This is a genomic window from Bacillus sp. FJAT-27986, assembly GCF_001685035.1.
In the GTDB taxonomy this organism is placed as follows: Bacteria; Bacillota; Bacilli; order Bacillales; family Pradoshiaceae; genus Pradoshia.
Window position 1 is genome coordinate 1 of sequence record NZ_MAYV01000020.1, and the last position, 95,497, is coordinate 95,497.

At 37.8% G+C, this 95,497-nt stretch carries 88 protein-coding genes and 4 riboswitches; of the genes, 13 read left to right on the plus strand and 75 right to left on the minus strand.

Translation table 11 applies throughout. The annotated features are described in order from the left end of the window. Positions 1-902: 902 nt before the first annotated feature. Together ptsG and A8L44_RS17960 are read right to left on the minus strand one after the other, a co-directional pair. On the minus strand, positions 903-2,969 hold the full coding sequence (gene ptsG, locus A8L44_RS17955; RefSeq protein WP_066109793.1) for a glucose-specific PTS transporter subunit IIBC: 2,067 nt from the start codon (positions 2,967-2,969) through the stop codon (positions 903-905). Between the two features lie 223 nt (positions 2,970-3,192). Beyond that, positions 3,193-4,530 (minus strand): NCS2 family permease, encoded by a 1,338-nt coding sequence (locus A8L44_RS17960; protein WP_066109795.1) that lies wholly within the window; start codon positions 4,528-4,530, stop codon positions 3,193-3,195. Positions 4,531-4,641: 111 nt separating this feature from the next. Next, positions 4,642-4,743, minus strand: a riboswitch (purine riboswitch). A gap of 476 nt (positions 4,744-5,219) precedes the next feature. On the opposite strand from A8L44_RS17960, the gene A8L44_RS17965 reads away from it, so the two are divergent. Then, entirely contained in the window at positions 5,220-5,513 is a 294-nt protein-coding gene (locus tag A8L44_RS17965) for a hypothetical protein (protein ID WP_066109798.1), read from the plus strand. A 177-nt stretch (positions 5,514-5,690) separates the two neighbouring features. Here A8L44_RS17965 and A8L44_RS17970 read toward each other — a convergent pair whose 3' ends face one another. The 33 genes from A8L44_RS17970 to A8L44_RS18130 all read right to left on the minus strand — a co-directional run bounded on the left by A8L44_RS17970 (position 5,691) and on the right by A8L44_RS18130 (position 38,858). Next, a complete protein-coding gene (locus A8L44_RS17970; RefSeq protein ID WP_066109802.1) occupies positions 5,691-6,260 on the minus strand; it encodes a DUF2812 domain-containing protein in 570 nt (189 codons plus the stop codon). Then, a complete protein-coding gene (locus A8L44_RS17975) occupies positions 6,250-6,576 on the minus strand; it encodes a PadR family transcriptional regulator (RefSeq protein ID WP_066109805.1) in 327 nt (108 codons plus the stop codon). Before A8L44_RS17975 ends, A8L44_RS17970 begins: the two co-directional genes overlap by 11 nt. A 325-nt stretch (positions 6,577-6,901) precedes the next feature. After that, on the minus strand, positions 6,902-7,786 hold the full coding sequence (gene pepI / locus A8L44_RS17980) for a proline iminopeptidase (RefSeq protein ID WP_066109808.1): 885 nt from the start codon (positions 7,784-7,786) through the stop codon (positions 6,902-6,904). A gap of 64 nt (positions 7,787-7,850) precedes the next feature. Then, positions 7,851-8,522: a methyltransferase family protein gene (locus A8L44_RS17985; protein WP_066109811.1), complete on the minus strand. Its 672-nt coding sequence runs from the start codon at positions 8,520-8,522 to the stop codon at positions 7,851-7,853. Between the two features lie 505 nt (positions 8,523-9,027). Next, positions 9,028-10,581 carry a glutamine-hydrolyzing GMP synthase gene (gene guaA / locus A8L44_RS17990; RefSeq protein ID WP_066109814.1) on the minus strand — a complete coding sequence of 518 codons (1,554 nt, stop codon included), beginning with the start codon at positions 10,579-10,581 and terminating at the stop codon, positions 9,028-9,030. 209 nt (positions 10,582-10,790) lie between these two features. After that, positions 10,791-10,893: riboswitch (purine riboswitch) on the minus strand. Between the two features lie 35 nt (positions 10,894-10,928). Beyond that, positions 10,929-13,160, minus strand: coding sequence for a transglutaminase domain-containing protein (locus tag A8L44_RS17995; protein ID WP_077248198.1), 2,232 nt, complete (start codon positions 13,158-13,160; stop codon positions 10,929-10,931). Further along, entirely contained in the window at positions 13,157-14,395 is a 1,239-nt protein-coding gene (locus A8L44_RS18000) for a DUF58 domain-containing protein (protein ID WP_066109816.1), read from the minus strand. Before A8L44_RS18000 ends, A8L44_RS17995 begins: the two co-directional genes overlap by 4 nt. Positions 14,396-14,397: 2 nt before the next feature. Further along, on the minus strand, positions 14,398-15,330 hold the full coding sequence (locus tag A8L44_RS18005; RefSeq protein WP_066110019.1) for an AAA family ATPase: 933 nt from the start codon (positions 15,328-15,330) through the stop codon (positions 14,398-14,400). Positions 15,331-15,632: 302 nt separating this feature from the next. Beyond that, positions 15,633-15,803: a hypothetical protein gene (locus A8L44_RS19055; protein ID WP_175354328.1), complete on the minus strand. Its 171-nt coding sequence runs from the start codon at positions 15,801-15,803 to the stop codon at positions 15,633-15,635. 184 nt (positions 15,804-15,987) lie between these two features. Continuing rightward, positions 15,988-17,064, minus strand: a complete 1,077-nt coding sequence (locus A8L44_RS18015; RefSeq protein WP_066109820.1) for a hypothetical protein — start codon at positions 17,062-17,064, stop codon at positions 15,988-15,990. A 135-nt stretch (positions 17,065-17,199) separates the two neighbouring features. Continuing rightward, positions 17,200-17,394 carry a hypothetical protein gene (locus A8L44_RS18020; RefSeq protein WP_066109823.1) on the minus strand — a complete coding sequence of 65 codons (195 nt, stop codon included), beginning with the start codon at positions 17,392-17,394 and terminating at the stop codon, positions 17,200-17,202. 77 nt (positions 17,395-17,471) lie between these two features. Next, positions 17,472-18,299: a hypothetical protein gene (locus A8L44_RS18025; RefSeq protein ID WP_066109826.1), complete on the minus strand. Its 828-nt coding sequence runs from the start codon at positions 18,297-18,299 to the stop codon at positions 17,472-17,474. Between the two features lie 55 nt (positions 18,300-18,354). After that, complete coding sequence (locus A8L44_RS18030; RefSeq protein ID WP_066109827.1) at positions 18,355-19,740, minus strand: hypothetical protein; 1,386 nt, start codon at positions 19,738-19,740, stop codon at positions 18,355-18,357. A gap of 181 nt (positions 19,741-19,921) precedes the next feature. Next, positions 19,922-20,659 (minus strand): Tad domain-containing protein, encoded by a 738-nt coding sequence (locus A8L44_RS18035; protein WP_066109828.1) that lies wholly within the window; start codon positions 20,657-20,659, stop codon positions 19,922-19,924. Continuing rightward, positions 20,656-21,054 carry a TadE family protein gene (locus tag A8L44_RS18040; RefSeq protein ID WP_066109831.1) on the minus strand — a complete coding sequence of 133 codons (399 nt, stop codon included), beginning with the start codon at positions 21,052-21,054 and terminating at the stop codon, positions 20,656-20,658. The genes A8L44_RS18035 and A8L44_RS18040 overlap by 4 nt, the downstream gene beginning before the upstream one ends. Further along, entirely contained in the window at positions 21,054-21,776 is a 723-nt protein-coding gene (locus A8L44_RS18045; RefSeq protein ID WP_066109834.1) for a hypothetical protein, read from the minus strand. Before A8L44_RS18045 ends, A8L44_RS18040 begins: the two co-directional genes overlap by 1 nt. 76 nt (positions 21,777-21,852) lie before the next feature. After that, positions 21,853-22,677: a hypothetical protein gene (locus tag A8L44_RS18050; RefSeq protein ID WP_066109837.1), complete on the minus strand. Its 825-nt coding sequence runs from the start codon at positions 22,675-22,677 to the stop codon at positions 21,853-21,855. Between the two features lie 90 nt (positions 22,678-22,767). Then, positions 22,768-24,213 (minus strand): hypothetical protein, encoded by a 1,446-nt coding sequence (locus tag A8L44_RS18055; RefSeq protein ID WP_066109840.1) that lies wholly within the window; start codon positions 24,211-24,213, stop codon positions 22,768-22,770. A gap of 59 nt (positions 24,214-24,272) precedes the next feature. After that, complete coding sequence (locus A8L44_RS18060; protein WP_066109843.1) at positions 24,273-25,676, minus strand: VWA domain-containing protein; 1,404 nt, start codon at positions 25,674-25,676, stop codon at positions 24,273-24,275. Positions 25,677-25,710: 34 nt separating this feature from the next. Beyond that, complete coding sequence (locus tag A8L44_RS18065; protein WP_066109846.1) at positions 25,711-25,926, minus strand: hypothetical protein; 216 nt, start codon at positions 25,924-25,926, stop codon at positions 25,711-25,713. 59 nt (positions 25,927-25,985) lie between these two features. Next, positions 25,986-26,921, minus strand: a complete 936-nt coding sequence (locus tag A8L44_RS18070; protein WP_066109849.1) for a type II secretion system F family protein — start codon at positions 26,919-26,921, stop codon at positions 25,986-25,988. Positions 26,922-26,924: 3 nt separating this feature from the next. After that, positions 26,925-27,860 (minus strand): type II secretion system F family protein, encoded by a 936-nt coding sequence (locus tag A8L44_RS18075; RefSeq protein ID WP_077248199.1) that lies wholly within the window; start codon positions 27,858-27,860, stop codon positions 26,925-26,927. Next, positions 27,853-29,205: a CpaF family protein gene (locus A8L44_RS18080; protein WP_066109852.1), complete on the minus strand. Its 1,353-nt coding sequence runs from the start codon at positions 29,203-29,205 to the stop codon at positions 27,853-27,855. Before A8L44_RS18080 ends, A8L44_RS18075 begins: the two co-directional genes overlap by 8 nt. A gap of 30 nt (positions 29,206-29,235) precedes the next feature. After that, on the minus strand, positions 29,236-30,393 hold the full coding sequence (locus tag A8L44_RS18085) for an AAA family ATPase (RefSeq protein WP_066109856.1): 1,158 nt from the start codon (positions 30,391-30,393) through the stop codon (positions 29,236-29,238). Between the two features lie 50 nt (positions 30,394-30,443). Beyond that, positions 30,444-31,232, minus strand: coding sequence for a Flp pilus assembly protein CpaB (gene cpaB, locus A8L44_RS18090; RefSeq protein ID WP_066109859.1), 789 nt, complete (start codon positions 31,230-31,232; stop codon positions 30,444-30,446). Between the two features lie 523 nt (positions 31,233-31,755). Beyond that, on the minus strand, positions 31,756-32,634 hold the full coding sequence (locus A8L44_RS18095; RefSeq protein ID WP_066109863.1) for an ROK family protein: 879 nt from the start codon (positions 32,632-32,634) through the stop codon (positions 31,756-31,758). A 17-nt stretch (positions 32,635-32,651) separates the two neighbouring features. Next, positions 32,652-33,362 carry a GntR family transcriptional regulator gene (locus A8L44_RS18100; protein WP_066109866.1) on the minus strand — a complete coding sequence of 237 codons (711 nt, stop codon included), beginning with the start codon at positions 33,360-33,362 and terminating at the stop codon, positions 32,652-32,654. 100 nt (positions 33,363-33,462) lie between these two features. Further along, positions 33,463-34,848, minus strand: a complete 1,386-nt coding sequence (locus tag A8L44_RS18105; protein ID WP_139063889.1) for a glycoside hydrolase family 1 protein — start codon at positions 34,846-34,848, stop codon at positions 33,463-33,465. Between the two features lie 134 nt (positions 34,849-34,982). Continuing rightward, positions 34,983-36,293 (minus strand): PTS cellobiose transporter subunit IIC, encoded by a 1,311-nt coding sequence (celB, locus tag A8L44_RS18110; protein ID WP_066109871.1) that lies wholly within the window; start codon positions 36,291-36,293, stop codon positions 34,983-34,985. A 47-nt stretch (positions 36,294-36,340) separates the two neighbouring features. Beyond that, the gene (locus A8L44_RS18115; protein WP_066109874.1) at positions 36,341-36,670 is read right to left on the minus strand and encodes a PTS lactose/cellobiose transporter subunit IIA; all 330 of its coding nucleotides are present in this window, start codon (positions 36,668-36,670) and stop codon (positions 36,341-36,343) included. After that, positions 36,670-36,981 (minus strand): PTS sugar transporter subunit IIB, encoded by a 312-nt coding sequence (locus A8L44_RS18120; RefSeq protein WP_066109877.1) that lies wholly within the window; start codon positions 36,979-36,981, stop codon positions 36,670-36,672. The genes A8L44_RS18115 and A8L44_RS18120 overlap by 1 nt, the downstream gene beginning before the upstream one ends. Positions 36,982-37,314: 333 nt before the next feature. After that, entirely contained in the window at positions 37,315-37,806 is a 492-nt protein-coding gene (locus A8L44_RS18125; RefSeq protein WP_066109880.1) for a pyridoxamine 5'-phosphate oxidase family protein, read from the minus strand. A gap of 218 nt (positions 37,807-38,024) precedes the next feature. After that, a complete protein-coding gene (locus tag A8L44_RS18130) occupies positions 38,025-38,858 on the minus strand; it encodes an MBL fold metallo-hydrolase (RefSeq protein ID WP_066109883.1) in 834 nt (277 codons plus the stop codon). Between the two features lie 283 nt (positions 38,859-39,141). Here A8L44_RS18130 and A8L44_RS18135 point away from each other — a divergent pair, with 283 nt between their 5' ends. Continuing rightward, complete coding sequence (locus tag A8L44_RS18135) at positions 39,142-40,179, plus strand: NAD(P)/FAD-dependent oxidoreductase (RefSeq protein ID WP_066109886.1); 1,038 nt, start codon at positions 39,142-39,144, stop codon at positions 40,177-40,179. 515 nt (positions 40,180-40,694) lie between these two features. Here A8L44_RS18135 and A8L44_RS18140 read toward each other — a convergent pair. From A8L44_RS18140 to A8L44_RS18190, 12 genes are all read right to left on the minus strand, one after another. Next, complete coding sequence (locus A8L44_RS18140) at positions 40,695-41,702, minus strand: FecCD family ABC transporter permease (protein ID WP_066109889.1); 1,008 nt, start codon at positions 41,700-41,702, stop codon at positions 40,695-40,697. Continuing rightward, positions 41,699-42,709 (minus strand): FecCD family ABC transporter permease, encoded by a 1,011-nt coding sequence (locus tag A8L44_RS18145; RefSeq protein WP_066109892.1) that lies wholly within the window; start codon positions 42,707-42,709, stop codon positions 41,699-41,701. Before A8L44_RS18145 ends, A8L44_RS18140 begins: the two co-directional genes overlap by 4 nt. A gap of 70 nt (positions 42,710-42,779) precedes the next feature. After that, on the minus strand, positions 42,780-43,703 hold the full coding sequence (locus A8L44_RS18150) for an iron-hydroxamate ABC transporter substrate-binding protein (RefSeq protein WP_066109895.1): 924 nt from the start codon (positions 43,701-43,703) through the stop codon (positions 42,780-42,782). Further along, on the minus strand, positions 43,654-44,499 hold the full coding sequence (locus A8L44_RS18155; RefSeq protein WP_066109900.1) for an ABC transporter ATP-binding protein: 846 nt from the start codon (positions 44,497-44,499) through the stop codon (positions 43,654-43,656). The genes A8L44_RS18150 and A8L44_RS18155 overlap by 50 nt, the downstream gene beginning before the upstream one ends. A gap of 418 nt (positions 44,500-44,917) precedes the next feature. Continuing rightward, positions 44,918-45,331 (minus strand): CBS domain-containing protein, encoded by a 414-nt coding sequence (locus A8L44_RS18160; RefSeq protein WP_066109903.1) that lies wholly within the window; start codon positions 45,329-45,331, stop codon positions 44,918-44,920. 93 nt (positions 45,332-45,424) lie between these two features. Continuing rightward, on the minus strand, positions 45,425-47,755 hold the full coding sequence (locus A8L44_RS18165) for a universal stress protein (protein ID WP_066109906.1): 2,331 nt from the start codon (positions 47,753-47,755) through the stop codon (positions 45,425-45,427). A 69-nt stretch (positions 47,756-47,824) separates the two neighbouring features. Continuing rightward, a complete protein-coding gene (gene kdpC, locus A8L44_RS18170; RefSeq protein WP_066109907.1) occupies positions 47,825-48,382 on the minus strand; it encodes a potassium-transporting ATPase subunit KdpC in 558 nt (185 codons plus the stop codon). A gap of 31 nt (positions 48,383-48,413) precedes the next feature. Then, on the minus strand, positions 48,414-50,453 hold the full coding sequence (gene kdpB, locus A8L44_RS18175; RefSeq protein ID WP_066109912.1) for a potassium-transporting ATPase subunit KdpB: 2,040 nt from the start codon (positions 50,451-50,453) through the stop codon (positions 48,414-48,416). 30 nt (positions 50,454-50,483) lie between these two features. Then, entirely contained in the window at positions 50,484-52,157 is a 1,674-nt protein-coding gene (gene kdpA / locus A8L44_RS18180) for a potassium-transporting ATPase subunit KdpA (RefSeq protein ID WP_066109915.1), read from the minus strand. Between the two features lie 29 nt (positions 52,158-52,186). Further along, on the minus strand, positions 52,187-52,264 hold the full coding sequence (locus tag A8L44_RS19525; RefSeq protein WP_077248205.1) for a potassium-transporting ATPase subunit F: 78 nt from the start codon (positions 52,262-52,264) through the stop codon (positions 52,187-52,189). 148 nt (positions 52,265-52,412) lie between these two features. Further along, entirely contained in the window at positions 52,413-52,799 is a 387-nt protein-coding gene (locus A8L44_RS18185) for a hypothetical protein (RefSeq protein WP_066109918.1), read from the minus strand. A 62-nt stretch (positions 52,800-52,861) separates the two neighbouring features. Beyond that, complete coding sequence (locus A8L44_RS18190; RefSeq protein ID WP_066109921.1) at positions 52,862-53,047, minus strand: hypothetical protein; 186 nt, start codon at positions 53,045-53,047, stop codon at positions 52,862-52,864. A gap of 96 nt (positions 53,048-53,143) precedes the next feature. Continuing rightward, positions 53,144-53,283, minus strand: a riboswitch (cyclic di-AMP (ydaO/yuaA leader). An 85-nt stretch (positions 53,284-53,368) separates the two neighbouring features. Continuing rightward, positions 53,369-53,509: riboswitch (cyclic di-AMP (ydaO/yuaA leader) on the minus strand. Between the two features lie 356 nt (positions 53,510-53,865). Between A8L44_RS18190 and A8L44_RS18195 the strand changes: the two genes are divergently transcribed. After that, a complete protein-coding gene (locus tag A8L44_RS18195) occupies positions 53,866-54,306 on the plus strand; it encodes a general stress protein (RefSeq protein ID WP_066109924.1) in 441 nt (146 codons plus the stop codon). Between the two features lie 157 nt (positions 54,307-54,463). On the opposite strand, the gene A8L44_RS18200 is transcribed toward A8L44_RS18195, so the two are convergent. The 5 genes from A8L44_RS18200 to A8L44_RS18215 form a co-directional block, all read right to left on the minus strand. Further along, on the minus strand, positions 54,464-54,841 hold the full coding sequence (locus tag A8L44_RS18200) for an SLAP domain-containing protein (RefSeq protein ID WP_066109927.1): 378 nt from the start codon (positions 54,839-54,841) through the stop codon (positions 54,464-54,466). Positions 54,842-55,104: 263 nt separating this feature from the next. Continuing rightward, positions 55,105-55,623: an FtsW/RodA/SpoVE family cell cycle protein gene (locus tag A8L44_RS18650; RefSeq protein ID WP_175354329.1), complete on the minus strand. Its 519-nt coding sequence runs from the start codon at positions 55,621-55,623 to the stop codon at positions 55,105-55,107. Beyond that, the gene (locus A8L44_RS18655; RefSeq protein WP_077248201.1) at positions 55,595-56,407 is read right to left on the minus strand and encodes a permease prefix domain 1-containing protein; all 813 of its coding nucleotides are present in this window, start codon (positions 56,405-56,407) and stop codon (positions 55,595-55,597) included. Before A8L44_RS18655 ends, A8L44_RS18650 begins: the two co-directional genes overlap by 29 nt. A 5-nt stretch (positions 56,408-56,412) precedes the next feature. Beyond that, complete coding sequence (locus A8L44_RS18210) at positions 56,413-56,820, minus strand: PadR family transcriptional regulator (RefSeq protein WP_066109930.1); 408 nt, start codon at positions 56,818-56,820, stop codon at positions 56,413-56,415. Next, positions 56,805-57,359 (minus strand): sigma-70 family RNA polymerase sigma factor, encoded by a 555-nt coding sequence (locus tag A8L44_RS18215; protein ID WP_066109933.1) that lies wholly within the window; start codon positions 57,357-57,359, stop codon positions 56,805-56,807. Before A8L44_RS18215 ends, A8L44_RS18210 begins: the two co-directional genes overlap by 16 nt. Positions 57,360-57,710: 351 nt before the next feature. Here A8L44_RS18215 and A8L44_RS18220 point away from each other — a divergent pair, with 351 nt between their 5' ends. Next, positions 57,711-58,727, plus strand: a complete 1,017-nt coding sequence (locus A8L44_RS18220) for a zinc-dependent alcohol dehydrogenase (RefSeq protein WP_066109935.1) — start codon at positions 57,711-57,713, stop codon at positions 58,725-58,727. Positions 58,728-58,877: 150 nt separating this feature from the next. On the opposite strand, the gene A8L44_RS18225 is transcribed toward A8L44_RS18220, so the two are convergent. From A8L44_RS18225 to A8L44_RS18270, 10 genes are all read right to left on the minus strand, one after another. Next, on the minus strand, positions 58,878-59,594 hold the full coding sequence (locus A8L44_RS18225; RefSeq protein ID WP_066109938.1) for a GntR family transcriptional regulator: 717 nt from the start codon (positions 59,592-59,594) through the stop codon (positions 58,878-58,880). A 168-nt stretch (positions 59,595-59,762) separates the two neighbouring features. Next, complete coding sequence (locus A8L44_RS18230) at positions 59,763-61,559, minus strand: glycoside hydrolase family 3 protein (protein WP_217491089.1); 1,797 nt, start codon at positions 61,557-61,559, stop codon at positions 59,763-59,765. Positions 61,560-61,652: 93 nt separating this feature from the next. Beyond that, on the minus strand, positions 61,653-63,062 hold the full coding sequence (locus tag A8L44_RS18235) for an MFS transporter (RefSeq protein WP_066109943.1): 1,410 nt from the start codon (positions 63,060-63,062) through the stop codon (positions 61,653-61,655). A gap of 326 nt (positions 63,063-63,388) precedes the next feature. Further along, entirely contained in the window at positions 63,389-64,312 is a 924-nt protein-coding gene (locus A8L44_RS18240; RefSeq protein WP_066109945.1) for an AraC family transcriptional regulator, read from the minus strand. A 450-nt stretch (positions 64,313-64,762) separates the two neighbouring features. Further along, entirely contained in the window at positions 64,763-65,446 is a 684-nt protein-coding gene (locus tag A8L44_RS18245; RefSeq protein ID WP_066109948.1) for a GntR family transcriptional regulator, read from the minus strand. Positions 65,447-65,605: 159 nt separating this feature from the next. Further along, positions 65,606-67,402: a glycoside hydrolase family 3 protein gene (locus A8L44_RS18250; RefSeq protein WP_066109952.1), complete on the minus strand. Its 1,797-nt coding sequence runs from the start codon at positions 67,400-67,402 to the stop codon at positions 65,606-65,608. An 86-nt stretch (positions 67,403-67,488) separates the two neighbouring features. Further along, positions 67,489-68,805: an MFS transporter gene (locus A8L44_RS18255; RefSeq protein ID WP_077248202.1), complete on the minus strand. Its 1,317-nt coding sequence runs from the start codon at positions 68,803-68,805 to the stop codon at positions 67,489-67,491. A 277-nt stretch (positions 68,806-69,082) separates the two neighbouring features. Further along, on the minus strand, positions 69,083-70,033 hold the full coding sequence (locus tag A8L44_RS18260; protein ID WP_077248203.1) for an AraC family transcriptional regulator: 951 nt from the start codon (positions 70,031-70,033) through the stop codon (positions 69,083-69,085). A gap of 250 nt (positions 70,034-70,283) precedes the next feature. Next, entirely contained in the window at positions 70,284-71,051 is a 768-nt protein-coding gene (locus A8L44_RS18265; RefSeq protein ID WP_066109954.1) for an aspartate/glutamate racemase family protein, read from the minus strand. Positions 71,052-71,281: 230 nt separating this feature from the next. After that, a complete protein-coding gene (locus A8L44_RS18270) occupies positions 71,282-72,466 on the minus strand; it encodes a Bcr/CflA family efflux MFS transporter (protein ID WP_175354330.1) in 1,185 nt (394 codons plus the stop codon). A gap of 444 nt (positions 72,467-72,910) precedes the next feature. Between A8L44_RS18270 and A8L44_RS18275 the strand changes: the two genes are divergently transcribed. Further along, a complete protein-coding gene (locus A8L44_RS18275) occupies positions 72,911-73,096 on the plus strand; it encodes a hypothetical protein (RefSeq protein WP_066109956.1) in 186 nt (61 codons plus the stop codon). A 306-nt stretch (positions 73,097-73,402) separates the two neighbouring features. On the opposite strand, the gene pth2 is transcribed toward A8L44_RS18275, so the two are convergent. The 6 genes from pth2 to A8L44_RS18790 form a co-directional block, all read right to left on the minus strand. Further along, the gene (gene pth2 / locus A8L44_RS18280; RefSeq protein ID WP_217491090.1) at positions 73,403-73,783 is read right to left on the minus strand and encodes an aminoacyl-tRNA hydrolase; all 381 of its coding nucleotides are present in this window, start codon (positions 73,781-73,783) and stop codon (positions 73,403-73,405) included. A 761-nt stretch (positions 73,784-74,544) separates the two neighbouring features. Continuing rightward, a complete protein-coding gene (locus A8L44_RS18285; protein ID WP_066109959.1) occupies positions 74,545-75,348 on the minus strand; it encodes a hypothetical protein in 804 nt (267 codons plus the stop codon). A 168-nt stretch (positions 75,349-75,516) separates the two neighbouring features. Continuing rightward, the gene (locus A8L44_RS18290; protein ID WP_066109962.1) at positions 75,517-76,626 is read right to left on the minus strand and encodes a TasA family protein; all 1,110 of its coding nucleotides are present in this window, start codon (positions 76,624-76,626) and stop codon (positions 75,517-75,519) included. Continuing rightward, the gene (locus A8L44_RS18295; protein ID WP_066109965.1) at positions 76,623-77,393 is read right to left on the minus strand and encodes a signal peptidase I; all 771 of its coding nucleotides are present in this window, start codon (positions 77,391-77,393) and stop codon (positions 76,623-76,625) included. Before A8L44_RS18295 ends, A8L44_RS18290 begins: the two co-directional genes overlap by 4 nt. 18 nt (positions 77,394-77,411) lie before the next feature. Then, positions 77,412-77,957 (minus strand): TasA family protein, encoded by a 546-nt coding sequence (locus tag A8L44_RS18300; RefSeq protein WP_066109967.1) that lies wholly within the window; start codon positions 77,955-77,957, stop codon positions 77,412-77,414. Beyond that, positions 77,947-79,002, minus strand: a complete 1,056-nt coding sequence (locus A8L44_RS18790) for a hypothetical protein (RefSeq protein ID WP_066109970.1) — start codon at positions 79,000-79,002, stop codon at positions 77,947-77,949. The genes A8L44_RS18300 and A8L44_RS18790 overlap by 11 nt, the downstream gene beginning before the upstream one ends. A 1,233-nt stretch (positions 79,003-80,235) precedes the next feature. On the opposite strand from A8L44_RS18790, the gene A8L44_RS19060 reads away from it, so the two are divergent. From A8L44_RS19060 to A8L44_RS18325, 5 genes are all read left to right on the plus strand, one after another. After that, complete coding sequence (locus tag A8L44_RS19060; RefSeq protein WP_175354332.1) at positions 80,236-80,412, plus strand: hypothetical protein; 177 nt, start codon at positions 80,236-80,238, stop codon at positions 80,410-80,412. Further along, positions 80,409-81,809, plus strand: a complete 1,401-nt coding sequence (locus A8L44_RS18310) for a recombinase family protein (protein WP_066109973.1) — start codon at positions 80,409-80,411, stop codon at positions 81,807-81,809. The genes A8L44_RS19060 and A8L44_RS18310 overlap by 4 nt, the downstream gene beginning before the upstream one ends. Then, the gene (locus tag A8L44_RS18315; protein ID WP_066109976.1) at positions 81,806-83,266 is read left to right on the plus strand and encodes a recombinase family protein; all 1,461 of its coding nucleotides are present in this window, start codon (positions 81,806-81,808) and stop codon (positions 83,264-83,266) included. The genes A8L44_RS18310 and A8L44_RS18315 overlap by 4 nt, the downstream gene beginning before the upstream one ends. A 236-nt stretch (positions 83,267-83,502) precedes the next feature. Beyond that, positions 83,503-83,736, plus strand: coding sequence for a helix-turn-helix domain-containing protein (locus A8L44_RS18320; protein ID WP_066109981.1), 234 nt, complete (start codon positions 83,503-83,505; stop codon positions 83,734-83,736). A gap of 133 nt (positions 83,737-83,869) precedes the next feature. Beyond that, positions 83,870-85,084 carry a tyrosine-type recombinase/integrase gene (locus A8L44_RS18325; protein ID WP_441294141.1) on the plus strand — a complete coding sequence of 405 codons (1,215 nt, stop codon included), beginning with the start codon at positions 83,870-83,872 and terminating at the stop codon, positions 85,082-85,084. 84 nt (positions 85,085-85,168) lie between these two features. Here the strand turns inward: A8L44_RS18325 and groL are convergent, their stop codons facing one another. After that, on the minus strand, positions 85,169-86,803 hold the full coding sequence (gene groL / locus A8L44_RS18330; RefSeq protein ID WP_066109987.1) for a chaperonin GroEL: 1,635 nt from the start codon (positions 86,801-86,803) through the stop codon (positions 85,169-85,171). A 57-nt stretch (positions 86,804-86,860) separates the two neighbouring features. Further along, the gene (groES, locus tag A8L44_RS18335; RefSeq protein ID WP_066109990.1) at positions 86,861-87,145 is read right to left on the minus strand and encodes a co-chaperone GroES; all 285 of its coding nucleotides are present in this window, start codon (positions 87,143-87,145) and stop codon (positions 86,861-86,863) included. Positions 87,146-87,445: 300 nt separating this feature from the next. Between groES and A8L44_RS18340 the strand changes: the two genes are divergently transcribed. Then, positions 87,446-88,177 (plus strand): CPBP family intramembrane glutamic endopeptidase, encoded by a 732-nt coding sequence (locus tag A8L44_RS18340; RefSeq protein ID WP_066109993.1) that lies wholly within the window; start codon positions 87,446-87,448, stop codon positions 88,175-88,177. Then, on the plus strand, positions 88,174-88,386 hold the full coding sequence (locus tag A8L44_RS18345) for a YdiK family protein (RefSeq protein ID WP_066109994.1): 213 nt from the start codon (positions 88,174-88,176) through the stop codon (positions 88,384-88,386). Before A8L44_RS18340 ends, A8L44_RS18345 begins: the two co-directional genes overlap by 4 nt. Before the next feature lie 36 nt (positions 88,387-88,422). Here A8L44_RS18345 and A8L44_RS18350 read toward each other — a convergent pair whose 3' ends face one another. Then, the gene (locus A8L44_RS18350) at positions 88,423-89,082 is read right to left on the minus strand and encodes a redox-sensing transcriptional repressor Rex (protein ID WP_066109997.1); all 660 of its coding nucleotides are present in this window, start codon (positions 89,080-89,082) and stop codon (positions 88,423-88,425) included. Between the two features lie 640 nt (positions 89,083-89,722). Here A8L44_RS18350 and A8L44_RS18355 point away from each other — a divergent pair. Beyond that, complete coding sequence (locus tag A8L44_RS18355) at positions 89,723-91,645, plus strand: ABC-F family ATP-binding cassette domain-containing protein (RefSeq protein WP_066110000.1); 1,923 nt, start codon at positions 89,723-89,725, stop codon at positions 91,643-91,645. A gap of 375 nt (positions 91,646-92,020) precedes the next feature. On the opposite strand, the gene tsaD is transcribed toward A8L44_RS18355, so the two are convergent. From tsaD to tsaE, 4 genes are read right to left on the minus strand one after another with little or no spacing between them, the layout of a single operon-like run. Beyond that, entirely contained in the window at positions 92,021-93,037 is a 1,017-nt protein-coding gene (tsaD, locus tag A8L44_RS18360) for a tRNA (adenosine(37)-N6)-threonylcarbamoyltransferase complex transferase subunit TsaD (RefSeq protein WP_254654741.1), read from the minus strand. After that, entirely contained in the window at positions 93,034-93,486 is a 453-nt protein-coding gene (gene rimI / locus A8L44_RS18365) for a ribosomal protein S18-alanine N-acetyltransferase (protein ID WP_066110006.1), read from the minus strand. The genes tsaD and rimI overlap by 4 nt, the downstream gene beginning before the upstream one ends. Next, on the minus strand, positions 93,486-94,190 hold the full coding sequence (tsaB, locus tag A8L44_RS18370) for a tRNA (adenosine(37)-N6)-threonylcarbamoyltransferase complex dimerization subunit type 1 TsaB (RefSeq protein WP_066110009.1): 705 nt from the start codon (positions 94,188-94,190) through the stop codon (positions 93,486-93,488). Before tsaB ends, rimI begins: the two co-directional genes overlap by 1 nt. After that, positions 94,190-94,648, minus strand: coding sequence for a tRNA (adenosine(37)-N6)-threonylcarbamoyltransferase complex ATPase subunit type 1 TsaE (gene tsaE, locus A8L44_RS18375; protein WP_066110012.1), 459 nt, complete (start codon positions 94,646-94,648; stop codon positions 94,190-94,192). The genes tsaB and tsaE overlap by 1 nt, the downstream gene beginning before the upstream one ends. Positions 94,649-95,497: the final 849 nt, after the last annotated feature.

Consider the following 95,497-nt stretch of genomic DNA (forward strand, 5'->3'; position numbering starts at 1 on the left):
TGTCGTGTTAGCGACTCTTACATTATATCAAGATAACTTGTTGTTGTCAAGCGTTTCTTTTAATGTATTTAACTAACAATCTTTCATTTGGTTCGCGTTGCAAAAGCAACTTTATTATCATAGCACCTACATTTTCGAAAGTCAACATTTTTTTGATATTGTTTCGTTCCTGTCTGGTGCTTACTTATAGTAGCACGCTATTAAAGCATACGTCAACCATTAAATTAAAATAAAAATACTCAGACATTCAATTTCATTGTGCTAGATTAACAACAAGACGATTTTGTTATTAATTTTTATAGTATATTAATACTATTGTCGAATACCATCAGTTCTCATCTATATTCAAAGATGACTCCTTCATATACGCTTTTCCTTCTATATAATAACTTCTAACCTTGATCGCTAAGTTTCAACTTAACGCTCCCTACGTGAATCAAGATTTATCCCATTGTCTAACAGCATACAATCGGGAATACCTTAATTACTTGCCATTCAACAGCGAAGCAAATACTTAATCTATAGAAGCTATTGCAAAAATAGGCTCCCGTTGTTCTTCCAGAGAAAGCTTGATCTGGTACGCAATAATTGAAACAAGTCACCCATATCGTCGTTTAACAATACCGTTTTCTTAATTCCTAAGGACTAATTCTCCAATTTGCTGCTGATTCTTTGCACCAATAACTACCGTCTTCGCCAAACCTAGAATATATTCATTTCAGGTTGAACGTTCTCATAATAAGCGTCGGAGATTGTTGAATTTCGTTACCAACTCCAAGATACTATGAGAAAATATTAAGAGTCCTCAAAAGAACATCTCTTATTAAACATTCTTTTCTTTCATATATATTAATGAAAAGCTCGCAACCCTTTCCAGTATAGATAGAGTTGCGAGTTATTATTTACATGATATCAACTATGTGTACTTCTCCTAATTTTACTTTGCCTTGTTTAACCAACTTAATTCCTTCTCCTGCCAGCAGGTTTGTAAAAACAATCGGTGTAATAATGGATGTCGCATTTGACTTAATGAAATTTAAATCAAATTCCATTAATATCTGGCCCTGCGTAATCTTATCGCCATCTTTAACCTTTGTTTCAAATCCTTTACCATTCAACTTTACCGTATCAATGCCAACATGAATTAATAGTTCATGACCACTGTCAGATTTTATAGCAAGAGCATGTTTAGTCGGGAAAATACTTATAATCTCTCCATCAACCGGAGAAGCAACGATTCCTTCACTTGGGATCATCGCAAATCCATCACCCATCATTTTCTCAGCGAACACTTGGTCAGGAACCTCCGAAATCGGAATCAGCTGACCCTCAAGTGGTGCAGCGAATTCTCCCTTTGAGAAATCTGTTTTTAACGCATCCGGATTTACCTCTTCTATTTGTTGTTGTATCTCAGCTTCAACATTATCTGAGGCTGCTTTGGTAGGACGCGGCTTATTCCCTGCCATTATATCCTTCATCTGAGATTTAATCGTTTCGGAACGCGGGCCAAAGATTGCCTGAATATTGTTCCCCACCTCTAGCACACCAGCAGCTCCGAGTGCTTTCAGTTTATCTTTATCAACTTTCGCAATATCGTTAACCTCAACACGCAAACGGGTAATACAAGCATCTAAATGTGCTATATTTTCTTTTTTCCCCATTGCCTCAAGAATATCATACGGAAGCTCATCGACTGAACCACCCTTACCCTGAGCACTTTCATCATCTTCATCTTCCCTTCCCGGCGTTCGAAGATTCCAAGTACGGATTGCAAATCTGAAACCGAAATAATAAATGACTGCGATTACCAAGCCGACCGGAATAACAAGCCACCAGGCTGTTCGATTTGGTACTATCCCAAATAAAATAAAATCTATAACTCCACCGGAAAAGGTCATCCCTATTTTGACGTTCAACAGTTGCATAGTCATAAAGGAGAGACCTGCAAAAATAGCATGGATTCCAAAAAGAACAGGCGCAACGAACAAAAACGAAAATTCCATTGGTTCTGTAATACCTGTTAAGAAGGAAGTTAGGGCTGCTGATCCCATGATCCCGGCTACCAATGTTTTTTTCTCAGGCTTCGCTTCGTGATAAATGGCCAAAGCAGCTGCAGGTAATCCAAACATCATAAACGGATATTTCCCTGTCATAAAAGTACCTGCTGTCAATTTAACCCCATCTTTAATCTGCGCAAAAAAGATTGCCTGATCACCACGAACAATTTCTCCAGCTTTATTTGTGTACTGTCCAAATTCATACCAAAATGGTGAATAGAATATGTGATGAAGACCAAATGGAATAAGCGATCGTTCAATCACCCCAAATATAAATGCCGCTAATGTTAAGTTTGTATCTATCATATTTTGAGATAATGTATTTAATCCGTGTTGAATTGGCGGCCATATCAGTGTCATTAATAGACCTAGAATCAATGCGGAAGCAGCTGTAATAATAGGGACAAATCGCTTACCCGCGAAAAAGCCTAAATAGGAGGGTAACTCAATTCGGAAAAACCGATTATACATATAAGCTGCCAGCAGTCCAACAATAATCCCCCCAAATACTCCGGTTTGCAAAGTGTTAATGCCTAAAACATTAGCATAGGATGGATCATTGGCAGCCATGTCAGCCGTCACATTCAAAACAACCCCCATGGTCACATTCATAATTAGATAACCAATGATAGCAGCCAGGCCGGCGACCCCTTCCCCTCCAGCAAGTCCAACTGCTACACCTACCGCAAATAATAATGAAAGATTGCTAAAGACAATTTGACCAGAATCCTCCATCACAGTTGCAACCTTTTGAATCCACCCAGCATCTAAAAATGGCATTAGGTCCAACAGATTCGGATTATGAATGGCATTTCCAAGAGCTAAAAGAATCCCAGCCGCAGGTAATATAGCGACGGGAAGCATTAAAGCTTTCCCAATTTTCTGCAGGACACCGAATACTTTCTTGAACATAGTACGTCCTCCTTAGACTTATTAACAAAATAAAAGCGACTGATTATTTTCTGCTATCCATAACCAATCTGAATAATTACTTGTTAATATGCCCAAAAGGCACTCAAATACCAAGAAAACATGAATATTATGGAGGCCCTATCCAAAGATGGGATTGCAAACATGTTTCCTATCCATAAAAAAATAGCTGCCGAACTCAGCCGGCAGCCTTTAGAGAACATATTTATGAAAGGAAAATAAAGTAACAAACAAATATAACAAACATTCCATACATGATTGGGTGGATCTCTTTAATACGTCCAGCCACAATCATCGTAATTGGATAGAAGATAAATCCACAGGCAATCCCAGCCGCAATGCTTCCGGATAATGGCATCATGATGATTGTAAGAAATGCAGGCACTGCAATTTCTAATTTTGACCAATTGATATCACCGAGTGAGGAGCACATTAACACCCCGACAATAATCAAGGCCGGTGCTGTAACCGGTGATGTAATAACAGATAAAAGCGGATATAAGAATAGTGATAATAGGAACAACAGTCCAGTTACAACTGCTGCGAATCCAGTTCTAGCCCCTGCTGCGACACCTGCTGTTGATTCAATGTATGATGTCGTTGTAGATGTCCCAAACAATGCCCCTGTCATCGTTGCCAGGGAGTCTGCAAATAAAGCCTTGCCTGCTCTTGGCAATTTATTATCTTTGGTTAATCCTGCCTGGTTGGCAACCGCCATTAGTGTACCGGCTGTATCGAAAAAATCGATAAATAAGAATGTCAGTACAACAACCAGAAATTGGATAGTGAATAAATCTGATTGAATTGGATTGAAATACGGTTCAATCGCAACACCAAAAGTAGGAGCCACACTTGGAATTGCACCGAATATACTGTCAGGAATCTCAATAAGGTTTGCTAACATCCCAATGATGGCAGTAATAATCATTCCATAGAAAATGCCACCTTTAACGCCTTTAACTAAAAAGATAACTGTAATTAATAAGCCTACGATTGCCAATAATGTATTTCCATCCGTGAAATCACCGATTCCAATAAGAGTAGCATCATTATTGACGATAATTCCTGCATTTTTCATACCAACAAAGGTAATAAACAACCCAATACCTGCACCAACAGCATATTTTAATTCTGCAGGAATCGCATTAATAATGGTCTCTCTTAATCCAGTCAACGTTAATATAGCAAAAATAAAACCGGAAGCTAAAACGCCTGCTAAAGCTGTTTGCCAAGGAATACCAAACGTTAGAATTACTGTATAAGCGAAGAAAGCATTCAGCCCCATACCCGGAGCAAGCGCAATCGGATACTTTGCAATTAGCCCCATAAAAATTGAACCAACTGCAGCAGCAAGTGCAGTAGCAACGAATACAGCACCATGATCCATTCTCATTGAATCCGGAAGGTCTGGTACATCTGCCAAAGATAATTGCAATGGATTAACAACTAAAATATACGCCATTGCCAGAAAAGTTGTAATCCCGCCAATAATCTCTCGTTTGTAATTGGTGCCAAGTTCGTCAAACTGAAAGTACTTTTTCAACCTACTTCCTCTCCTTCTTTTCATACGCTTTCGTATAAGTTCCGGATAACCAAAAAACCTCGAACGAATCCGTTCGAGGCTGACTCAAATACAAAGAATAACCTATAAATAGGCAGTATCATTCATATCCGTAGTCAAGCTATTAACGGTAGCTCGGTAGAAACTTATGGGCCATATTCCCATGATTATACGAATTTATATATTTATTAAATTATTAGGTCTTTTGTATTGTATCAAGAGAATGATACTTGGTCAATAATAAAGCGAACATTATCTAGAGGTTGAGAAGGATTTGTTCGCATTTACTCCTGATGCTAGATTGGTGTAGTCAGTCCTAGAAACATTACCATACCTTTCAGGATTTATACTCATTTCCATTCATGATCTACACAAATAACATCCTTTCCATTTTATAGATTATGTTGTAAGTAACCATTAAAGCCTACACATTTGGTATATATTACAACCAGAAGCCTAAATATTGTTGTTGAATTCAGCAGATATTAAAGTATAATCATAATGGTATTTGAATATTCAGATTAGCATATTCACCAAGCTAGCCTTTCAACTCTATGATATTAATGCAGAAATACTGGTTTTATACTTTACTAAATGTGAATTAAGAAATGGACGCACTTTGAATACACTGACATATTCACCAAAGATTTTGATAAACTGAGGAAATAACTATGGATACCCAAAATTTTATAAATGTGAAAATAGATAAAGAACAATTAGAGTATGCAAAGAATCTACAAAATTTATTATGTAAAAGATTAGATACCAAACAGCCTGTAGAATATGAAATCCCTGATATTATTGCTGAACAGGCGTTGTTTCTGTATATAGATACAATGGAACGATATTATCGTTTAGAGGGTAAAGATTGGGAGGATTTTTACAACAACTTTAGCGGTGTCACAAACGTACCAAGAAAAATAGAAGATTTCAGAGAACAAAATATCAAACCATACAAAAAATAAGGGGATAACCAGTTGGCTATCCTCTTATTTTGGATTTATAACCTACTTCATAATGGAATAAGGACTTTTCGACCTTGGAAGAATTAACAAAAAGCCCTATATGCTCGGTCAATCAAAACAAGGACTTATACAAAATAGGAAAAATAAAGATAGGTCGCCTTCCACCTATACTACAGGCTACTCTACCCTATGTGAGTAATTCTTTCTCAGTTTATAAAATCCTCTTCCGCAATACACAAAAATCACCAAATATATTAAAAACAAAATAGACCAAAATATAATAAATCCCCTATTCCATGAACTCTCAATCCCGCCTAAAGCGATACTCATGGCCGAACAAACTATAAATAATAGAAAAATCCCCAGAAGAGGTACTAATTTTTTCATAAAAATCCGCTTTAGCATGTCCAGTTTTGATTGATCATCACTGAAAATATTTGTATCTCCTTCATCTGTGTTACCTGCTGATTTTCTAAAATAGCTGTATTCATTTATATCCTGCATATATTCCCAGCCATAATCTGCATACATCTGCAAATAACTTTGCTTGTCTTCTGATGTCTGCGGATTGAAATCCAATTTGTAGACTACATCTTCTGGCTCACATAATTCAAAATAATAAAACCCTGGCAGTTTAACTTTCACCAATTTATACCCTTTATTATGCATCTCACGCAAAAATGTCTCTTCTTTCTCGTAATCTGTTAACATAAACCAGCGAAATTCTCTTTTCATATCATTTTCCATCATATAACCCTCCTCTACTATTTTGATATAGTCTCTCAATACGCCTTATTTCAATATTAAGAATTTGCTTGCCTAGTTCAGTGATCATATAGAACTTCCTTTTATTTTCTTCACGAACAAACATAATTAACCCGTCTTTCTCCATTTTTGACAGGCTCCCATACATAGTTCCCGGACTGATTATTATCTCGCCGCCTGTCATTTCCTTCACCTTTTTAGCAATGTTGTAACCATGCATTTCTTCCTGCATGCAAAATAGTATATAAAACCCTGTTTCTGTCATAGGTATGTAAATTCTTTTAATCCGCTCTTCCATACTTCCTCCAATTTATAGCTCTATTTCACATCTACTATATCGTGGTTCGATACATAAAGTATATCGCACTACAATATATTCATCAACCATCTCTTACCAAAAGTAGTTGGTTTTAATTATCCCTTTAGACTTATTTTTGACATAAAAAAAGATCCCCTTTCCCACCCAAATCTCAGGTAAAAAAGAGAGTCACATTTTATTTTTATTCTTATATGCGGGCAAGCTGATGAAAATACAAATCAACTCTGCTCCATCCAACGTTGTGGCTATAACTACAGAACTAAAAATGAAAAATAGAATCTATCTCACTTATAACCTGAAAGTTTTATTCGTTTGCATTGAGCCATTCCTTTAAAAGAGCGATGTATTTTTCTGTGTCTTCTACGAAACATGAATGTCTGCAGTCGCGGAAGAGTTCCCAACGAGAGTTTGGAATATGGTCATACATATATTTTGCGATGTAAGGAGTGCAAAGATCACTACCTCCATTAATTACAAGTGCTGGCTCTTGAATGTCTTTTAGTTGCGCTGTAACATCATAATCTTTTAATGTGCCGAGTGGAGTAAATTCATTTGGTCCCCAACCGACTACATATGCTTCATTTCCTATTTTTCTAGGACGCTTCATACATTCTGGTGAATCTTCTGTGACAGGTCCTCCAGCGTGGCGAATCATGTATTCTTCTTCTGCCGCCAAATAGGCTGGGGCATCGTAGTTACCAGTGCTTGTTGCAATGGCAATGGCTTCTTGCATATCTTTTGGCATGAATTTAATCATACGTTGCTGTTCTTCTCCCCACATCCAAGAAGCTGGAAGAGTGCTAGAAAGGATGATGCTTTTGATTCCGTTTGGTTTGTAATTGCAAACATAATTCAAAAGAAGCATGCCTCCCCATGATTGACCCAGAAGATGGCATTCTTCTAAGCCAAGGTGCTTGCGAAGTGCAATGAGTTCTTCTGTCCAAACTTCTGCGTTCCAGAGGTTAGGGCGATTTTCTACATAAGATTCGCCACAACCGATTTGATCGTACATAATTAATTGGCGTCCATCTTCCTCAACAAATTGATCGAGTACTTCAAAATAGTTGTGAGTGGAGCCTGGTCCGCCATGAAGTAAAATGAGTGGTTTTTTATTACCGGTATTTTCTCCAACGATGCGGTAATACGTTTTAAAATCTAAATATGGCATAAATCCTTCAGTAATTTTCATAGATATCCTCCTAGTGTTATATATCCAATAATTGATCCTTCACAAAATGGAATTTGCTTTACTATTACCAAATAAACGGTATCAAGCGATATTTGACTTTTTGCTTATACTCACGATAACCATCGAGTTCTTTTTCAAGAAGTTTTTCTTCATTTTTAATCCTTTTGGCAATTATAAAGGGATATACAAGAAAAATAAAAAACGAATATATTGAACCTAACACAATCGGCATCGACAAAAACAAAAGTAATGTCACACTATACATTGGATGTCTGACAATACCGTATAGCCCCGTATCGATAACTTTCTGATTTTCCTGTACCTCAATAGTACGACTAAGATATGTATTCTCCCTGAGTACCTCTGCATAAAGAATATATGCTACAAGAAATGCCACCGCAGCACAAATTACAACACTCTTTGGTAAGGTGTACCAATCAAAACGAAAACCTAATCCCGCAACAATAAAACCTGCTAAAAACATAAGTCCGCTAAGCTTTACCACAAGACATTGTTCATCTTGCTTCTCTTTTACATTGAGTCGCTTTTTTAACAGTTCTGGGTTTTTGAACATCATCACAATTCCTGCAAGGAACATTGGCACAAATAAAATCCCCATAAATAACCAACCATACGCAAATAATAAAGTACCCGCAGGTAAGAATATCAATAGACCAACTAAAACAACCCCCAATAAAAATTTAGTTAGTGCTTGAATGAATAATTTTGTTGTCATAATAACTCTCCCACAATTCTAATTTACCTCTTCAGTGGAAACTATTGCATACATTGTAACGACTATTCAAAGTTATTTTAATATAATCCCCACAATCTACCAACTCATTTCACTTTCCTGCTTTCTCTCAAAATCGCTCATAGCTTCATTATCTTTTTCTCGAACACTTATAATTGCTTTTTCTACCTGGAAACAGATGTGCAAATCGATAGGTAATTTTTTCTGCTTCGTGGTTCTACACGGGCTCCGGTTGCAAGAGCTAAAAGCTCATGTTTACGAGGAGCTCTGATAAGATCTCGTAATGGAAAGTGTATTCGGGCAACCTATTTTCATTGTTTTTGAATATCTTTTTAGAAACCACGAAAAAAAGGTCTACCTGAAATGATTTATTCAGATAGACCTTTTCGTCTCGTTTATATATCTGCTATCAATTTTCTATCAATCAGCCCAGCCTAAAACCACTTCAAAAACTCAGTGTTTTCAATGGTTCTATCGATTTCCAATTCTATTCCCACTCAATCGTCGCAGGTGGCTTGGACGTGATGTCATACACAACACGGTTAATATGATTTACTTCATTGACAATTCGCACAGATATTTTTTCAAGTACATCCCATGGGATTCTTGCCCAGTCAGATGTCATTCCATCAATAGATGTTACCGCACGGATTCCTATTGTGTAATCATATGTGCGGGCATCCCCCATCACACCTACACTGCGGATATCAGGAAGGACAGTGAAGTATTGCCAAATATCACGATCAAGACCGGCATTTTTAATTTCTTCACGAAGAATCGCGTCTGATTCCCTTACGATTTCCAGTTTGTCTTCCGTTATTTCTCCCAATACACGGATTCCTAAACCAGGTCCTGGGAAAGGCTGTCTCCAAACGATTTCATCCGGAATACCCAGCTCTGAACCAAGTGCACGCACTTCATCCTTGAAGAGTGTATTTAAAGGCTCGATAAGTTGGAATTGCATATCTTCCGGTAATCCACCTACATTATGGTGAGATTTAATGGTTTGCGCAGTAGCCGTTCCACTTTCAATGATATCAGTATAAAGCGTACCTTGAGCGAGATAATCAATTCCTTCAAGCTTGGTCGCTTCATCATCAAATACGTAAATAAATTCATTTCCAATGATCTTACGTTTTTGCTCTGGGTCACTAACTCCAGCTAACTTCTTCATGAATCGCTCTTTAGCATCGACTTTAATTACATTCATATTGAAGCCTTCACGGAATGTTTTCATGACACCTTCCGCTTCGCCTTTTCTAAGTAAACCGTGATCCACGAAGATACATGTCAATTGATCACCGATGGCTTTATGAATCAATACCGCTACAACAGAGGAGTCTACTCCGCCGCTCAATGCACATAGTACTTGTTTGTCTCCAACGGTTTTGCGGATTTTATCCATTTCCATTTCAATGAAATTAGCCATGGACCAATCGCCTTTACATTTACATGCTCCAAATACGAAGTTTTTCAACAGGTCGTTACCATATACAGAATGCCTTACTTCTGGATGGAATTGTACAGCATATAATTGACGGCTGTGATCACTCATTGCCGCGATTGGGCATGATGGATTCGTCGCATCAACTTGGAAGCCCTCAGGAGCTGTAACAACATGGTCACCATGACTCATCCATACCGTTTGTTCAGTAGGGAGCCCATTAAATAATAAACTTTCATGATTCAGCTTAATTTCGGCTTTTCCATATTCGCGTTTGCTTGCACGTTCCACTTTTCCGCCAAAATGCTGAGTCATTAGCTGCATACCATAGCAAATTCCCATAACTGGAATGCCCATATCAAAAATCCGCTCATCACATGTAAAAGCTGTAGCATCATACACGCTGTTTGGTCCGCCGGAGAAAATAATTCCCTTTGGATTTAGCTTCTGAATTTCTTCCACCGTAATTGTATGGGGATGAAGTTCACTATAAACTCCAAATTCACGAATTCTCCTTGTGATTAATTGATTATATTGACTTCCAAAATCAAGAACGACAATCATTTCTTGAATCGGGAGATCAGTTGTTTCTATCATCACTTTCACCTCGTCTGATATTTTCGGTTAATTGAGCAACTTCATCCAAAGAGATATTTATCTCTCTTCCCCATATGCTTATAAAGAAATACCAGGTATCAACCTATTAGAATCCTTATCCTTTATGTACTAGCTATTCCACAATTTAGGATTATTCATTCGAATAAAGAAAAACTAGAATCCCTATTTACCATTCAGAGTTCTAGTTAACATTTATATAATTCCTCCATAGTCAAATCATTTTTCGGTGATTTGGTAGGAACTTTCGAACCTTATTTTCGAAATTATATGAAGGGTAGATTGCTTTTTATTAACCGCCATAATTGTAACTTGAGAGAAAAGTGTGGTCAAGCAATAGTTCTTAAAATCATCTTCTCCCATTGTTCTTGAAAATTTCGCCAATCCATTTCAGTTTTTTCTCCAGAATAAATGTGTTTTTCATATGCATGCGTTAGCCTATTCATATCTGATGATCCGAAGAAACGATCCACGTAAATCGCATACTCTCTCAGGGTCTGTCCAGGCTTTCTTTTTATTCCATACCGATTTAATTCTCGAAGCAATTGCATATAGGCATTTGAATAATTCGGCTTTTTCATAAGCCTCTTATAATAAAACACCCAAATGTGCGGCATCCATTTTCCTCTGATTCTATATAATAAAGCAGCAGCTCCACCTAATACCAAAATCACCACTAGAGCTTTCTTCCAATGTTCCGCTATTTTACCTTTGATTGTTCCGAACGTAAACTGGGAAGCTGTATCCTTTGTTTCGACCGGCTTTTCTGGCTCCTTATTTTCTGGTTGATTCGTTTCTGGCGTAACCTGCGTTTCCTCCTGGTCATTGCTGACCTCCTGAGAAGCTGTAAACCGTACTTCAGAACTAAAGCCCTTCGTTGGTTCAAAAGGAACCCATCCTACGCTGGGAAAATAAACTTCAGGCCATGAGTGCGCATTGTTATTTGTAATCACATACCGAGACTCACCCAGCTCCTGGTCATACACTAAATCACCTGCTGTATATCCCTTTACCCAACGCGCCGGGATTCCAAGAGAGCGGACCATTACAACCATGGCACTTGAAAAGTTATCACAATAGCCTATTTGTGTTTCAAATAAAAACTGGTCTACATAATCCTGGCTTTCCTCAGGGTATGGAACATCTTCTTTACTATAAGTAAATTTTTCACCTTTCAAATAATCCTCAATTGCTTTGACTTGGTCATACATACTGTTGGATCCCGTCTTTTCTGCAAGCTCTATTGCTAAGCTTGAGACACGCTCCGGAACATAATCAGGTATACCCATCGATTGTCTTAGTAGTAAATCCATTTCCATTTCATACAAATCATTTATTTCATCCTGTTGGAGTACATCCAGATAATAGGTGGGGCTTCTAAATTGCACGCCCACCTTTTTTAATTCGTTTTTATTCGTATCGTCCTCATATATCGGGGTAATCTCAGAGGAGTCACCTGAATACAATAAACTAGAAAAAACTGATTCATCCTCAGGATTCAGATTATAAATTTGCTCAATAGCCATAGGGCTTGGATAAGGAATATGGCCATGGTCTATCTCAAATTCCAGTTCAGCCGTTGACAATGTATTCGTAGTTTCCCCCCTGTAATCGTATAGCATAGCTGGTTCTGATTCTAATATCGTTTGACCCATGCCATAATCTGCACCAGTTTCCCATCCTTTACCCGTATAAACGTTTTTATTTTCAATTTTCCAATACGTACGGACAGATGAGGAAGCCCGAAACACTACCCCATCATCGCCAATAAAATCTCCGCCTAATTTGCTGTCATCCTTGTCATACCCTATCCTTTTTTGAGTAGATCCAAATTTCTCTGAGGTTGATTTAATGAAGGAAATAGGATCAGGCCATATCGCCTGTGGCTTTGGAGCAAAAAAACCAATGACTACCGCAAATGCAATCATGCTAGATAAAGGAATAAGCCAACGGATAGCAGTTCGATTCGTATAGTGGATGTTCTCCCCGATTAGCAAACGTACTAATGCGAGCATGCCAAGGATAGCAAATCCAATAACGACTACTCGTACAATTGCTTGATCACTATCATAGGTTGTAAAGGTATCTAGAACTGTTACATAGATAAATGTCATAAACAAAAACAGGAACAATCGCTGTTTCACTTGTACCCAATAATGAATTAAATAGGTAAACATCCATATTAAAATGAAGAAAAGAAACGTTCTGAATTCAGGACTTAACCCTTGCCAATCTGTTGAAAATACAGAGAACAATCCCTCTTTTATATCGATGAAGAAAGCGCGTATCCAACTGTCTTCTGTCAAATAGAATTCAGGACGATAAAAAATCAGATAAAGACTCATACCTATATAAACGGATAAAGCAGGAGTCATGATTTTCCAGGACACTCTGAATGCATACATCACCAATGAAACGGCTGCAAAAATAATAAAATACTTAATTTGGCTTGTGTTTGTCACTTCTCCAACTGGTCTCATCCACTCTATTAGCATAATAAAAGCAAACAGGAATAACAGAAGACGTATACCGGGATGCAGGTTATTCGTTTTCATTTTCATCTGCCGCCCCTCTCTTCAAAAACTCCCCAATCCTCTCGATTTCGAATAATAGACATTTTCGCTCCATGATTTATTCCAAAGGTATAGGCCTCTTGTTCAGCCTTATTGAGTACATGGGAAGATTCACAGAAAAATAGAATATACAAGGAATGGATTCCTCCAGCAAGGTTGGTATATGCTTTTACGAATGGTAAATGTAAAACAGAAGTAACAACAATAAGAGATGCATTTGGCGGTATAAATCTTGTCTGAGGTGTATAAAATCTTGGGGAACTTACATCAATTTTTGGCGAAGCTTTTATTTTAGCCATAAAATTCAAGGCTTTATGAACATATCCTTTTCCTTCCTTTACTTCTAATAGGTTATCCAGTCCACCTCCACCAGCCCAGAGACCCAATTTCATCCCCTTAGTCAAACCAATTTCAGCGATTGATGCACTAAAGGTCACCATTTCTTCAAAAACAGAGTGGTCACTCTCACAATTTATTAAAAGAAAGAAGTCACTGCTGTGTTTTTCTTCAAAGTTTTTAGTTTTGAGCCCGACGCCCCTTGCACTTGATTTCCAGTCAATGACGGTCATACGATCACCCGGAGCATAATCTCGAATACCAGAAACCATCGCTGTTTCATTTCTGATTTTATAGGAATTTGTGCGCTTGCCTTGTTCATAATCACCGAGAACCTGTCTTAATGGCAAAGGAACCGTTGCAGGAAGTACAAGGATTTTTTTATCGGAATCTATCATTCTACTCTTCTCAATTAACCCGAGAATATCTCCTGTTCTTATTTCAAGCTTATTAAAGGTATGCTCTCCTCTTGGCATACTCTTAATGTTATAGGACAATTCTATTCTTTTTCTGAATCCCGGAAAAACGATAGAACTGATTTTTTCCCTTCCGAGTAGGATTTCCAGCCTTTCCGGTAATAGTTCATGAATGAGCAGGTAGGCAATCGGAACCGGCATATTCCTTTTAATAATAATTTTCATAACTACTGGGTCACCGGCCGTTAATTCCTGATCACCTAAGACCCGCTCTACTGTAAAATCACTTAATGGATAGACAAAAATCATTAGAGCATACAAGGCGAACGGAAGAAAACTATAAAAAAGGAACCAGCTGACAAACCCTCCCTGGAACATGGCATATGTGAACGTCATAATTAGTAAAAGCAGGAGAATGACAAATTTCCACCACTTTTCCCATTTATTTAACGTCATTCTTATAAATTTCATTTTTAATTCACTTGCCTTTGTACCGGTACAGGCGTCCTTGCTAAAATTTCATCGAGAATAACTTGAGCATTGAATCCATCATAAACCGATTCAGCCTTCACGATCATACGATGATTAAATACATATGGAAGTAGAAATTGTACATCATCTGGTATACAGTAATCACGATTATGCATAAAAGCCCAAGCCTGCGAAGCCTTCATAAGAGCAACCGTTCCACGTGGGCTTACGCCTAAATAAACTCGATTATCGTTCCTCGTTTTCACAGCCAGTTCTACAATATACCGCGCAATCATATCATCCACATATACAGATTGGATTTCCTCCTGCAGCTTCACCATTTCATCAACAGTAATTACAGGATTTAAATCTTCAACAGAAGCAAGCATTTTTGCATTTGTCAAAATCGCCAATTCATCAGCCATCTCCGGATAACCCATTTTCATTTTAAGTAAAAATCGGTCCAGCTGCGCTTCTGGTAAAGAATAGGTACCTTCATATTCAATTGGGTTTTGGGTGGCCATAACAAAGAATGGATTGGCCAATTTGTGTGTCACGCCATCAACGGTAACTCTATGTTCCTCCATTGCTTCCAGCAAGGATGACTGTGTTTTGGGAGATGTTCGATTGATTTCATCAGCCAATATGATATTCCCCATAATAGGCCCGGGACGAAAGATAAATTCATGCTCTTTCGGATTATAGATGGAAATACCGGTTACATCAGATGGCAATAAATCCGGTGTAAACTGAATACGCTTATAATCAGCCTGAATTGATTTGGCAATAGACTTAACTAACATAGTCTTCCCAACACCGGGTACATCCTCAAGCAATACATGTCCTTTTGCCAAAAGGGCTGTAATGCTTAACTTAGCAACCTCTCTTTTACCGATAATCACTTTCTCTATATTTTGGATAATCTTATCTATCATAGGATTTAGTTTTTCATTCACGCCATATTCCCCCTCTACTTATAACCTTATTGTTATAATATTCTGTATTAACAGTCAATAACTTTATTGTAAATATTTTGTAGAAAAGGGGTTTAATCATTCAAGAAAGAGCGAAATAAGACCCAAAATAAAAAAAGGAGAGATTTCCCCCCCCTTTTAATAAAGATAAGCTTTAGTTTTACTACTGATGAGTTTCTACTCAAGTTATGTTTTATGAAGTCTCTTGAATGTAAACCTACCAAATAACATCTTGATTTTTAAACATAAAAACGATTAACAGACTAATTCCGCAACATTTCTTTAGCTTGCAGAACCAGTTCCCTATCCCGCTCATAGTAGAGCTCCAACAAATCTTGATATAGTTCTCTATTATGAACGCTGTTCAAATCTGCTTTAATTGAATCCCACTGGTCTCCGAATGTCGATTTTGAAGCGATCAAGTTTTGGTACATATTCTCCTTCGTATATATGGAGAGGATCTTTTTTATTTTCCTATATTTAAAGAACGATAGCTTATTACGAGATTTCTTCAATTTGTCTAATAGAACCTTATTATTATTAAATTCATCCAATTGGTTTTTGATTTGAAGAAATAGGAGTAAATCCATCATAGCTCCAATAGAGTACATACTTTCTTTATCGTCGATTCTGTCCCCCCGGTATGGCGGAGGCAAACAGTCCAGCATTAAAAACCGTTTCACCAATTTTGGAAAAGGTATCAGCTCCTGCTGAAACTTTCACACTTGTCTCTGCATTACTATTAAATGTATCAGCTGTCTCAATTAGAGAATCTACTGCATTAACCGCTGAAAAAGCTGTACTTATCCCGGCTGTCGCGATATTCAACTTTGATAATATCCCCAATGTTGATGCACCAGTACTGCCCGTATTAAGAACGGTTGGAATAATATCGGTAGCTGCATCAGCAGCTGAGGTTGCTCTGGTAGCTAATGTGTATGCCTCAGCAGTATCATAAATCCCAAATCCCATATCAACAGCAGTATTCATATCTTCAACATAATCAAACCAAGTGCCATCTCCAACTCCTAATTTAATTCCATTTACCAGGATGTTTGTTAGATAGTTTGGTCTCCCAAATACACTGCTTGGTTTAAATTGATCACCTTGCTGCAGTACATCTACTGTAAAACTGACTTGCCCATTTATTATAGTATTCCCTACAAAGTCAATGGTTTTCCACGTATCTGGTTCATTACCCTCTATTCCTTCACTCCCACCACTAGGAGCATTGCTGTTTATTGGACCAGGAGAAAGCGAAGAGCCTGGTAATAGTCCGCCCGGATGAGTTGAATTGGAGTCACCACCTATCTTACTGCCAGGTAATATTACGCCTGGATAGGTAGGATTGCCATTTCCATCTGTTCTATTATGATTATGGCCAGGTAAATAATCCGGTACTTTATAAGGCGGTTGGACAGGGCCTATTCCTGGCAGGCCGTTTTCCATATCTGGGATATTTCCCGATTGGCCATTAGGAGAGCCGGACTGCGGCTCTCCACCCGTTCCTATATCTCCCTGCCAACTATCTCCATGCCAAGATTTATTCTCCCAAGATTCCCCCTCCCATGGTTCCCCTTTCCATGGTGTTCCGGACCATGCTGCTGAACTGAATGGGATAATGAAAGATTGAAAGAGTATAAAAGCAATCGCCATCAATATGAATACCTTTTGAATAAATAATGACTTATTCAATGATAAACCTCCTAGTTATGAGGAAGCTGATAAGTCCTTGATGTATACACATTCCCATTATTTCAGTTATAAATAAAACCTCCACTTGATGCAAAAGCGGAGGTTACAAGTCTAGTTGAATATTTGATGTAAGGATTATCCACCCTTTGCTCTAATAATATTTAGGTGATTTGTCCTCATCGCTGGAAGAGCAAGTCCAACAATTAGGATCTCATAAGGGAAACCTCCACCAGCAAAGAAGTCAAAAATCGCAATAGGTACAAGAAGGACATAAAAGAAAATCATAAAATATTTATAAAATTTACTCCATCGTTTTTCCTTCTTACTCACCTATAATCATCTCCCATACTTTTATTTGATAAATCAGTAGTTCCCTAAGATATAGATAAAGATGGAATAGAAATTCATTAGCTCCTGATTAAAACTTTACGTTCCTCTAACTCTTTCATTTCATGGTTTTTGTACCTTTGAATGGAGGAATCAAGAAGATTGTAAAATGTTTCTTTAGTTGCTGGATATTGACTCCAATTTAATTCACCTTCATCAAAGATTGATTGAAAGTCTTTTTCAGCATCAGGCCCACAATATTTATAAAGTTTTTCTTTTATATATAAATAATCCTTTGATTTAAATCTTGATTTTGTTTGTTTAACCGTTTTTAATAAATGTCTGTTGGCTTCTAATTGTTCATACTGACGTTTTACTTGCAGATACATAATCAAATCCATTTTAGGCAACAGGTCTAATAGCTGAACTCGATCCTCTACTGTAAATGAACGTTCCTTATCAACTCTCTTACCAAGATCAGTAAATGTCTCATAAAAGTTGTTCTTCATCTCCTGGCACCACAGAATGTATTCAGAAAACCCCTTAAAACTGGTTAATAGTTTCTTTTCCTCTTCATTTTCTGCCCAAATTTCCAATACATTGTTCATTTGTTCCAATGTATTATGAATGGCGTCTGTCGCATTAATCCTCGGCCTAACAATATCTTGGATTTTTAAAACTCCTCCAATAAAGGACAGGTAATGATCAAGCACAAACACCTTCTCATCATAGGAACTTTCCACGCTTGATATAATGACGTAGCCACTTCTTTTTTTACCCGGGAATTTTTTGTATTCTGCAAGCCACCAATTTTTAGATTGATAATTAAAACAATAATTAATAACGGTACATTTCTCTAATAACTTTTTATGTTTTTTTGCGATCTCTTCAGCTTCTGATTTAATCATTTGGATCCCCCTAATTTGTATACAAAAAGCGATGAGTATATAGAGCAAATTCTATCTAAGAAAATACACCTTTAATAGAATTAAACATTGATCCTATTTTTTCCCCGACCTTCTTAACTCCTTTTTTAATTGAGCCATCTGCTATACCTTTAACCAGCTTCGATGCTCCCCATAACACTGCACCACCTGCAACCATATATGCTCCTACTAACTGCCCCCCGGGGATAGCACCTGCCACGACGCCAGAGTTCATTAATACTTCTCCAATTGATGCCGTAGTATCTGCTCCAGCAGCCACCGTTTTAGCAGAACGCCAACCATTTTCCTTTACTGAATCATAGGTACTAATACCATTTTTAACGGTGTCTATCGTGGAAAAGACTGTACTTATTCCTGCAGCACCAACATTAAGTTTAGACAACATTCCAAAAGACGCGGATGGTGGTGGGTTAGTAGAAGAACCAAATATAGAATCAAATGTAGACAAATCTTGCCCGCTTTGAATTAAGTTCCTATATTTCCTTGCATCTGTAATACCATCTATGCCCGTATACACTTTATCAGCGATCTCATATCCACCATGTAAATAATTGTAACCCGATGAATCTCCAACCCCTAATTTTATGCCATTGAGCATAATGCCAGCAAAACTATTGGGTTTCAATAAACTAAACTTACCGCTTTCTATTTCATATGCTCCTTTTACTTGACCACCAATAACATCATTCATTATAAATTTTGTCGCTTCATAGGGGTCTATGTCAATTTTATCCTGTCCATTCCCTTCAATCGCAGGTGAACTCCCTTGAATTCCTTTATTCGACCAAGGCTTGCCCGTTTCTGGGTTAATTCCATTGGTTTCACCATTAGTCCATGGCTTGCCTGTCGCCGGATTGATTCCACTAATATCATCACCAGTCCATGGCTTGCCCGTCGCTGGATTAATTCCACTAATATCGTCACCAGTCCATGGCTTACCTGTCGCAGGGTTGATTCCACTAATATCATCACCGGTCCATGGCTTTCCCGTTGCCGGATTAATTCCACTGATGTCGTCACCAGTCCACGGTTTGCCTGTGGCTGGATTTATTCCGTTTATCTTATCACCGGTCCACGGCTTGCCCGTCGCCGGGTCTATCGGACTGACACCATCACCTGTCCATCCATCCTGGTTCCAATTATCCTGATCCCAGCCCTCTTGAGTCCATCCATCACGCTCCCAGCCATCCTGCACCCAGCCTTTTTGCTTCCATGAATCTCCTTTCCAAGTTTCTCCTTCCCATTGCAAATCGTTGCCATTCCATGCGTCGCCTTTCCAAGCATCACCCTTCCATGCATCACCTGTCCAACTGGCTGCTGCTAACGGAATAGAAATTGATTGGAGCAGGACAAAAAATATAGCAAATACAACAAAGAGCTTTTTTACTAACTTATTCCGCATCACCTTATCCCCCTCATTCAATCAGGAAGTGTTGTTTGTTTACGCAAGGTGACTGTTCTTTTCCTATTACTGTGTATTTTGATTGTATTTTTCTAGTCTCTACTTCTTAAAAACCTCAAAAGTTTCCTTATTGCAAGCTGTTTCCCCCATCTGAAGGGAGTTAAGAACTGTACAACCACTGTCACTGACCCCATATCACTCCATTATCGACTTCATTCGATAGCTGGATCGTTTCATCATTTATCCCATCAAGGTAGGATAAAAAACCGATTTCCGGACCTGCTCCGGTTTGAAATAGCTTTTCTTTAAAGCCATCAAACAACTTCCCTTGTCCTTCAAATTCATTTGCCGCTCTGACATAAATACGATTATCTTTAAAAAGCCGTATTTGTGCCTTTTCCAATTTCCCATCATTAGCGAGAATAACTTCCTTAGCCTTTGCTACTGTACCGGCCTTTATGGAGTGTTCATAGTTATCAATTAGTATCTCTTTCAGCCTTTTTTTGCCCAAGCCACTACTAAGCTCTTCGCTCAGAACTTCATCAATCGCCATTATATGAACTTCATTTGTGCTTTTTTCTGGATAGCTGTTAGCCAGTTCAGTTTTTTTTCGTTCAACCATCTCTTTGATCTTTAGTTTAGTAATCGGATTTACCTCAAGAGCATCTTCCGAATCCGGGTCAGGCTGCGGAAGATTTTCTTCATCAGTTCCATCAAACTCTGCCACAAGATTCCACACTCTATCGTAAAACTCTGCTGTTGCCGCCAAACTTGCCTGTTGTGAACTTGTAAACGCTTGTTCTTTGACAGCATAAACTTTGGCATAGTTATACAGAACAATGAACATAATCATCATTACGCTTAACATACCGAGAATAAAAAGTGTCGTACTTCCATCCTCATTCAATCGTTTCCTCATTCAATCACCTTACCGCTCGCTTCACTGGAGAATGCCAGGGAAGGAGCGCCATTTGGAAATAATTTATCCGGGAAGAAGATTAGTTCTATATTTACTGAAACTTTAGCTGTAAATATATCTGAACTTGTCACTGATGTTTGCGCACTATTAAAGGTAAGATATTTAGCCCCCGTCTGGACTGTTTTCTCCGCTGCAGCTCTTGCCTGATCCCATTCACCTGTTATGGAGTATACCTTAGCAGCCTCATTGACAGCTGACTGTGTGACAATGACTCCATGGACTCCGACAACGAATTGCCAAATAATCAGCATTAGCATAAAAACAAGAGGTACCATACCCAAAAATTCGAGAGTAGCAGAACCATTCTCACGCTGGATTAGAGCCTTCCATTTCATTAAGCCCACTCCTCCTTAGCTGATCGATTTGCCTCCAATGTATAGATTTCTTCTCTCCATTTGATAATAAAACCTGTGATGATAAGTGTGATGATTGGGAAGAAGACCAAATTTAATAGAATATGAGAAAGAATTTGTGCAGCAAAAGAAGTAGTTAATGAGAGAATTAATAGTGTAATTCCTCCAGAAATCATCAATTCAATTAAAGACATCCCTAGAATTAAGAGAAAAAGTTTAAAGAAATGCTTTTTACCTAGCCTAATTCCTGATTTCCAACTTTTCCATATACTTTTATTATCCATTGCAGCTACAAAAGGAATCGGATATAAAAGAGTTAAAATAATCAACCCCGGTAAAAGAAATAGAATAATTCCAACGGTCGTTAAAAAACTAGCAAGAATAGCAAAAACAAAAAATTGAAATCCATTAGCAAAAAAAACAAAATAAGCATTTTTCAAGCTTCCTTCATGTCCCTGGTATTCATTAAACATATATCTTATTAACGGAACTTGAGCGAAGAGCATTAAGAGAACAGTTAGAAATGTGTAGTAAATATCAGATATTATTGTCGTTCCCAACACAGTCGGTGTAACCGCATATATATAGTTTGATAACAAAGCGTGGCCTAGTAGCAGGGGAAGTATAATTGTTACTCCCAACAAGAGTATATGTTCAAATCTGCTGGTGAAAAGAGCAAATGCTTCACGAAAAGGCTTGTCCATTAATCTCCATCCCATCATATTCATTATTTATAATTCCATAATAGAAATTCTTATCTATTAAAATTTTCAATCATAACTAATTCCTTAATAAACGCACCATTTCTTGCAACTTACGCTTATCAATATTTTTATATTTTTGATGTGATGATTCCTTCAATCTTTCAAAACTGTCTATGGTAGCTATTACATCTTTCCAAATCAGCTCATCTTCATTAAACAAGGACTTTTCAAAGTCTTTTTGTGCATTTGAATCACAATATTTTTTTAAATTGGTAACAATATAATAGTAATCTTTTTTATCAAGATTATTTCTATGATTTTTCAAATGGCTCAACAATTCCCGATTCTTATGCAGTTGATCATATTGAGACTTAACTTGCAGATAAATAATTAAGTCCAGCTTACTTCCTATTAGAACTAATTGCTCCCTTTGTTCAACTGTAAACAGATGATTTTCATCAATTTTTTTTGCTATTTTGGAAAATTCATTGTTATATTCATTGGTCTTTTCTTGGCACCATAATATAAAATCAGTAAACTCATTAAACTGATCTTTCAACTTAATTTCTTCTTCACTCTTCACCCACAAATTTAAGATATCGTTCATTTTATTAAGCGTATTATTTATCTCCTCTGTCACTGCAATTCGAGGATGAACGATGGATTGTATTCCTATACAAGTACGGATAAAAGAACCGATATGATCAAGGGCAATTTCCTTTTCGTTGACACTTGAATCGCCTTCTGTAAACACTGCATATCCTTTAGGGGTATTATTAAAGCTATACTCCGCTAACCACCACTTTCTTTTATTATAAGAAAGAACAAAATGAATAATGGTAACTTTCTCAAGAAGCTTTTTATACTTTTTGGCGTATTTCTCCACTGTGGTTCTTTCCATACTTGGAACCTCTCTCTTAGCTATTTTCATATTATGTCTAAAAAAGAATGGGAGGAGGGGTAAAAGTTTTCCTCCCATTTTGAAGATGGTTTATGAAAACGCACCCCTTAATGATTTAAACCAACCTCCGACTTTCTTCTTAGCATTATTAACCCCGCTTTTTATAGAATTCCAATGCTTTGCAGCATATTTAACACCTTTTGAAACTCCCCAAATGCCTGCCCCAACAAGGACCATTGTTGCTCCAACTGCTTGTACACCTGGAAGAGCACTCGCCACAGCACCACTAGACATTAACAAAGAACCAAAGCTTTCTGTTGCACTGGCTACTGCAGTTGTTTTCTCTGTTCCTGATGCTGAACTTTTTAATACATTGATTGCTTTCGAAGTATTTTTAGCAGTATCAATCGTTGAAAAAACTGTTCCTACTACTCCTGCCGCTGCATTAAATTTTGCCAATGTACCAAATTTTGCAGCTGAATTCGCAAGAGAGGCATTCCTGTAGGCTGAGGTAAGTCCCCCCAACCCGGAATTAGCAGCATTCTGAATGGGAGAATAGGTTCTCAGCGTAGTAATTGCATCGTTAACGCTGTTTATATTATCAGCCCATAAATATGATTCATATGCCATATTAAAGGATGAGTTCGATTCACCAAGCCCCAGCCTGAATCCATTCATCATAAGTCCATATATACTATTTGGCTTAGTCAAACTAAACTTCCCATTTTCAATTACATTTACAAATTTGACTTGCCCCGCAATTACATCTTTAGCAATATATTTAGTAAGACCATAAAGGTCAATGTTACCTTCTGAATCTGTACCATTTACCTCATCAACTGAAATACGTCCTGGAGCGTATAAATAAGGAAATCCGGTCTGTGGATTTATAAAACCATTATTTCCACCTGTGATTGAGTTAGCGCCATTGGAAGCATCCGATGACCAAGGCTTTCCTGTTGCCGGATTGATTCCACTGATATCATCGCTACTCCATGGCTTTCCGGTAGCCGGATTAATTCCGTTAATCTCATCACCAGTCCATGGTTTTCCCGTAGCCGGAATAATTCCGTTAATCTCCTCGCCGGTCCACGGCTTTCCGGTAGCTGGATTAATTCCGTTGATCTCATCGCCAATCCACGGCTTTCCGGTAGCTGGATTGATTCCGTTGATCTCATCACCGGTCCATGGTTTTCCGGTGGCCGGATTAATTTCGCTGATTTTATCCCCCGTCCATGGTTCTCCTGTCGCAGGGTCTATCGGGCTGACGCCATCACCAGCCCAACCATCTTGACTCCACTTATCCTGATTCCATCCCTCTTGGGTCCAACCATCTCGCTCCCAGCCATCCTGCACCCAGCCTTTTTGCTTCCAAGAATCCCCTTTCCACTTCAAATCGGAGCCATTCCAAGCATCACCCTTCCAGGCATCCCCGGTCCAGCTGGCCGCCGCAAGAGGAATAGAGATGGAATGGAACAGGACAAATAATATGGCAAACATGACAAGGAGCTTTCTTACCAACCTATTTCGCTTCACCTTAACCTCCTTACTCATATCAGGAAGTAGTGTTTAATCAAGGTGTATGACTTTTCCTATTATTGCGTATTTTGATTGTATTTCTCTTCGATTTGTTTTTTGGTATCTTCGAGAGTTTTCGCATTTAAATTCTCGAGATCTTCTCTTATTGTCTTTCTGGCTTCATCCATTTCTTTTGCTAATTCGGATTTTCTTGAAGTTAAGTATTCTTTCTGTTCAGATGTTATAAGGTCTTTGTTTCTCAATCCATTAATAATAAAAACCATATTATTCTGTTGCTTTTGGATATTATTAGAATACTCATTATTCAAACTGTTAGTATCCAAATATCTTTTATTACGGTCTACCTTGGCATCATAATTAGCATTTTCCTTCCATTGTTTCCATTTCTCTAAAGCATTTTTAGCCTTATCAAATTCCGACTTTAGTTGATTACTGTTATGAACATTTGTATAAGTTCCATTCGATGCAGTTGCCATTTCTTTCAATTGTTTCTGTCCTTCTGAATCGACACCAAAACCAATAATATTAATGACAGGTTGCAAATCAGACTCTCCAAGTTTTTTAGCAGCTTCTACAGGGTTCCCATCACAGGTTTCAATTCCATCACTAACCACGTATATCATGTTCGTATTTTTATCACTCTTAAACTCTTTTAAATCATTCTGAGCATCCATCAACGACTGAGCCAAAGGAGTCCAACCAGCAGGTTCAAAGGAACTCAATGCTTGGTTAAACTCTTTTTCCTTGTAGGATCCAAACTTATAAACTAACTCACTGCTATCACAAGATAATTTTTTATCACTGTCCTTACTTGTTCCTTTATGACCATATACTCGAAGGGCAACATTGGCTTTTTCAGGCGCACTCATTAAGAATTGCTGAATCGCTTCCTTCGCTACAACCATTCTTGTTTTACCATTAGTTATATTAGCCATACTCCCACTAGAATCTAAGATAACCTCAATATTGTAATTTTCCTTAAATTGATATCGACTATCTTCTATTTCAGGATCACCAAAGGAACTCACCTTCCAACTATCTATAACCGTTTGTGGGTCTGTAACATCTACAGAAACCTGACTTACTATATAGTTAAACACTTTGTCTAATTCCTCTTCCGTAGCATTCTCTGGAATACCTTCCATCACCTTCAAAAATTCTTGATAGGATTCTGGATTCGAATCGTAGCTGATATCTGCATAAGGTCCTTGAGGTTGGTTAGCTAAATATTCCGGACTCATCTTTACTTCTGGAGCAGCTTCAAATTTTTCAATCCATGAAGTTTCTTCAACTGAGACATTTTCTTTTGGTATAGCATTCTCCGGATCTGTTTCTTCTACACTGTTCACTTCTTCAGTACTATTTTCTTTAGGCTTCTCATTTACTTCTGTTTCTTTTTCTTGATCAGTGCATCCTGATATAAACAAAGCAGCAACTGCTATTAGCACCCATTTTTTCAAGACCCCATACCTCCTAGTTTTTGTTGTATAATTATCAATCAGCAACCATTTTATCTAGAAGGCTAGTAAACTTAGTTTTAACAGTTTCACCAAGGTCTCCCCCAGCAAACGCTGTCGAAATAACCCCAACCAAAATAACAATAACCGCTGCAATCCCAATCCATTCCAAAGTCTGAGATCCTCTTTCGTTTTTCACCAATCCACCTAGCTTAGTTGTTGCCTTTACGTACATTCCTGTTAAATAATTCATTTCCATTCCTCCTATTATTCTTATAATTTTTATTATTTTAAACTCCCTTTGGGAGGGGGTTACTTAAATAAACTTCCAATGCTGTTTTCACCATAAATCATATTTAAGACCATTAATCCTGCAATGATCATAAGTGATACAGGTGCTACTACAAAGGTGGTTACCATTGTTACTTTTGGAGAAGCCTTGGCTGCGAGTTCTTTAATTTTCTCTTCGCGGAATTGCCTCATGTCCTCGGCTTGTACTTTAAATGTCGTTGCGATTGGCACTCCCAGCTTTAATCCTTGTATCAGAGATTTTATTAATCCCTGGAATTCCTTATTATCATTTCTCTCCAACAGACCTCTGTATGCCATCTCACGAGGAACACCTAAATCAATCTCATGGTTAAAACGGGAGAATTCCTCGTGTAGCGGTCCTTCAAAATAACGGATAACCTCACGTAAGGTTTGATCCAGACTGACACCAGCCTGCAAACTGGTACTCACTGTATCTAGGAAGTCAGGTAAATCATGTCTTAATGCTTCCTGACGTTTTCTAGCTGCCTGCTTCAACAGAATAATAGGAGCCATATACCCAATTAGCGGCATAAAGATCGGACCAAATTGAGCCAACGGAAATCCTAGAATTAAAAAGATCAAAGAACCAAAGAAAAGCGTAACAGCCAACCAAATTTTCAGACCCTGGAATCTGTCCAGTGTTAAATTATAGGGACGTCCTGATTTTCTGAGCAAGTCTTCAATATCTTTATTTTCACTAAAGAAGTTTATCCGTTTCCCTAGTTCAGCAAAATCATCCGAATAACTGAGAAGTTTATCAGTAAGTTTTGAGTTCTTTTTCTTCTTTTTAGGAACACCCAAATACCCTTCATGGACCGTTTCTGCAATATGGCCAATGAGTCCCCTTTTCTCATTTAAATAGCGGGAATAATGACGGATCGTTAATGTAAAAAACAACCAAAATAACAGCACACATAAAATAATTAGAGCATCCATAATTTACACCTTTATATTCGTGATTTTTCGAATCAAGAAAAACGAAAGTACAACACCCGCTGCAAACAAAACAAGTAATACAATTCCCGGTCCAGTCCATAGCGGATCTACAAAGCCATCCACTGAAGCGTTCATAATCAAGACGAGAAACACAGGCATTGCCGGAACAATAAATGAAATATATTTTTGCTCGGCTGTCATGGTTTTAATAGATTGATTAAGGATTTTGCGATCCTCAAGTGTGTTGGACATGGATTCTAGGATCGCTGCCAAGTTACCACCAGTTTTCTTCTGAATGAGCAACGTCGCTATAAACAGTTGGAAATCCCGTGATTTATTTTGTTTTTGAATAGAACGCAGGGCGTATTCCAATGGGACCCCCAATTTCAACTCCTGCGAAATTCTTTTAAATTCTTTTCCTGCCGGTGCGGGTGTTTCTTTCGCCACCAAATCGATTCCCTGAGTTAGTGTCATACCCGATCTGGCCGCATTTCCGAGCAAACGACAGATATCTGCCAGTTGGTCATTAAAGCGTTCTTCATATTTATTTTTCCGGACCATGAATAAACCGGAATGGGCACCTAGTAAAATCAATATAGGTATGATTACACTAAGAGGGAAGGGGATTTTAAACATATTTGTAAAGACCAAAACTAGTCCCAGGAATCCAAGCAGATGAAAGCCAAGATATTCAGATGGGGTTAATATAAGATTTGCATTATGTAATTTCTCTGCTAAAACTTTAGCCCGATCTGTTTTGTCGTATTTATCACCCAAACCGACAATAAAGCTTTTACGTTTTTCTTCTGGATACCAGGTTGCCAGCTTCTGTTTCCATTCACGTTTTTGGGCACGGTAGCCAAGATAAAAATAAATGCCAACTATAAAAGCCAACATAGCCACACCAGCAGTGAGAGGGATGTAAAGCATTTCATTCATACACCAATTCCTCCTCCTTTGGCCTAAAGATTACTTCATCCAAGTGAATACCGAATATACGAAGTCTCTCGAGTGCTTTAGGAACTAAGCCTGTTGCAGTATGGTATCCCAATACCTCTCCATTCGCTCCCATACCTGTACGTTTAAAATGAAAGATATCTCTGATTTGAACTTTATTTTGTTCATCAACGCTTACTTCAGATATATGGGTGATTTTCCTTTTCCCATCTGATAAACGCTCAGCTTGAATGATATAATCCAAAGCCCCTACAATATACTCCCTTACAATATGTGACGGTAAATCCATTCCCGCCATAATTACCATTCCTTCAACCCTGCTCAGTGCATCTGATGGGGAATTGGCATGCACAGTCGTCAACGATCCTTCATGACCGGTATTCATAGCCTGCAGCATATCAAATGCTTCCGATCCCCGTACCTCTCCGACAATAATCCTGTCAGGACGCATCCGTAGGGCATTTTTTACTAATTGTCGGATCGTAATTTCCCCACGTCCCTCAACATTTGCAGGTCTTGCCTCCAGTCCGACTACAGATCCCCGATTTAATCGTAGTTCAGCTGAATCTTCTATTGTAATAACTCGTTCATGAATCGGTATGGACTTTGCAACAGCATTCAGAAAAGTAGTTTTCCCACTTCCTGTTCCTCCAGAAATCAGCACATTCATTTTTGCTTCAACTATGGCCTGAAGGAAGGTCGCCATAGTTTCATCTAGAGAATCAAAATTCAATAAATCCTGCATCTCAAATGGTGTTTTACGAAATTTACGGATAGAAACCAATGTCCCGTTTAAACTGATTGGCGGGATAACAGCGTTTACACGGCTGCCATCCGGAAGACGAGCATCGACCATTGGAGAACTTTCATCTATCCTTCTCCCAAGAGGAGCAACCACTCGGTCAATAATATGTCTAACATGGGCTTCGTCTCTAAAATTGACATCTGATCGTTGCAATCTTCCCTGTTTTTCAATAAAAACTTCAGCGGGGCCATTAATGAGTATTTCTGTAATTGAATCATCATTGAGCAACGGCTCTAATGGACCAAAACCCACTGATTCGTCGATAAGCCTAGCTAACATCGTCTCTTTATCGTACCGCGGGATCACAACTTTTTCTTCAGACATAAATGCGCTGATTAAGCGTTCGATTGTGAGCCGCTTTTCGCCTTCAGATAATGCTGTTAGCGTATCTAAATTGGTTTCAGTTAGAAGTCTGGTTTTGTAATGTTCAACCAATTCATCGATATAGGGATTTGATTGCAAGGAATTATACGTAACCTCTTTTTCAATTGTTACGTCCCTTTTTTTATTAAAAAGTGCCATAATCTGCTCTCCTTCCAAATCGCCATTCGATTATTTCAATAAGCCGGCAACCCATTTTTGAACATCCTTCGCTACTGCAGGGAGCCGCTTTTCCTTAGCTTCTTTTCGAATAGGTTCACCTTTATTAATGGAATGAAGAACACCCTTTATATCCTTTTTAATTTCTGCGGCAATCGGATATTGAATGAATCTACTTAAATCTTTGCCATTTAATTCGCTATCTTTTCCTGTTTTATTGATAATGATTTCCATACGTTCATCTAAATGAATTCCCAGGCGTTTGAAGAGTTCCTCTACACTTTTAAACACACGTATGGAAGGAGTATCAGGTGTAATAACATAGAAGATTTTATCTGCTTCTTCAATTGCAGCAAATGAGGCAATATCAATGTAGCTAGGTATGTCAATAATGACAAAATCAAAACTTCTCTTGCAAGCTCTGATTAGACGTTGAACATAGTCTTCATCTATGGACTCTGCAACTTCTGTGTCTCTTGGACTCAATAAGACTTCAAGTCTCGAAAACTTCTCTTTCTCCGTCACGTTTCGAATATGGCTGTCATTAATCTCTTGTATGACAGGTTTCAAATCGGCAAGTGAACGGTTCGTTTCAATCCCAAGATAAGTTTCAATTCCTCCGTACTGCAAATTTAAATCCAGTAAGATTACTTCCGCAGTTGAATCGAGCTTCAAGGTTTGAGCAAAGGCGGAACTAATGAAGGTCGTACCGCTTCCCCCTTTTCCACTATAAAAAGCCAAAACTTCTCCTCGTCCCCTTGAAAAGATAGACGAATTTACAGCCCCGCTCGCTTTGTTAGTTTTGGTCATTTCTTTTAACGTTTGAAGCCTTTCTGATAATAAATTAATTTCATCGGGGATAACTAAATAATCCAATGCGCCCGCACGCAAAACTTCTCTCACTAATTGAAAATCCTGAATGGAATTCAAAAACATAACCAGCGTTTCAGGACTTGTCCTTTTAATCTTTTGTATGACCTCTATTACTGGCGCTTCCTGTCGATTGAGAACTAAAGCAATATCTATGTGCTCGCCATCTTCTAACTGCTGGATAACACGGCTGGTTGATACCAGTGTAAATTTGGGATACTCAGACAAAATATCCTTTATAGCTGTATAAATACTATTATCTTCATCTCCTATTACCAGCAATGATAATTCTTCATTCATAAAACCTTCCCCCGCCATCTCTAGAAAATAGGTACAAACTAATTTGTTTTTTATTCTTTCTCTTTATCCTTAGATGTATCTTTTCCAGGATCTGCTTCCTTATTTTTTTCATCTTCTTCAGTCTTTTTTACCTCTGGCTCCTTCTTTTCTACCGGTTTTTGCTCAACTACTGCCTCTTCTGTTACCACCGGTTCATTTTTCTTTGCGGCTTCAGGAGTCTCCGTAGCCTGACCTACATTTGATTTAATAATCCGGACACTGTCTGCGTAATTCTGCATATGTATTAATTCCGGAGCCTTGTCCAATGGAATCTCCAGTTGAACACCCTGAAACTTATTATCTTTTTTGGCTATACGGGCTACTTTTACGTCTTTCATAAATATTTTAGTTTGAGCCTTATTCCCTTCCAATTTATCTGAAACGATAATATCTACACGATCCAATGCTTCCAATGCCTCATCGAATAGGACTCTTTCATCCGACATCATCGAAATCAATCGATTATTTTCTTCTAATACTACAGAGGCTTGTTTAAGAATATTCTTAGAGATGACGTCCCCTTTACTTAGCGGAACGACTAATACCTTATTTTCTAAATCACTGACATTTGTAATATGGTATTCCTCCAAATACTTCTTTGGAATATCTTTTGTCGTAATCATAGTAGGCTTTAATTCCTGTCTTGAAGAAATATCTTCATTAGCTGCATAAACGGATACAACTGTCCCTAAATCATTGTTTAAAGCCTTTACCTTCTGCAATACAAAGAATCCGGCCAAAATAGCTAAAAATAAAGATAATAGCATGAATATAATAGCTTTCCTTTTTGACTCTAACATCGGTTCCCCTCAACCCCTCTTTCCTTTACATAAAATCACAAAATATTCACTTTAATAGAAATTATTATAACTTTTTACATAAATTGCAAATAATTTAATAGAATAAGATGTTAATTGGTAAAAAAGTAATATATGACCCCCTCTTTCATATTTTTAAACCTAAATTTGATAATTTTGTGACATTTTTCGTTAAGATATTTTTAAATACCCTTACATTAATTGGATAAACTAGTGCATTTTTACTATTTATTAAAAATAGCATTTGTTTTTTATAGTTATTAAAGTCTAAAAAATTAGGGATTGAATTGTAAATATATTGGGGATTTAATAGCAATCACTTGAAGAGGAGAGCAGAGATATAAAGGTCGTTTACTAATAAAAATAAACAATTTTACCCTTTAATTTTTATATTCGAAAAATAAAACTAGATATGTTGACTCAATAATTTTAACTCAAACTTATTTTCAGCCAGGACTATAGAAGAATCAAAAAAAAGACGTGTCCAACCTGGACACATCTTCCTTTATTTACCTTGAATAGCTTGATCAGCAAGAAGGAGTGAGCCAACTACGCCTGCATTGTCACCCAATCCGGGAGAAACGATATAAGAATCGATGGCTGTATCCAGTTCAGGTAATACAACATATTGATTAAGTAATTTTTTTAAATGGTTATAGATAATCGGGAATACATGCTTTTGCTTCATAACCCCGCCGCCTAAAATAATCTTCTTTGGAGATAGGATTAAAATATATTGCATAAGGGCTTGAGCGATATAAAACCCTTCCATCTCCCAAACTTCTTCCCGCCCTTCCAGGTTAACCGCTTTTTGGCCCCAGCGTGCTTTAATCGCGGGTCCCGCTGCTAATCCTTCAAGGCAGTCTTGATGGTATGGACATTTCCCTTCGTAGGTGTCCATTTCATGGCGTCGAACTAGGATATGCCCCATCTCCGGATGAGATAACCCCTGTAGTAACTTTCCGTGCACAACTGCTCCTGCACCAATTCCGGTACCCACCGTAATATACAAACAGCTGTCCAGTCCTTTGGCAGCACCTAAGGTGGCCTCCGCCAGTGCAGCAGCATTTACATCCGTATTAAAACCAATTGGAACAGATAACCGCTGCCTTAATTCCTTAACAATCGGATAATCTCTCCAGGCAAGTTTCGGTGTTGCGGTAATGGAGCCGTATGTAGGACTATCGATATTTACATCAATTGGACCAAAAGAACCTACACCAATTGCATTTAGCTCATACTTTTCAAAAAAAGCGAATACCCGAGGCATTGTTTCCTCAGGTGTAGTGGTAGGAATCGTTATACGTTCCAGAATAGTTCCTGCCGAGTCTCCTACAGCACAAACAAATTTTGTACCACCCGCTTCAATCCCACCTAATAACATGTGAGCACCTCCCATAATTATCTTACTGCTACTGATATGAATGTAAAACGGTCATAGCGATGCCTGGAAAACGAATACTCGAATGGAATACCAATATCTAGATGACCAATTTGTTCTACTTCTAGTATTGGATCATGTTCACCACAATGGAGATATTTTTGATCCAACTCATTAGATTTAGAGGCTCTTATCTTCCTGTGAGCTCCACCTATCTTTAAATTCAACTTATTTTCAATGTGATGATAAATAGAATCATGCAGTACTTCTTCATTGATATCAGGAATCAAGTTGGAGGGCATATACGTTTCTTCAAGCACATACGGCTCATCCTCCACTATTCGTAAACGGATAATATGATAAACAGGTGTATTCATGCTGACTGAAAGGTTTTTGGCGATTTCTTCAGAGGGGAACTGGATATTAAACTCAATTACTTTGCTGACTATTTTTCGATCCTTCATTAAATTGGATAACCCAACAGTCTCATCACTGAGGACATTTACATTGTGATTCTGCATAGAAGATTGGATGATAAATGTACCGTGGCCACGTTTCCGATAAATCATCCCTCCCTGTGCCAAGATATCTAATGCTCTTTTCATTGTCATTCTGCTGCAATTAAATTCGCGGCATAAACTATGCTCATCCGGCATCATTTTATCAACCGGATAATATCCACTTTTAATTCGCTCTCTAATTTCATCTGATATAGTAATATACTTGGACATGCTACACCCTTCTTTTTCTAAACTTGTCTTTTTATAACATTCTCTCTTTCATTATAAAAAGAAGAAGATAGCCAAACAAGACTATCTTCAACTATCTTACTTAAAAACCATTATTTTTAGCTACCTCTTTATACCAATATCCACTTTTCTTAATGGTTCTTTCACCATCTTTATCTAAGTTTACGGAAACAAAACCATAACGATTTTTATAGGCATTTGACCAGGACCAGTTATCCATGAACGTCCATAAATGATATCCTTTTACATTGGAGCCTTCCTGGATTGCAGCATGAACCCATTGAAGATGGCCCTTGATAAAATCAATTCGGTAATCATCCTCAATCATTCCGTCAGCATTACGGAATTTTTCTTCTCCCTCTACACCCATTCCATTTTCAGAAATGAAGCATTCGATATTACCGTAGTTATCTTTCAAATTAATTAGAATATCGTATATTCCTTTTTCATAGATTTCCCATCCACGATGAGGATTCATTTTACGTCCAGGCATAACATAATTATCAAAATAGTGATCCGGCATAAATGGACCATCAGGATTCGGCATATGTTCTTTTGCCTTCACACGGCGCGGCTGATAGTAATTGACTCCAAGCAAGGATACTGTATTATTCTTAATTAACTCCAAATCCCCTTCTTCAATGACTGGCATGAAATCTTTTTCCTTCAGAATTTCAACCAACTCTGCAGGGAATTCACCTTTAACTGTTGGATCAAGGAATGACCGGTTAAAGAATGCGTCACAAATAACAGAAGCTTTTACATCTGCTGGATGCTGACTTCTCGGATAGGATGGGGTCAAATTCAAAACGATCCCAACTTTTCCATCCAGACCAAGCTTCTTATAGGCTGCAATTGCTTTGGCATTTGAAAGAATGGTATGATATGCGACTTGTACAGCATTTCGAAAATTCACTTCATTAGGATAGTGGAAATCATACAGGTATCCGCCTTCTACAGGTACGATCGGCTCGTTATGCGTAAACCATTTCTTAACGCGATCACCAAATGTTTCGAAACAAGTAATTGCATATTGTTCATAAGCATCAACTACTTTCCGATTTGTCCATCCGCCAATCTCCTGCATAGCCATTGGCATATCAAAATGGAATAGCCCAACAAATGGCTCAATATCATTTGCAATCAGTTCATTAATAACATTGTTATAAAATTCTACTGCTTTTTCATTTACTTGGCCTGTCCCATTCGGAAACATTCGTGACCAGGAAATAGACATCCGGAAGGAGTTGTGCCCAATTTCTTTCATTAATGCGATATCTTCCTTATATTTATAATAAAATTGGGATGTCTTTTCAGGTCCAACTCCATTAAAGAAGCGATTTGGCTCAACTTCATACCAATGGTCCCAAATATTTTTACCTTTTCCATCTACATCAGCCGCACCTTCAGTTTGAGTAGCAGAAGCAGCTGACCCCCACCAGAATCCTTCAGGAAATTGATAGTCTATTTGATCGTTAGTAGTTTTCAAAAAAATCCATCCTCTCGTCTCAAAGTTGATTCGTCTGTGTAGCTTAATGAGTAAGGAGACTAGCAGTAAAAGATATCTCCCTTCACTACTAGTCTTCTATTCAATGATATTTTTTATTTTTGTGCAGATGCTGCCGCTTCCGCTTCTGCCTCTTGTTCTTTTTTCACGTTAACGCGGTCAATGACTTTCAGGAATGGAAGCCATATCGCAAATACAATAGCGAAGTTTACTAGCTGTAAAATAGAACCCGCAATCGAGTTAGTTGCTAAATATCCGCTGAATCCAATTGGTACAGTCCATGGAACCGTTACGCCTGTCGGCGGTGGTACAAGACCAGTACTCATGGCAAAATAGGTAACAGCTGTCACAATCATTGGTGCAAGAACCCAAGGGATTAAGATCAATGGATTCATAACAATTGGAAGACCGAAGATAATTGGTTCATTGACATTGAATACACCAGGCAAACCGCCTAATTTAGCTACCTGTTTCATTTGTTTGGATTTAACAAAGACGAGAATGGCCAATACTACTGCCAAGGTCATACCTGTTCCGCCCATCCCTACTGTAAACGTATCCATAAATGGCTTCGAAATAATATGTGGTAACTCTTTACCTGCATTAAATGCAGCTACATTCTCTAAAGCCAATGTATTCCAGATAGGATCCATGACGGAGTTCATGATAATTTGACCGTGGAGCCCAAAGAACCAAAGGATTTGAATAAAGAATACAACAACTAGGGTTGGAATAATGCCACTGCCTAAGCCAGTAAGTGGTTCTTGAATAATCTTATAAATAACATCATGAAGATTTGTATTAAATGCTAAAGTTACGATTCCTTGTATCGCTAGGAAGAAAGTTAATGTAATAAGTGCTGGAATCAATGCCGCAAAAGATTTGGCTACTGCCGGTGGTACACCTGCTGGCATTTTAATCGTAATATCTTTTTGAACAGCTTTTCGGTAAATTTCACCTGCTACAAAAGCAGAAATCATACCAAGGAACATTCCTTTTGCTCCAAGACGATCTAGTGAGAGAACGCCTGTAATTGTTTCTCCCCCTTGTGTTTCAACCACAAACGGAGTCAGGAATAAAAAGGATGCAAGAGCAACTACTCCTCCAAATACAGCCTCAACATCATAGCTTTTTGATAGATAATATCCGATACCGAATACAACAAACACAGACATAATATTCATGGTTGCACTGCTTGCCACACCAAAAGTATCGCGGAGTGTTGTAATCGTGCCGTCACTTAAAAATGAATCCAAGAATGGTAGGTTTAATAGAACGACTACGATGGAACCGAACACGGTCAGTGGAAACGCTAACATAAAAGCGTCACGTAGGACACCTAAGTACCGGTTGTTATTCAGTTTACCTGCGATTGGCATAAGAAATTGACTAATTTTTTCAAACACGGGTCTTCCCCCTCAATTTAGGAATAATAGTAATAACCTAAAACTTTTTAGCCTTTAGCCTTAAAAATTTCCAGTATTTCTTTTACTAACTCTTTCATCGTTAAAGTAGACATCAAATGATCTTCCGCATGCATTAACAGCATAGAGAATTTCGTTTTTTCTCCTGATGCTTCCTTTTGGACCATTTGGAAATGAATATCATGAGAGATACTAAGATCTGCCTCAGCCTGCTTTAATAAGTCATCCGCTTCTTCAACATTACCTTCCCGGTAAACCCTTAACGACTGAATAATCTTACTCCTTGCATTACCGCTGTGTAAGATAAGCTGAAAGCTAACCTGTTCTTCTGTTAGTTGTTCAATTTGCAATTTTTCCATTACTTATCACCTATAAGGGAAATCGCTTGTTCATATGCTTTTTTACCATCTGCCATTCCATACGCCATCATATCGATTACATCCACTCTAATGCCATGTTTGTCTGCTTCTTTTTGCAGGTCAGCTTTAAGGAAACTCATTTGAGGGCCAATTAATACGACGTCTGCATCTGCCATTTCAGCTTTTGCCTTATCCTGACCTACTGCCCAAATTTTTGCATCCTCACCAATTGATTTGGCATGCTGCTCCATTTTAGTAACCAGTAAACTAGTTGACATACCTGAACTGCAAGCTAATAAAATTTTTCTCATATTTAAAACTCCCTTTATAGTAATATGGTAAAACCGCTTACATTTACTATTATAGACAGTTAGATTTAAATGTCTAGTCATTTGATAAAAAATGAATAAATTTTATGAAATTTCTATACTACTAAATTCACAGAATGTTCACTCTGAATGATATAAGATGAGCTATTAATGAGTGAAAGTACCTGAATTAAAGTGCATATTGTTGAACAGCAATCTAATAAAATAACGAACATCGCCTTTAAGATTCCTTTACAATTATCCAAGAAAAAAGGTATAGAAAAAGGGCATACCTACTTTAGGCATGCCCTTTTTCTATGCAATATTTAGTATTTTCTATTTTAATTCAATTGTTTCATTTATATTCTCTATATCTGATTCATTCTTTGTTAGCTTCTTATATAAATTAACAATGTTTTTAGTGAGATTTCCGGTTTCCCAATATTCTGCTGCTTCTGCTTCTACCTTAATTAAAATGATATTTGGGTCATCCACACTTGTTTCCAGTAGCTTTTCATAGGCTGCATTCCAGAGTTCTTTTTTCTTGTTAATGTCATTTACAATTTCAGCTTTACCTCGAATAGAAACATAGGATCTACCGGCATACGCTACATTGACTTCCGGACGTTCCAGCACCTCTTTATATTTATCTGTTTCTTTCTTTGTAAAAAACCATAGATCCCCATCAAATTCGACTTCCTGAGTTTTCATTGGACGAGAAATCAATCCTTCACTAGTCTGTGTGGTGAGCATTGCAGTATCTACATCTTTAATTAACTCTCTTAATTTCTCCAACTCTTGTTTGTTCTCATTTTGAACATTTGACATGAAATCACCTCTTTGGATTTTATAGGTATTTTACCCTTCCACTAACCTTTTAATCGTGATATTGGTATTTAACCTGTAATTTACCACCTATTAATGACTCTGGGTTTCAAATAGTTGATGGCAGGGCTATACATCATATCCTATAGAGGACTTACATTAAAAAATCCGAATCTGTGGAACTATGCTCAAGACCCAAGATTTATCTATGTTAAATTACTTTATTTTAAAGCGATATTTTCTTCATCATACTTTAAAAGAACCGAATTTATAATATGAATGGAATCCCATTCTCCTTGTGAAAATTTCGTAATAGGATAGTTTCTTGGGAACAGGGATTCTTTGATTTGATATGGTGTTTTCCCCTCTTTATACTGTGTAATCACTTTTTCCTGAATCTCCAACAAATAATCCAGTTTTCTTTGTAATGCGATACGCCCTTTCTTTAAAAAGCCTGAGTGACAGCAATACACCTCTTCAAAATCATGGGTTAAGACATGCTTTAATGAATGAATGATAGCCGGTACACTTTCCTCCCGTAACACAACCTTTGTCCGAGGCTGACAATATAAATCCCCTGTAAACAACTGTCCGGTTTGCCGATTTAAAAAAGATAGGTGATCCTTTGAATGGCCTGGAGTCTCAATCACGTCCCATATAGCATGACGAGAGGCAAATGTTTTACCGATTTCCGTACCCTCAAATGGTTTTCGTCTACCCCAAAAAAGTTTGCGATACAATGGATAATCTGCTTTTTTGCGGCAATAATCAATCATCATCTTATTCATAAGAATGGGTACTTGATACTTCTGCTGTAAAAAAGCTGCACAACCTGTATGGTCTTCATGATAATGTGTTACAACAACCTGATCTATCTCCAAATCATTAAAAAATGGCCAAAATTCCTTTTCAATTGATTGAGCACCCGTATCAATTAAAACTCCATCCACACAAAAAACATACACATTCATATGTACATTAAGTAACGAAATGGTTCCATTCCCCGTCTGCACTCCATTTACCATCTCTGTTGTAAAGCTCTTTTTAGCTATCATCCCACTCCTCCTTACCGCGATTATTCGTTAAATATTATCACATAATGAATCATTATTCATTATGTGATTTACATGTGAGGAAAAATGTTTATTAATTTTAGGATTCTATCTTCTGGCATAGGTGTAGGACAGCCATTGAATAGCTGCTTTCCTACTCCTCTAACTTCCCTGTCGTACATCTATGGCTTGATCAAATTATAAATTCTCATTGATAATGAGAATTATTATCAATATAATGTACTTAACTACTAGTTCCATCTTTTGTAATAAAGGAGGGTTTTTAATGCCGGATATTTATGATGTAACGATTGTTGGCGGAGGACCAGCGGGTTTGTACAGTGCGTTTTACAGCGGTTTACGAACCATGAAAACAAAGATTATTGAATCTCAGACAATGCTGGGAGGAAAAGTTAATATCTATCCTGAAAAGATGATTTGGGATGTCGGGGGATTGCGTCCTATGCGTGGGGAGGAATTCGTTAAGGATTTGATATCACAAGGATTAACCTTTGAACCTACCGTATGTTTGAATACTAAAGTTGAATATATTACTAAAGAAAATGGATTATTTACTCTTATAACAGATAATGGCGAGAAGCATATATCAAAAACCGTTATTATGGCAAATGGCGGAGGAATTATCTCTCCACAAAAGCTGGATATAGAAGGTGCATCAAAGTACGAGCTTACTAATTTACACTACACCGTTCAGCGAATAGAGCGTTTTAAGGATAAGCATGTCTTAATTTCCGGTGGAGGAAATGCTGCTATTGATTGGGCTGCAGAATTACTGCATGTCGCAGAGAGTGTGACGGTTATTTACCGTAAAGATGAACTGACTGCACACGAGGCTCAAATCAAAAACTTGCAGGAGAACCATGTAGAAATCATCCTCAATGCTACCATTACTTCTTTAGTAGCAAATAAGGAAAACCATGCGATTGATCAAGTGATTTTAGAGATTAATGGTGATAATAGAGCGATTGCTGTTGATGAAGTTTTAATTAATCATGGCTATAATCGCGAAGCTTCTCTCAAATTTGAAGATGGCTTGCAGCCGGAGATGAAGGATGATTACTATTATATCGGTACACCCAAAGGCGTTCTTTCCACAGAAGGAATCTTTGCAGCCGGGGATATTATATCTTACGAAGGAAAAGTAAATTTATTGGTCGGTGCCTTCCAGGATGCTCTCAATGCTGTCAACAGTGCCAAAGTTTTTATTGAACCTTCAGCATACGATACTGCAATGGTCTCATCACATAATGAAGTATTCAAAGAACGGAACGAATTATTATTAAAAGAAGAGCTTGGAATTTAATACAGAATCTATTCTGGAATTTAACATTTAACCATACATAAAGCTGGTAAATACGTAATTTTATCGGCTTTATTTAGACTTTTATCAATATCCCCACCTAAAATGAGGATGACAATAGCCATCCCTTTTTTGAAACTAAATCATTGTATCAATTTTACATATATTCACTAAAGGCACAACAACACATCTATTTTTAGACATCATAATGATCGTTTCTGAATCAACTTCCGTAATTAAAACAGTAATGAGAGTAAATGTTCATTTGCTTTACATCCTACCAGTTCTTCTGACGAGTTAAACATCCAGTTAGTAGAGGAAAAGGGCATTTGGAATAACCAAATAAAAAGAAGCAAGAATGCCGTTAATTAGCATTCTTGATTCTTTTTGCTACAGGGAACAGTAGCTTTATTTTCTGAATTAATATTTACACACAGTTAATGAACGCTATCATTTCCATCCCGATAACAAAACAGTAGAAACCTTTGATAATAAGCAGATTCCCAAGGGATATTCGCTTATTTTTTCAATAATAAATACATAAAATAAGGGGCACCGATAAGGGCAACCATAATACCTGCCGGGAGTCCGTTAGGCTCAATTAGATTTCGGCCGATTGTATCAGCGAATAATAATAACCATCCCCCAATCAAAATGGCAAGTGGGATAAATAATTGGTTTCGTGGTCCTACTAGAGTTTTGGCTATATGCGGTGCCATTAAACCGATGAAGGAGATCCCCCCTGTAACCGAGACAGCGGAGGCAGCCAGGGCAACAGCTGTGATCAGTAAAATGATTCTTTCCTTCTCAATCGACACACCTACACTAATAGCTGCAGGTTCACTAATCCCGAGAAGGTTTAAACGATTGGCTTTGAATAAAGTAAACGGAATAAGGATGACTAACCAAGGGAGCAACGCCCAAATAAAAGGCCAATCTGTTCCCCATATATTCCCTGCTAACCATTGAGCAATAAAATCTACTTTTTCTCGTTCTGCCGATGAAATAAGGACAATCATGGCACCGGAGAGGGCCATCGAAAAACCTATGCCTACTAACACGAGCCTTACCGGCTCCAACCCTGAGTTTTTCGTATATGAAAATAAATAGATGAAACATACGGTGAGGATCGCACCGAAAAACGCGACAAGAGGCAGCATATAAACAAATGAACCTGGTTCAATCGGAAAAAATAGAAAGAAGATAGCTACAGCCACACCCGCTCCAGAATTAATCCCAATAATGCCAGGATCCGCTAAATCATTCCGTGTAATACCTTGTAAAATAGCACCCGATAATGCAAGCGCCATTCCAGCCAACACTGTAATCAGTATTCTTGGTAAACGAATCGAAAATAAAACAAACTCTTCTTTAAACGTGCCCTCTCCAAGTAGTGTTGGAATGAGCCGGTCATAAGATAAAGCAGCTGCTCCCATCCCCATGCTGACAACCGCTGTAGCAATAATGAGAGTCAATAAAACAACAAGAAATAGTCGTTGTTTTTTTAGTAAAGGAGGATGAATCATGAGAATGCTTTCCCTCCTTTACGAACAATTATCAAGAAAAATGGCAACCCTATTGTAGCTACAATAGCTGCTACCGGAGTTTCAAATGGTGCATTTATGGTCCGTCCAAGCGTATCCGCAAAAAGCATAAAAACAGCTCCTGCAATGGCAGACATTGGGATAATAAATCGGTAATCCGTTCCGACGATGGCCCGTACAATATGCGGGATTATTAAGCCAATAAAGGTCATATTCCCGACAAGGGCAACAGATGCACCCGCCAGAAGGATAATGACAACATAAAGGATGAATTTTACTTGTGCCGTGTTTTGCCCCAAGCCAACAGCAACTTCTTCATTTAAACTAAGAATCGTCAGCTGTCTTGCTAAAATGAGCGCCACTAGAATGCCAACTATAATAAAAGGAACAATGATCTGGAGCTGGTCCCAACTAGTTCCAACTAACCCTCCTGAAGTCCATGCTGAAACATTTTTAGATACCTTAAAGTAAATACTTACCCCATCCGCAACCGCATAAAGGAAAGCAGATACAGCAGCACCTGCTAATACGATTCGAAGCGGAGAAAACCCTCCTTTTTTCATAAACCCCATACTAAATACCATGATTGTACCAACAGCTGCTCCAATAAAACAGCCAATCATCAACCCAAAATAATTAATAGATGGGAAAACAACCAGCGTAATTGCCAGCGCCGCATTTGCGCCGGCAGTCAATCCTAGTAAACCTGGATCAGCAAGCGGATTTCTCGTCAACCCTTGCATAATAGCGCCGGCAACAGCTAAAGCTGCTCCTACAAAAATGGCTGCAACTTCTCTTGGAAAACGAATCTCTCGCAGAACAAGAGTTTCATCCGTTTTCACGTTAGAGGTAAGAGCGAGCCATACATCTTTGACAGTCGTATCTGCAGCACCAAAAACCATGGCCGCCACAAACATCCCAGCAAGAACAAGCAAACTGGCAATCATTTTATAGACAAAGGGGACAGAACGTTTCATTTCTTTTGTCATCAGTTACTCATCTTCTCTTTCGTCAGAATAGGGGAAAAGGGATTCCAATTAGAATCCCTCCACCCGAAAATTATTCACCAAGAAATGATTTCTTGAAAAAAGCTAAATGCTTCTCTAATGTAACTGGGTCACTAAAGGAAGCACCGTCTCCTTCCATTTCATATACATGTCCATTTTTAACGGCAGGTATATTTTTATAGGTTTCAGTTTCCTGGAATGATACATCAGCAGCTGCGTATTTACTTAAAATCACATAATCTCCTGCGTATTCAGAGAGTACTTCCGTAGAAAGAGTATAGTATCCATCCTTAGATGTCATCTCTTTTACTTTATCAGGCATTTTCAATTTCATAGCTTGGTAAAGGATTTCTGTTCCGCGTGCCCAATTATCACCGTATACATATAAATTTTTATCAAAAGCTTCTATTACAGATACTGTTGCATCCTCACCGATTTTGGCGCGAATCTCTTCTCCGGCTTCCGCAGCACGTGTTTGGAAGTCATCAACCCAGTCCTCTGCTTCTTTCTCTTTACCTAATAGTTTTCCAATTTCCACATGCTGAGCTAAGTAATCCAATTTGCCCCAAGTATAGGTTACAGTAGGAGCAATCTCCTTTAATTTATCAACGTTTTTAACAGTAGATAACGCAATAATGAGATCAGGATTCAATTCAATGATTTTTTCTAGATTATCCTCTGAAACTTCGGCAACATCCTTTAATTCCTTTTCAAAGGTAGGGTTTGTTTTAGACCAAACGTCAACACCAACTAAATTCACATCCAGTTCAATCACGTTCCCAGTGAATCCTGATAGCATGACAACACGCTGCGGATCTGTTGGTACTTCGACTGGCCCTGTTTCTGATTCATATGTAAATGTTTTTGGCGCTTCTTCTTTTTTTGTATCATTTTCCTTCTCTGTAGATGAACTATTGCTGCATGCACTAATAATTAACACTGAGAGCAGCATAAACGGGAATATCCATTTTTTCATGTTTGGGTTCTCCTTTTAATAAGTTATAAGTAAGGCACATTGGTTTATTTGTTCGTGGATCTCTCCCTATTTGGGCATCAATATGGAATACTTTTCTGAGTACAGCGGGAGTAATCACTTCCTCGCAGGACCCGGCTTTTACAACTCGGCCATCTTTTAAGGCAATCATATAATCAGCAAAACGTGCTGCCTGGTTTAAATCATGCAAGACCATCACAATGGTACGTGCTTGTTCTTGATTCAGTTTTTGTAAAAGCTCTAAGACCTCTAACTGATGAGCCATGTCTAAATAGGTGGTTGGCTCGTCGAGAAAGATGATTTCTGTCTCCTGGGCTAGTGCCATGGCAATCCAAACACGTTGGCGCTGACCGCCTGATAGGGCATCTACCGGACGAAACTTGTAATCTATCGTTCCAGTAACCTCAAGTGCCCAGTCAATTACCTCATAATCTTTTTTAGTTAAACGACCAAATCCCTTTTGATAAGGAAACCTTCCATAGGAAACTAGTTCACCTACTGTAAGTCCGCTTGCACTTTCTGGTGACTGAGGAAGGATGGCCATTTTTTGTGCAAGAATCTTTGTATTATTACTTAAGATACTTTTCCCATCCAAAACGACGTCGCCTGATTGATGAGATATAATGCGTGTAATGGCTTTCAATAAAGTTGATTTCCCACACCCATTAGAGCCAATGATTGTCGTTATTTTCCGGTCAGGTATTTCTACACTGAGATCCTTTACAATTAATTCTTCCCCGTACCCAATGTTCAAACGATCTGTATAGAGGCGATTCATAGTAAACCTCCTTAAAAGGATATATAGCCCAATTTAATTGATAATGATTATCAATACGTAGTTAAATATAATTTCTTTTCCTACTTTTGTCAATCTATTTTTTCAGAAATTACCGAATTATTATTTACCTCGAGAAACACCGACTACATCTTATTGATAAAAAAAGACTGCTCCCTTTTTTACAGGAAACAATCTTTTAAATTCACCTTTTTATGTATGTATGAACTTTTTATAGAATATAGGGCTGTTAAACCGTCAATTCTAAAAGATTACCTTATAATCAAGGCAGTCGTGTTAGAAAGCTTATGTGACTGCTGATTATACTGAACATTAACTTTTGACTCTCTTATTGTATGGTAATAAAATAATTCCTTGCGAAAGGTAATAAAAGTTAAACAGTACACTATTACTATTAATTTTATGCTTTTTTCTCGAAAATCCCCTTAGCACAGTATTCTATGATTTCTCTTCTTCTAATAATTCCAATAAAAATGCCCGCGTCATCAATAACAGGGACAAAATTCTGCTCCATTGCCCTTAAAAGAATACTTTCCATATCAGCATCAATATGAATCGGTTCATTATAACGCTTTGGTTTTATGTCTTTCAGTTTCGTTTTATGGGTGTTTTCGAATGATAAGTCAGGGGTGTTTTTCATTTTCCAGAGTAAGTCCCCCTCTGTTAAGGTGCCAACATATCTTCCATGGTTATCGATAATGGGAACTGCAGAGTATTTGTGAAACTCCATTTTTTCCAACGCTTGTCTCATCGTGGACTCATATTTAACGAAGGCTACTTCTCTTTTTGGGATTAGAAAAAAGGCTATATTCACCGCTTACCCCCTCATCAGTTATTCATACTTCCTGCTCTGCTTTAGAATGCCCGACCGATTAGTTTATATGCTTTTCTAAATTTGGCGGTTAACTTAGTCCATCTTTTTATCAGGTTTTTGATCTGCAATGATTAATACATCTAAATGACGGACTAAACGCAATAGCTTTTGGACAACCGAACCTCTTACGATCTCTTCCATTCTTGTCCGTGTCGATTGTCCTATAAACACTTGAGTTGCCTCTTTGTCATTTAATCGTTCTACCAATTCTTCAACAACTTTTCTTCGATGGGAAGTTTCGTATAGTTCAAAAAGCCCGCCCAGTCTTTCGGTTAAAAACTGCAAGTTCTTTATTTTGGATTGTTCTTCGTCTGTTAGAACAGAATGCTCCTTTACATAACCCACATACCAGTTAGCCTTCAACCGATAAGCAGTTCGAAAACCACGTCGAATTAAACGCTCACTGTTCCCGCGTAAATTTACACAAACAAAGATAACCTCTTGTTTTCGCCACGGTCCTCTTAAAGTACGGTTACGTTCCAATAATTCTAGTCTCTCATCAACATCATCAGCGACTTCACGAAGGGCGAGTTCTCTTAATGCGATTAAATTATACGTTTTAAAAAAATGATTCAGTGCCTGTTCTACTTTTTCCTTTGCGTATATATTCCCCTCCAGCATACGTTGCTGCAACTCCTTTGGAGAAATATCAATAAGCTCAATCTCATCTGCCATTCGGAGAACTTGATCGGGTACTGTTTCCCGTACCCGCACTCCTGTAATTTGTTCAATACTGTCATTTAAACTTTCTAAATGCTGAATGTTCATGGTTGAGATGACCGAAATCCCTGATTTTATAATCTCTTCAACATCTTCATAACGTTTTTTATGATTGCTGCCTGGTACGTTGGTATGAGCCAATTCATCAACTAGTACCACCTCGGGATTTCTCTTTATAATGGCATCTACATCCATTTCTTCAATCACAACATTTTTATAGTTAATTTTCATTCGTGGCATCATTTCCAAGCTTCCGACTTGATCAAGTGTTTCTTTCCTACCATGTGTTTCAAGCAAACCAATTACGACATCTATTCCGTTTTTCTTCAACTCGTTAGCCTCACGCAGCATCGTATACGTCTTCCCGACACCTGGAGCTGCCCCAATATAAACCTTTAATTGTCCACGCTTCATTTTTCCAATCCGCTCTTCCACTTCTCGATTTGATAAGCGACGGTATGGATTGGTTTTATTGTCGTCTCCCAATTTAGCAGGTATTACCCTTTTCCCGCTTTTATCTGTTCGGTCAGCTACAACCAAAATATCTATGTTTTGCGTACTTCGCAGAATTTTATTAATGACCGAGCCGTTTATGATTTCTTCCAGACGGCTTCTTTTAGAATGGCCTATTACAATTTTGGTAATTTTCTTGTCAGTTGCATAGGTGACGATTTCCTCGGCTGCATCCGTTCGAGCAATAGAAAATTCTTCAAACTCACCTCCAACTTTATGAACTAACTTTTTAATAGATCTTCTAAAGGTTTGCTCCTCCTTTGAAAGCTTTCTATCCTGTGAAAGGAAACATACGACTAATAGCTCACCACCCAAACGTTTGGCAACTTGTTGTCCTCTACGTACTAAAATTGAGCCATTCCAGTGATATTGAACGGTAACAAGAATTCTCTCCGATGCTCCGGATGGTCCTATCAATCCTTGCTGTTCTCGATATTCATCCAGTTCGTCATTTACTTCACCTGCTAAATGGCGTAAGGCAAGCTCGCGTAATACTGCCAAATTTGCTCGTTTAAATAATTTCTCTTTTAATACCCGGTCTATGTTGCCATCCTGTAAACGATTAAGAATTTGGTCAGGCGTTACATCCAAAAGCTTAACCTCATCTGCCATCGCAAGGGTGTCATCCGGTACACAATGATCCACCTGTACTTTAATGCCTAACAGTTTTTCAACAATCTCTCTAACTCCATTTAATTCGTAAATGTTCATCGTTGTAATTACACTAATATTGTGGTTCATTAGCTCTACTACATCTTCAAGTCTTGACTTATGCGGTGCATCTGAGCGGTTGCGATGTGACAAGATATCAACAAGAACAACTTCTGGATTTCTTTCTTTAATGGCTTCAATATCTAAATCCTGTTTTACTTTTCCGTTCTCCACCCATTCAATTGGTCGAATCGTCTCCAAATCCCCGATTTGTTCAATTGTACTAGGACGATTGGATGGACTGATTATTCCAATCACAACATCAATCGATCTCTTCTTCAATACATTCCCATCCAATAACATATGATAGGTCTTTCCCGATCCAGAAACCGCCCCGAGAATAATTTTTAACCTTCCTCGTTTCACCTCATAAATCGATTGTAAAAATTCTTCGGGAGTTTTTCTGCGAAATTCGACCATCCTTTCACTCCTCTCTTTCTACAGACAAGAAAAGAAGAGCTGGTATATACGATACTCTCCCTTTCTTCCTTATTCCAATCTATCAAGCTCCATATTTAGCTGTAATACATTTACCCGCGGTTCTCCTAATATCCCATATTGCCTTCCATCCGTATTTTTTATAATAAGGGACTCTAATTGCTCTTCATCTATGTCCCTGACATCAGCAATTCTCGGCACTTGAATCTTTGCTGCCATCGGTGAAATATGCGGATCCAAACCTGAACCTGAATTTGTTAAAAGATCTGCCGGAATATCTTCTTTTTGCACATCAGGGTTATTTTCTAAAAATGCCTTTATATCGTTTTTAGTCCGCTCAATCATATCCTCATTAGATGGTGCATAATTTCCTGATCCAGATCCAGAGGCATTATATTCAATAGAAGATACGCGACTCATGAAGTATTTCGAATCCTTAAAACTCTGCCCAATCAATTCAGAACCTACCACATCCCCATCTTTAGCTTCGATCACACTGCCATCGGCTTTAGCCGGGAAAATCAACTGTGATATCCCTGTCATCGCCAAAGGATACATGAACCCGCATATAAGAAGTAGTACCAGACTTACCCGCAAATTTTTCAACATGTATACGTCACCTTTACTTTATTAGTTATTTTTAAACAAGATTCATGACCATAAGCAAAGAATCGATTACCTTAATACCGATAAACGGAACAATGACTCCCCCGAACCCAAAAATCGTGAGGTTACGATTTAATAGTTTTGTAGAACTCATCGGTACATATTTAACACCCTTCATTGCCAGGGGTATAAGCAATGGAATGATAATTGCGTTAAAGATGAGTGCGGATAGAATCGCGCTTTGTGGTGTATTCAGATTCATAATATTTAGTGCCCCTATTTGCGGAATCGCCACCATAAACATAGCTGGGATAATCGCAAAGTATTTCGCAACATCATTAGCAATACTGAACGTAGTCAAAGCACCCCGTGTCATCAACAACTGCTTCCCAATGGCTACTACTTCAATGATCTTCGTTGGATCAGAATCTAAGTCAACCATGTTCGCCGCCTCTTTTGCTGCAATCGTTCCGCTATTCATCGCAAGACCAACGTCAGCCTGTGCGAGTGCCGGAGCATCATTCGTACCGTCCCCTGTCATCGCTACTAGCTTTCCTTCAGCTTGTTCCTTTTTAATAACGGAAATCTTATCTTCAGGCTTTGCCTCAGAGATGAAATCATCTACACCTGCTTCACGAGCGATCGTTGCGGCGGTCAGTGGGTTATCCCCTGTACACATGACGGTTTTTATCCCCATTTTTCGTAATTCGTCAAACCGTTCTTTCATTCCGGGTTTAACGGTATCTTTTAAATATATTAAGCCTAGAATTTTGTTTCCTTCTGCCACAGCAAGCGGTGTGCCACCTTCCATTGCGATTGTTTTTGTTTTACTATCAAGATCCTTTGGCACAGTCCCTCCCTGAGCGGTCACGTACTCTTTAATAGCATCCACGGCACCTTTTCTAATTTTCCGTCCATCCGCAAAGTCCGTTCCGCTCATTCGAGTTTCCGCTTTAAATTCAACACCTTCTGAATCAATTTCATGTCCCTCAGCTTCTAAAACACCTGATTTTTTTGCCAACTCAATGACCGACCGCCCCTCAGGAGTCTCATCATGAAGAGAGCTAGCTAGTGCGGCTTTATTCAGCTCCATTTGATCTAATTTTCCAACGGCCACAAATGCTGTAGCCATCCGATTCCCATGAGTTATCGTGCCTGTTTTATCGAGAATGATCGTATTAATATCCCCAGCTGCTTCCACCGCTTTACCTGACATAGCAATTACATTAAATTGAGTAACTCGGTCCATCCCGGCGACTCCGATCGCTGAAAGTAGTCCCCCGATCGTCGTAGGAATCAAACAAACAAGTAAGGCTACCAAAGTTGCGATTGGTATAGTAACTCCAACATAGGCAGCGATTGGAACCAGGGTCGTACAAACAATTAAGAATATCAACGTTAAGCTGACGAGCAATGTATTTAATGCAATTTCATTCGGTGTTTTTTGGCGCTTCGCTCCTTCAACCAAATGAATCATACGATCAAGGAAGGATTCACCCGGATCCGTCGTCACTCGAATCTTTAGCCTGTCACTAATTACTCGTGTACCACCGGTGACTGAGCTGAAATCTCCACCAGATTCTTTAATAACCGGTGCAGATTCACCCGTTATTGCTGATTCATCAACAGAGGCTACGCCTTCCATGATTTCCCCATCGGCAGGAATCAATTCAGTTGCTTTGACAACAACTATATCCCCTTTTCTCAATTCAGTTGATTGGACCATTTTGGTTGATCCATCTTTCAAAAGCAATCTGGCACTTGTATCTTGTTTTGTCTTTTTCAAGCTGTCAGCTTGTGCCTTACCTCTTCCTTCTGCTAAAGATTCCGCAAAGTTAGCGAATAGGATGGTTAGAAGTAAGATTGCACTTACACTCCCGTTGTAAATTGAACTCGCTCCCCCTCCAAATAGGGTGGGGAAAATGGTCAGGATTAGGGTGATAACAAACCCAACCTCTACTACAAACATGACTGGATTTTTAGCCATCAGACGCGGGTCCAGCTTTTTAAAAGCATCTATTAAAGCACGCTTGACTATAGCGTTATTAATTGCCGCTTTACGCTTTGTGTTCATTAGAATACTCCTTTACCTTCTTTTTCTTTATTAGCGAATCGATAAATACTCCGCAATTGGTCCGAGCGTGATAACTGGGAAGAATGTTAATGCCCCTACGATTAAAACCGTAGTCACCAGAAGAACGATGAATGTGGCGTTATCTGATTTAAACGTACCAATCGTTTCCGGAACAGGTTTTTTACTTAGTAACGATCCAGCTACAGCAAGCATGGCAATCATGGAGAAATAGCGGCCAAATAACATAACTAACCCTGTAGATATATTCCAAAACGGTGTATTATCACCTAAGCCTTCAAATCCTGATCCATTGTTCGCTGCAGATGAAGTGAATTCATAGATGACTTGAGTGATTCCATGGAACCCTGAATTTGAAATCGCTGATGACCCCATTTCTGTTGCCAGCGCAATGGCCGATGGAGCCAGAATGATTAATGGATGTATTAAAATGGTAATGGCTATTAATTTCATTTCTTTCGCTTCGATTTTACGCCCTAAAAATTCTGGTGTTCGCCCAACCATTAATCCTGCTAAGAAAACAGCAAGAATGGCATACATTAAAATATTTACAGTTCCAACACCGTCCCCGCCAAATACACAATTCAACATCATTTCTCCCAATGGAACCAACCCTCCAAGCGGGGTTAACGTATCATGCATATTGTTTACTGTGCCTGTCGTTGCAGCTGTTGTAACTGTTGTAAATAGAGCACTTTGGGCAATTCCAAACCTCACTTCCTTCCCTTCCATACTTCCATCTGATTGGGATAGGCCGATTTCTCGAAGCGCTGGATTTCCATTTGCTTCACTAAAATAGGCTAATGATAAGAACGCAAGAAACATAATTCCCATCGCGCTGAATAAAATCCAACCTTGCTTACGGCTTCTAGCCATATGTCCAAAAGCGATTGGCAGTGAAGCTGGTAGTAAAAACATGGATAAGATTTCAATAACGTTCGTGAGTGGTGTTGGATTCTCAAATGGATGTGCAGAGTTTACACCGAAAAATCCCCCGCCATTAGTCCCTAAATGCTTAATAGATTCCAAAGCTGCAACAGGTCCACGCGCAATCTGCTGTTCGGCACCCTCCAGGGTCGTAGCTGTAATCGTCGGCCCTATTGTTTGCGGAACTCCCTGACCTACTAGCACGATTCCAACCAGGATGGAAAGCGGGATCAGAATACGTGTATGGGCACGGATTAAATCCACATAAAAGTTACCTATGCTTTTTTGCCCTGTCAGGCCTCTCATAAAGGCGATACATAAAGCAATTCCTGTCGCTGGTGTTGTAAACATCAGAAAGATAATAACCATCATTTGTGATAAATAAGATAATCCTGATTCTCCGCTATAGTGTTGTAAATTAGTATTGGTTAAAAAACTCGCTACTGTATTAAAAGATAAGAACGGATCCATTGAAGCAATCCCACTTGGATTTCCCGGTAAAACACCTTGTAGACGAACGATTATATAACATATAGCAAACATTGCTATATTACTAACCAATAAAGCCTTTGCGTATTGCTTCCATTTCATATTCCCTTGCGAAATTCCTGACAGCTTATAAATTATTTTCTCTATTCCGCCAAATGCTCGATCAAGCTTTGTCTCTTCCAAAGAGAAAGCACGGGCTATGTAGCGCCCCATAGGTATAGCAAGCAATAAAAGAACTGCTAATACCAATGCTATTTGTATAAAATCCATTATTCTTTCCCCCATAGTGTTTTAATAAATTAATATCTCTCTGGATGAATTAAGGCATCAACCAAGTAAATCGCAAGTCCACCTACAACAATTCCTATAAAGATCATTTTTCTACCCCTCGTTCCTCAATCACATTGTCACAAAATTTGATAAATCCCCAAAATATTAGAAATGAACCTACTGCTAATCCAATTGAAATAAAATCCACAAGAACCTTCCTTTCATAAAATTAATTTTTTAATCCACAGCTAAAGGTTAAAGGTGATTGGTTAACCAACTATATGAGCTGCTTCCAGGTTTACTTATATAAACAAGTTTGGCGCCGAGCTTCTTGTAAAGCTGATAATCCCTGCTGCATTGTGTCGCAACAATGATTTTTCTCGTACCCAATTTAGAAAAGAAGGTAATCAATTCGAACCCTTCATTGATGGAATCTGAAATAATATAAACCTTGTTATATACCAAAAGTTCCTTTTCCATTTCAATTTGGTTATCTATTCTCCTGTTTCCATTTTCCGTGTTGTAAAGAGATTTAAAATATTGCTTATATGACAATACATCAAATGCCCTTGTTCTGAAGCTATTACTAGAAATCACTGATGTATAAAGATTGCCTTTGCCGATAATCAGCACGTTTCCCACTTTTAAATCCCCCTTAAATCTCATTGAAGGATAAAGCTGTCCTTTCTATATCCCATATTTGTTTATCGAATGATAGAAAGGACACGCCTTATTGCCCTTTTATCTAACTTTAGAGAAACCTTCGGATAAAATGAAATATTCATCTGGTTATTCTGGTAAACGATTGAACTAGCTCTTCTTGCATTCTCATCCTCTATTTTTGCTTTTTCCTCGAGCAGCTTAATATCCAGATAACTCATACGTAACATTTGGTTGGTTCCCCCTTAATTTTTGTTAAATTTTACCATTTAAAAAGCGCAAAAAAGCCCTCTGTATTACACAGTGGGCTTTAATCCAAAGGTAATACCTTCTCTCTTAACGCTTACGAGGTTAGCTGTCGGATTCGGGCCAAAAGAGTAGCCCTACCTTGTTAAGGATTCACCCCAAGTGACATTGTCACAAAAGTGGTTCCCCCGCTCTTTAAAAGACTCAGCGATTTAAGATATTAACGTATTAAATTGTTAAATTTCAAAAAAGACCACAGAGGTCTACCCTGTGGTCGAAATAACTTCTTCGACTCCCCAGTTACACCATCCTCTCCCTTAACGCTTACGAGGTTAGCTGTCGGATTCGGGCCAAAAGAGTAGCCCTACCTTGTTAAGGATTCACCCCAAGTGACATTGTCACAAAAGTGGTTCCCCCGCTCTTTCAAGATTCAGCGATTAAGAATGATTTAATTATGAGAGTAATACTACTCCGGTATTTTCCAGTTGTAAAGAGCATTGAAACCTCAAATTCTTCTGAAAATGCAAAAAAACAGTTAAATATAACCATTTAGGTTTACAGATGATACAAAACCTTTAAATTACTCAGTTATTCATTGTTTTATTAAGAATTAAATTTTATTTTTCGTAATTTTAAAGAGATAAAAAGCTGTTTACATATGAATGTTTGTCTGGCTTGAATATATTTATTTAACAAATAGAACTCTCTAATTTAATCGATCTATCCAGCACACCCAGGAAAAAGTGTCTAAAGATATTAAAACGGGTAAATAACCCATATTAATGAAATTGGGAGGTATAGAATGGGAGATTATGTGATTCACGTATATGAGAACGAACAACAAGCAGCAGATGCTATTGAGGAGTTTAAAAAGGAAGGCTATACTACTGATGAAATATCTGTGATTGCTAACCAAGCAAATGATTTATCCAAGATGTCGCAGGAAGTAAAAACGTCTACTATGGATGGAGCTATTGCGGGAGCTGCTACCGGAGGGGCACTCGGCATTGCCGGCGCACTCGCAGGATTACCGGCTGTATTGGTCCCAGGTTTGGGAGCAATTTTAGCTGCAGGTCCTGTTTTAACTATGCTCGGCGGTGCACTAGTTGGAGCTCGATCCAGTGAAGGCGGATTATTAAACTCTCTTATGAATATCGGACTATCTGAAGAGGACGCTCAACGTTACTCTAATGAAGTCCAGGATGGAAAATTCCTCGTCATACTTCATGCTAAATCTTCCTGATAATAAAAACGGCTTGATGATTCCTACTTGAATCAAGCCGTTTTATATTACCAATCCATGTTTGGATTTTACAGAAACTTTATTTATATTAAAAAACCTTTTACTATTTTCGATATAATTTTATTTAACTGATTTCGGAATTTTTCTCTGTTGAAAATCACACTGTCTCTAATCGTCCATTCTTAATAGGTATCTGTGTTTTGTAGCTTTCTTTTGGAAATATAAATGTCCATGGCATACTCACTTCATTTGGAATCACAAGATTATGTAAGGTAAATTCATTTTCCGCAATAACCTCTCCCTGAATTTTGTATCGTAATCCTGTGTTATTAAATGTAAGCGGCTGATCTGTAAAATTATGGACTAATACAGTCACAAGCAGTGCCTCTTTGTGGTTGATGGCTTCCCAGATAGGAGAGAAAATTACACCTGTGCCGTTTAGATGCTTTGTCTCTACAAATACTTTTTCTATATAGCTTCGGTCCTGGGCAGATAACGCTTTATCCCACGATTTTTCGAACTGCAAATGTTGCATGATTAAACACTCCTATTAGCTCATTGCTCCAAAATCCCACTATAATGAGGGATAAGTTAACCTTAACATAAAAATCCCACCTGTGTTTAACAGATGGGATTATATCATTATCCTCTAAGCATATTACGTCCGCCATTAACCGCGATGATTTGTCCGTTAATATAGCCTGAAATCCTTTTCGTGATTTCCCACTCTTATTTTCTGCCTATGGAAGATGATGTTAATTGGTTTGGTCCGAACCTCGCTTAAAAAGGATGCTAGGCCTAATTGACCTCGCACTCTCTTTCTGTCATTACACCATAATGCTTACGCCTGTAAACACTAAGTACAATTCCTATTAAAAACGCATTCAAAATCGTCGACATCCAGCCATAGCTGATAAACGGTAAGTAGATTGTCATAATCGGGACAAACCCGAATATCATCGCAATATTATAGAAAAATTGTAAAGAAAACAGGGCCAGAGCTCCGATAACAAGTAATTTTCCATATCTATTGCGTGCTCCTATCGCAATATACCCCATTCGAATCACAAATAATAGAAGAATAATCAGAACTGCCACGGTGACAACATACCCGAAATGAGAGGTCAGACCCGCCAATGCATAATCGGAATATGTTCCTGGAAGAACATTACCTTGGCCAGCAGAGCTTCCATACCATTTTGCTTCGGTCATCAGCTCCCTTAGTTGCACATACATATACCCTGAACCATCTGCATACTTCTCGGGATTTATATAGGCTGCTATCCGCTCATTCTGATAACCTTTTAAAGAAGGCAAAACGGCTACCAACCCAATTATGAATGCTGTAATCGTACTTGCGGTTATATAATAATGCAGTTTTCTTACTTAAATGGCTCCACCATAACATAATCAAAACTGTCATTCCATAGATAAATGAGATTGCTAGGTCTGGAACCATTAAGAAAAGATAAAAGGAGTAGATAAACAAAAGAAAAAGCTGCCAAACTTTCAATTTCTTATTCTGAAAAAATTGAGCCCAAGCCAGGAAAAAGAACGGCAATGCAATCCAACAATTGAATGAACCAAGCATTGGTATACCAAAATAAGGTTCCCCATTGATTGTATAAGACGGAATTAGCCGTAACCCATAGAGTATAGCTACACCAACCAGATAAAAGGCCCAACTCCATCTTTGCAGCTTCCGATAGTCAAAGTACATAATCCCAATTGCCAGCGCTATGCCTAGCAGACCAAAAATCACTCTATTCCGCATAAATGAATCCTGTATTTCCACTTGTGACGAATCCATTGATAAAATCGGGAGAAATCCAAGCATCATCACTGCTGCTAACAGGGAAAAAAGCAGCCAATCCACTTTCGGTCGGTATAGCTTGTTCATCTTCTCACCAAGCTTATACGGATCTCCCATTTGCTTAATCGCCTTCTCCTGTGCCTCCGTAGCCGACAGCCCTTTCCCCAGCCAATATTCCTTTGCTTCCTTAAGATGATAATTCAATTCTTTTTCAACACTTACCTTCGCTTCCTTTGAGCGAATTTGCCCGATAACTTCTCCCAAAAAGCGTTCTCTATCATTGACCATTCTAATCACCTCTCCGCCTGTCCTCTCAAGGTAAGACTAGCTAGCCATACTCGTTCATCAGACTTTTCAAGCGCACGCCTCCCCTTGTCGGTCAGCTGATACTTTTTTTCTCCTGATGATCCCCATGAAGCCGTAATGATTCCCGCTAGCTCCTGTTCATGCAAAAACGCATATATAGAACCTTCCTCGTCCTCATACTTTCTTATGCCTCTTACTGCAAGAAGCCTTGTTAATTCAAAGCCTGTCCTTTCCTTTAAAAGAAGCTGGAGGAGGTTAATGAACATATCCTGCTCGCTGAATGATTCTTTTGCGATGGACTTATGAATGCGTTTTTTCATAGTTTCTGAGAAATCTAGCTCCCGCATGCAAGTTTCCTTCATAGCCTTTTTAAGACCCTTCAACCGTTCTTCCATTCGCTATATCCCTCCCAACTATCCTTTAAAAGTGCCTTCGCCCTGCGGAGTCTCGTTTTCACTGTATTGTTATTAATATATAGTACCTGCGCCATTTCACGAATGGGCATCTCCTCAAAATAATGAAGATAGATGACTTCCCGATATTTAATCGGCAGATGCATAACAGAATGCGCCAGACGTTCTTCCTCATCTTGCCGAATAACCGCTTGTTCAGTGCTATGCCCACTTTCACCAGAATAAATGTATTCATCACTTGAGAGGAAGACATGGTTTTTGTACCAGCTTTTCAAATAATCCTTGCAATGATTAATAGCTATTCTCCACAACCATGTCCTAATTTTTGATTTCCCCTTATATGTATGAAGGGATTGATAGCATTTTACAAAGATATCTTGGGTAAGGTCCTCAGCAAGTTCACGATTCTTCACATAAGAATAGGAGAGTTGTAAAATTTCTTGCCCATATTGGTCCATCAGTTCGTCGATGATGATCTCCTTTTCCTCAATAACGAGGCGTTCCATTGTTATTTCATCCACTATTTCTCCCCCTTCCTAAATATTGACGAGGCTATTCCGTTTCCGGTTTTAATTTTTTAAAATAAAGTTTCTTTCAGTTACTCAGGTTTCGGAGAGTCTGTCGGTCTCATTAATAATTTTCAGATAAATCCGTTTACAAACAATACCAATAGCAATACTGATTACTTGTCAATAATTAATAGAAATTACAGATATATAGATTTCAAATACTATATACATATATTACCACCTATAATAAATATCTTTGGGAGATTAGTAACATTTTTATTGTTCATATAAAAGGTTCCAAATTGCTCTGGTATATTAATTGTCATAAAATTAAGTATACTTATAAAAATTGGGGTGAATGAGATGAAAGCAGGAGTTTATCATGGCTTAAATGATGTACGAGTTGAAGAGTTACCAATGCCAACAATCGGACCGAAGGATGTATTATTGCGTACATTGCGTTGTGGTATTTGCGGTACAGATATAAATATTGTAAAAGCTGGTGCCGGAAATATGGGCATCCGTTATGAAAAAGAATTTGGGCATGAATTTTTCGGTGAAGTCGCAGAGGTTGGTTCAGAGGTAAAGGACATTCAAGTTGGAATGCGCGTTGGGGTGAATCCGATTACCGCTAAACGAGTTGGTAAGGCACTTTCTTGTGAAGCAGGCGGATTTTCTCAATTTGTGGTCATCGAAGATGCAGCCTTAAATCATAACTTATACACTTTCTCAGATGAAGTAACACCTGAAGAAGCGGCATTAATGGAGCCGATGAGCGTTGGTTTTCATGGTGCTTTCTCAACTAACCCTAAACCAGGTGAACATATCGTAGTACTTGGTGCCGGTCCGATCGGATTATCAGCTGCTGCCGGCTTGATCGGAGAAGGTATTAAAGATGTGGTTGTAGTAGATATCAATGATTGGCGTTTAGCTAAAGCTCAAGAATTAGGTGCGAAAACAATCAATACCACTAAACAGGATCTAGCCACAACACTTGTTGAATATTTCGGCACAGCTGAATACTATGGTTTTCCACTTCCAAATGTGGATGCTTTTATTGATGCTGCCGGTGCTCCTCCATTATTTGAACAAGCATTCAAAATGGCAAAACCTGATGCTCGTTTTGCCATTGTTGCCGTGTACAAACAAGACGTACCAGTAAGTTTCTCGGATATTATGAGTAAAGAAGTAAAAATTATTGGTGCAAGCGGATATACACATGAAGATATCGTACGTGTTGTTGATCATATTGAGAAGAAAAAAACACCAATCGCAACAATGGTAACGCAAGTCTATAAATTAGACGACCTTTCAAAGGCTTTTGACACAGCTATCGCTGCCAATGAAACGATTAAAGTTGTTGTAGATCTTACTGATTAATAATTCATCGTGCATTAAAGACACTAAAGACTCTTTAATATTATAAAAATTACAATCGACATTTTTATGTTAATAACTTAAAAAGAAGTCCCTTAAAAGTGCGTAGCTTTTGAGAGGCTTCTTTGTAATTTTTATTACGTTAACGTAAGATCATGTTGTAGCCATGAATATTTTGCGCTCATTCTTCTCGCAGATTTCTTCTTTATACCTTCTCCAATAATCTAGTGGTTTGAATATATGTTTTTTAAGAGTATCTTCCACTCGTTCCATCTCTTTATTCTCAATTATAGAAAGTATATTTCTATGTTCAGCAATCATCTGTTCAAAATGATGTTGGCTAAAGTTAATCATTCGGTGATAATCCATATTCATACGTGAAATTGCTTTCCAAGTATTATCCCTATGATGGCCTCGGAAGATAATCGAATGAAAGCCATCATCTAATTCATTAAATTGTCTAGTCATCTTTTTTGGACTCAGTGTGTTTTGTTGAATCAACAGTATTTCTTGAAGATCAAGATTTCTCCTTAACTGATCAACATTCTCTTCAGAAAAATAATTACATGCTGATTTTAAATATTTCTTTTCTAAGTCAAACCACATAAACGACGCTTCTTCAACCAATTCCAAATTTATTCTTGAAACATATGACCCAACTTGTGGAATAACATCTACAAGATGCTCTTGATGTAGTTTCCATAACGCACTTTTTATAGGCGTACTTGATACTTTTAATGCCTCAGTCAGTTCTCCAACACTCAATAACTGTCCAGGCAGTAATTCTAATGATAATATCCCTTCTTTAATTGCTCTATACGAGTAGTTATTATTATTCTCACCTGGTAACCTTGATAACATTTTCACCATACTTAGTCTCACTCCTATTAGAGAAAACACTGCTAGTCTCTGTTCAAAGCTTTATATAAGTAAAGAAGATAGTTAAATTCCGTCTAACTATCTTCTTACCTACGGCAGAAATGAAATGATGTTTTAAATTACATAATCTAAAAACCTATTATTTATATAAACACTTCATTAAATTCTTGTATCGATAAATCCACAAAATGCATCGACAGGGCTTACACCTTTAAATTCTGAACGTCCTAACAATTTATCAACTATTGCAGATAATGTATGTTCATGACTATCATAGGCATTTATGTATGTCTTAACTTGCGGTACATCTGCTAAATGGAATGGACATTGTAAAGATATAAATATTGTCGGTACTTCATTTACATAGAACGGTATATCTGGAGTTCCCTTTGAAGGATTCCATTGAATACGCTGATCTGTGCTTGGTGGTACGTCTGCTATGTTTATGATTAAATCATACTTACTTGTTAAATCAGATATTGGACGTTTTTGAGCATATACGTTCATGACTGCACCTAACATTTCTTGTGGTGGAAGTTTTAATATCTTATCTATTGCAGATTCATATATTTCAACTTCAAAACCTGCTTTTTCAAGTAATTCCTTCATTAATTCGATTGGCTTTTTCTTACCAACCGACATAGCAGCCATGATTTTACCATAAGCAGATTCTGGTCCTTTTACATCAACAAGTAAAACCCTCTTATTCTTTTCTGGATTGATTGGTAATAATTCCTGCTTATTCTTCACTAATGTGATCGCTTTATCTGATATTTCTGGTGCAACAGCCTTATTTGCTTCTGTTCCGATTTTAGCCATGGCTTCTTCTTTTGGCTGTAAAATTTCAGTTTTAGCTTTTGTGTGTAATCCTAAAGATGCTTTCAATCCTAATATACGAGTTAATGCCTCTTCAAGTCTTTCTTCAGTGATGATTCCTTTTTTATAGCCTTCCATCATCCAGTTGAAGTCTTCCTCCGGGTCATTGAAGAATAAGAATAAGTCACAACCAGCAGCTATAGCTGTAGGTAACATCTCACTGCGCTTCATAGCAGATGTCATCGCTACCATGTGAGAAGCATCCGTTACGATTACACCATTAAAGTTCAATTTATCTCTTAATAGATTTTGTAAGACGATATTACTTAAACTTGATGGTGTTGCTAACTCTTCAATCGTTGCATCTGGTTTAAAGTGACGTACATATTCCGGTAAAGCGATGTGTCCTGACATGATAGAAGGTAATCCCGCTTCTATTAATCCTCCATATACTTTTCCGAATGTATTATCCCACTCTTCTACTGTTAACGTGTTTGGAGCAAATGATAAGTGATGATCCCTTTCATCTACGCCATCTCCAGGGAAGTGCTTAGCAGCTGGAGCTATACCACTTTCCATTATTCCTCTCATATATTCTAAAGAGTATTCTAAAACTTGCTCTGCTTTATTGGAGTAGCAACGAGTAGATATTACTGGGTTTCTCCAGTTCATATCGATATCAACAACTGGTGCAAAGCTCCAGTTACACCCGATAGCAGCAGCTTCCTCTCCGGATACTCTCCCCAATTCATAAGCATACTTAGGATCATTTGTAGCACCTATTTTTACTTGATGACCTACATATGTACCATCTATACAAGCACCATTTCCACCGCACTCTGTATTTGCAGCTATTAATAGAGGAACCTTACTATTTTCTTGTAAGATTTTATTTTGGTCATATACTTGTTCAGCTGTAGCTGGATTGTAACGAACGGCACCGATATGATAAGTAGCTAACATTCCTTTTAAATACTCTTCATCGCGGCTGGCTCCCATGTTTACGAATAACTGACCGATTTTTTCCTCGATTGTCATCTCTGCAATTGTATCTTCTACCCATTTAATATCTTTATCTGTTAAATTAAACGGTTTTGCTTTTAAATCTACCATCATTGTTTTTTCCTTTAAGTCGATCATTAACTAAATCCTCCACCGTAAAATATCTAGAATTGGCTCTAATGATTATTCATACCAATTAGAGCCAATAATTCATCCTTAATCTTCAATTCATTAACTATTTGCATTACGTTTTGCTTCTAATTCTTTACTTAATTCAATTGTTTTTTGCTTGTTTAAAGGATACATGAATAAAACAACTGCAATGATTCCGTATAATACACCCGGCACTAATGTACCTAGCATGTAAATACCATCTAATACTTCTTGTGGTTGCGTACCTAATGTAGCATTATAACCAACAGCGGCGATTGCCACCCCACCGATACCACCAGCTACTGCTTGTCCTATTTTTCTAGACATAGAAACAATAGAATAAACCGTTGCATCTTCTCGTAATGATGTTAGGTATTCATGATAGTCAATAACATCTGAAATGAATGCATAAGTAATAAAACTATAGAAACTCATGCCCATCATAGCTAGTGCTACAATAGCGATAAACGGCATTGTTTCAATACCTTTTAAGAAGAATAGCGCAATGTATATAACACTTGCAAATGCCATTCCGACAATTGAGATTTCCTTTTTACCAAACTTTGCAACTAGTGGCTTAACTAATGGAACTGTAATGAACATTGACGCCATTTGAACAAGTCCAATTATACTTAGCGCTGCTGCATTACCGAAATAATCTTTGAACAAGTACGTATTAACTGCCATAACAATAAAAGATGTTAACATAGTCATGAGTGATGCTGTTAGTACCCATAGGAATGGTTTATTTTTCACTAAGCTTTTCAAAGAACGCAGGAAATCACCCTTCTTCACTTCTTTTGCTGGTGCCTCAATACGTTCTGTTGAAAGTTTGTAGCAACCAATATAACAAGCAATTGCTAACACACCGAAGATACAAGCTGTCATGAACATGCGATCTGCACTAATTTTGTTATCAATAAATACAATCATTGGTCCAAGAACATTAATAATAAGACCTGCTAAGCTAGCACCTACTGTACGCCATGTAGACAATGTTGTTCTTTCAACTGGATCAGCTGTAATAACAGAAGCCATTGATCCATAAGGAATATTAACTGTACTGTATAATGTACCCCAAACAATATATGTCACAAATGCCCATGCTAGATAGAATCCATCTGACATTCCAGGAATGGTTGTGAACATTAAAACACCTGTAAATACTAATGGGAATGACATACGCAATATCCAAGGCTTAAACTTTCCATTTTTTGTTGTTGGTCGTGTATCAATAAAACGTCCCCAAGCTACATCAGCAAATGCGTCCCATAGTCGAGCGACCATAAATAATACCCCTACTGTTGCAGCACTAATATGGAAAATATCTGTATAAAATACCATTAAAAATGTACTAGTTAATAAGAAAAAGAAATCGTTTCCAAAGTCACCTAGTAAATAGCCTACTTTATCTCGTAAGCCGAATGGTCTTACCGTACTAGAGTTAAGTTGTTCCTCCTGCTGGAGTACTGGTTCTCTCATGCTCATTTAGTTATCCTCCTTAATCTATCCAACAAATATAATTTGCTCAGTATTGAGCATAATTAACTAAACATATACCTTCTTTTTCTTAAGATAGAAGGGTGTTTACTCTTATGAACGGAACAGCCTTACATTTGCTCAATATTGAGCATAATTTATTAAAGTTTTATTTATAATTTGGTATGTATATTGTGTTCTTCTTTCTTTGTTACATAAATCGAGATATTGCTCAATATTGAGCATATTCAATCAAAGTTACTTATAAATTGGTATGAGTGTTGTTTTCTAACTTTTTGATATAGAAAATTTAGATTGCTCAGTACTGAGCATAATTAACCAAAAGTTTGTCTTCCTTTCATTTTCCGATAACTAGTTGGTGTCATCCCAATTCTCTCTTTAAAAAAGCGACTGAAGTGGGCGGCACTTCCAAAACCCGTCGAGCGGAATATGTCTTCCAGTGATTGATCAAGCTTCATTTCCAATAAATACTTTACCTGAATCAGTCTGCATTCCATTACATATTCCATGACCGTATAGCCAGTAACCTCTTTAAAGACATGGGATACATAGTATTTATTTAGATTAAACTCTTTTGCAATACGTTCTAAGCTGATTTTTTCGCAATAGTGCTGATTAATCCATGAGAGAATATTCTCAGCATGCTGTTTCTTTTCTGTCTTCTTTTGTTCGACGTGCAACTGTGAACATTGGCTCATTTTATAAATCTTCATCAATAGTTGGAGAAATTCTATTTTCAGTTCTGTTTCTAATATCGAATTTATTTTACCTGTAGATTGAAACTCCTGATCGATTATCTCCAGTTGCTTTGCGAACCATTTAATTTTCTCTGCAACATATTTACCCGAAGCATCAAATCCAGTTCGCAAAATACAGTTATTCAGCTTTTGAAAAGGGTCCAAAAGATTTGGCATGCCCAAAACAGGAAATAACCTCCCTAACCAAGCTGGTGAAAAATGAATGGTACTCCTTACATAGGTATCAGGAGAAACAGTATTTGTCTTATGTAAAGTAAATCTGTCCAAAAGAATGATATCTCCTGGTTGTAAGTCATACATTTTATTATGAATAAAATAATTACACTGCCCCTCTTCAAAGACATAAATCTCATATGTACCATGTGTTTCAAATTGATTAAATCCAGTCACATCTGTATTTAATCCTTGAAGACGATAAGAAGCCAAAATAGATCCATCTAAAACTTTAGGTTGATAAATATCCTTTGCCCATTTATTCACTACTTTTCACACTCCCGGAAGTCAGCGTTCTTAAAGGGCATTCTTTAGAACACCTACTTATTATACTAGTATATCAATAAATAAAATTCATTACATGAAAGTGCTTACTTTTTTAAGTTTTTTGATTTATTTTGCTAATACGTATTGAGACCTAAAATTATATTGATATAGGAAATATTTATTTTACACAATCCCGTTAAAGGTTAGACATTGAAACATAGACTTGATTGTATAATCTAAGCATGTTGGAAAACCCATCAAATATAAAAAGAGTTACCGTCAGGAAATATTCTTCTGGCAACTCTTTTTATTGGTTAGATTAACCTTTCGAAACTTTTGGGTAGCTTCAACATGATTAAATCGATATATCATCCATTTATATTTGGATATCTTTGTTTTGAGGCTTTTTCAGTTGTGTAATGCTTTCTTTCTCATTTCACTAACACTTTTCTAACATACTTCCTCTTTATATACATTTCTCCAATCATCTATTGGTTTAAATATATGTTTTTCAAGAGCTCTTTCTACTCTTTCTATCTCTTTATTTTCGATTATGGAAATAATTTCTTTGTGTTCGGCAATCATTTGTTCAAAAGGATGTTGGCTAAAGCTAATCATTCGGTGATAATCCAGCGTCATATGAGAAATTGCTTTCCATGTATTAGTTCTATGATGTGCATGAAAGATAATCGAATGAAACTGATCATCCAACTCATTAAATTTCCTGGCCAGCTCTTTTTGATTCATTATGTCCTTTTGACCCAACAGCGTCTCTTGAAGAATAAGATTCATCTTCAACTGATTCATATGTTCTTTAGAAAAAGAATGACAAGCTGATTTCAAGTATTCTTTTTCTAAGTCGAACCACATATATGCTGCTTCCTCAACTAATTCCAAATTGATTCTTGAAACATAGGATCCTACTTGGGGGATTACATCTACGAGGTGTTCCTGCTGAAGCTTCCATATAGCAATTTTAATAGGTGTACTTGAGACGTTAAGAGCCTCTGTTAGTTCTCCCAAACTCAATAATTGTCCAGGCAGTAAATTCAATGATACGATTCCTTCTTTTATGGCTCTGTATGCATAGCTATTATTGTTCTCACCAGATAATCTGGATACCATTTTTACCATATTTCATTATCACTCCTCTCTACTAGTACACTATTCACTCTTTATAAAAAGTAAAGAAGATAGTTAAGTTCAGTTAAGTTAACCTCGCTCTAACTACCTTCTTATTTAAAGATTATGATTTAAATCGCACAATCAACGAATTTTTATAAAAAATTCTAATTAAAGTTGTGCATCGATAAATCCACAGAATGCATCAACAGGGCTTACACCTTTGAATTCTGAACGTCCCAATAATTTATCAACGATCGCAGTCACCGTATGATCATGACTATCATATGCATTAATATATGTCTTAATTTGCGGTACATCTGCCAAGTGGAACGGGCATTGTAAAGAAATAAAGATAGTCGGTACTTCATTTACATAGAACGGTATATCTGGAGTTCCCTTCAGAGGAGCCCATTGTATACGTTGGTCTGTAGTCGGTGCTACATCTGCTATGTTGATGATTAAATCATAATTATTTGTCAGTTCAGCAATTGGGCGTTTTTGAGCGTATACGTTCATGATTGCACCCATCATTTCTTGTGGAGGAAGTTTCATCAGCTTATCGATTGGTGATTCGTAGATTTCAACTTCGAATCCTGCTTTCTCAAGCAGTTCCTTCATTAATTCGATTGGTTTCTTCTTACCAGCTGTCATAGCAGCCATTAACTTACCATATGCGGATTCTGGTCCTTTTACTTCAACAAGTAAAACCTTCTTATTCTTTTCTGGATTGATTGGTAATAATTCCTGTTTATTCTTCACTAATGTGATCGCTTTATCTGAAATTTCCGGTGCAATAGCCATATTTTTTTCTGTTCTCATTTTAGCCATTGCTACTTCTTTTGGCTGTAAAATTTCAGTCTTAGCTTTTGCATGCAATCCTAAAGAAGCTTTCAATCCTAAAATACGAGTTAATGCTTCTTCAAGTCTTTGTTCAGTGATAATTCCTTTTTCATATCCTTCCATCATCCACTTGAAGTCTTCTTCTGGGTCATTGAAGAATAAGAATAAATCACAACCAGCAGCTATTGCTGTAGGAAGCATGTCTTTCCGCTTCATAGCAGATGTCATAGCTACCATATGGGAAGCATCAGATACGATTACACCATTGAAGTTTAATTTATCTCTTAATAGATTTTGTAATACGATATTACTTAAACTTGCTGGTGTTGCTAACTCTTCAATAGTCGCATCTGGTTTGAAATGACGTACATATTCCGGTAAAGCCATATGTCCTGTCATGATAGACGGTAGTCCAGCTTCTATTAATCCTCCATAAACTTTTCCGAATGTGTTATCCCACTCTTCTACTGTTAATGTGTTTGGAGCAAATGATAAGTGATGGTCCCTTTCATCTACACCATCCCCTGGGAAGTGCTTAGCAGCCGGAGCTACACCACTTTCCATAATTCCTCTCATATATTCTAAAGAGTATTCTAAAACTTGCTCTGCTTTATTGGAATAGCAACGAGTAGAGATTACTGGGTTTCTCCAGTTCATGTCGATATCAACAACTGGTGCAAAACTCCAGTTACATCCGATAGCAGCTGCTTCTTCACCAGATACTCTACCCAATTCATAAGCATACTTAGGATCATTTGTAGCACCAATTTTAACTTGGTTTGCTACATATGTGCCATCTATACAAGCGCCATTTCCGCCGTTCTCCGTGTTTGCAGCGATTAATAAAGGTATTTTACTATTTTCTTGTAAGATTTTATTTTGATCGTATACTTGCTCAGCTGTAGCCGGGTTGTAACGAACCGCACCGATATGGTAGCTATCTAATACTCCTTTTAAGTACTCTTCATCACGGCTAGCACCCATGTTTACGAATAACTGACCGATTTTCTCCTCAATTGTCATATTAGCAATGGTTTCTTCAACCCATTTAATAGCTTCATCTGTTAAATTAAAAGGTTTTGCTTTTAAATCTACCGTTACCGCTCTTTCCTTTAACTCTATCATTATTGGATCCTCCGCAATAAAAATATTTAAGATTGGACCGAATGGAGTAATTCGGTCCAATCTTTTATCCTAGATGATTCAACTGATTAATTGTTTGCTCTTTTCGCTGCTAAATCTTCAGCAAGTTGAGCTGTTTTCTTTTTATTTAATGGATACATAAACAAGACTAAAACAACTAGACCATAAAGAATGGCTGGTACGATTGTACCTAACGCATAGATTCCATCTAGCACTTCTTGTGTTTGTGTTCCACGTGTTGCATCATAACCAACAGCGGCAATTGCAGCACCGCCGATACCGCCAGCTAAAGCAAGACCTACTTTTCTTGCCATTGCAATGACAGAGTAAACGGTCGCATCTTCTCTCATTGAAGTTTTATATTCATGGTAATCCGTAACGTCAGTAATGAAGGCCCAAGTCACAAAGTTATAGAGATACATACTAAATGTACCCACTGCCGCAAAGGCCACAAATTGAATTGCTGACAGACCTTTTAAGAAAAATAATAGTGTATAGACAATAGTAGTAATTGACATACCGATTAAAGCTGTTTCTTTTTTACCAAATTTCGCAACTAACGGCTTTACTAATGGAAGACATAAAAACATAGATACCATTTGTATTGCCCCAATCAAACTTAAAGCAGATGCATCTCCGAAATAATCTTTAAACAAATAAATATTAACAGTAGTTAGTAGGTATTGTACTAACATAGCTATAAGCGAAGCTGACAAGACCCAAACAAATGGTTTATTAGTCATTAAGCTTTTCATGGAGCGAAGGAAAGCACCTTTTTCCACTTCTTTTGTCGGTGCCACGATACGTTCTGTAGAGAGTTTATAACAACCGAAATAACATGCAATTGCCAAAACGCCAAACACAGCCGCAGCCATGAACATACGGTTTGCATCAATTTTATTGTCTACAAACACAATCACTGGTCCCAAAACATTGATAATTAAACCTGCTAAGCTTGCCCCTACTGTACGCCATGTTGATAATGAAGTACGTTCTACAGAATCAGCTGTCATAACGGATGCCATTGATCCATATGGAATACTAACAGTCGCATACAATGTACCCCATACAATGTAAGTCACAAATGCCCATGCCAGGTAGAAACCATCAGACATACCAGGTATTGTCGTGAACATTAAAACACCTGTGAATACTAGTGGGAAAGACATGCGCAGAACCCATGGTTTATACTTTCCATGTTTCGTCGCTGGTCTTGTATCAATGAATCGGCCCCAAGCCACATCAGCAAATGCATCCCAAAGTCGGGCAACCATAAATAATACCCCGACTGTTGCAGCATTAATATGGAAAATATCTGTATAAAATACCATTAAGAATGTGCTGGCAAGCAAGAAAAAGAAGTCGTTTCCAAAATCACCCAGCAAATAGCCGACTTTATCTCGTAATCCGAATGGTCTTACTGAATTAGATTCAACTTGTTCCTCCTGTTAGAGTGCTGGTTCTCTCATACTCATTTGTTTTCCTCCTTAATCCATTAAAGTTTGCTCATCTTTGAGCATATTTAGTGAAAAAATTCCTTATTTACACATTATTTCTCTTATAAGAATGCTATGTTCCCATCCTTATTATAATCTTCTAAAATCTAACAGATATTGCTCAATTGTGAGCATACTAAATTACATTTTGCTTCTAATCTAACAATTAAACTTTGCTCACAGAAGAGCAAGATGGATCAAACGTTTGGCTTCTTTTCATCTTTCGATAACTGGTAGGTGTCATCCCGATTCTTTCTTTAAAAAAGCGGCTGAAATGGGCAGCACTTTCAAACCCAGTTGATAGAAAAATGTCTTCCATTGATTGATCAGGTTTCATTTCCAATAAATACTTTACCTGAATTAGCCTGCATTCCATTACATATTGCATGACTGTATATCCGGTAACCTCTTTAAAAACATGAGAAACGTAGTACTTATTTAAATTTAACTCTTTAGCAATACGTTCCAAGCTGACTTTTTCACAGTAGTGTTGATTAATCCACGAGGCAATGTTTTCAGCATGTCGCTTTTTTTCCGTTTTCTTCTGTACGACTCGGAGTTGTTGACATTCGCTCATTTTATAAATTTTTATCAACAGTTGAAGAAATTCAACCTTCAGTTCAGTTTCCAATAGGACATTGATTTTACCTGTACATTTATATTCCTCGTCTATAGCTTCCAACTGCTTTTCAAGCCACTTAATTTTCTCAGCCACATACTGACCTGAGGAATCAAATCCTGTCCGCAGTATACAGTTATTCAGCTTTTGAAAAGGATCCAAAAGATTTGGCATTCCTATTACAGACAACATACTCTCCAACCACACTGGAGAAAAATGAACCATACTCCGTACATAGGTATCAGGAGATGTGGTATTTGACTTATGCAAAGTTAATCCATCCAAAAGAATGATATCTCCTGGCTGCAGATCATATATTTTATTATGAATAAAATAATTGCATTGCCCTTCTTCAAGTACATAAATCTCATATGTACTGTGTGATTCGAATTGATGAAACCCAGTCATATGTTTATTCAATCCTTGAAGACGATAAAAAGCCAAGATGGATTCATTCAACACTTTAGGTTGATAAAAATCCCTCGCCCTATTTTTCACTACTGTTCACACTCCCGGAAGTCAGTGTTCTAGAGGAATCTTTTTGGAACACCTTTTATTATACTAGTATACTAACAAGAAAAAATCATTTCATGAAAGTGCTTTCTACTTCCATTTTTTTGACTCATATTGCTCTCTCTTGTTTGCCATAAGATACAGAAAAATAATATAATTTTATAAGGCCAGCAAAGATAAATATTAAAAAACACAAGCTCTTTGGACTTGTGTTTGTCTTCACTCATTCACTTTATTAAATAAATCCATAATATGGGCTTTGGCTATTTGCATAATGTGCCCAGTTAATGAGTGTAATAAAATCATACACAGGCAGCTGCACTGCTTGCTGGATATCAAATGCATAGGGAGGCAGGTCACTGCATTCTAATAAGATGGCTCCGACTTCAGGATGCTTTTCCTTTATCTCAATTGCTTTTTTAACAACCTCATCCCTCAGCTTTTCATTATTAAACGTACCTGCTCCATTCGAAATGGATGAAAACTCTTCTCCCTGGCTCAAATCACCAATGATCAAATTAGATCTGTTTGTAACTCCGCACGTTTTCAAAAGGGAATCCGTCAATCCTTTTTCATAGGCTGTTAATATACCAATTTTTTGTCCTGGCTTTAATCCAACCTGAATCATAGACAGTTGAACGAGGCTAGACAGATAGACAGGAATTTCTAATGCATTTGCTATTTGCTTATGAAAGTTTCCAAAGAACCCACACGCACTTGAAATAACTTTTGCTCCTTCACTTTGAAGTTGCATAGCTGCATCAATAATCCCTTTTTCCAGTGTTCGATCATTATTTAAAAGACGCTGACCCGTACAGCCGGGAACCAATTTATAATGAACAGGAAACGGAAAGGTTGAATAATTTGCGACATTGCCGGGAATGACAGGATAGGAATCTTCATCTAGGTATAAAATCCCCACAGAAAATCCTGTTATATAGCGTCCTTTTTTTTGTACGAGCTGGCCTGGATTTGTGCCAGGACCAATATATCCATAATGCATTCAATCTTCTCCCCTTTCTTATCAGAATTAGTCTTTTACAGAAATATGGATTTATGCAAAAAAGACAGCAGAAGAAGCCCGGAAATTTTCACCTTGACCCAATTTAAATTATCCAAAGACTAAGAACAGCGGAAAATAAATTAGGTTTTTGAGATGGGCAATAATCCAAATAAAAAAAAGTTGCCGACAAGACATCATCCTGTGGCAACTCTTTTATTAAAATCAAGCCTTTAATCCGTAATAATTTTTTTTTGCAAACAATAGATCCATAATAACAAGGATAAAACGAGGAAAATCAGCATTGTCATGCTCAAGCCATTAATATAATCTCCCCACTGGAGTGACCCAACCATCATCCCTACACTGCCGATCACTGTAAAGCCAAAGTTCATTAGACTTGAAGCTGCTCCGACATTTGACTTTTGCATAGATAATAGCGTATTTGACACCATCGGTCTGAGATATGTCGTGATAACCGTGAAGGGCACATAGCATACAAGAAATACAAATGGGCTGATGGAACCTACTAAGAAGAGCAGGCAGATAGATATTGTGACAATTACAAAGGCGATATTGATCGATTTTTTTATCGAACCGCCACCAACACGCATATAAAGAAATGGTCCAATCAAACCTATACAAGCTGCACCGGCAAAGTAAAGGCTGAAGGCAGATTCCGAGATGCCAAATCCATCTATATAAATGTATGAAGCGAGTGTTAGATATGCCATAAACGGTGCCATTAAGAGAGCAACAACAAGCAATAGGCTGGTAAACTTCTTATCCTTCACAATACTTGTAAGCCCTAAGATAGATTTAAATGTACTGCCAGATACTCGCTTTTCCTGCGGCAAAGTTTCTTCTAAAAGAAATCCTCCTATAAGTGATACTAGGAATAGAACAGCTAGAGCAACAAATGTCATCTTCCAGCTGAAAAAGGCTAAAATAACCGCGCCCAAAATAGGCGCTAGCATTGGAGCAAGCAGAACGATCGCCTGCGTGATTGACAAAACATTAGACATCTCTTTTCCTTCGAAGCTGTCTTTAATCAAAGCTGTAGAGATGGCAACCATCCCTCCTGCACCAAATGCCTGAATTGCCCGGGCTGCAATCAAGATCCAAATCGACGGTGAAATTGCACAGATGATACTAAAGGTCAGTGCCACAAGGATACTGCCCAACAGGACTGGCTTTCGTCCGTACTTATCACTCATCGGGCCAAGAATGAGGATACCAATTGCCATAAAAATAAAGAATATCGTCATTGTATAGCTTGTAACTGACGAGGTTGTTTGATAATAGTTTGTCATTTCAGGCAACGAAGGCATATATAAGTCTGTTGCCAGAGGAGGCGTCATCGATAATAGCGCGATGAAAGCAATAAGCCCGCCCTTTTTTAAATATTTTTGTTCCATTGACATCTTCCTATCTTCCTAATGATTACATGGATTATTAAGATTAAATGAAAAAATAATTCAATAACCGCCGTCGTTAGTTTGTTAACGAAAATAATCCACATTATCTTAGGGTAACAGGAAACTGCTGAGCTGGGCGATATGTAAAATATAGAAATATTGAGGAGTAACCCAGAGGACTGTTTCAACTTAATAGGTAATACAACTTGAACCTAATAGTCATCTCTAAATAAAGGAGGACTCTAGTCGAAAATACTTTTATCATAACTATTAAAGATTGCTTGTACTGCATCCTTTTTTATAATTAAAAATTCAAAAAACAACCACAACTCTGGAAAATAACAAAGACTTTTCGCATCCTAACAAGGCTGTTAGATATAAAAAATCGATAAAAATTTGGTGTATACTCCGTTATAGTTAATTAATAGTTTATGAGGTGTTACCATGAATACAATCAAAATTGACAATAAAACTAAATCACAACTTAACATAGAATATATGAACGCTGTATACGCTGTTAGCAGTGCTAAGCATCCAGCTGAATATCTATACAAAGTTACTCAATATAAGAAAGCAAAGCATTATAAACAACTATTAGAAGGCCATTTAAACCAACATCAATGTTCTTAATATTTTTAATATACGTAATGTATATAAAGAAAAAGAAGCGTACCTAGTGTATTGGATCCGTAAGTTAGGACTGCATCGCTACACTAGGAGCGCTTTTTTTATATCATCCTATTCTACTATTTAACGAACGTCGGATTCTAAACATCATAATGGCCGCCCTAAGAATGAAATTGTGTAAAATCTTTAATGAAGTGCGCGAAAAGTACCTTCTATTGAGGTTTCGCTATATTTGAGGTACAACATCTTTAACGGTGATTTTCAGTATTGTATGGGATTACGTTAGCAAAAACTATATCATTACAAGATTTATAATAATTTTAAATGACCAGTTACGTCATCCACTTTCCCTCTCTCGCCAAGTATAGCAAGACACGTATCTGTTTTAACACCGTTGAACATGGTCAATCCGTTATCGGTGATAAGTCTTACAGGTAATTCTTTTTCTTTCGCAAGGTGATAAATCGAATATAATTCATCCAAACTTTCTACATAAACAGTCACTTTTACAAATGTTTCATTAAACCATTTGTTTAAAATTTGTTTGTGATTTTCAGTTCCATTATATTCAATCCACTTCACAACCCCTAAAGAAGCATGACTTCCTTGGGCTACATATTTCCCTTTTGTCATTTGTAAATCTTTTCTCATCACAATAACCATCTTTGTTGTACTTGACTTCTTTTCCAAGTTGATAGCTCCTTTTCGCAAAGAATATGTTGAAATTGTTTACTCAACTCCATTTTATTTTTTTATATACCTATTGGTGCCTAAGTGGAGAAAATTCGATGATTAATAGTTTGTGGTAAGGTCTTGGTCAATTCACCCTTTTAAAAAAGGGACTAATATTCATTGTTAGTTTTCTAAGCTATCGCTAATGCTGTTTGCTATAATGCAGTTTAACTTATGTATTTTCAAATGGTGTATGTACATCCTTTTTTCACCATTAAAAACAAAAAAAAGAAGCATCCCGCAAGTTTTTCAACTTGTAGGATACTTCTTTTAATGGAAGAGGCAGATTACATCATGCCGCCCATGTGGTTTTAAAGTGTAATATATATCCCCATAGTGGAACGAAACTGCATCAAATCAGTGTTTCACTCGCCTTAAGTGTAATATCTTTAACATAGATTTACTGTGATTTATTAGGTTTCGTTAGCAAAATGTTAGCATTTGGTTAGCAAATAAATATAGACGGTTTCACCTTTCTATAAGCGATGCGATTCAATATGCATCGCTTTAAAAAAATACACTATCGGAGACCATACATACAATTTTGGAGGATCTAATACTTACGATGCGAACAAAATGTGAGCACTTCACTTTTTGTTCAACCAAACCCCTTACATATCAAGAGCTGGAGCAGCAGGCCAAAACTGCGCCCCATAAATATATAGTGCCAAAAACCCGACACTCAAAAATATGAATGTCGGGTTTCTGTTTGACTATTCTTAGTTCTGTTCTGTATTTCCAGAAGTTTCTTCTGCCGTTTCATTTGTTGGTTGTTCTACACTATCTTCCGAAACACTTTCTCCATTTGATATATGTGGTGGAAAAGTTTTTTCTGTATCATCAGGATCTTCAGTCGGCTGAACAGTAGAAGTTATATCGTCTAATTCTTCATCTGAATCTCCATTTAAGTCTTTATCTAAATTTTCTTCCTCATTTGGTCTAGGTGCAGGTGTTGAATCCGCAGCATCATTCGATATTTCTGTGTCTGCTGATTCTTCCGTATCATCCATGTTCTCTTCTGATTGTTTTGGTGTCCCGATTATATCAGAATCATTAATTGTTGTAATTCCTTTTTCTCTAGAATACGTTCCCCATGCACTCTCAAAATAATATTCCCCTCTTTGATCAGGATAAAAAGTAAACGTCATTACTTCTCCCGGCGCTAACTGAGTACTATATAATGGTAAAAAACCTTCCGGCCCGGATATTCTAAAATACCCTGTACTTGCCGATCCGTATGCCTCGTTTGCCGTTACAGTAACCTGATAACCATTTCCCTCTGTCTTTTGAGAAAGGATGTATTTGCCTTCTTCCAGTTTTTCTCCATCTTCAACATCAACGGTGATATTGTAACTGGCTGCTTTTATACTTTGAATAGAAGTGGTAACGTTGTCTGTAAACCAAGACCACGTTGTACCCATTAAACAGGTTATGCATATAATTATTCCCAACAAGGAGGGCATAAGCATTTTAACCAAATTATTACTCTCTATTATGTATTTAAGTTTATATAATAATTTCAATTTTCTTGCCCCCTTAAATTGTGCTATAAATGAGCAATCAAAAGGCACGACACAAAAATATTGGGGAATGCCCTTTGATTGCCCCCCCGCTTTATGCGGGGTGGCATATAATAAAATTTAACAGTTCATTTTCATATTAGACACAACAACTACCAAGATTCAACAGTGTCAGTGAGATCCAACAGTGTCAGAGATATCTGCACCATTAACAATCCAAATCCCTTTTTGTTCTACGTTATCTGTTATTTTATTGAAGATTTTGCCGTCAATACCTGTGCAATTGTCGAATTCAACTGTTGTGCCTGTTACGTTAGTATCGATCCATAGGAAACTATCATCAAAGGTACAATTGTTCAACTGTGCATCCTGATAGAAGCGCAACGAACCGTATTTGTAAGACTTCTGGAAAGTACAGTTGTTCATTTCAACATTAGTAATATCTTTACCGAAGCTGTTCCAACCATCAAACAGGCAGTTGTTGAAGATAATGTTACCATTACCACTATCAAAGTGAGCGGAGTAAGATTTTTCAGTCACGAACTCACAGTTGTCGAAAGTTACAGTCCCTGTAGCTTTACCGCCATAGAAAGAAGTGAATTTAGCATTTTTCAGGATGGTACCATCTGGGAATGCCGCGGAATAGTAAAATTCACCCAGGTTTGCACCATTTGCATCAATTACAGTAGCGCCAGCTGCAATAGCTTCATTAAGTTCAGCCATACTGGAAACAATCACAGGGTAAGTCGCATCATCAGTATCTTGAGTCGCAACTACTGTAATACTAACCCCATCAATATATTTACCCTGATACTCATTACCAGCAGATGTTTTCATCGTACCGCTGATTGTAATTTCTTGTTCTTTACCAGCACCTAATTGGTTTTCTTTATCAATATTTACACCTTCAATTTTCCATTCAATTGCTTTGTTAAGTTCTGCATCACCATTGATGCCAGTAATGAGAACTTTGTACTTAGCCGCCAGGTTACCATTATTCTTTACAGTCACTGGTTCTAACTCGTATGTAGCCCCTGGTTCCCAAAGGATTTCATTCTTTTCTCCATCAGCAGTCTTCCAGTTAAGAGTCTCCCCTTCAACAGAGGTTACTCCATCTTCAGCATAAAGCCCAATATTTAGTGTCCCTGCTTGAATTTTGTTTACGCCTGTGCTTGCTGTATCCGTAAACCAAGCAAATGTTGCACCGGCTAACATTGTTACGCTCGCACATGTTGACACGATGCTCGTAACTAATGCTCTTTTAGTAGATCCTTTTTTCATATCCTTTCTCCTCCTAAAACATTTTTGGTATCGGTCGAGAGATTCCCCTCTTCACCGTTACTTTGTGTATATGTAGCAGCATCATTGCTGTTTACACCATTGTTAGTTGTTCCAAGCTGTTCTTTCAATTTTAATAACTCTTCCATCATCTTTTGAGATTCAGCTCGTTCTTTTGCAATTTCGTCTCTCTCTGCTTGTAGCTCGGCTTTTTGTTCGGATTTGTATTTTCTAAATAGCCGAATACTATCCATTAAATGAATGAGGATTAACAGCATAAATGGAATGAAAATACAGCAAATATAACCCGGTGTAGTCTTTAAAAACTGGAAGAATGCCCCCACTTTTGGAATATGAGTTTCGTATTTACCTAACACATATTCATATGTAACTACTGTTTCATCATCTGTATTTGTCGTTGTTCCGTATGTAATAAATCCGGGATTTCCATTCGCATCCGTCGTTAAACTTCTGATTTTATGAGTAACTGTTTCTCCGTAATTGTCAGGACCTGTGGAAGTATAGGCAATAATATCTCCTTGCTTCAAGGTAGACGGATCGGCTTCTTTTACAAGAACTAAATCCCCTGCATTAAAATCTGTCTTACTCATGGAATCAGATAAGACAATAAAGGGTTTATACCCGAAAAGATTTCGATCTGGCTGATCAAAGGTCGTTACAGAAATAATGGTAAACACCATCATCCCTATACTCGCTATCATAAGGAACCACGTCACGATGGCTTTTATGATATGTAATGCTTTTTTCATTTCCTTGTTGTTTCCTCCTTAGTCAAATTCTCTATTTGGATTATTTTTCGTCTGTACGGCATCTGCGCAAAGGGTAAATGTTAGTGTTGGATTTTGCGTACTACTACTTTCTTTCGGATAATGGAACTCAATTTCTAATTCTTTTTTTTCTTTTAAATGTAATGGGTCAATAGCTGAAGATACCATCTGTTTTGTGAGCTCATTTGGTTTTCCAAAGAATAAAACTTGTTTATCGTCTCGGATGGTCACTTCCATTACATCAGCAAGTCCACCTGTTATGTCGTCAAAATATATCTTGTAATAAGCTTCACATGTGCTGTTATTTTGAATATAGAACTCCTTTGCAACGGTCATACCTGGCTTAAAAAGATACTCATGTTCCTCAATAACTGGTTTACCATCATTAAGATCAATATCTATTTCCCCTGTGCTAAAAATATTGTTATTTACCCACACCATCGACCATATAAGAGCAAAGGTAGTCATACAAAGGCAAATAGAAAGTATGACAATTGCAGCAACACTTGTTTTCAACTTTTTGCCTGTCTGTTGATTATTTTGCATCCGGCTCGCCCCCTATTTTTTTGTTTTTTCGGAAGGAGAGTTTTAGTATCAGCAGTGAACCTGTTATTAAACCAAGCGATAAGGCTACATTTGAATAATCTAGCTTACCAGGTGCACGAACTAAATTAGCTTTTTCATCTACCCACCATTTAAAATCAGCCTTCAATTCCGTACTATCCATATACTCGTTCCCAACCGAAGCATCAAGATAGGTGGATATTTCGTAATACAATTCTTCCGTTTTTGCAACATCTGATTTTTTCAAGGTATAAGTATCTAATTCACCCATATCTCTCATTAGTCCGTCATAGAGAACATCTCCACTATTAAGAAGAACAACTTTTAGTTTCAATACTTCTAATAATTTTTCTGGTTTGTTATGTATATCTACCAAAAAATGAATTCTACCGGAGTTTTTATAGGACACCTTAAGACAAAAATTCTTTACTTCTGAATCACCTGGCAACATATTGATTACCTTAAAAGGCTCATTGTCGGTGAACTGCCCTTTATGGAGTGATATAACGGTTGATGTAGGTTTACTGCTATCGCTATCGTTAGAACCATCGTTAGAACCACCGTTAGAACCATCACTAGAACCATCGTTAGAGCCACCGCTAGAACCATCGTTAGAGCCATCGCTAGAACCATCGCTAGAACCACCGCTAGAACCACCGCTAGAACCATCGTTAGAACCACCGCTAGAACCATCGTTAGAACCACCGCTAGAACCATCGTTAGAACCACCGCTAGAACCATCGTTAGAACCACCGCTAGAACCATCGTTAGAACCTTCTGTAGTAGCATTGTCTTCGTTCGAGGAATTGCTGTTATTTGTTCCAGTATTATTTTCCGTATTCTCTATTTGATTGTCTGTATTACCGCCTTCTTCAGGGATAATATAATTTTCTGGCACACTAACAGAGGTCGATTCTTTCGGTGCAAAATGCTTATATATCTCCGTTCCTGTTAGAGCAACAAGGCTTATGCATAGTAGGATCAATAACATGGTAATTATCTTTTTGTATTTTTTTTCACGTTCCACTCTACCTTCCTCCTTGTTCCTTTTTGCATACCTTTAGAAACAAAAAATGCATTCCATTTTTTAAGGAACACACATTAAAATGACCGTTTCCCTTTTCCTAAAAGAGTACCCTGTAGTTTTGTACAGTGCATTTTAAATAAATTTGCCAATTATGTATTTTTTAGTTCATATGTTACTAGCTATCTCTATAAAAAACCTAGTTTTGTATATATTGTTGATTGCAAAGATTTATATATTCCTCCAGCATATCTTTTCCTTGGAAAAATCTATCTTTTAAGAGTTTTTTTACTCTTTATTATTATATCAATATATTTTTTTGTGGCAATATAATTTTAAAACAACAAATCTAACTTTTTTTGTCAGATTTGCTCCTTTCCTGTTAAACTATAAAATTTCCGATTTCATGGTTGAAAGTTACCTACTCATATGCCGCTACATTCCGAGAGAAAAGATATTTCACTATATTTAAAAAAACCAAAGATTTTTGTTCTTAAGTCTTCCAAACCTTTAGCAAGCAATACAAAAATCAACTAAGCAAATGTTAGTTGATTTCTTTTAAATATATATCGAGTTGGCGTAGATGAATACCACTCCTTTTATCCAAGAACTTTCATGGTTCTTGAGATAGGGGTAGGTATCTTTATTCATTAGATAACCCGCTAACCTGAAAAAGCACTATATCCTTCATTCTTCCTTCCATTTCAGTTATGGCTATAACTGAAAAATTCTATAATTTACCTCTTGATATTTCCCCTTCAAATGGTTGAGATAACTTGGCAGTTGGATGAACTGCCGAAACTTAATCAGGAAGGTGATTCCACATGAACAAACAATCAACTCCATCAAGAACTGAGGAAAAGATACGGAATACTACGATCCAAAAGATAAAGAAACTACGTAAAAGAGGATTGGCTCTATGAAATATACACGTAACATCCAGCTACAAGAGAAGTGTCATGTACTACTGAAACAGGGATTTATATCTTCTTTCCTATTTCATAGCTTCATAGCTTATGAGAAAGAGCGGGTAAAGTCATTTGAAGAAAGAATTGATTAACCTTCCTTTCCCTGGTCAACAAAAGAAAACAATTACAGTCTTCATCAAAGTAAATACAGAGGAAGCATTCTCTCAATTACGGTTACCACTTGAGGATCTAGACAATTCTTTGCCTAACAGTTCTTAGGTATAAACCATTCATCTCCATGTCAATGATGCATGATGAGGTGAACTAAATGCGCAAAGTAGTCAAACTACAGACAGTAAACGAAGACAACAAAGCAATACAGGTGTGGATGCAACACTTAATCAACCGCATTTTGTTGGAACAACTTAATCTTCCAATTCCCTTAGCGGCAAAAGTGACCTACCAACTTTCTAAACCATTGCAAAGAAAAGAGGATGACGAATGAAGCAGAAACTGCATATTTTCTTTCGAAGAGTCAGCAGCGCCAATCAAGACTTGGCAACACAGATTGAATTTGACCGTCCCTACAGAGAACTATGCAACAAAGAACAAATAGTGGAAGTAAATGAGGATGACACATCCGCGAATAAATTGAGTGTCGCTCAACGACCAAAAATCACAGAAATTATCAATCTTATCAAAGAAGATAAGGTTGAGAAAGTGTATGCATACGATCGTACACGCCTATTTCGTGACTATTATGAGGCACAGGAGTTTTGCCATACTTGCATTGAACATAATGTAGAAATCATCTACACCTCATCAAGTAACGGGCATATGGGTTTTACCGGCGACATCTTTATAGAAGGGTTGCTTAATCTATTTGGTGATATTGAAGGGAAGAACATCGCTAGAAGAACGGTAGAAGCTAGGAGGAAGTATCCACCCAAAAAATACGGTTACGTAAAGACCAAACAAAAGACATATCAGAAGGCAGCGAAAACTGAGCCTTCCCTGACACAGTTTTTCGAGGAAATCCAGCAAATCGATTCTCTGGAGCTCTTCAACTCGTTCCTCTCTAAGTACCGAAAAATATTGGCCAAACCAGATGACACTCTCATACGGATAGCCACCGATCCATTTTATGCCGGATATGACTTACATGAAGGAGAATATCAACTTCCCCATGTAGACCCCTTCATAACAAAGGAAACGTTCTTGCAGATTCAAGGACAACTGAGTCCGTTGATTAAAGCTTATATAGCAAACATACAAAAGCTTCAGGAACTGTACATAGACTATCCCAAATGCGGATATTGCCTAAAGTCACTGAGGCCTCGATTTAATTCTGACCGAACTGAAGTTTATTTCTCCTGTTCTAAGGGTCACACCAAAGTGTATTACGATACAGTTTCTATCAATGAAGCGACCAAAGAGGTAATCGAAAAAATAATAGCGCATCTGAATGTAGATCGACTACTAGTTGATTCTTCTAACCGAATGAAAGAAATCAAGAGAATGATTAAGAAAGAGCAGGAAAAAACAGAAGTTTTACTGAAGAAGGCCGAGGACTCGATTCTATTTTCTAAAGAAGGCTATGACCAAAATTGGTGTGAAAGACAGGACTATCAGGAAATCCTCTCCCTTCAAAAGGACTGTCTATTATTTGTGGACGAAATAAATAAGAAGCAACAATTACTGATAGAAAACAAACAACTACATCAATTGACTGTTGAAGCGATTGAAAAGCAAGCAGAATTAAATGTTAGGGCTCTATGCGACCTATTAATCAATGATGTCCGATTATACGAACAGTCCATTGAATTCGATGTGAACAAGTGTGATTACATTTTTAATTTAGACAATGAAATCACCCTGCATTTGAAGGAGAGTGTATCATGAATCAACTAGCTTTTGCCTATATACGCCGTTCTTCCTACAAGCAACAACAAAATCATAGCGTTGAAACACAGAAGGCAAGGATCCTGGACTTCGCAAAAAATAAAGGATTATCGATACCGGAAGACTTCATCATCATTGAAGATGTAACAAGTGCTTACAGCAAAAGAGCCAGTCAGAGAAAAGCCCTTATGATGCTAAAAAATCGCATGATTGAAAGTGGTATAAATACGGTTGTCTTTAATGAAGAATCACGAATGGATCGAACCGGCTACACATTTGTCCTCGACTTTTATCGGCCATTGTTAGACCAATTCGGCAATGTCAATGTATTTACGACTGAATCCAGTGAAGTCTGGAATCCAGATGCTCAACACGTCAAGATTTCCTTCATGTTGCACTATCAGGAATCAAGCATAAAATCGGAACGTGCTATAGGTGATTTAGCAGGTCGTCTGCAGTCCGATCAAGCAAAACGGCCAGGGTCTAAGACTCCATACGGATATAGCCAAGTGAACAAAAAATTGATTCCAAACAACCAATCGGAAATCGTTTCATTCATTTATTACTTGCACAGCTGGGGTTACTCCATGAAGCATATAGCCGACTGTTTGAATAGCGCTGGCGTCCCTTCTGCCAAAAATGGAAAATGGGCAGTAAGCAGTATCGAATCCATTTTGAAGAACAACGTTTATTCAGGCACTTTGAAGTGGGATATCAGGAAAGGAAAGGAACCGGGAACATTTATTTTCCCCTCTTCCCATGCACCGATAGTACCAAAAAATCTTATGGGTCTGATTGAGATCAACCATCAATTGCAACAAATTCATGGACGCTTAAACACACCATTCCTACTTTTAAACAAAGTGGTGTGCAGCAACTGTCAGCAAACCTTGGTATGTAAGAACTCCTCTACAAGAAGAGCAGACAGACAATATAAATATCAGTATTACATCTGCGATCCCTGTTCTTACAAATTACCCGGAGAAGAATTACATCAAATGGTTTATCAGAAGTTGCCCCGCTATATAAAACAACTCTTATCTGATGATGAACAGCTACAGATAATGAGCCAATCCATACAGCAACATCAAGAGTGCCTAGAACACTGTATTAAAGAAATCGAGAACAAACTCGACATCCTTCTTACAAAAGAAGCACTTGCCAAAACACATGCCGACCAAAAATTATTGAGCCTAATCACTCAGAAAAACGAGGAACTCATACATGAAAGAGAAATCTTTATGTCCAAGCAACAACTCTTAGATACCATGCAGGATGCTTTAGATGATGGCTCTTTTATAAACCGTTTTTCACTAATTTCAAACGTACAACTAAGTGATCAGGAATTACGATTACTTATTTTATATTTCATTGAATCGGTTACTGTCTCCCCTTCTTCCGCACCATCAATCAGATTTACATCGGATGTGTTGCGGGACATATTTAAGACAGGGTAGACATATTACCGAAAACGTCACATCTGTATTGGATGGATAACCGAATGTCTACCGACCGACATTCTTTATATACAAAACCACTTAACAGAAAAGGCACTCATACTGCCTTTTCACCTATTAGGGTTTCGATAGTATATCCGTAATGGTATCCCAATACGGAATGATTACCGAAAAACTATTAGTAGTATAGACAAACAACCGAAACTTATACATAAACAATCTGGAGGGATTTACTTATGAGTCAAACAAAACAATACACAACGTGGGAGTCTCTCCCCGATACATTAACAGCATCACACATCGCACAATTTCTTGGCATTTCAAGAAAGACAGTCTATGAGTTATTCAAGCTAAACATAGAACACGGTGGTATTCCCAACTTTGATATTGGTGCTTCTAAGCGAGTAGAAAAAGCCGATTTAGCTATGTGGATCAACAATCAAAAACAGAAAAAAGCCCAAGCAATGTAGGTTAGGAATTTAAGAAGTTTAAATAATCCCTTCTCTCTTCTACTTACAAAGTGAATGAACAAAACGTATCTGCTACATACGGAGTGGAAATAATAAATAATCGCAGTATCATTATTTCAAAGAAAAGAGGTTAATGAAATTGAAAGGACATTTTCATCGAAGAGGCTGTACATGCAAAAAGAAACGTTGCACTTGCGGATCTACTTGGAGCTTTGTAATCGATATCGGAAGAGATCCCGCTACCGGCAAACGAAAACAAAAGACGAAAGGAGGATTTCGAACAAAGCAGGAGGCCGAATCAGCTGCTACAGAACTTATGTACGAAATTAACCAAGGTTTATATGTGCAAGAGAAAAATGTTATCTTCAAGGATTTCTCAAGCGAATGGCTTCTTATGTATAGTGAGAAGAATAGTGTGAAACCGGGCACCATTCGCATCAGACAACACGAAATCGATAAATTATCACCTTACTTCTCTCTATTAAAACTGAAAGACATCACAGCCAAACGTTATCAAGATGCTTTAAATGATTTAAAGGAAAAAGGATATGCTGATAACACATTGGATGGTGTGCATCGTACTGGGAGAATGATTTTCAAGAAGGCCATTGAGATGCGGATCATTAAAAATGATCCAACAGAATTCGCTTATCTGAAGAAAGATCGAAAAACCATTGAAGAATTAGAGGAGCAAGAAATCCCTAAATATATGGAAAAGGAAGAGTTAGCATTACTGCTGCAAACATCCTCTCAGAAAGGACTGGATTTGGACTACTTAATCTTCCTTACCCTTTCTTACACAGGAATGCGTGTTGGTGAATTAGTAGCGCTTAAATGGAAAGACATTGACTTTGATAACCATACCATCAGCATTACAAAAACGTATTATAATCCGACTAATAACACGTTGGAATATCAACTTGTGCCGCCTAAGACCAGAAGATCAAAACGAATCATAGTCGTTGATGAATGTGTTATTGCAACACTCAAAGAGCATATGGAATTACAAAAGAAAGTAAAAGAACGTTTGGGTACAACTTATCTAGATGAAGGATTCATTTTTGCTAAACATGACAGACAGCCCGGCTATCCCATCTTCATTAAAACTGTCGAAAATCGAATGGCTCGATTACTGAAGTTAGCAGGATTAAACACAGAGCTTACTCCCCACTCTTTACGCCATACGCACACATCATTGCTTGCAGAAGCGAGAGTAGGACTAGAGGAAATTATGGACCGGTTAGGTCACTGCGATGATGAAACAACGAAAAACGTTTACCTGCATGTAACTAAAGAAATGAAAAAAGAGGCTTCTCATAAATTTGCTCAATTAATGAGAAGCCTCTAATCGGGCGAGAAATGTTAGCAAAATGTTAGCATCGCTCTTATCCCTTATTCAAAATCCTTATATATCAAGGGTTTTGGGGGCAAATTACATCATGCCGCCCATTCCGCCCATACCACCCATGTCAGGCATTCCGCCGCCTGCACCAGCTGGCTCTGGCTTGTCAGCAACAACTGCTTCAGTTGTTAAGAACATAGCTGCAACAGAAGCTGCGTTTTGAAGTGCAGAACGAGTTACTTTAGTAGGATCCACGATACCGGATTCGATCATGTTTACCCATTGGCCATTAGCTGCATTGAAGCCAATGCCGATTTCTTCTTTTTTAAGACGTTCTACAACTACAGAACCTTCAAGGCCTGCGTTGTGAGCGATTTGGCGAACTGGCTCTTCAAGAGCACGAAGTACGATGTTAACACCAGTTTGTGCATCGCCTTCAAGTTCCACAGCAGCCACTTTATTGTACACACTTACAAGTGCAGTACCACCACCGGCTACGATACCTTCTTCAACAGCAGCACGAGTGGAGTTTAGAGCATCTTCAATGCGAAGTTTGCGCTCTTTCAATTCTGTTTCAGTTGCTGCACCTACTTTGATAACGGCTACGCCGCCAGCAAGTTTAGCAAGACGCTCTTGTAATTTTTCTTTATCAAATTCAGAAGTAGTTTCTTCTAATTGGGAACGAATTTGATTGATACGTGCACCGATTTCGCTAGTTTCTCCAGCACCTTCAACGATTGTAGTTGTTTCTTTTGTAACAACAACTTTCGCAGCGCGTCCAAGAGAAGTTAATGTAGCAGATTTAAGGTCACGGCCTAGTTCTTCAGTGATTACTTCACCGCCAGTTAATGCAGCGATATCTTCAAGCATAGCTTTACGACGGTCACCGAATCCAGGAGCTTTAACAGCTACTGCATTGAATGTTCCGCGAAGTTTGTTCACAACTAGAGTTGCTTGTGCTTCACCTTCAACATCCTCAGCGATTAGCAATAAAGGTTTACCTTGTTGAACAACTTGTTCAAGGACAGGAAGTACTTCCTGGATGTTAGAGATTTTCTTATCTGTGATCAAGATGTATGGATTTTCTAGTACAGCTTCCATTTTATCGGAATCTGTTACCATGTATGGAGAAGAATATCCACGGTCGAATTGCATACCTTCTACTACATCTAGTTCAGTTGTAAATCCTTTGGATTCTTCGATTGTGATAACTCCGTCGTTACCAACGCGTTCCATTGCTTCAGCAATTAGAGCGCCAACTTCTTCGTCAGCAGAAGAAATCGCAGCAACTTGTGCAATGGATTCTTTGCCTTCGATTGGTTTGGAGATTGCTTGTAATTCTTCAATTGCAACAGAAACAGCTTTTTCAATCCCTTTACGAACGCCCATTGGGTTAGCGCCAGCTGTTACGTTTTTCAATCCTTCACGAATCATAGCTTGGGCAAGAACTGTTGCAGTAGTTGTACCGTCACCAGCAATTTCATTTGTTTTGCTTGCTACTTCTGCAACCAATTTAGCACCCATGTTTTCAAACGCGTCTTCAAGCTCGATTTCTTTTGCGATTGTTACACCATCATTTGTGATAAGTGGGGAACCGAATTTCTTTTCAAGAACAACGTTACGTCCTTTTGGTCCAAGTGTAACTTTTACTGTATCAGCTAATGCATCTACCCCACGTAACATAGCGCGGCGAGCTTCTTCACTAAATTTAATATCTTTTGCCATACGTAAATTACCTCCTCGATTTTTTTGTTATGTCTTATTTTTTAATCGACATTTTCGTTAAGCAATAACGGCCAAAATGTCGCTTTCACGTAAAATTAAGTATTCTTTACCTTCGTATTTAATTTCTGTACCTGAATATTTAGAGAAGATAATATGATCGCCTTCAGATACTTCCAATCCTACTCGCTCACCATTCTCAAGGACACGGCCTGTTCCTACCGCTACAATTTTGCCTTCAGATGGTTTTTCTTTGGCAGTGTCTGGTAACACGATGCCGCTTGCAGTTTTTTCCTCTTGTGCGACAAGTTCAATCACAACGCGATCTCCTAGTGGCTTTAACAAGTAAAACTACCTCCTTAAAGTTATCTCCATTTTTATTAGCACTCATCATCGTTGAGTGCTAACACAATTTATAGTTTAAATAAAGAACCAATGATTTGCAAGTAATATTAGTTAAAATTTTTAAATTTTATCACCATTTATTTATCTTACCCAAATAAGGTCTAAATATCCTTTTTATTTCAGTTTGGTAGATGAAGAGAAGGAAAATGTTTCGCAATTGTAACTATGAGGTAAAAACGGTTAAAATTAAAGATATACGCAATCTAATATCTATATAAAAGATTAAGGGAGTTTTTCTATTTGAAAAAATATTACTGGTCAATTCTCATTACCTATATTGCCATGCAATTTTCTTCTATTCTTGGTATCCCAATTATGCTGGTTTTCTTATCGAACACGAATATCCCCGCGGAACGGATAGAAGTATTGGCTGCAGGGTATTGGATTGTTATAAGCTTTATTCTGGCTTCTATCATTACTCTAGTCCTACTGAGATATGAAAAAAATAATAGAAGCTTAGGCGATCAGGCAAGTGTGGGAGCTTCGATCGGCTGGGCAATTGGCGGAGTATTTCTTGCTTTGTTTTCACAATCTATAGCTGGTAATATCGAACGAATTATTGGTATTCCTACCGGGTCTGAAAATACACAGAATATACTCGGTCTCATTGAGGCAGTACCGCTTGTTATGGTAGTCAGTTCTGTACTTGGGCCATTTTTAGAAGAGATTGTCTTTAGGAAAATTATCTTTGGCACATTACACAAGCGATTGAATTTCTTCCTGAGCGCGTTAATCAGTTCACTGATCTTTGCCGTTGCTCACATGGAATTTGTACATATCCTGCTTTATACAGCAATGGGATTCACATTTGCTTATTTATATGTTAAAACAAAGAGAATCCTTGTTCCTATTTTTGCCCACATTACTATGAATACATTAGTTGTAATCGTACAATCACTTTACAAAGATGATATATTAAAAAATATGGAAGAGCTTAATAAAGTTCAAAGCTTTATCGGAGGTTTGTTATGAGACGTTCACCGTTGTATATGGCAACGACTTACTTAATTTTAGGTGCTATTTTTATATTTTTTGCTGTTCAAAATGTATCACGCAGCGGTTGGGATTTCTTTACCTATTTCCTGATCATACTGGCTACACTTGATGTTGGTTCAGGAATCCGCTTGGTGATGATTCATAAGCAAATAAAGAAAATGAAAAGTGAAAAACCAAAAGAATAACAAAAAAAATCTCGGAGGGAAAACCTTCGAGATTTTTTATTCTGTATCTTCCGTATTTCCGGATGGATAATGTTTAAGAAAATATACTAATGATTGCAATTCGACTGCAAGGTCAATATGATGGACACGAATGCTGTCTGGCACATTCAGACGTGCCGGCGTAAAGTTTAAAATAGCCTTAATGTTCGCAGCCACTAAACGATCTGTAATAGATTGGGCAACCTGTGATGGAACTGTTAAAATAGCTACACTAATATCTTGCTTTTCAAGTTTTTTCTCCAGTTCATCCATATGATAGAGCGGAACATCCCCTATAAGGGTTCCTACTTTATCAGGAGAAACATCAAACGCCATTTCAATCTTTGTATTATTATTTTTCATAAAATTATAATTTAAGAAAGCTGTACCTAGATTCCCGACTCCAATTAGAGCTACCTTTGTAATCTCATCTTGATCGAGAGTTTTTCTAAAGAAGGATAATAGATAATTAACATTGTAACCATACCCTTTTTTACCTAAAGCACCAAAGTACGAGAAATCTCTTCGTATAGTAGCTGAATCTACTTTAACAGCTTCACTTAGTTCTGCGGAAGAAACTCGTAGTTTTCCTGACGCGTGTAGATTTTGTATAAAACGATAATATAATGGAAGTCGTTTGGCTGTAGCCTGCGGTATTTTAGTATTTTCTTGCAAAATTAATTCCCTTCTCCCTATTCTTTCTTGTCAATCGTTACTCCATATATCAAAACTGCCTTTGATAATCCCGACTGGTTTTACCCCCCCGGTTTTCCAATGATGATAGTTTCCTTCAATAACCATTGATTTTTCGATTGCTTTGCACATAACATATAAGGTTAATCAAGTATTGCTGAAACAGCTGTTATTTCTTACTTTCGTTTTTAAGATTATACGAATAATTAATCTATTCATATTTTCAGCTTTTTTCCATATAAAATCAATATCTAATCCTTGGAGTGCCCGGGTACCACATAGAAATTATATCAGAAGTTTTCTTCACTACCATAATTCTAACTATCTTAGCTATGTATAATACGCCGCTTTTTTATCAATGATTCGTTAATTTTATATTCGAGCAAAATACTAGGACTAGCGGTTCTGATTGTTTCCAGGTTACCTCCGCGATACCAATCATATGGGATCTTTCCTGATTAATAAAGCACGTAAATTCACTGAAAGTTTATTCTCCTATTCCTATTCTATAATATTTCTATCATTTTTGGTAATTTTTGTGTGAGTATTCACAAATTTTCTATTAAGTTGCGGTGCTTATCAAGAGTAGGCTACACTTAAGGTATGTACTTCTTGAGGTGAGAATATGATTATTTTACAAGTTAATAATGTATCCAAATATTATGGAGCTGAAGCAATTTTATCTACTATTAAGCTCGAAGTTCAAACGAAAGACCGTATAGCACTTGTTGGCAGAAACGGTGCAGGAAAATCCACCCTGCTTAAGATCATTGCAGGTCACCTTTCACATGACAGTGGGGAGATCTATAAGCCAAAAGATGTTTCGATTGGATATTTGGCTCAAAATACCGGTCTCCAATCAGACCGCTCTATTTGGGATGAAATGATCTCTGTTTTTGAAGGCTTACAAAAACAAGAAGATGAATTGAGATTATTGGAAAAATCTATGGCTGATCCTTCTGTCTACAATGATGAACAAAAATATAACCGGGTATTAAAAGATTACGATCGTCTCCAGGAGCAATTTAAAAATTCTGGCGGTTACCAAATGGAAGCAGATGTACGTTCTGTCTTACACGGTCTGCGTTTCTCGGATTATGATTATACTACATCTATTAATTCCTTAAGCGGCGGCCAAAAAACCAGGCTTGCACTAGGTAAATTATTATTAACGAAACCTGATTTACTGATTCTAGACGAGCCGACCAACCATCTTGATATCGATACATTAAGCTGGCTCGAAGGCTATCTTCAATCTTACCCTGGCGCTATCCTAATTGTTTCCCATGATCGTTATTTCCTTGATAAGGTTGTCCATCAAGTAATGGAGCTTTCCCGAACATCAATTAAGAAATATACAGGGAATTACAGCAGATACTTAGAGCAAAAGGCAGAGGAATACGAACGTAATGCAAAGCTTTATGAAAAACAGCAGGATGAGATTGCAAAATTAAAAGATTTTGTCCAAAGAAACATGGCCAGAGCATCTACAACTAAACGAGCCCAGAGCCGGCAAAAGGCCCTGCAGCGTATGGAAGTAATGGATCGGCCCTTGGGCGATGAAAAATCAGCTAATTTTACCTTTGAGATTGAAAAGCAAAGTGGTAATGAAGTTCTTCAGGCAAATGATTTGTCTATTGGATATGAAGCACCTGTTGCCAGCCACTTGAACTTTAGAATCACTAGAGGAGAAAGCATTGCACTGATTGGTCCTAATGGGGTAGGGAAATCTACTTTATTAAAAACATTGATTAACAGAATTCCGGCTTTGCATGGAGATTTTCAGCTCGGTGCCAATGTGACACTCGGATATTATGATCAAGAGCAGGCTAATCTATCGTCCAACAAAACTGTGCTAAATGAGTTATGGGATGACTTCCCTAACCAACCTGAAAAGGATATCCGATCCATATTAGGAAACTTTCTATTCAGCGGAGACGATGTAATGAAAACTGTCTCTACCTTGAGCGGTGGTGAAAAAGCACGGCTGGCTCTTTCAAAATTAATGATGCAAAAAGCCAACCTTTTAATTTTAGATGAGCCGACCAACCACTTGGATTTGGACAGTAAATTAGTGCTTGAAAATGCACTGGTTGATTATTCAGGCACTCTCCTCTTTGTATCCCATGACCGTTACTTTATCAATCGAATTGCCGATAAAGTATTGGAAATGAAAGCAGATGGTACAATTGAATACTTGGGAGATTATGACTACTATATTCAGAAAAAACAAGAACAAGCGGAACTCGCTGAACTGGAAAAACCAGCGGATTCTATCTCCAACAATCGCCCTGTTTCAGATAAAACTACTTATCAGGAGGACAAGGAGCTTAAAAAGAAAGAGCGCCAACGCCAAAGACGTATCGCAGAAATTGAAACTACCATTGAAGAACTTGATACACGGATATCCGATTTAAATACACAATTATGTGATCCGGAAATCTATCAGGACCATGAGAAATCATTGGAAATCCAGACAACTCTTACAGCAACTGAAGAAGAATTGGAAGCATTAATGGAAGAGTGGACTTCTCTACAAGACGAATAAATCAAGATAAAAAACCAAGTTAGGGATGGCTTGGTTTTTATCAACATTTTTATCCACATTAAAAAAGTTATAAAATAAGGTTTATTTTGATTTTTCCACATTATCCACAGATTTCAAATCTTTTATCCACAGAATCTGTTGATAACACGTAGTTATCCACAATTATTCGAGTGCTTTTACTTTTCAATCAATTTTTTTACCAATAAAATAAGGCTGGGACAAAAGGTTTCCAGCAACTAAAAAAGCCGAACTATTATAAAGTGCAGTTTAAGCATTATTAATAATAGTTCGGCTTTTTCTATTTAGTTTAATAAAAATTCAATACATCGTTCGGTTTTGGACACAGCAAATTTAGTTATGTCCCAGCCTCATTTTTTATTCCAATATCAATCCTGGATTTGCATTTAAGTCCATGGCAGCTCGTTTGCCTTTTTCAAATGCAATACTACCTGCTGCAGCAATCATTGCTGCATTATCTGTACATAAATAAAGTGGAGGTATAATCAATTCTACTTCCTTTTTGTCTATAAAAGCTTTTTCTAATTTAGTTCTTAATCCTTTATTGGCAGCAACCCCGCCGGCTAACAGTACTTGTTTCACCTGGAACTCCTCTGCTGCTTTTACGGTTTTAGTTACTAAGACATCAATTACACTTTCCTGAAAGCTGCAAGCCAGATCCTCAGGAGCTAACACTTCACCTTTTTGGTTGGCATTATGCAATGTATTTATAACAGCCGATTTTAATCCGCTGAAACTGAAATCATATGAATCCTCTTCTAGCCATGCACGAGGCAGTTTAACTGTTGGCTGACCTTCATGCGCCAGTCGATCAATATGAGGGCCGCCCGGATAAGGTAGCTTTAGCGTACGAGCTACCTTATCATATGCTTCACCGGCTGCATCATCTCTTGTTTCCCCTATAACGTCAAAAGCTCCATGCTCCTTCATCAACACCAGCTCCGTATGGCCACCGGATACAACCAATGCAAGGAGGGGAAAGGAAAACTCAGTGAGAATTCTGTTTGCATATATATGTCCAGCGATATGATGTACATTAATAAGTGGAATTCCATGAGCAAAAGCCAATGCTTTTGCCGCATTTACGCCTATTAAGAGAGCTCCCACTAACCCAGGACCTTCAGTAACCGCAATTCCATCAAGATCATCCCAAGAGATTTCTGCTTTCTCCAATGCCTCTTCAACTACAAGGGTAATTGCTTCAACATGATGCCTTGAAGCAATTTCAGGAACGACTCCGCCAAAACGTTTATGGCTCTCGATTTGAGAAGCTACAACATTTGAAAGAATTTCTCGGCCATTTTTTATTACTGCTGCTGCGGTTTCATCACAGCTGGTTTCTATACCTAATATGATTTGATTTTCTTTATTCACCATAATTCCACCCACATTACTAATGCATCTTCCATATTGTCTGTATAATAAAACTTTCTTATGCCACCGTCTTTAAAGCCCAATTTTCGATAGAGACTTTGAGCAGTTTGGTTTCCGATCCGTACCTCGAGAGTCATTCTTTTCACTCCCATGCTTTGTGCCTTGCCCAACATACGTACCATTAATTCTTCCCCGATTTTTTTGCCTCTCCATTCCGGCAATACAGCAATATTCGTGATATGGCCCTCATCGAGGATGAACCAAGTACCGCAATAACCAATTACTTTCCCCTGGTCCTCTGCTACCAAATAATACGCATATTGATTGTTCATCAGCTCATTATAAAAAGCTTCTTTGCTCCATGGCAAAGTAAAAGAAGCATGCTCTACCTCAATCACACTATCAAGATCCTCTACAGTCATCTTACGAAATGTAATCGTCTGATTCATTACTCTTCCCTCTGTTTCTCTTGAGCTTCTAACCATTTCGCCTCAGCTTCTGCTAAACGTACGTAATTGGGGACAAAGGTGTGGATATCATCACCAGGCAGATTCATGCCATGCAATGCTAATTCACCCGGCCTGGCCTGATGCAACGATAAAGGTGCCATAATAGCCTTATCTCCAAGAATTTCTGTTAGGGCCTCGATATGAATAGGAACATCATTGCCTATGAATAGTATAGGTTGATTGAGTGATTTTAAATGCTCAGCCCACTCAATGGCCAACACATTCTGGTCTTCCTCCAATCTAACTAACTCTCCATTATCCCATTTAAAAAGACTTGTATAAATCTGTCCCCTTCTTGCATCAAACAGTGGACATACCAAACCATTGAAATATCTGCCATTCAGGGCAAGCGCCTCTAAACTTGATACGCCTGATAATTGAATGCCTAGACTCCAGGCCAAAGACTTGGCAATCGTTACGCCAATTCTTACGCCGGTATAAGAACCTGGCCCCTTTGCCACCACGATTTTATCAAGGTCTCCTGGCTTAAGCCCGCATTCCTTCAAAATTGCTTCTATGGAAGGCATCGCCCGTACTGAATGGTTTCGTTTTGTAAATGTTATTTGCTCTCCGATAATCCCTTTTTCATTAGCAACAGCCACTCCCAGGACATTCGTAGATGTATCAATTGCTAATACATTCATTAAAATATCTCCTCACATAGCTTTTCATAAAATTCACCTTTTGGTTCAGCTACAATTCTCCGTCTATCATTCCCATCATGATATAAATATAAGGTCAAAAGCTCTTCCGGCAATTGTCCTTTTATCAGATGAGCCCACTCGACGATCGTAATTCCTTCACCTTCAAAATATTCTTCAAACCCGAAATCTTCCTCTTCATTTTCAATTCGATAAACATCCATGTGATAAAGTGGAAATTTCCCTTTATATTCTTTCATAATGGTAAAGGTCGGGCTATTTACATTTCTTGTTACACCAATTGCTTTAGCAATTCCCTTGCTAAATGTTGTTTTGCCTGCACCAAGGTCTCCCTCAAGCGCAATTACAGATCCGGGAATCAGGCGACTTCCAATTTCCTCTGCCAGCTTCCTGGTCTCTTCTTCACTATTACAAATTCTCATATATTCGGTCACAGTCATTCACCATGCTTTATATTTTATTATTAAAGTTTACATTATTTTAGTGTGTAAATCCAATTTCGTTTTTTTAAGTTAGCGCAAGGTTAGAAATATGAATTTGGTAATGGAATATCTGACTCTTTACGTATAGATTTATTGCTTGAGATGAGGTCTTGGCTACTACAGATTTGCTGTATACTTCGCATAGCTTTAATACAGTGTGACACGGCTTCGGTACGACTACGCCGACCTTTAAGGTCCTTGCCTTGGGATAGATCACCGCGGGGCATAGGTCGGGCATAGGTGCCTCATAGGCGGAGCATAGTTGCTTTGCTACACACTTCACCCACCTTTCAACAACCTTTACCCTGGTATACGTCGGGCATAGGTGCCTCATAGGCGGAGCATAGTTGCTTTGCTACACACTTCACCCACCTTTCAACCACCTTTACCCCCGTATAGGTCGGGCATAGGTGCCTCATAGGTGGAGCATAGCTGCTTTCCTACACACTTCGCCTACCTTTCAACCACCTTTACCCCGGTATAGATCGGGCATAGGTGCCTCATAGGTGGAGCATAGCTGCTTTCCTCCATACTTCGCCTACCTTTCAACCACCTTTACCCCGGTATAGATCGGGCATAGGTGTCCCATAGGTGGAACATAGCTGCTTTCCTCCACACTTCGCCTACCTTTCAACCAATCTTTGCCCGGGCTAAGTGCAGTATAGGTGATGGTAGACCCAGAATAGCGCACCTTTCCCATACCTTATTCACGTCTTTAAGGTATTCCATTGACTGTGGATTGATCCCGACTCCTCACTCCTCCAGCTCCAACAAGTATCCAAAATCCTCCTTGCTCCCTAAAAAACG

Excerpts from the sequence above, each read along its gene's own strand:
- kdpC (WP_066109907.1), bottom strand. The coding sequence starts at position 48,382 with ATGTTGAAAAATTTGCGGGTAAGTCTGGTACTACTTCTTATATGCGGG.
- A8L44_RS18295 (WP_066109965.1), bottom strand. The coding sequence starts at position 77,393 with ATGAAAAAAGCATTACATATCATAAAAGCCATCGTGACGTGGTTCCTT.
- guaA (WP_066109814.1), bottom strand. The coding sequence starts at position 10,581 with ATGATAGAAACAACTGATCTCCCGATTCAAGAAATGATTGTCGTTCTT.
- A8L44_RS18345 (WP_066109994.1), top strand. The coding sequence starts at position 88,174 with ATGAGACGTTCACCGTTGTATATGGCAACGACTTACTTAATTTTAGGT.
- A8L44_RS19060 (WP_175354332.1), top strand. The coding sequence starts at position 80,236 with ATGCGCAAAGTAGTCAAACTACAGACAGTAAACGAAGACAACAAAGCA.
- A8L44_RS18230 (WP_217491089.1), bottom strand. The coding sequence starts at position 61,559 with ATGATCGACTTAAAGGAAAAAACAATGATGGTAGATTTAAAAGCAAAA.
- A8L44_RS17965 (WP_066109798.1), top strand. The coding sequence starts at position 5,220 with ATGGATACCCAAAATTTTATAAATGTGAAAATAGATAAAGAACAATTA.
- A8L44_RS18265 (WP_066109954.1), bottom strand. The coding sequence starts at position 71,051 with ATGCATTATGGATATATTGGTCCTGGCACAAATCCAGGCCAGCTCGTA.
- A8L44_RS17975 (WP_066109805.1), bottom strand. The coding sequence starts at position 6,576 with ATGGAAGAGCGGATTAAAAGAATTTACATACCTATGACAGAAACAGGG.
- A8L44_RS18245 (WP_066109948.1), bottom strand. The coding sequence starts at position 65,446 with ATGGTAAAAATGGTATCCAGATTATCTGGTGAGAACAATAATAGCTAT.
- A8L44_RS18250 (WP_066109952.1), bottom strand. The coding sequence starts at position 67,402 with ATGATAGAGTTAAAGGAAAGAGCGGTAACGGTAGATTTAAAAGCAAAA.
- A8L44_RS18100 (WP_066109866.1), bottom strand. The coding sequence starts at position 33,362 with ATGTCCAAGTATATTACTATATCAGATGAAATTAGAGAGCGAATTAAA.
- A8L44_RS18210 (WP_066109930.1), bottom strand. The coding sequence starts at position 56,820 with ATGGAAGAACGGTTGAAGGGTCTTAAAAAGGCTATGAAGGAAACTTGC.
- A8L44_RS18025 (WP_066109826.1), bottom strand. The coding sequence starts at position 18,299 with ATGATTAAATCAGAAGCTGAAGAGATCGCAAAAAAACATAAAAAGTTA.
- groL (WP_066109987.1), bottom strand. The coding sequence starts at position 86,803 with ATGGCAAAAGATATTAAATTTAGTGAAGAAGCTCGCCGCGCTATGTTA.
- A8L44_RS18270 (WP_175354330.1), bottom strand. The coding sequence starts at position 72,466 with ATGGAACAAAAATATTTAAAAAAGGGCGGGCTTATTGCTTTCATCGCG.
- cpaB (WP_066109859.1), bottom strand. The coding sequence starts at position 31,232 with ATGTTAGAGTCAAAAAGGAAAGCTATTATATTCATGCTATTATCTTTA.
- A8L44_RS18125 (WP_066109880.1), bottom strand. The coding sequence starts at position 37,806 with ATGTCAAATGTTCAAAATGAGAACAAACAAGAGTTGGAGAAATTAAGA.
- A8L44_RS18145 (WP_066109892.1), bottom strand. The coding sequence starts at position 42,709 with ATGACAAAAGAAATGAAACGTTCTGTCCCCTTTGTCTATAAAATGATT.
- A8L44_RS18130 (WP_066109883.1), bottom strand. The coding sequence starts at position 38,858 with ATGATAGCTAAAAAGAGCTTTACAACAGAGATGGTAAATGGAGTGCAG.
- A8L44_RS18050 (WP_066109837.1), bottom strand. The coding sequence starts at position 22,677 with ATGGAAAGAACCACAGTGGAGAAATACGCCAAAAAGTATAAAAAGCTT.
- A8L44_RS19055 (WP_175354328.1), bottom strand. The coding sequence starts at position 15,803 with ATGTACCAAAACTTGATCGCTTCAAAATCGACATTCGGAGACCAGTGG.
- ptsG (WP_066109793.1), bottom strand. The coding sequence starts at position 2,969 with ATGTTCAAGAAAGTATTCGGTGTCCTGCAGAAAATTGGGAAAGCTTTA.
- A8L44_RS18275 (WP_066109956.1), top strand. The coding sequence starts at position 72,911 with ATGAATACAATCAAAATTGACAATAAAACTAAATCACAACTTAACATA.
- A8L44_RS18290 (WP_066109962.1), bottom strand. The coding sequence starts at position 76,626 with ATGAAAAAAGGATCTACTAAAAGAGCATTAGTTACGAGCATCGTGTCA.
- A8L44_RS18080 (WP_066109852.1), bottom strand. The coding sequence starts at position 29,205 with ATGGCACTTTTTAATAAAAAAAGGGACGTAACAATTGAAAAAGAGGTT.
- A8L44_RS18155 (WP_066109900.1), bottom strand. The coding sequence starts at position 44,499 with ATGAATCGCCTCTATACAGATCGTTTGAACATTGGGTACGGGGAAGAA.
- A8L44_RS18070 (WP_066109849.1), bottom strand. The coding sequence starts at position 26,921 with ATGGATGCTCTAATTATTTTATGTGTGCTGTTATTTTGGTTGTTTTTT.
- A8L44_RS18075 (WP_077248199.1), bottom strand. The coding sequence starts at position 27,860 with ATGAATGAAATGCTTTACATCCCTCTCACTGCTGGTGTGGCTATGTTG.
- A8L44_RS18195 (WP_066109924.1), top strand. The coding sequence starts at position 53,866 with ATGGGAGATTATGTGATTCACGTATATGAGAACGAACAACAAGCAGCA.
- A8L44_RS18115 (WP_066109874.1), bottom strand. The coding sequence starts at position 36,670 with ATGGAAAAATTGCAAATTGAACAACTAACAGAAGAACAGGTTAGCTTT.
- A8L44_RS17995 (WP_077248198.1), bottom strand. The coding sequence starts at position 13,160 with ATGAAAATGAAAACGAATAACCTGCATCCCGGTATACGTCTTCTGTTA.
- A8L44_RS17985 (WP_066109811.1), bottom strand. The coding sequence starts at position 8,522 with ATGACAACAAAATTATTCATTCAAGCACTAACTAAATTTTTATTGGGG.
- A8L44_RS17970 (WP_066109802.1), bottom strand. The coding sequence starts at position 6,260 with ATGGAAAATGATATGAAAAGAGAATTTCGCTGGTTTATGTTAACAGAT.
- A8L44_RS18065 (WP_066109846.1), bottom strand. The coding sequence starts at position 25,926 with ATGAATTATTTAACAGGAATGTACGTAAAGGCAACAACTAAGCTAGGT.
- kdpB (WP_066109912.1), bottom strand. The coding sequence starts at position 50,453 with ATGAACACAAAGCGTAAAGCGGCAATTAATAACGCTATAGTCAAGCGT.
- A8L44_RS18655 (WP_077248201.1), bottom strand. The coding sequence starts at position 56,407 with ATGGTCAATGATAGAGAACGCTTTTTGGGAGAAGTTATCGGGCAAATT.
- pepI (WP_066109808.1), bottom strand. The coding sequence starts at position 7,786 with ATGAAAATTACTGAAGGATTTATGCCATATTTAGATTTTAAAACGTAT.
- A8L44_RS18045 (WP_066109834.1), bottom strand. The coding sequence starts at position 21,776 with ATGGACAAGCCTTTTCGTGAAGCATTTGCTCTTTTCACCAGCAGATTT.
- A8L44_RS18005 (WP_066110019.1), bottom strand. The coding sequence starts at position 15,330 with ATGATAGATAAGATTATCCAAAATATAGAGAAAGTGATTATCGGTAAA.
- A8L44_RS19525 (WP_077248205.1), bottom strand. The coding sequence starts at position 52,264 with ATGATCTTTATAGGAATTGTTGTAGGTGGACTTGCGATTTACTTGGTT.
- A8L44_RS18200 (WP_066109927.1), bottom strand. The coding sequence starts at position 54,841 with ATGCAACATTTGCAGTTCGAAAAATCGTGGGATAAAGCGTTATCTGCC.
- A8L44_RS18300 (WP_066109967.1), bottom strand. The coding sequence starts at position 77,957 with ATGCAAAATAATCAACAGACAGGCAAAAAGTTGAAAACAAGTGTTGCT.
- A8L44_RS18190 (WP_066109921.1), bottom strand. The coding sequence starts at position 53,047 with ATGTTACGTATGAGTTATCTGGATATTAAGCTGCTCGAGGAAAAAGCA.
- A8L44_RS18220 (WP_066109935.1), top strand. The coding sequence starts at position 57,711 with ATGAAAGCAGGAGTTTATCATGGCTTAAATGATGTACGAGTTGAAGAG.
- A8L44_RS18035 (WP_066109828.1), bottom strand. The coding sequence starts at position 20,659 with ATGAGGAAACGATTGAATGAGGATGGAAGTACGACACTTTTTATTCTC.
- A8L44_RS18320 (WP_066109981.1), top strand. The coding sequence starts at position 83,503 with ATGAGTCAAACAAAACAATACACAACGTGGGAGTCTCTCCCCGATACA.
- A8L44_RS18225 (WP_066109938.1), bottom strand. The coding sequence starts at position 59,594 with ATGGTGAAAATGTTATCAAGGTTACCAGGTGAGAATAATAATAACTAC.
- A8L44_RS18165 (WP_066109906.1), bottom strand. The coding sequence starts at position 47,755 with ATGGTCGAATTTCGCAGAAAAACTCCCGAAGAATTTTTACAATCGATT.
- A8L44_RS18095 (WP_066109863.1), bottom strand. The coding sequence starts at position 32,634 with ATGTTATTAGGTGGGATTGAAGCGGGTGGTACAAAATTTGTTTGTGCT.
- tsaB (WP_066110009.1), bottom strand. The coding sequence starts at position 94,190 with ATGAATGTATTAGCAATTGATACATCTACGAATGTCCTGGGAGTGGCT.
- A8L44_RS18315 (WP_066109976.1), top strand. The coding sequence starts at position 81,806 with ATGAATCAACTAGCTTTTGCCTATATACGCCGTTCTTCCTACAAGCAA.
- A8L44_RS18085 (WP_066109856.1), bottom strand. The coding sequence starts at position 30,393 with ATGAATGAAGAATTATCATTGCTGGTAATAGGAGATGAAGATAATAGT.
- A8L44_RS18235 (WP_066109943.1), bottom strand. The coding sequence starts at position 63,062 with ATGAGCATGAGAGAACCAGTACTCCAGCAGGAGGAACAACTTAACTCT.
- rimI (WP_066110006.1), bottom strand. The coding sequence starts at position 93,486 with ATGAATCAGACGATTACATTTCGTAAGATGACTGTAGAGGATCTTGAT.
- A8L44_RS18310 (WP_066109973.1), top strand. The coding sequence starts at position 80,409 with ATGAAGCAGAAACTGCATATTTTCTTTCGAAGAGTCAGCAGCGCCAAT.
- A8L44_RS18120 (WP_066109877.1), bottom strand. The coding sequence starts at position 36,981 with ATGAGAAAAATTTTATTAGCTTGCAGTTCAGGTATGTCAACTAGTTTA.
- A8L44_RS18040 (WP_066109831.1), bottom strand. The coding sequence starts at position 21,054 with ATGAAATGGAAGGCTCTAATCCAGCGTGAGAATGGTTCTGCTACTCTC.
- A8L44_RS18030 (WP_066109827.1), bottom strand. The coding sequence starts at position 19,740 with ATGCGGAATAAGTTAGTAAAAAAGCTCTTTGTTGTATTTGCTATATTT.
- A8L44_RS18135 (WP_066109886.1), top strand. The coding sequence starts at position 39,142 with ATGCCGGATATTTATGATGTAACGATTGTTGGCGGAGGACCAGCGGGT.
- A8L44_RS18140 (WP_066109889.1), bottom strand. The coding sequence starts at position 41,702 with ATGATTCATCCTCCTTTACTAAAAAAACAACGACTATTTCTTGTTGTT.
- A8L44_RS18325 (WP_441294141.1), top strand. The coding sequence starts at position 83,870 with ATGAAATTGAAAGGACATTTTCATCGAAGAGGCTGTACATGCAAAAAG.
- kdpA (WP_066109915.1), bottom strand. The coding sequence starts at position 52,157 with ATGGATTTTATACAAATAGCATTGGTATTAGCAGTTCTTTTATTGCTT.
- A8L44_RS18150 (WP_066109895.1), bottom strand. The coding sequence starts at position 43,703 with ATGAAAAAATGGATATTCCCGTTTATGCTGCTCTCAGTGTTAATTATT.
- A8L44_RS18355 (WP_066110000.1), top strand. The coding sequence starts at position 89,723 with ATGATTATTTTACAAGTTAATAATGTATCCAAATATTATGGAGCTGAA.
- A8L44_RS18000 (WP_066109816.1), bottom strand. The coding sequence starts at position 14,395 with ATGAAATTTATAAGAATGACGTTAAATAAATGGGAAAAGTGGTGGAAA.
- tsaE (WP_066110012.1), bottom strand. The coding sequence starts at position 94,648 with ATGACTGTGACCGAATATATGAGAATTTGTAATAGTGAAGAAGAGACC.